At 68.9% G+C, this 113057-nt stretch carries 118 protein-coding genes, 1 pseudogene and 1 riboswitch (1 of these 120 only partly in view); of the genes and pseudogenes, 48 read left to right on the forward strand and 71 right to left on the reverse strand.

Annotated features, from left to right (window positions below):
- Window positions 1-61: 61 nt before the first annotated feature.
- The 3 genes from ACZ7LB_RS14370 to ACZ7LB_RS14380 all read right to left on the reverse strand — a co-directional run bounded on the left by ACZ7LB_RS14370 (window position 62) and on the right by ACZ7LB_RS14380 (window position 4005).
- Window positions 62-841: a M23 family metallopeptidase gene (locus ACZ7LB_RS14370; RefSeq protein WP_471468106.1), complete on the reverse strand. Its 780-nt coding sequence runs from the start codon at window positions 839-841 to the stop codon at window positions 62-64.
- Between the two features lie 13 nt (window positions 842-854).
- Window positions 855-1047, reverse strand: a riboswitch (cyclic di-AMP (ydaO/yuaA leader).
- Window positions 1048-1240: 193 nt separating this feature from the next.
- On the reverse strand, window positions 1241-2629 hold the full coding sequence (locus tag ACZ7LB_RS14375; protein ID WP_471468108.1) for a M16 family metallopeptidase: 1389 nt from the start codon (window positions 2627-2629) through the stop codon (window positions 1241-1243).
- The gene (locus ACZ7LB_RS14380) at window positions 2626-4005 is read right to left on the reverse strand and encodes a M16 family metallopeptidase (protein WP_471468110.1); all 1380 of its coding nucleotides are present in this window, start codon (window positions 4003-4005) and stop codon (window positions 2626-2628) included. The genes ACZ7LB_RS14375 and ACZ7LB_RS14380 overlap by 4 nt, the downstream gene beginning before the upstream one ends.
- A gap of 339 nt (window positions 4006-4344) precedes the next feature.
- Between ACZ7LB_RS14380 and ACZ7LB_RS14385 the strand changes: the two genes are divergently transcribed.
- The gene (locus ACZ7LB_RS14385; RefSeq protein WP_471468112.1) at window positions 4345-6801 is read left to right on the forward strand and encodes a DNA gyrase/topoisomerase IV subunit A; all 2457 of its coding nucleotides are present in this window, start codon (window positions 4345-4347) and stop codon (window positions 6799-6801) included.
- Between the two features lie 813 nt (window positions 6802-7614).
- On the opposite strand, the gene ACZ7LB_RS14390 is transcribed toward ACZ7LB_RS14385, so the two are convergent.
- On the reverse strand, window positions 7615-8415 hold the full coding sequence (locus tag ACZ7LB_RS14390) for a class I SAM-dependent methyltransferase (protein ID WP_471468113.1): 801 nt from the start codon (window positions 8413-8415) through the stop codon (window positions 7615-7617).
- Window positions 8416-9340: 925 nt separating this feature from the next.
- Window positions 9341-10504 (reverse strand): CobW family GTP-binding protein, encoded by a 1164-nt coding sequence (locus ACZ7LB_RS14395; protein ID WP_471468115.1) that lies wholly within the window; start codon window positions 10502-10504, stop codon window positions 9341-9343.
- A gap of 187 nt (window positions 10505-10691) precedes the next feature.
- Here ACZ7LB_RS14395 and ACZ7LB_RS14400 point away from each other — a divergent pair, with 187 nt between their 5' ends.
- On the forward strand, window positions 10692-11636 hold the full coding sequence (locus tag ACZ7LB_RS14400; RefSeq protein ID WP_471468117.1) for a sucrase ferredoxin: 945 nt from the start codon (window positions 10692-10694) through the stop codon (window positions 11634-11636).
- A 604-nt stretch (window positions 11637-12240) separates the two neighbouring features.
- Here the strand turns inward: ACZ7LB_RS14400 and ACZ7LB_RS14405 are convergent.
- Window positions 12241-14364: a DNA gyrase/topoisomerase IV subunit B gene (locus ACZ7LB_RS14405; RefSeq protein WP_471468118.1), complete on the reverse strand. Its 2124-nt coding sequence runs from the start codon at window positions 14362-14364 to the stop codon at window positions 12241-12243.
- Window positions 14365-14806: 442 nt separating this feature from the next.
- Between ACZ7LB_RS14405 and ACZ7LB_RS14410 the strand changes: the two genes are divergently transcribed.
- Window positions 14807-15037, forward strand: coding sequence for a DUF7455 domain-containing protein (locus ACZ7LB_RS14410; RefSeq protein ID WP_471468120.1), 231 nt, complete (start codon window positions 14807-14809; stop codon window positions 15035-15037).
- 141 nt (window positions 15038-15178) lie between these two features.
- Here the strand turns inward: ACZ7LB_RS14410 and ACZ7LB_RS14415 are convergent, their stop codons facing one another.
- From ACZ7LB_RS14415 to ACZ7LB_RS14465, 11 genes are all read right to left on the reverse strand, one after another.
- Window positions 15179-16033: a S1 family peptidase gene (locus tag ACZ7LB_RS14415; RefSeq protein WP_471468122.1), complete on the reverse strand. Its 855-nt coding sequence runs from the start codon at window positions 16031-16033 to the stop codon at window positions 15179-15181.
- Between the two features lie 216 nt (window positions 16034-16249).
- A complete protein-coding gene (locus ACZ7LB_RS14420; protein WP_471468124.1) occupies window positions 16250-17776 on the reverse strand; it encodes an RNA polymerase sigma factor in 1527 nt (508 codons plus the stop codon).
- A gap of 470 nt (window positions 17777-18246) precedes the next feature.
- Window positions 18247-19134, reverse strand: a complete 888-nt coding sequence (locus ACZ7LB_RS14425) for a FadR/GntR family transcriptional regulator (protein ID WP_471468125.1) — start codon at window positions 19132-19134, stop codon at window positions 18247-18249.
- 162 nt (window positions 19135-19296) lie between these two features.
- Window positions 19297-21897 (reverse strand): ABC transporter ATP-binding protein, encoded by a 2601-nt coding sequence (locus tag ACZ7LB_RS14430; protein WP_471468127.1) that lies wholly within the window; start codon window positions 21895-21897, stop codon window positions 19297-19299.
- Window positions 21898-22042: 145 nt separating this feature from the next.
- Window positions 22043-22801 carry an NUDIX hydrolase gene (locus ACZ7LB_RS14435; RefSeq protein ID WP_471468129.1) on the reverse strand — a complete coding sequence of 253 codons (759 nt, stop codon included), beginning with the start codon at window positions 22799-22801 and terminating at the stop codon, window positions 22043-22045.
- A gap of 290 nt (window positions 22802-23091) precedes the next feature.
- Window positions 23092-24624, reverse strand: coding sequence for a DUF4192 domain-containing protein (locus ACZ7LB_RS14440; RefSeq protein ID WP_471468131.1), 1533 nt, complete (start codon window positions 24622-24624; stop codon window positions 23092-23094).
- A 245-nt stretch (window positions 24625-24869) separates the two neighbouring features.
- Complete coding sequence (locus tag ACZ7LB_RS14445; RefSeq protein WP_471468132.1) at window positions 24870-26558, reverse strand: AMP-binding protein; 1689 nt, start codon at window positions 26556-26558, stop codon at window positions 24870-24872.
- A 10-nt stretch (window positions 26559-26568) separates the two neighbouring features.
- Window positions 26569-27594 (reverse strand): alpha/beta fold hydrolase, encoded by a 1026-nt coding sequence (locus ACZ7LB_RS14450; RefSeq protein ID WP_471468134.1) that lies wholly within the window; start codon window positions 27592-27594, stop codon window positions 26569-26571.
- Between the two features lie 60 nt (window positions 27595-27654).
- Window positions 27655-28074: an acyl-CoA thioesterase gene (locus ACZ7LB_RS14455; RefSeq protein ID WP_471468135.1), complete on the reverse strand. Its 420-nt coding sequence runs from the start codon at window positions 28072-28074 to the stop codon at window positions 27655-27657.
- 66 nt (window positions 28075-28140) lie between these two features.
- Window positions 28141-29076, reverse strand: a complete 936-nt coding sequence (locus ACZ7LB_RS14460; RefSeq protein ID WP_471468137.1) for a ferritin-like domain-containing protein — start codon at window positions 29074-29076, stop codon at window positions 28141-28143.
- Window positions 29073-29372 carry a hypothetical protein gene (locus tag ACZ7LB_RS14465; RefSeq protein ID WP_265295381.1) on the reverse strand — a complete coding sequence of 100 codons (300 nt, stop codon included), beginning with the start codon at window positions 29370-29372 and terminating at the stop codon, window positions 29073-29075. Before ACZ7LB_RS14465 ends, ACZ7LB_RS14460 begins: the two co-directional genes overlap by 4 nt.
- Before the next feature lie 1089 nt (window positions 29373-30461).
- On the opposite strand from ACZ7LB_RS14465, the gene ACZ7LB_RS14470 reads away from it, so the two are divergent.
- Together ACZ7LB_RS14470 and ACZ7LB_RS14475 are read left to right on the forward strand one after the other, a co-directional pair.
- Window positions 30462-31160 (forward strand): LysR family transcriptional regulator, encoded by a 699-nt coding sequence (locus tag ACZ7LB_RS14470; RefSeq protein WP_471468139.1) that lies wholly within the window; start codon window positions 30462-30464, stop codon window positions 31158-31160.
- Between the two features lie 435 nt (window positions 31161-31595).
- Window positions 31596-32261: a TetR/AcrR family transcriptional regulator gene (locus tag ACZ7LB_RS14475; RefSeq protein WP_471468140.1), complete on the forward strand. Its 666-nt coding sequence runs from the start codon at window positions 31596-31598 to the stop codon at window positions 32259-32261.
- Window positions 32262-32472: 211 nt separating this feature from the next.
- Here ACZ7LB_RS14475 and ACZ7LB_RS14480 read toward each other — a convergent pair whose 3' ends face one another.
- The gene (locus ACZ7LB_RS14480) at window positions 32473-34632 is read right to left on the reverse strand and encodes a RecQ family ATP-dependent DNA helicase (protein ID WP_471468142.1); all 2160 of its coding nucleotides are present in this window, start codon (window positions 34630-34632) and stop codon (window positions 32473-32475) included.
- A 632-nt stretch (window positions 34633-35264) separates the two neighbouring features.
- Here ACZ7LB_RS14480 and ACZ7LB_RS14485 point away from each other — a divergent pair.
- Window positions 35265-35879 (forward strand): hypothetical protein, encoded by a 615-nt coding sequence (locus ACZ7LB_RS14485; RefSeq protein WP_471468143.1) that lies wholly within the window; start codon window positions 35265-35267, stop codon window positions 35877-35879.
- Window positions 35880-36552: 673 nt separating this feature from the next.
- On the opposite strand, the gene ACZ7LB_RS14490 is transcribed toward ACZ7LB_RS14485, so the two are convergent.
- The 5 genes and pseudogenes from ACZ7LB_RS14490 to ACZ7LB_RS14510 form a co-directional block, all read right to left on the reverse strand.
- Window positions 36553-37200, reverse strand: a complete 648-nt coding sequence (locus tag ACZ7LB_RS14490) for a hypothetical protein (protein WP_471468144.1) — start codon at window positions 37198-37200, stop codon at window positions 36553-36555.
- 68 nt (window positions 37201-37268) lie between these two features.
- A complete protein-coding gene (locus tag ACZ7LB_RS14495) occupies window positions 37269-37970 on the reverse strand; it encodes a ribonuclease HII (protein WP_471468146.1) in 702 nt (233 codons plus the stop codon).
- Window positions 37971-38053: 83 nt separating this feature from the next.
- On the reverse strand, window positions 38054-38674 hold the full coding sequence (locus ACZ7LB_RS14500; RefSeq protein ID WP_471468148.1) for a TetR/AcrR family transcriptional regulator: 621 nt from the start codon (window positions 38672-38674) through the stop codon (window positions 38054-38056).
- Window positions 38675-39122: 448 nt separating this feature from the next.
- Window positions 39123-41021: pseudogene (locus tag ACZ7LB_RS14505) on the reverse strand (recombinase family protein); the annotation flags it as partial.
- A 99-nt stretch (window positions 41022-41120) separates the two neighbouring features.
- Window positions 41121-41285 (reverse strand): hypothetical protein, encoded by a 165-nt coding sequence (locus tag ACZ7LB_RS14510; RefSeq protein WP_471468150.1) that lies wholly within the window; start codon window positions 41283-41285, stop codon window positions 41121-41123.
- Between the two features lie 175 nt (window positions 41286-41460).
- Here ACZ7LB_RS14510 and ACZ7LB_RS14515 point away from each other — a divergent pair, with 175 nt between their 5' ends.
- Window positions 41461-42039: a YkgJ family cysteine cluster protein gene (locus ACZ7LB_RS14515; protein WP_471468151.1), complete on the forward strand. Its 579-nt coding sequence runs from the start codon at window positions 41461-41463 to the stop codon at window positions 42037-42039.
- Window positions 42040-42107: 68 nt separating this feature from the next.
- Here ACZ7LB_RS14515 and ACZ7LB_RS14520 read toward each other — a convergent pair whose 3' ends face one another.
- From ACZ7LB_RS14520 to ACZ7LB_RS14720, 41 genes are all read right to left on the reverse strand, one after another.
- On the reverse strand, window positions 42108-42821 hold the full coding sequence (locus ACZ7LB_RS14520; protein ID WP_471468153.1) for a hypothetical protein: 714 nt from the start codon (window positions 42819-42821) through the stop codon (window positions 42108-42110).
- Window positions 42822-43241, reverse strand: coding sequence for a hypothetical protein (locus tag ACZ7LB_RS14525; RefSeq protein ID WP_471468155.1), 420 nt, complete (start codon window positions 43239-43241; stop codon window positions 42822-42824).
- A gap of 195 nt (window positions 43242-43436) precedes the next feature.
- A complete protein-coding gene (locus ACZ7LB_RS14530) occupies window positions 43437-44291 on the reverse strand; it encodes a histone-like nucleoid-structuring protein Lsr2 (protein WP_471468157.1) in 855 nt (284 codons plus the stop codon).
- Window positions 44292-44410: 119 nt separating this feature from the next.
- Window positions 44411-45367 (reverse strand): Lsr2 dimerization domain-containing protein, encoded by a 957-nt coding sequence (locus ACZ7LB_RS14535; RefSeq protein WP_471468158.1) that lies wholly within the window; start codon window positions 45365-45367, stop codon window positions 44411-44413.
- Between the two features lie 326 nt (window positions 45368-45693).
- Window positions 45694-46044 (reverse strand): hypothetical protein, encoded by a 351-nt coding sequence (locus ACZ7LB_RS14540; protein WP_471468159.1) that lies wholly within the window; start codon window positions 46042-46044, stop codon window positions 45694-45696.
- Between the two features lie 353 nt (window positions 46045-46397).
- Window positions 46398-46664, reverse strand: coding sequence for a hypothetical protein (locus tag ACZ7LB_RS14545; protein WP_471468161.1), 267 nt, complete (start codon window positions 46662-46664; stop codon window positions 46398-46400).
- Window positions 46661-46984, reverse strand: coding sequence for a hypothetical protein (locus ACZ7LB_RS14550; protein WP_471468163.1), 324 nt, complete (start codon window positions 46982-46984; stop codon window positions 46661-46663). Before ACZ7LB_RS14550 ends, ACZ7LB_RS14545 begins: the two co-directional genes overlap by 4 nt.
- A 21-nt stretch (window positions 46985-47005) precedes the next feature.
- Entirely contained in the window at window positions 47006-47755 is a 750-nt protein-coding gene (locus ACZ7LB_RS14555; protein WP_471468164.1) for a hypothetical protein, read from the reverse strand.
- Window positions 47752-48153, reverse strand: a complete 402-nt coding sequence (locus ACZ7LB_RS14560) for a DUF7715 family protein (protein WP_471468165.1) — start codon at window positions 48151-48153, stop codon at window positions 47752-47754. The genes ACZ7LB_RS14555 and ACZ7LB_RS14560 overlap by 4 nt, the downstream gene beginning before the upstream one ends.
- An 87-nt stretch (window positions 48154-48240) precedes the next feature.
- A complete protein-coding gene (locus ACZ7LB_RS14565) occupies window positions 48241-48684 on the reverse strand; it encodes a hypothetical protein (protein ID WP_471468167.1) in 444 nt (147 codons plus the stop codon).
- Between the two features lie 249 nt (window positions 48685-48933).
- Window positions 48934-49485: a hypothetical protein gene (locus tag ACZ7LB_RS14570; RefSeq protein WP_471468169.1), complete on the reverse strand. Its 552-nt coding sequence runs from the start codon at window positions 49483-49485 to the stop codon at window positions 48934-48936.
- An 84-nt stretch (window positions 49486-49569) separates the two neighbouring features.
- Complete coding sequence (locus ACZ7LB_RS14575; RefSeq protein ID WP_471468170.1) at window positions 49570-49911, reverse strand: hypothetical protein; 342 nt, start codon at window positions 49909-49911, stop codon at window positions 49570-49572.
- 11 nt (window positions 49912-49922) lie between these two features.
- Window positions 49923-50348: a hypothetical protein gene (locus ACZ7LB_RS14580; RefSeq protein ID WP_471468172.1), complete on the reverse strand. Its 426-nt coding sequence runs from the start codon at window positions 50346-50348 to the stop codon at window positions 49923-49925.
- Window positions 50345-50647 (reverse strand): hypothetical protein, encoded by a 303-nt coding sequence (locus tag ACZ7LB_RS14585; protein WP_471468174.1) that lies wholly within the window; start codon window positions 50645-50647, stop codon window positions 50345-50347. Before ACZ7LB_RS14585 ends, ACZ7LB_RS14580 begins: the two co-directional genes overlap by 4 nt.
- Entirely contained in the window at window positions 50644-51333 is a 690-nt protein-coding gene (locus ACZ7LB_RS14590; protein WP_471468176.1) for a hypothetical protein, read from the reverse strand. The genes ACZ7LB_RS14585 and ACZ7LB_RS14590 overlap by 4 nt, the downstream gene beginning before the upstream one ends.
- Window positions 51334-51343: 10 nt before the next feature.
- Complete coding sequence (locus tag ACZ7LB_RS14595; protein WP_471468177.1) at window positions 51344-52489, reverse strand: hypothetical protein; 1146 nt, start codon at window positions 52487-52489, stop codon at window positions 51344-51346.
- Window positions 52486-52953 carry a hypothetical protein gene (locus tag ACZ7LB_RS14600; RefSeq protein WP_471468179.1) on the reverse strand — a complete coding sequence of 156 codons (468 nt, stop codon included), beginning with the start codon at window positions 52951-52953 and terminating at the stop codon, window positions 52486-52488. Before ACZ7LB_RS14600 ends, ACZ7LB_RS14595 begins: the two co-directional genes overlap by 4 nt.
- On the reverse strand, window positions 52953-53474 hold the full coding sequence (locus ACZ7LB_RS14605; RefSeq protein ID WP_471468181.1) for a hypothetical protein: 522 nt from the start codon (window positions 53472-53474) through the stop codon (window positions 52953-52955). Before ACZ7LB_RS14605 ends, ACZ7LB_RS14600 begins: the two co-directional genes overlap by 1 nt.
- Window positions 53471-54037 (reverse strand): hypothetical protein, encoded by a 567-nt coding sequence (locus ACZ7LB_RS14610; protein ID WP_471468182.1) that lies wholly within the window; start codon window positions 54035-54037, stop codon window positions 53471-53473. The genes ACZ7LB_RS14605 and ACZ7LB_RS14610 overlap by 4 nt, the downstream gene beginning before the upstream one ends.
- Window positions 54034-54843, reverse strand: a complete 810-nt coding sequence (locus ACZ7LB_RS14615) for a hypothetical protein (RefSeq protein ID WP_471468184.1) — start codon at window positions 54841-54843, stop codon at window positions 54034-54036. The genes ACZ7LB_RS14610 and ACZ7LB_RS14615 overlap by 4 nt, the downstream gene beginning before the upstream one ends.
- Window positions 54844-54959: 116 nt before the next feature.
- The gene (locus ACZ7LB_RS14620) at window positions 54960-55232 is read right to left on the reverse strand and encodes a hypothetical protein (RefSeq protein WP_471468185.1); all 273 of its coding nucleotides are present in this window, start codon (window positions 55230-55232) and stop codon (window positions 54960-54962) included.
- The gene (locus ACZ7LB_RS14625) at window positions 55229-55498 is read right to left on the reverse strand and encodes a hypothetical protein (RefSeq protein ID WP_471468186.1); all 270 of its coding nucleotides are present in this window, start codon (window positions 55496-55498) and stop codon (window positions 55229-55231) included. The genes ACZ7LB_RS14620 and ACZ7LB_RS14625 overlap by 4 nt, the downstream gene beginning before the upstream one ends.
- Entirely contained in the window at window positions 55498-55953 is a 456-nt protein-coding gene (locus tag ACZ7LB_RS14630; protein WP_471468187.1) for a hypothetical protein, read from the reverse strand. Before ACZ7LB_RS14630 ends, ACZ7LB_RS14625 begins: the two co-directional genes overlap by 1 nt.
- The gene (locus ACZ7LB_RS14635) at window positions 55950-56618 is read right to left on the reverse strand and encodes a hypothetical protein (protein ID WP_471468188.1); all 669 of its coding nucleotides are present in this window, start codon (window positions 56616-56618) and stop codon (window positions 55950-55952) included. The genes ACZ7LB_RS14630 and ACZ7LB_RS14635 overlap by 4 nt, the downstream gene beginning before the upstream one ends.
- A gap of 89 nt (window positions 56619-56707) precedes the next feature.
- Window positions 56708-57181: a hypothetical protein gene (locus ACZ7LB_RS14640; RefSeq protein WP_471468189.1), complete on the reverse strand. Its 474-nt coding sequence runs from the start codon at window positions 57179-57181 to the stop codon at window positions 56708-56710.
- 1 nt (window position 57182) lies between these two features.
- On the reverse strand, window positions 57183-57353 hold the full coding sequence (locus ACZ7LB_RS14645; protein ID WP_471468191.1) for a hypothetical protein: 171 nt from the start codon (window positions 57351-57353) through the stop codon (window positions 57183-57185).
- A gap of 153 nt (window positions 57354-57506) precedes the next feature.
- Window positions 57507-57767, reverse strand: a complete 261-nt coding sequence (locus tag ACZ7LB_RS14650; RefSeq protein WP_471468192.1) for a hypothetical protein — start codon at window positions 57765-57767, stop codon at window positions 57507-57509.
- A 22-nt stretch (window positions 57768-57789) separates the two neighbouring features.
- Window positions 57790-58374: a hypothetical protein gene (locus tag ACZ7LB_RS14655; RefSeq protein WP_471468194.1), complete on the reverse strand. Its 585-nt coding sequence runs from the start codon at window positions 58372-58374 to the stop codon at window positions 57790-57792.
- Window positions 58375-58383: 9 nt separating this feature from the next.
- Entirely contained in the window at window positions 58384-59040 is a 657-nt protein-coding gene (locus ACZ7LB_RS14660; RefSeq protein WP_471468195.1) for a hypothetical protein, read from the reverse strand.
- Entirely contained in the window at window positions 59037-59345 is a 309-nt protein-coding gene (locus ACZ7LB_RS14665; protein WP_471468196.1) for a hypothetical protein, read from the reverse strand. Before ACZ7LB_RS14665 ends, ACZ7LB_RS14660 begins: the two co-directional genes overlap by 4 nt.
- Window positions 59345-59638 carry a hypothetical protein gene (locus tag ACZ7LB_RS14670; RefSeq protein ID WP_471468198.1) on the reverse strand — a complete coding sequence of 98 codons (294 nt, stop codon included), beginning with the start codon at window positions 59636-59638 and terminating at the stop codon, window positions 59345-59347. The genes ACZ7LB_RS14665 and ACZ7LB_RS14670 overlap by 1 nt, the downstream gene beginning before the upstream one ends.
- A 127-nt stretch (window positions 59639-59765) precedes the next feature.
- The gene (locus tag ACZ7LB_RS14675) at window positions 59766-60284 is read right to left on the reverse strand and encodes a hypothetical protein (protein ID WP_471468199.1); all 519 of its coding nucleotides are present in this window, start codon (window positions 60282-60284) and stop codon (window positions 59766-59768) included.
- A gap of 279 nt (window positions 60285-60563) precedes the next feature.
- Window positions 60564-61085: a hypothetical protein gene (locus ACZ7LB_RS14680; RefSeq protein WP_471468201.1), complete on the reverse strand. Its 522-nt coding sequence runs from the start codon at window positions 61083-61085 to the stop codon at window positions 60564-60566.
- 140 nt (window positions 61086-61225) lie between these two features.
- Window positions 61226-61630: a hypothetical protein gene (locus ACZ7LB_RS14685; RefSeq protein ID WP_471468202.1), complete on the reverse strand. Its 405-nt coding sequence runs from the start codon at window positions 61628-61630 to the stop codon at window positions 61226-61228.
- Window positions 61627-61797, reverse strand: coding sequence for a hypothetical protein (locus ACZ7LB_RS14690; RefSeq protein WP_471468204.1), 171 nt, complete (start codon window positions 61795-61797; stop codon window positions 61627-61629). The genes ACZ7LB_RS14685 and ACZ7LB_RS14690 overlap by 4 nt, the downstream gene beginning before the upstream one ends.
- A 12-nt stretch (window positions 61798-61809) precedes the next feature.
- Window positions 61810-62106 carry a hypothetical protein gene (locus tag ACZ7LB_RS14695; RefSeq protein ID WP_471468206.1) on the reverse strand — a complete coding sequence of 99 codons (297 nt, stop codon included), beginning with the start codon at window positions 62104-62106 and terminating at the stop codon, window positions 61810-61812.
- 214 nt (window positions 62107-62320) lie between these two features.
- Window positions 62321-62791: a hypothetical protein gene (locus tag ACZ7LB_RS14700; RefSeq protein ID WP_471468207.1), complete on the reverse strand. Its 471-nt coding sequence runs from the start codon at window positions 62789-62791 to the stop codon at window positions 62321-62323.
- Window positions 62792-62935: 144 nt separating this feature from the next.
- A complete protein-coding gene (locus tag ACZ7LB_RS14705; RefSeq protein WP_471468209.1) occupies window positions 62936-63478 on the reverse strand; it encodes a hypothetical protein in 543 nt (180 codons plus the stop codon).
- Window positions 63475-63978 carry a hypothetical protein gene (locus ACZ7LB_RS14710; RefSeq protein WP_471468211.1) on the reverse strand — a complete coding sequence of 168 codons (504 nt, stop codon included), beginning with the start codon at window positions 63976-63978 and terminating at the stop codon, window positions 63475-63477. Before ACZ7LB_RS14710 ends, ACZ7LB_RS14705 begins: the two co-directional genes overlap by 4 nt.
- A gap of 2724 nt (window positions 63979-66702) precedes the next feature.
- The gene (locus tag ACZ7LB_RS14715; RefSeq protein WP_471468213.1) at window positions 66703-67092 is read right to left on the reverse strand and encodes a hypothetical protein; all 390 of its coding nucleotides are present in this window, start codon (window positions 67090-67092) and stop codon (window positions 66703-66705) included.
- Window positions 67093-67131: 39 nt separating this feature from the next.
- On the reverse strand, window positions 67132-67455 hold the full coding sequence (locus ACZ7LB_RS14720; protein WP_471468215.1) for a hypothetical protein: 324 nt from the start codon (window positions 67453-67455) through the stop codon (window positions 67132-67134).
- Between the two features lie 136 nt (window positions 67456-67591).
- On the opposite strand from ACZ7LB_RS14720, the gene ACZ7LB_RS14725 reads away from it, so the two are divergent.
- Window positions 67592-68689 carry an endonuclease/exonuclease/phosphatase family protein gene (locus ACZ7LB_RS14725; RefSeq protein WP_471468217.1) on the forward strand — a complete coding sequence of 366 codons (1098 nt, stop codon included), beginning with the start codon at window positions 67592-67594 and terminating at the stop codon, window positions 68687-68689.
- Window positions 68690-69539: 850 nt separating this feature from the next.
- Here the strand turns inward: ACZ7LB_RS14725 and ACZ7LB_RS14730 are convergent.
- A complete protein-coding gene (locus ACZ7LB_RS14730; RefSeq protein ID WP_471468218.1) occupies window positions 69540-70313 on the reverse strand; it encodes a DUF7873 family protein in 774 nt (257 codons plus the stop codon).
- Window positions 70314-71068: 755 nt separating this feature from the next.
- On the opposite strand from ACZ7LB_RS14730, the gene ACZ7LB_RS14735 reads away from it, so the two are divergent.
- The 5 genes from ACZ7LB_RS14735 (at window position 71069) to ACZ7LB_RS14755 (ending at window position 73317) form a co-directional block, all read left to right on the forward strand.
- A complete protein-coding gene (locus ACZ7LB_RS14735) occupies window positions 71069-71443 on the forward strand; it encodes a hypothetical protein (protein WP_471468220.1) in 375 nt (124 codons plus the stop codon).
- Between the two features lie 70 nt (window positions 71444-71513).
- The gene (locus ACZ7LB_RS14740) at window positions 71514-71738 is read left to right on the forward strand and encodes a hypothetical protein (protein WP_471468222.1); all 225 of its coding nucleotides are present in this window, start codon (window positions 71514-71516) and stop codon (window positions 71736-71738) included.
- Window positions 71739-71747: 9 nt separating this feature from the next.
- On the forward strand, window positions 71748-72080 hold the full coding sequence (locus ACZ7LB_RS14745; protein WP_471468224.1) for a hypothetical protein: 333 nt from the start codon (window positions 71748-71750) through the stop codon (window positions 72078-72080).
- A 196-nt stretch (window positions 72081-72276) separates the two neighbouring features.
- Window positions 72277-72642, forward strand: coding sequence for a hypothetical protein (locus tag ACZ7LB_RS14750; RefSeq protein ID WP_471468226.1), 366 nt, complete (start codon window positions 72277-72279; stop codon window positions 72640-72642).
- Between the two features lie 354 nt (window positions 72643-72996).
- Window positions 72997-73317, forward strand: coding sequence for a hypothetical protein (locus ACZ7LB_RS14755; protein ID WP_471468228.1), 321 nt, complete (start codon window positions 72997-72999; stop codon window positions 73315-73317).
- A 460-nt stretch (window positions 73318-73777) separates the two neighbouring features.
- On the opposite strand, the gene ACZ7LB_RS14760 is transcribed toward ACZ7LB_RS14755, so the two are convergent.
- Together ACZ7LB_RS14760 and ACZ7LB_RS14765 are read right to left on the reverse strand one after the other, a co-directional pair.
- A complete protein-coding gene (locus ACZ7LB_RS14760; protein ID WP_471468230.1) occupies window positions 73778-74002 on the reverse strand; it encodes a DUF397 domain-containing protein in 225 nt (74 codons plus the stop codon).
- Complete coding sequence (locus tag ACZ7LB_RS14765) at window positions 73995-74879, reverse strand: helix-turn-helix domain-containing protein (protein WP_471468232.1); 885 nt, start codon at window positions 74877-74879, stop codon at window positions 73995-73997. Before ACZ7LB_RS14765 ends, ACZ7LB_RS14760 begins: the two co-directional genes overlap by 8 nt.
- Before the next feature lie 206 nt (window positions 74880-75085).
- On the opposite strand from ACZ7LB_RS14765, the gene ACZ7LB_RS14770 reads away from it, so the two are divergent.
- The 5 genes from ACZ7LB_RS14770 (at window position 75086) to fxlM (ending at window position 82007) form a co-directional block, all read left to right on the forward strand.
- Window positions 75086-75520, forward strand: a complete 435-nt coding sequence (locus ACZ7LB_RS14770; RefSeq protein WP_471468234.1) for an ATP-binding protein — start codon at window positions 75086-75088, stop codon at window positions 75518-75520.
- Window positions 75521-76411: 891 nt separating this feature from the next.
- Entirely contained in the window at window positions 76412-76570 is a 159-nt protein-coding gene (locus ACZ7LB_RS14775; protein WP_471468236.1) for an FxLD family lanthipeptide, read from the forward strand.
- 71 nt (window positions 76571-76641) lie between these two features.
- Window positions 76642-79656 (forward strand): lantibiotic dehydratase, encoded by a 3015-nt coding sequence (locus ACZ7LB_RS14780; RefSeq protein WP_471468238.1) that lies wholly within the window; start codon window positions 76642-76644, stop codon window positions 79654-79656.
- Window positions 79649-80800, forward strand: a complete 1152-nt coding sequence (locus tag ACZ7LB_RS14785; protein ID WP_471468240.1) for a lanthionine synthetase C family protein — start codon at window positions 79649-79651, stop codon at window positions 80798-80800. Before ACZ7LB_RS14780 ends, ACZ7LB_RS14785 begins: the two co-directional genes overlap by 8 nt.
- A 10-nt stretch (window positions 80801-80810) precedes the next feature.
- The gene (gene fxlM, locus ACZ7LB_RS14790) at window positions 80811-82007 is read left to right on the forward strand and encodes a methyltransferase, FxLD system (RefSeq protein ID WP_471468242.1); all 1197 of its coding nucleotides are present in this window, start codon (window positions 80811-80813) and stop codon (window positions 82005-82007) included.
- Here fxlM and ACZ7LB_RS14795 read toward each other — a convergent pair.
- The 4 genes from ACZ7LB_RS14795 to ACZ7LB_RS14810 all read right to left on the reverse strand — a co-directional run bounded on the left by ACZ7LB_RS14795 (window position 82004) and on the right by ACZ7LB_RS14810 (window position 83954).
- Entirely contained in the window at window positions 82004-82162 is a 159-nt protein-coding gene (locus ACZ7LB_RS14795) for a hypothetical protein (protein WP_471468244.1), read from the reverse strand. The genes fxlM and ACZ7LB_RS14795 overlap by 4 nt on opposite strands.
- A gap of 71 nt (window positions 82163-82233) precedes the next feature.
- Window positions 82234-82500 (reverse strand): hypothetical protein, encoded by a 267-nt coding sequence (locus tag ACZ7LB_RS14800; RefSeq protein ID WP_471468246.1) that lies wholly within the window; start codon window positions 82498-82500, stop codon window positions 82234-82236.
- Window positions 82497-82790, reverse strand: coding sequence for a KTSC domain-containing protein (locus ACZ7LB_RS14805; protein ID WP_471468248.1), 294 nt, complete (start codon window positions 82788-82790; stop codon window positions 82497-82499). The genes ACZ7LB_RS14800 and ACZ7LB_RS14805 overlap by 4 nt, the downstream gene beginning before the upstream one ends.
- A gap of 153 nt (window positions 82791-82943) precedes the next feature.
- Window positions 82944-83954 carry a tyrosine-type recombinase/integrase gene (locus ACZ7LB_RS14810; RefSeq protein WP_471468249.1) on the reverse strand — a complete coding sequence of 337 codons (1011 nt, stop codon included), beginning with the start codon at window positions 83952-83954 and terminating at the stop codon, window positions 82944-82946.
- Between the two features lie 117 nt (window positions 83955-84071).
- On the opposite strand from ACZ7LB_RS14810, the gene ACZ7LB_RS14815 reads away from it, so the two are divergent.
- The 30 genes from ACZ7LB_RS14815 to ACZ7LB_RS14960 form a co-directional block, all read left to right on the forward strand.
- Window positions 84072-85625, forward strand: a complete 1554-nt coding sequence (locus ACZ7LB_RS14815) for a phage terminase large subunit family protein (RefSeq protein ID WP_471468251.1) — start codon at window positions 84072-84074, stop codon at window positions 85623-85625.
- 226 nt (window positions 85626-85851) lie between these two features.
- Window positions 85852-86085, forward strand: coding sequence for a hypothetical protein (locus ACZ7LB_RS14820; RefSeq protein WP_471468253.1), 234 nt, complete (start codon window positions 85852-85854; stop codon window positions 86083-86085).
- Window positions 86086-86087: 2 nt separating this feature from the next.
- Window positions 86088-86795 carry a hypothetical protein gene (locus tag ACZ7LB_RS14825; protein WP_471468255.1) on the forward strand — a complete coding sequence of 236 codons (708 nt, stop codon included), beginning with the start codon at window positions 86088-86090 and terminating at the stop codon, window positions 86793-86795.
- A 36-nt stretch (window positions 86796-86831) separates the two neighbouring features.
- The gene (locus ACZ7LB_RS14830; protein ID WP_471468257.1) at window positions 86832-86963 is read left to right on the forward strand and encodes a hypothetical protein; all 132 of its coding nucleotides are present in this window, start codon (window positions 86832-86834) and stop codon (window positions 86961-86963) included.
- Window positions 86964-86992: 29 nt separating this feature from the next.
- Entirely contained in the window at window positions 86993-88543 is a 1551-nt protein-coding gene (locus tag ACZ7LB_RS14835; RefSeq protein ID WP_471468481.1) for a phage portal protein, read from the forward strand.
- Between the two features lie 57 nt (window positions 88544-88600).
- Complete coding sequence (locus ACZ7LB_RS14840) at window positions 88601-89434, forward strand: hypothetical protein (RefSeq protein ID WP_471468258.1); 834 nt, start codon at window positions 88601-88603, stop codon at window positions 89432-89434.
- A gap of 70 nt (window positions 89435-89504) precedes the next feature.
- A complete protein-coding gene (locus ACZ7LB_RS14845) occupies window positions 89505-90647 on the forward strand; it encodes a N4-gp56 family major capsid protein (RefSeq protein ID WP_471468260.1) in 1143 nt (380 codons plus the stop codon).
- Window positions 90648-90734: 87 nt separating this feature from the next.
- Window positions 90735-91124, forward strand: coding sequence for a hypothetical protein (locus ACZ7LB_RS14850; protein WP_471468262.1), 390 nt, complete (start codon window positions 90735-90737; stop codon window positions 91122-91124).
- A 15-nt stretch (window positions 91125-91139) separates the two neighbouring features.
- A complete protein-coding gene (locus ACZ7LB_RS14855; protein ID WP_471468264.1) occupies window positions 91140-91514 on the forward strand; it encodes a hypothetical protein in 375 nt (124 codons plus the stop codon).
- The gene (locus ACZ7LB_RS14860) at window positions 91514-92005 is read left to right on the forward strand and encodes a phage tail fiber protein (protein WP_471468266.1); all 492 of its coding nucleotides are present in this window, start codon (window positions 91514-91516) and stop codon (window positions 92003-92005) included. Before ACZ7LB_RS14855 ends, ACZ7LB_RS14860 begins: the two co-directional genes overlap by 1 nt.
- Window position 92006: 1 nt before the next feature.
- A complete protein-coding gene (locus ACZ7LB_RS14865) occupies window positions 92007-92834 on the forward strand; it encodes a hypothetical protein (protein WP_471468268.1) in 828 nt (275 codons plus the stop codon).
- 6 nt (window positions 92835-92840) lie between these two features.
- A complete protein-coding gene (locus ACZ7LB_RS14870; protein ID WP_471468269.1) occupies window positions 92841-93449 on the forward strand; it encodes a hypothetical protein in 609 nt (202 codons plus the stop codon).
- A complete protein-coding gene (locus ACZ7LB_RS14875) occupies window positions 93430-94104 on the forward strand; it encodes a hypothetical protein (protein WP_471468271.1) in 675 nt (224 codons plus the stop codon). Before ACZ7LB_RS14870 ends, ACZ7LB_RS14875 begins: the two co-directional genes overlap by 20 nt.
- Window positions 94105-94114: 10 nt before the next feature.
- Window positions 94115-95227, forward strand: coding sequence for a hypothetical protein (locus tag ACZ7LB_RS14880; protein WP_471468273.1), 1113 nt, complete (start codon window positions 94115-94117; stop codon window positions 95225-95227).
- Complete coding sequence (locus ACZ7LB_RS14885) at window positions 95227-95436, forward strand: hypothetical protein (protein ID WP_471468275.1); 210 nt, start codon at window positions 95227-95229, stop codon at window positions 95434-95436. The genes ACZ7LB_RS14880 and ACZ7LB_RS14885 overlap by 1 nt, the downstream gene beginning before the upstream one ends.
- A 6-nt stretch (window positions 95437-95442) precedes the next feature.
- Window positions 95443-96729: a hypothetical protein gene (locus ACZ7LB_RS14890; protein ID WP_471468277.1), complete on the forward strand. Its 1287-nt coding sequence runs from the start codon at window positions 95443-95445 to the stop codon at window positions 96727-96729.
- A gap of 88 nt (window positions 96730-96817) precedes the next feature.
- Entirely contained in the window at window positions 96818-97141 is a 324-nt protein-coding gene (locus ACZ7LB_RS14895) for a hypothetical protein (RefSeq protein ID WP_471468279.1), read from the forward strand.
- 223 nt (window positions 97142-97364) lie between these two features.
- A complete protein-coding gene (locus ACZ7LB_RS14900) occupies window positions 97365-98042 on the forward strand; it encodes a hypothetical protein (protein ID WP_471468280.1) in 678 nt (225 codons plus the stop codon).
- A 146-nt stretch (window positions 98043-98188) separates the two neighbouring features.
- The gene (locus tag ACZ7LB_RS14905; protein ID WP_471468281.1) at window positions 98189-100039 is read left to right on the forward strand and encodes a phage tail sheath subtilisin-like domain-containing protein; all 1851 of its coding nucleotides are present in this window, start codon (window positions 98189-98191) and stop codon (window positions 100037-100039) included.
- Between the two features lie 74 nt (window positions 100040-100113).
- On the forward strand, window positions 100114-100698 hold the full coding sequence (locus ACZ7LB_RS14910; RefSeq protein ID WP_471468282.1) for a phage tail protein: 585 nt from the start codon (window positions 100114-100116) through the stop codon (window positions 100696-100698).
- Window positions 100699-100725: 27 nt separating this feature from the next.
- Window positions 100726-101589 (forward strand): T4 family baseplate hub assembly chaperone, encoded by an 864-nt coding sequence (locus ACZ7LB_RS14915; RefSeq protein WP_471468283.1) that lies wholly within the window; start codon window positions 100726-100728, stop codon window positions 101587-101589.
- 142 nt (window positions 101590-101731) lie between these two features.
- Window positions 101732-104668, forward strand: coding sequence for a C40 family peptidase (locus ACZ7LB_RS14920; protein WP_471468284.1), 2937 nt, complete (start codon window positions 101732-101734; stop codon window positions 104666-104668).
- Window positions 104668-105390, forward strand: coding sequence for a hypothetical protein (locus tag ACZ7LB_RS14925; RefSeq protein WP_471468285.1), 723 nt, complete (start codon window positions 104668-104670; stop codon window positions 105388-105390). Before ACZ7LB_RS14920 ends, ACZ7LB_RS14925 begins: the two co-directional genes overlap by 1 nt.
- Before the next feature lie 8 nt (window positions 105391-105398).
- A complete protein-coding gene (locus ACZ7LB_RS14930; protein WP_471468286.1) occupies window positions 105399-105683 on the forward strand; it encodes a hypothetical protein in 285 nt (94 codons plus the stop codon).
- On the forward strand, window positions 105670-106869 hold the full coding sequence (locus ACZ7LB_RS14935; protein ID WP_471468288.1) for a hypothetical protein: 1200 nt from the start codon (window positions 105670-105672) through the stop codon (window positions 106867-106869). Before ACZ7LB_RS14930 ends, ACZ7LB_RS14935 begins: the two co-directional genes overlap by 14 nt.
- A complete protein-coding gene (locus ACZ7LB_RS14940) occupies window positions 106866-107828 on the forward strand; it encodes a phage baseplate assembly protein V (RefSeq protein WP_471468290.1) in 963 nt (320 codons plus the stop codon). The genes ACZ7LB_RS14935 and ACZ7LB_RS14940 overlap by 4 nt, the downstream gene beginning before the upstream one ends.
- A gap of 9 nt (window positions 107829-107837) precedes the next feature.
- Window positions 107838-108935, forward strand: coding sequence for a poly-gamma-glutamate hydrolase family protein (locus tag ACZ7LB_RS14945; protein ID WP_471468291.1), 1098 nt, complete (start codon window positions 107838-107840; stop codon window positions 108933-108935).
- Window positions 108936-109036: 101 nt separating this feature from the next.
- Window positions 109037-110560, forward strand: coding sequence for a baseplate J/gp47 family protein (locus ACZ7LB_RS14950; protein WP_471468293.1), 1524 nt, complete (start codon window positions 109037-109039; stop codon window positions 110558-110560).
- A gap of 11 nt (window positions 110561-110571) precedes the next feature.
- The gene (locus tag ACZ7LB_RS14955) at window positions 110572-111354 is read left to right on the forward strand and encodes a hypothetical protein (protein WP_471468295.1); all 783 of its coding nucleotides are present in this window, start codon (window positions 110572-110574) and stop codon (window positions 111352-111354) included.
- Window positions 111355-111361: 7 nt separating this feature from the next.
- On the forward strand, window positions 111362-113057 hold the 5' portion of the coding sequence (locus ACZ7LB_RS14960) for a hypothetical protein (protein WP_471468297.1). Its footprint extends 1226 nt past the window's final position; 1696 of the gene's 2922 nt are visible here — the first part of the coding sequence; its start codon is at window positions 111362-111364; the stop codon falls past the right edge of the window.

The following is a 113057-nucleotide window of genomic DNA, read 5'->3' on the forward strand; positions in this document are numbered from 1 at the left end:
GGGGGTCCGGGGGCGGGCACCGGGGGTGCCGCGGCCGGGCCGGAGGGGTCGGCCGCAGGGGTCAGAGGTTCACTCCGTGGGAGCGGAGGTAGACCAGGGGGTTGATGTCCGAGCCGTAGTCGGTGCCGGTGCGGGCCTCGAAGTGCAGGTGCGGGCCGGTCACGTTGCCGGTGTCGCCGGCCAGGCCGATCTGCTGGCCCGCCTCGACGGACTGGCCGACCGAGACGCCGATGGACAGCAGGTGCCCGTACTGCGTGTAGGTGCCGTCGTGCATCCGGATCACGACCTGGTTGCCGTACGCCCCGCCCCATCCGGCCTGGACGACGGTGCCGACGCCGACCGAGCGGACCGAGGCGCCGTTGCCGGCGTGGAAGTCGATGCCGGTGTGGGTGCCGGAGGACCAGAGGGAACTGGTCGAGCCGTAGGCGGTGGAGACGTAGGAGCCGGCGACCGGCGAGACGAAGGTGTTCAGACGCTGGCGCTCGGCCTCGCGGGCGGCGCGCTCCCTGGCCTCGCGGGCGTCCTTGGCGGCCTCGGCCGCGGCGGCGGCGCGCTCGCGGGCGATCTCCTGCGCGGCGACCCGGGCGGCGGCGTCGTCGGCGGCGCCGCGCTGGGCGTCGGCCTGCGCGTCGATCTCGTCGGCTATGGAACCGCCGATGGTGACGACCGGCGTCAGTCCGCTCTGCTCGGCCTCGGTCTCGGCCGCGGCGGCCGGTCCGGCGAGGGCTCCGGCGACTCCGCCCGCGGTGGCGGTGAGGGCCGCGACGCTCGCGGCACGGGCGGTGGTGCGGTGCATCCGGCCGGGGCGGCGGTGCTTCCCGGAGGCGTGCGTGAACGCCATGTGGCGACGGTTTCCTTTCCTTCCCTCTCGCCTACCGGGTTAGCTGACGGGTTCGGAGCAGGAAGGTCTCCTACGGACTCCCCCGCTGGGCGCGGGCATCCGATTCACCCCTGGGACGTGTGCCCCTCCGGCCGCGGGCGGCGGCCGGAAGACGGGTCCCCGGCTCCCCCGGCTCGCGCCGTACGGGGACTCGGCGATGACTGTCCGGTGCCGCGGATGCGGCGCACTGCGTGACGTACAGCCGGGACGACGCTAAGCGGGGGCGCCTTCACTCCTCAAACACAACCTGGTTTTTGTGCCGTATCCCACAGTGCAGACGGGTGGTCATTCCCTCAATTCGGGCATACGGCGGCCCCGGTGACGCCTCCGCCACCGGGGCCGCCGCGTGCCGGGCGGACCCTACTCGGCCGCCACGACGGTGACCTCGCCGATGCCGAGGGCCTCCACGGGCTCCCTGATCACGGACGCGTCCCCGACGAGGACCGTCACCACGCGGTCCACCGGGAAGGCGTTCACGACCGCCGCCGTGGCCTCCACCGTGCCGGTGGCCGCGAGTTGGCGGTACAGGGCGGCCTGGTAGTCGTCGGGCAGGTGCTGCTCGACCTGGTCGGCCAGGGTGCTCGCGACGGCCGCCGCCGTCTCGTACTTGAGCGGGGCCACGCCCACCAGGTTCTGCACGGCCACATCGCGCTCGGCGTCGGTCAGACCGCCCTCGGCCAGGGTCCGCAGCACCGTCCACAGGTCCGCCAGGGCGGGGCCGGTGTTGGGGGTGTCCACAGAACCACTGATGGCCAGCATGGCGGCGCCGCTGCCGTCGGGGGCGGAGCGCAGCACCTGGGAGAAGGCGCGGACGCCGTAGGTGTAGCCCTTCTCCTCCCGCAGGACCCGGTCCAGCCGGGAGGTGAGGGTGCCGCCCAGGCAGTAGGTGCCGAGCACCTGGGCGGGCCACACCCGGTCGTGCCGGTCGGCGCCGATACGGCCGATCAGGAGCTGCGTCTGGACGGCGCCCTGACGGTGCACGATGACGACGCGGCCCCGGTCGTCGGCGGTCACCGGCGGCACCGGGCGCGGCGCGGCGGCCGAGCCGGTCCACGCGCCGAGGGTGTCGGCGAGCAGCGCGTCGAGGTCGAGACCGGTCAGGTCGCCGACGACCACGGCGGTGGCGGTGGCCGGGCGCACGTGCTTCTCGTAGAAGGCGCGGACGGCCGCCGAGTCGATGGCGGCGACCGTCTCCTCGGTGCCCTGGCGCGGGCGCGACATGCGCGCGTCGGCCGGGAACAGCTCCTTGGACAGCTCCTTGGCGGCGCGCCGGGTCGGGTTGGCCAGCTCGTGCGGGATCTCGTCCAGCCGGTTGCGGACGAGGCGCTCGACCTCGCTGTCCGCGAAGGCGGGCGCCCGCAGCGCGTCCGCGACCAGCCCGAGGGCCTTGGCCAGCCGGGAGGCGGGCACCTCCAGGCTCAGCCGCACGCCCGGGTGGTCGGCGTGCGCGTCGAGGGTGGCGCCGCAGCGCTCCAGCTCGGCGGCGAACTCCTCCGCGGAGTGCTTGTCGGTGCCCTCGGAGAAGGCCCGCGCCATGATCGTGGCTACCCCGTCCAGACCGGCGGGCTCGGCGTCCAGCGGCGCGTCCAGCAGCACCTCGACGGCGACGACCCGCTGGCCGGGCCGGTGGCAGCGCAGCACCGTCAGCCCGTTGCCCAGGCTGCCCCGCTCGGGGGCGGGGAACGCCCACGGACGGGGGGCGCCGCCCTGCGGCCGGGGGTGGAACTCCATGGTGGCCTGCCGGGTCACTTGCCCGCCTCCTCGTTCTCGTCGGTGGCACCGTCGGCGTCGGCGTCCGAGGGCTCCGCCCCGTCGGCCCCGGGGGCCGTGGGCTCGTAGACCAGCACGGCGCGGTTGTCGGGCCGCAGCCTGGCCTTGGCGACCTCCTGGACCTCCTCGGCGGTCACCTCCAGCACCCGCCCCACGGCGGTGAGGGCGAGCTGCGGGTCACCGAAGAGGACCGCGTACCGGCACAGTTCGTCGGCGCGGCCGGCGACCGTGCCGAGCCGGTCCAGCCACTCGCGTTCGAGCTGCGCCTGGGCGCGCTCCATCTCCTCGGCGGTGGGGCCCTCGTCGGCGAGCCGGGCCAGCTCCTCGTCGATGGCGGCCTCGATGACCGGCACCTCCACGTCGCCGGATGCCTTCACGTCCAGCCAGCCCAGGGACGGCGCCCCGGCCAGCCGCAGCAGGCCGAAGCCGGCGGCGACGGCGGTGCGGTCGCGGCGCACCAGCCGGTTGTAGAGGCGGGAGGACTCGCCGCCGCCCAGCACGGTCAGCGCCAGGTCGGCCGCGTCGCAGGCGCGGGTGCCGTCCTCCGGCAGGCGGTAGGCCGCCATCAGGGCGCGCGCGGGCACCTCCTCCTCCACGACCTCGCGGAGCTGGCCGCCCATGGTGTCGGGCAGGGCCCCGTCCCGGGGGGCGGCCTTGCCGTCGTGGGAGGGGATGGAGCCGAAGTACTTCTCGATCCAGGCCAGGGTCTCACCGGGGTCGATGTCGCCGACGACGGAGAGCACCGCGTTGTTCGGCGCGTAGTAGGTGCGGAAGAACGCGCGCGCGTCCTCCAGCGTGGCGGCGTCCAGGTCGGCCATGGAACCGATCGGCGTGTGGTGGTAGGGGTGGCCCTCCGGGTAGGCCAGCGCGGTCAGCTTCTCGAAGGCGGTCCCGTAGGGGACGTTGTCGTAGCGCTGGCGGCGCTCGTTCTTGACGACGTCCCGCTGGTTCTCCATCGACTCGTCGTCCAGCGCGGCGAGCAGGGAGCCCATCCGGTCGGCCTCCAGCCAGAGCGCCAGCTCCAGCTGGTGGGCGGGCATCGTCTCGAAGTAGTTGGTGCGCTCGAAGCTGGTGGTGCCGTTGAGCGAACCGCCGGCCCCCTGCACCAGCTCGAAGTGGCCGTTGCCCTTCACCTGGGCGGAGCCCTGGAACATCAGGTGCTCGAAGAGGTGAGCCAGACCGGTACGCCCCTTGACCTCGTGGCGGGAACCGACGTCGTACCAGAGGCACACCGCGGCGACCGGGGTCAGGTGGTCCTCCGAGAGCACCACGCGCAGGCCGTTCGCCAGGCGGTGCTCGGTCGCGGTCAGGCCCCCGGTGCCTGCCTGGGCTGTGGCCGTGTGACCCATGGGCATGTACGTCCCTTCGATCGCGAAACCATTGGTGGAATCACTGGGCGGAACTGCGAAATTCCGCTGATCCTGCCACTGTATGCAAGCGCGCGGGCCGCCGGTGGGGTTCCCGGCCGCGGTACGCCGAGAGCGAGCACGCGGCGCCCCGTCCCGGCCGCTCCCCGCCCGCTCCCCGGACCGGCCCCCCCGGCGGTCGCCGGAGCGGGGACGACGAGGGCGTACGCTGCGGGGCGGCACCGGACCGGTCGGTCCGGGACGGGTCCTGTCGGGTGCCGTCAGTGCCTCGGTCCACAATGGACCGCGTCAGATCACCGTTCACGCTTCAGCGAGGAGCCGGCAGCGATGGCCCGCCGTAGTACGAAGACCCCGCCGCCCGACGACGCGTACGAGGAGAAGATCCTCGACATCGACGTCGTCGACGAGATGCAGGGCTCCTTCCTTGAGTACGCGTATTCGGTCATCTACTCCCGCGCCCTGCCGGACGCCCGCGACGGGCTGAAGCCGGTGCACCGCCGCATCGTCTACCAGATGAACGAGATGGGGCTGCGCCCCGAGCGCGGCTACGTCAAGTGCGCCCGGGTCGTCGGCGAGGTCATGGGCAAGCTCCACCCGCACGGCGACGCGTCGATCTACGACGCCCTGGTGCGCATGGCGCAGCCGTTCTCCATGCGGGTCCCCCTGGTCGACGGCCACGGCAACTTCGGCTCGCTGGGCAACGACGACCCGCCCGCGGCCATGCGGTACACCGAGGCCCGGATGACCGAGGCCACCAGCCTCATGACGGAGTCCATCGACGAGGACACCGTCGACTTCGCGCCCAACTACGACGGCCAGGAGCAGGAGCCGGTGGCCCTGCCCGCCGCCTTCCCGAACCTGCTGGTCAACGGCGCCTCGGGGATCGCCGTCGGCATGGCCACCAACATGCCGCCGCACAACCTGCGCGAGGTGATCTCGGCGGCCCGGCACCTGATCCGGTATCCGAACGCCGACCTCGACGCCCTGATGAAGCACGTGCCGGGCCCCGACCTGCCCACCGGCGGCCGGATCGTCGGCCTGCCCGGCATCCGCGACGCCTACGAGTCGGGCCGCGGCACCTTCAAGATCCGGGCGACCGTGTCGGTGGAGACGGTGACGGCGCGCCGCAAGGGCATCGTCGTCACCGAGCTGCCGTTCTCGGTCGGCCCGGAGAAGGTCATCTCCAAGATCAAGGACCTGGTCGGCTCCAAGAAGCTCCAGGGCATCGCGGACGTCAAGGACCTCACCGACCGCGAGCACGGGCTGCGCCTGGTCATCGAGATCAAGAACGGCTTCGTGCCGGAGGCCGTCCTGGAGCAGCTCTACAAGCTGACGCCGATGGAGGAGTCCTTCGGCATCAACAACGTGGCCCTGGTCGACGGCCAGCCGCTCACCCTGGGCCTCAAGGAGCTGCTGGAGGTCTACCTCGACCACCGCTTCACCGTCGTCCGGCGGCGCAGCGAGTTCCGGCGCGCCAAGCGCCGCGACCGGCTGCACCTGGTCGAGGGCCTGCTCACCGCGCTGATCGACATCGACGAGGTCATCCGCCTCATCCGCTCCAGCGAGAACTCGGCGCAGGCCAAGGAGCGCCTGATGGAGCGCTTCGCGCTGAGCGAGATCCAGACCCAGTACATCCTGGACACCCCGCTGCGCCGGCTGACCAAGTACGACCGCGTCGAGCTGGACGCGGAGAAGGACCGGCTGAACACCGAGATCGAGGAGCTGACCCGCATCCTGGACTCGGACGCGGAGCTGCGCAAGCTGGTCTCGGCGGAACTGGCGGCGGTGGCCAAGAAGTTCGGCACCGACCGGCGCACGGTGCTGCTGGAGTCCGCGGGCTCCCCCGTGGCCGCGGTGCCGCTCCAGGTGGCCGACGACCCGTGCCGGGTGCTGCTGTCCTCCACGGGCCTGCTGGCCCGCACCGTGGACGGCGCGCCGTTCGGCGCGGGCGCCGGGGCCAGGCGGGTCAAGCACGACCTGATCGTCTCGGGGGTGCCGGCCACCGCCCGGGGCGAGGTGGGCGTGGTGACCTCCGCCGGGCGGCTGCTGCGGGTGAACGTGGTGGACCTGCCGCAACTGCCGGAGACGATGCCGACGCCGAGCCTCGCGGGGGGCGTGCCGCTGTCGGAGTTCGTCTCCCTGGAGGAGGGCGAGACGGTGGTCTGCCTGACCACCCTGGACGAGTCCTCGCCGGGCCTGGCGCTCGGCACCGCACAGGGCGTCGTCAAGCGCGTGGTGGCGGACTACCCCTCCAACAAGGAGGAGTTGGAGGTCATCACCCTCAAGGAGGGCGACCGGATCGTCGGCGCGGTGGAACTGCGCACGGGCGACGAGGACCTGGTGTTCATCACCGACGACGCCCAACTGCTGCGCTACCAGGCCGCGCAGGTCCGGCCCCAGGGCCGCCCGGCGGGCGGGGTGACGGGCATCAAGCTCGCCGACGGGGTCAAGGTCATCTCGTTCACGGCGGTGGACCCGGCCGCCGACGCGGTCGTCGTCACCGTCGCGGGCTCGCGCGGCACCCTGGACGACTCGGTGCAGACGACGGCCAAGCTGACGCCGTTCGACCAGTACCCGCGCAAGGGCCGGGCCACGGGCGGGGTGCGCTGCCAGCGGTTCCTGAAGGGCGAGGACTGTCTGTCGCTGGCCTGGGCGGGCCCCGCCCCGGCCAGGGCCGCCCAGCGCGACGGCACGCCCGTCCCCCTCCCGGACGTCGACCCGCGCCGGGACGGCTCGGGGGTCTCCCTGCCGAAGACGGTGTCGGTGGTGACGGGACCGGCGTGACGGGGATGCTCGGGGGTGCTCGGGGGTGCTCGGGGGTGCTCGGGGGCGCCGGGAGCCTCCGGGTGCCCGGCGGCCGGGTGCCCGGCGCCGGGGTGGCCGAGGCTCGGGGACCCGGGAGTGCCCTGGGCCCGGGGCCCGAGGTACCCGGGGTGACTGCCGGGGGACTCGCCCGGGGTGCCTTGAGCTGGGTCGACGAGGAGGCGCGGGGCCCCGGCCGCGAGGGGTCCCGGACGGGCGTCGTGCCCGGGATCATCCCGCCGGGGACACTCGGCTGGGGTCCGTCTCCGTGCCTGCCCCCGGGACCCGCCGTGTGGCAGCCGGGCGACCTGATCAGGGAGTTCGGCGGTGGGGGTTCCCACTCCCCCTCCGGGGGTGCCCGCTCGGCGGACCGGGGGCGGGGCTCCGGCCTGTCCGTGACCGGTGAACCCGGGCTCGGGCCTTTTCAGCCCTGAGAGAGCCGAGGACGACGCCTGCGGAGGCCGGGGCGCGCCGGGGCCGGGCGCCGGGGGCCGGGGCCCGACACGGCGTTGGCATAGGCGAGGGGCGCCCGCGAGGACCAGGGCGCCGGTTGCCGCACCGACGGGTTCCGCCGACGGCTCCCGGGCGGGTGAGGTGCTTGTTCATGGCGCCGGGTGTCGAGGCGGTCGTGCGTGGTGCGGGTGCCGATGCCGGCGCCTCACGGTCGCCGGCACGATGAGCGACGCGGGGCCGCCGGGGCCGGGGTGTGCACGGTCCGTGTGTCCGCGGGATCGTCGCCCACCGCATCCGGCCGCCCGTCGGCCTCACCGCCGGTCCGGCCCGGCCGGTGGAGGGTCAGTGGCCGGCGCCGGCCTTGACCGCCTTCGTGGCGAAGTAGCCGGAGAGCCAGCCGGCAGTGGCCTCCGAGTGGTGCGGCGCCTCGGTGAAGCCGGTGATGGCGAAGCCCGCCGCGATCTGACCGCCGAGCTGATCGGTGAGCGTGTGGCTGTACTCCACCGGCGCGTGCAGGCCCCACAGCCGTTCCCGCTCGGCGGGCTCCAGGTGGGTGAGGTCGCTGTAGGGCAGGCGGTGGCGCACCACCAGTTCGCCGCGCGTCTCCAGGGACTCGGCGTCGAAGAGGTAGACGTCCGGGTTGAGGAAGCCGGACAGCAGCGTCCCGCCGGGGCGCAGCACACGGTGGCACTCGCGCCAGACCGGTGCCAACTCCGGGATGAACAGGTTGGAGACCGGGTGGACGACGAGGTCGAACGAGGCGTCCGGGAACGGGCTCAGGTCGCGCGCGTCGCCGAGCACGGTGCGCAGGTCGAGCCCGTCCCGCGCCGCGACCATCTCGTCCTGTGCCAGTTGGCGGGGCGAGTTGTCGAAGACGGTCACGCGCGCGCCCGCCGCGGCCAGCACCGGGCCCTGCTGCCCGCCGCCGGAGGCCAGGCAGAGCACGTCGCGACCGGTGAGCTCCGGCGGGAACCAGGCCGGGTCGACCGGCTCGTACCCGATCAGGACGATGGACCACTCGCCGGCCCGCGCCTTCGCGATCACCTCGGGACCGACCGGGCGTGACCACTCGTTGCCCTCCTCCACCTCGCGGTCCCAGGCGAGGCGGTTGTGCGCGACGGGGTCGACGGGAGTCCGGCTCATACACCGCAGCATAGGGTCTTTCGTTTGGATCGGGCCGGATCGGGGAGCCGGGTCCGGCGCCGTGCACCGTGCGCCGTGCGCCGCGAGGCGGAGGAGGGAGTCGGGGCGGGGCCCTGGTGACCGACGACAACGCGGCGAGGTGCGGTGCCAGGGCCCGCGAGCCCGGCCTGATCCAAACGAGAGGCCCTGGTTGCCGCACCGCACACGTTCTGCCGAGGGCCCTCGGGCTGTGGGGCGCTCGTTGACGGCGTCGATGTCGAAGCCGTCGGGATCGAAGGCGCCGCCGGTCCGGCCGAGGAGTTCTTCGTGCCGCTCGTGACGGGGGCGATGATCGCGGCGAGGAAGGCCGCGTGGCTCCAAGGGCCGCCGCAGTCCTCGGGTGGGCAGGCTCGACGACGCCGGTCGGGAAGCATCTGCGGGTGGTGACCGGCGCGGTGGACAGGGCCATTCTCCACCTCGCTCCGGCAACCCCGGTCGTCCCCGAAGTCATGGGACCTTCTCCACCTCGCTCCGGCCGCCCCGGTCGTCGCCGAAGTCATGGGTGCGGCCGACCGTGTCGCCGACGGTGGGAGCGGCCGCGGCCGGCGGGGCCTTCTCCCGCCGCCCCACCCGTCCCGGGCCCGGTGGCCGACCGGGCCGCGCGCGAGCGGGCGGCCCGTGGACCGGCGGCCGGCCCGAGCGGGCCCGTCCTTCCGTCCGGCCGTTCCCTCCCGGGCGAACCGGTCCCGCCACCGCACCGCACCGTCGAGGCGTCTGCCCGGACGGTCTCCGCCATCCGCCGGACCGGACGGCCACCGGCCGCGAGCACGGCTGCGCGAGCCCGCCGGGCATCGCGCTGCGGCGTGGTACCGGCCCGTACCCGTGCCTCCGGCACACGCCGGTCGTCAGCGGCAGGCTCCACGCCCGGTCGACGAACCGACGGCCATCAGCGGAGCTCCCCCGGCGCAGCGCCGGAACTCCCGCTCGGCCACGGGAAGTCCGGCTCGGCCGGTGGGTCGCAGGGGCCGGTGCCGACGGTGGCGTCCGCGTCCCGCTCCCCCGTCCCCCCGCCCTCCGGGTCGGGCACGTACCGCAGGACGCCCCACATGCCGTGCTCGTCGGCCTCCCGGCCGGCGTCGCGGCAGCCGTCCAGTTCCTTGGCGAGGGCGGACGCGTCGATCCCGGCGCCGATCAGCACCAGTTGGGTCAGCCGCTCGCCGTCGGCCGGCCAGGGCTCCGGGTAGAAGCGCAGGAACCGCCCCACGGCGTGGACGGAGTACCGGTTCCGAGGGTCGTACGGACCGAAGTCGACGTACCCCTTGATCCGGTACAGCCCCTCGGGGCGGCTGTCCAGGAACCGCATCACCCGGCGCGGATCGAGCGGCACGTCGGAGACGAACGCCAGGCTGTCGTACGCCGCGTGCAGGTGCCCGGCGTGGGAGCCGCCGTCCCGGGAGTGGTCGTGCAGATCGTCGAACGAGAGCTGCCCGATCCGCTCCCCGTCCGGACGGCAGTCGAACAGGAACTCCGGGTCGACCGCCCCGTACACCGAGGCGACCACGGCGGCGCCGTCCGCGAGGGACCGCACGAGGGCGAGCACCCGCTCCGAATCGTCGGCCCGGTCGGTCTTGTTGACCACGATCAGGTCGGCCAGCGCCAGATGCCGGTCGATCTCCGGGTGCCGTTCCCGCGTGCCGTCGAACTCGGCGGCGTCGACGACCTCGACGAGCCCCCCGTAGACCACGCCCGGCTGCTCGCTGGCGAGGAGCATGCGCACCAGTTCCTGCGGCTCGGCGAGCCCGCTGGCCTCGATGACGATGACGTCGATCCCGGCGTCGGGGCGGGCGAGCCGCTCCAGGTAGACGTCCAGTTCGCTGCCGTCGACGGCGCAGCACAGACAGCCGTTGCCGAGCGAGACCGTGGAGTCCCCCAGGGCCCCGGCGACGGCCATCGCGTCGATCTCGATCGAACCGAAGTCGTTGACGATGGCGCCGATCCGGCTGCCGCCGCTGCGGTGGAGGAGGTGGTTGAGGAGGGTGGTCTTCCCGGAGCCGAGGAATCCGGCCAGCACGACGACCGGGATCTGCCGGGGAATGGGGCTCTGGGCCACCGCACGACCTCTTTCTCGCCTGCCCGCCCGCCGCGACGGCGGGCCTCCGGCAGGGTGACCGGGGAACGGAACGCCTGATCAGGATACGTGTGGTGAGGGCGTGGCAGAGGAGGTTCGGGCCACCACGGGAGTATCGTTCGGGCGCGGCCGGAAGCCAACGAGGGAAAGTCAGGTTAGGCTTACCTCTGTGAGTATCTGCTCAACCGTTTCCCGGGATCTCGACGAGCCCGTCGCGGGGACCGCGCCCGCCGCGCGGACCTGGCTCCTGCTGGAGCAGACCGGGCCCTGGGGTGCCAAGGCGCTCACATCGAGCCATCTGGACCCCGCCCTCGGCCGCGCCCTGGAGGCCGCCGCGAAGGGCACCGGCGTGCGCCTCGCGCTGATCCGCCGCCCCGGCCGCCACGCCGACGGCCACGCCCCGGGAACGCGCCGGGTGTACGCGGGCCACACCGTGCCCGGGAACGTGTGGCTGCACGGCGCCACCGTCACCGATCCCCGGCGGCTGCTCGACCTCGACTTCGCCGCGCTCGGCCGGGGCGACCGGAGCGCCTTCGACACGGTGCTCGGCGGTGCCCCGCACGAGGGCGCCCCGCTCGCCCTCGTCTGCACCAACGGCAAGCGGGACCGCTGCTGCGCGATCCTGGGCAGGCCGCTCGCCGCCGAGCTGGCTGCCTCCGGGGCGGAGGGCACCTGGGAGGTCACCCATCTGGGCGGCCACCGCTTCTCCCCGACGATCCTCGTCCTGCCGCACGGCTACGCCTACGGCCGGGTCGACGCCCGCTCGGTCGGCGAGATCCTGCACCGGGTGCGCGAGGGACGGATGGTCGTCTCCGGCTGCCGGGGCAGCACGGCCTGGGAGCGCCCCGGCCAGGCCGCCGAGCTGGCGGTGCGCGCGGAGACCGGCGAGGACGCCGCGGAGGCGCTGACGGTGGTGCGCACGGAGCGGTCCGCCCCGCACTGGGAGGTCACCGTCGCCCACGCCGACGGCCGCCACTGGCGGGTCACCGTCGCCCAGACCGCCGCGCTGCCGCCCCGCCCGGAGAGCTGCGCCACCTCGGTGCTCGGCTCCCCGGCCCACATGCGGGTCACGGCGCTGCGCCGCATCACCCTGCCCACGTCCCTGGCCGTCTGACCCCGCACCCGCGCGAGCGGGCGGCGGGGGGAAGCGTTGACGTGCGGACACGCACGGACGCGGAAACCGAAGGCCGGGCTCCCCGCACCGTCCGCCCCGGCGCCGCGCGACGGCCCACGGACCCGGCCCGGCACCGCTCACGCCCCGCCCGTCACCGGCCCCTTCCAGCGACCAAACCCCCGGACCACCCGAAACCGCAGGAGCGCACGGAAGCCACGGAAGCCACGGGAGCCACGGGAGCCACGGGAGCCACGGGAGCCACGGGAGCCACGGGAGCCACGGGAGGACCCGAAACCATCGCAGTCCGCTGAGCCACTGGCCCCCGGACCGGCCGGAACGCCGTGCGGCAGGACCACCGGAGCGCCGGAGCAACAGGAGCGGCCGGACCCCTGGGATGGCCGGAACGGCCCGGCAGCCGGGACGGTCGGCCGGACCACCGGATTGCCCAAACGGTCGGACCACCCGAGCGGCAGGGGCGGTCGGACCGCCGGAATGACCGGACCGTCCAAACCGCCGACGCGGGCGACCGGCGCCCAACCTTCAGGTCGGCCCCCGGCCCCCGATCCCGCCCCAGGTGCCCCTGCCCGCGCACCCCCCGGGCGGACTACGCGTCGATGCGCGACCGGTCCAGCGTGGCGGCCGAGCTGGAGATGAACTCCTTGCGGGGTGCCACGTCGTTGCCCATGAGCAGGTCGAAGACGTGCTCGGCGGAGTCGAGATCGGTCAGGTTGATCCGGCGCAGGGTGCGGCGGCGGGGGTCCATGGTCGTCTCGGCCAACTGGTCGGCGTCCATCTCACCGAGGCCCTTGTAGCGCTGGATGGAGTCCTTGTAACGGACGCCCTTGGTCTTGAACTCCATGAGCTTGTCCCGCAGTTCCCGGTCCGAGTACGTGTACACGTACTTGTCCTGGCCCTTCCTGGGCTGGACGATCTCGATGCGGTGCAGCGGCGGCACCGCGGCGAAGACCCGGCCGGCCTCGACCATGGGCCGCATGTAGCGGTGGAAGAGGGTCAGCAGCAGCGTCCGGATGTGGGAGCCGTCCACATCGGCGTCGGTCATCATGATGATCTTGCCGTAGCGGGCCGCGTCGATGTCGAAGGTGCGGCCCGAGCCCGCTCCTATGACCTGAATGATCGCACCGCATTCGGCGTTCTTCAGCATGTCCGTCACGGACGACTTCTGGACGTTGAGGATCTTGCCGCGGATCGGCAGCAGCGCCTGGAACTCCGAGTTCCGCGCGAGCTTCGCGGTGCCGAGCGCCGAGTCGCCCTCGACGATGAACAGCTCGCTGCGCCCCACGTCGTCACTGCGGCAGTCCGCGAGCTTCGCCGGCAGCGAGGAGGACTCCAGCGCCGTCTTGCGACGCTGCGCGTCCTTGTGCTGACGGGCGGCGATACGGGTCCGGGCCGCGGCGACGGCCTTCTCCATGACGACCCGGGCCTGCTGGGCGTCGTCGCGCCTGGTCGAGGTCAGGAACGCCTTCAGCTCCCTGGCGACCACCGTGTTCACGATCCGGCGGGCCGCCGAGGTGCCGAGCACCTCCTTGGTCTGCCCCTCGAACTGCGGCTCGGCCAGCCGGACCGTCACCACCGCCGTGAGGCCCTCCAGGGCGTCGTCCTTGACGATGTCGTCCTCGGCGACGCGCAGCAGCTTCTTGGCCCGCAGCACCTCGTTCATCGTCTTCGCCACCGCCTGCTCGAAGCCCGCGACATGGGTGCCGCCCTTGGGCGTGGCGATGATGTTGACGAAGGAGCGCAGCGTGGTGTCGTAGCCCGTGCCCCAGCGCATGGCGATGTCCACGCCGAGATCCCGGGTGACCTCGGTGGGCGTCATCTGCCCGAACTCGTCCAGGACCGGCACGGTCTCCTTGAACGCGCCCTGGCCGGTGAAGCGGAGCACGTCGCAGACGGGCCGGTCGGAGGCGAGGAACTCGCAGAACTCGCTGATGCCGCCGTCGAAGCGGAACGACTCCTCGCCCTTGCTGCCCCCGTCGCCGAGACCGAACTCGTCCCGGACGACGATGGTGAGGCCGGGCACCAGGAAGGCCGTCTGCCGCGCCCGCTGGTGCAGCGTCTCCAGGGAGAGCCGGGCGTCCTTCAGGAAGATCTGGCGGTCGGCCCAGTACCGCACACGGGTACCGGAACGGGTCTTGGGGATCTTCTTCGCCCTGCGCAGACCGCTGCCCGGCTCGAACTTCGCATCCGGGCCCGCCGCCGCGAAGGCGCCCGGCACACCGCGCCGGAAGCTGATCGCGTGGGTGTGCCCGCCGCGGTCCACCTCGACGTCCAGCCGGGCGGACAGGGCGTTGACGACCGAGGCGCCGACACCGTGGAGGCCGCCGGAGGCGGCGTAGGAGCCGCCGCCGAACTTCCCTCCGGCGTGCAGCTTGGTCAGCACGACCTCGACGCCGGACAGGCCCGTCTTGGGCTCGACGTCGACCGGGATGCCCCGGCCGTTGTCCCGGACCTCCACGGACGCGTCGTCGTGGAGGATCACCTCGATGTGGTCGCAGTAACCGCCCAGGGCCTCGTCGACGGAGTTGTCGATGATCTCCCACAGGCAGTGCATCAGACCGCGGCTGTCGGTCGACCCGATGTACATGCCCGGACGTTTACGGACGGCCTCGAGCCCCTCCAGGACGAGCAGGTGCCGCGCGGTGTAGTTGGAACCGTCCCGGTCTGCTCCTGCCAGCAGCGCTGTGGACGGCACGGACGTCTCGGCGGTCACGCGGTTCGCTCCTCGCTGAATTTCAGATGGGGCCCCGCTGGGTAAGGGCGCGGCTTCGTTCACCGGTCAGAGGGTACCGATGCCTGGTAGAGCCGTTGTCACGCCACCCTCGTCGAGAACTCACCCTAGTCCAGGGTCGCATACCTGTTCGATCCCTCGATGGGGTGAAGTACACATCACGTTCCCTTCGAGGCATGAACCATTTAGGCTCCGGGCACGTCCTCATGAACAAACCGGCAACCCAGCCGGCGGGACCGACACCGATCCGACCGCGCGAACCCGTACGACACAGAGACACGCAATACGGCACATTCGCCGCCAACGGGTGACAGCCGACCCCTCGGAAGAAATCTTCGAGGAAAAAGCCACGAGCGGGAACGTTTTGGGGCTGGTTGGATGTTGACCCTGGTACGACAGCTCGTCGAGCTAGAGAAGAGGCGACGTGACTACTGTTCTGACTTCCGCGAGCCCGCTGACGGCCGCCGACCGTTGCGACCGCTGCGGCGCCCAGGCGTACCTGCGCGTCGTTCTGCTGAGCGGCGGGGAACTGCTCTTCTGCGCCCACCACGGCCGCAAGTTCGAGCCGGAACTCAAGAAGATCGCCGCTGAGATACAGGACGAGACGGAGCGGCTGACGTCCGTTCCCGCGTCCGGTCCCGAAGAAGAGCGCTGACGCTTCGCATCCGACGACGAGCGAGTCCGGCACGGGCCGAGTCCGATCGGTCCGTGTGCGTGCAGGCACAGGCCGGTGAAAGGGCGACCACCTCATCCGAGGCGGTCGCCCTCGCTCGTGCCGCGGGGCTCCAGGGGCCCGTCAGCGCCCTCCCACCGCGGCCCGGGGCACCTGCCCGCCCAGGGCCGTCACAACGGCGGAGACGCGCGTGTAGACCCCCGGATACCCCGGTGTGCCGCAGCCGCTCCCCCAGGAGACGAGCCCGACGAGCCGCCCCCGGGCCACCAGCGGCCCGCCGCTGTCGCCCTGGCAGGCGTCGCGGCCCCCCGCCCCCTCCCCCGCGCACAGCATGCTGTCGGCGCGGTACCGGCGGTCGTCGCCCCCGGGGTACGCCTGCTCGCACCGCGCGTCGGGCAGCACCCGCACCCGCGCCGCCCGCAGCCCGGTGGCGTAGTCGCCGGCGCCCGAGGAGTCACCCCAGCCGTAGACGAGGGCGGCCGTCCCCGCCGTGTAGGCGGGGTCCCCCTCCGCGGCCATGCCCAGGACCGAACCGGCGGGCAGCGCCTCGGAGAGGGTCAGCAGGGCGAAGTCCCCGACGTTGCCGTCCGGGTCGTAGCCCGGGTTCACACCGATCCGGCTGACGGGGATCTCCCGCCCCAGGGCCGAGCGCAGATCGGTGCGGCCGGCGATGACCTTGAGGTCGCCGGTCCGTCCGGGCGGCGATCCCAGCACCGCCCCGCTCACGCAGTGCGCCGCCGTGAGCACGGTGGTGCGGCCCACCGCCACTCCCCCGCAGAACTGCCCGGACCGCGTACCCCCGAACCGGTCACGGCTGGAGAGGGCCACCGTCCACGGGCTGTCGGCCACGTCGACCGGGAAGCCCCCGACGACGATGCCGCCCGCGGTCCCGGGGGCGGCGCCCGCCAGCGGTATGACGGTGGCCGCCGCCGCCAGGACGAGCGGGCGGACCAGCGTCCGGACCATGAGACGACGCATACGCGCTCCTCACTCACAGGTGGTCATTGGGAGACCCAGGGTGATCCACCCGGCCCGCGCCCGCACCCCCGCCCGTGCCCACGCCGGCACCCGCCGCCCCGCTCCCGGCCGCGCCGCCTCCCCCGGCGGTGCCCGCTCCGGCCGCCCATGACCGAGGCCCGGCCCCCCTGCGGGGAACCGGGCCTCGATGCCGGGCCGGGCGTGCCGGCGACCTGCCTAGTCGAGGTAGTCGCGCAGCACCTGGGAACGGGACGGGTGGCGCAGCTTCGACATCGTCTTGGACTCGATCTGGCGGATGCGCTCGCGGGTGACGCCGTAGACCTTGCCGATCTCGTCGAGGGTCTTCGGCTGACCGTCGGTGAGACCGAACCGCATGGAGACGACGCCCGCCTCGCGCTCGGACAGGGTGTCGAGCACGGAGTGGAGCTGCTCCTGGAGCAGGGTGAAGCTGACCGCGTCGGCCGGCACGACGGCCTCGGAGTCCTCGATGAGGTCACCGAACTCGCTGTCGCCGTCCTCGCCGAGCGGGGTGTGCAGGGAGATGGGCTCGCGGCCGTACTTCTGGACCTCGATGACCTTCTCCGGGGTCATGTCGAGTTCCTTGGCCAGCTCCTCCGGGGTGGGCTCGCGGCCCAGGTCCTGGAGCATCTGGCGCTGCACGCGGGCGAGCTTGTTGATGACCTCGACCATGTGCACCGGGATGCGGATGGTGCGGGCCTGGTCGGCCATCGCGCGGGTGATCGCCTGACGGATCCACCAGGTGGCGTACGTGGAGAACTTGTAGCCCTTGGTGTAGTCGAACTTCTCGACCGCGCGGATCAGGCCGAGGTTGCCCTCCTGGATGAGGTCCAGGAAGAGCATGCCGCGGCCGGTGTAGCGCTTGGCCAGGGAGACCACCAGGCGGAGGTTGGCCTCCAGCAGGTGGTTCTTGGCCCGGCGGCCGTCCTCGGCGATGATCTCCAGCTCGCGCTTCAGCTTGGGCGCGAGCTTGTCGGAGTTGGCGAGCTTGTCCTCGGCGAAGAGACCGGCCTCGATGCGCTTGGCCAGCTCGACCTCCTGCTCCGCGTTGAGCAGGGGGACCTTGCCGATCTGCTTGAGGTAGTCCTTGACCGGGTCGGCGGTGGCGCCGGCCGCGGCGACCTGCTGCGCGGGGGCGTCGTCCTCGTCCTCGTCGGACAGCACGAAACCGGCGCTCTCGGTGCCCTCGGGCTCGTCGGCGGCCTTCGGCTCCTCGGCGGGCTCGTCCTCGACCAGCTCGGCGTCGTCCTTCTTGGCGGCGGTCTTCTTGGCCGCCGTCTTCTTCGCCGCGGTCTTCTTCGTGGCCGCCTTCTTGGCGGTGGTCTTCTTCGCCGCCGCCTTCTTGGCCGGCGTCTCTTCCTCGGCGGGGTCACCCGCGGGGGCCGCCGGAGCGGCGGGGGCGGCGGCCTTCCTGCTGGTCACCGTCTTGGACGCGACCGCCTTGGTGGCGGTGCGCTTGGCGGGACTCTTCGCTGCGACGCTCTTTCGGGTGCGCTTGGGCTCCGCGGCACTGACCATCAGCGTCACACCCTCTTCCTCGAGGATCTGGTTGAGGCTGCGCAGTACGTTCTTCCACTGAGTGGCCGGAATCTGGTCAGCCTCGAAGGCTCGACGCACGTCGTCGCCGGCGATCTGCCCCTCGGCCTTTCCCCGCTCAATGAGCGCCATGACAGAGACGGACTCGGCGATCTCCGGCGGGAGCGTACGGGATGTGCTGGCCGACACGAACAACCTCTCGGAACGTTGGAAAACGGCTTCCGGCCGCCGTCCTGGACGGACGGGGCCGACCACCGGCTTGGGGATGGGCCGACGGCGCGGGCGCGGGCCGGGGAGAAGCACAGCGTCGTGTACGACGTCCGTATTCCCTCCGCGGCAGTCACCTATTAGGTCATCGCGTTGTTTGCCCGAGCGTTACGCCCAATCCGCGTGGCCCGAGTCACACCCCGTAAGCGGTCAAAGCCGGTCACACCCGAACGAACGAGGTCGCACACCGTCCTGACCTGGCCCAGCCGGGGAGATCCAGGGTCTCATCACACCGTCGGACCCCGTGGGATCTGAGGGAATCCCGCGGGGTCCGACGGTGGTGACGGGCGGTCCGGAACCGCCGCGGGAGGGGGGAGGCGGCGCATCCGGGGCCCGCCCCCGCCGGGCCGGACGCGGTCAGCGCTCGCGCGGGGGTCGGCGCCCGCCCGGGGTCAGTGCTCGCGCGGGGCGGGGACGACGCGCTCCACCTCGGGGTGGACGACGAGGAGGTGGCGCATGGCCGTCTCGGCGGCGGCGCCGTCGCCCGCGGCGAGCGCGTCGACGATCCGGCCGTGCTGCCCGAGGGACGCCTCGTTCGGCCGGTCACAGCCCGTGACCGGGCCGCCGGACACATGGAGGGCGGCGGAGACGATCCCGGACAGGTGCTCCAGCATGCGGTTGCCCGCGACCTGGATGAGCAGGGCGTGGAACTCGGTGTCGGCCCGGGAAAAGGTGAGCGCGTCACCCTGTGCCATGGCATGGCCCATGATGCCGACCATGTCGACCAGCCGCTGCTGCACATCCTCGCGGCCGTGGCCGGCGGCCAGCCGGGCGGCGAGGGGCTCGATCGTCCAGCGCAGCTCACTCAGCTCCCGGCGCTGGTCGTCGCGCTGCGGCCCGAAGGCGCGCCACTCGATGATGTCGGGGTCGAGCAGGTTCCAGTCGCTCACGGGGCGCACCCGGGTGCCGACGTTGGGCCGGGCGCTGACCAGGCCCTTGGCCTCCAGGACACGCAGGGACTCCCGGACGACGGTGCGGGAGACCTCGAAGCGCTGGCCGATCTCCTCGGGCACCAGGGGGCGGTCCGCCCCCAGATCGCCGGAGACGATCATCTGGCCGAGCTGCTGGACGAGTTGCCCGTGCAGTCCGCGGCCGCGGCTGCCCGCGGGGCGCCGGCTCACACGGCCGAGATCGGGCTCCATCCCCTCCCACGCGGGCGCCCCGCCGCGGTCGACGCCGGGCGTCTCCGCGTAGGGGTAGCGGTCGAGTTCGCCCGGGTTCGACAGACCGGAGTCGGCGGAACGGGCGGAGGTCATCATGGTGTGCGCAAGGGTACTCACGCATCCTTTGTCGGCCTCGTCCTCAACTCCCTTGAGGGCTTTGGTGAAAAGCACACGAAAGGGTGATCGCTCACCCCGCCCCAATTGACGCCTTATCGGAAAGAAATGGGCTTCCCACGGGGGAGTTGTGCGCACGGCCGGAACGGAAGTCATCCGGGGCGGTCACCGGGCCCTGCCCCGCAGGGTGGTGAGCAGATAAGCGCAGAGCAGGGCGGCCACCGACAACGTCATTGCCCCGCCCACGGGTTGTGCCAGCAGCCGCAGCACCCCCGTCGCGTAGCGCTCCCCGCCGAACGGCCACGGCGCCAGGAGCGCCTCGCGCAGCCGCGTCGGCAGACCGGCGGCGGACCGCACGGACGGACCGCCCCAGAGCCTCTGTACGAGCGGTACGACCAGGACGGGCACCGCGAGCACCGCGGCCAGCCCGGCGGTGGTGGAGCGGAAGACCCCGGCGGCCAGCAGCCCGGCCCAGGCGCAGCCGACCACGAGCCCGGCCCAACCGGCGCTCAGCGCGGGCCAGTCGGTGGGGACGGCGGTGAGTTCGGGGCCGTAGAACAGGTACAGCAGCTCGGCGTCGCAGCCCAGGGTGAGCACGGCCAGCAGCAGCGCGGTGAGGGCCGAGACGACGAGTTTGGCGCCGAGCAGCCCCAGCCGCCGGGGCACGGTCCCCCGGTCCGCCGCGAGGGCGGGGTGGCGGAACTCGTCCCCGAAGGCGAGCGCCCCCAGCAGCCCCGCGCCCAGCGCGGCGGGCGGCAGCGGCAGCTCCGCCGGCCACGCGACGAGCAGCCGCGGCTGCGGGGTGTGCCCGATCCGGGCGAGCACCACGGCGGTCACCGCGGACACCACCAGCACGACCGCGCCGGTCAGGAACCCGGTGCCGATCCCCAGGGCCCGGTGCAGCTCGTATCGCAGCGGCCGCAGCGGGCCGGGCGCGGAGCGGACCCGGATCGGCGGCCCGAGCCCGGAGCCCCCGCCCCGGTCCTCCGCGACGGCCCGGACACCCCCGACCAGCGAAGCCACCCGGCGGAACGGGGACACGGGGGCGGCACGCACGGGGGCGGCACGCACGGGGGCGGCACGCACGGGATCGGCGCTCATGGAGCGGGCGGGCGCGGCGGCGGTGGGCACGGGGGCCGCGGTCGCGGGGTCGGCGCGCACGGGGCCGGGCGGAGGGGCGCCGCGTACGGGATCGGGCTCGGGGTCGCCAGCCGCGGGGGCGGTGGGTACGGGGACCGGCGTGGAGGCGGTGCGTACCGGGGCCGCGTGCTCGGGGTCGGGGTCGGGGTGCGCGTGGCCGGTACGCGCGGCGGCGGTGGGCACGGGGGTGTCCGGGGCCGGGGTGAGGGCAGGGGCGGGGTCCTGCGCTCCGGCAGGAGCGCGCCCTGCCGAGGCGGACCGGCCGACGGGGTGGGCGGCGGGTGCGGAGCCGGTACGGGACCGCCCCACGACGGACGGGGGCTCGGCCACCGACGCGGACGCGGTCGCGGCGGCCGCCGCCTCTCCCGGCCCCGGCGCGCGCCCCGGCCCGGGCACGACCCCGGGGCCCCGGTCGGGCGCGGCGGTGGTCCCGGCTCCCGGGCCGCGCGCGGAAGGGGGCTCGGGTGCCGGAATCCGCGTGGTGCCCGATGCCGGCCCGGGCCCGGACTCCGACGCGAGCCCCGGGACAGGCGCGGTACCGGAGGTCGGTACGGGCCCGGATACCGACGCGGCCCCCGGGAACGGCCCGGGCGCGGCGCCGGGCTCCGGCATGAGCCTCGCGAAGAGCGCGGGCCCGGAATCCGGCGCGGGCCCGGAATCCGGCCCGGACCGCGGGACCGGCCCGGACCCAGAGGCCGGTCCGGGCACCGCCCCGGGCTCCGCTTCCTCCGACGGGTACGCCTCCGCTCCCGGCCCCATGTCCCCCACCTCGTCGGCGAGTCGGTGGACGAGGATGCCGTTGCGGAAGGCGGTGTCACCGATGTCGGCGCAGGTACTGCCGTACACCGCGAGGCGGTTGCCGCCCTCCCGGACGACCTCCACCGAACGGCGTTCGGTGCGGGCCTCCTTGGCCAGCAGGGCGGCGAGCCGGGGGGCGTGCGGGCTGCGGACGGCGACCCTGGGGCGCAGCCGGGTGCGCCGGAACCGCGCGGCCTCCTGGTCCGCGACCACCCTGCCGCCCTCCAGCGTGACCACGTGGTCGGCGGTGCGGGCGGCCTCCTTGGGATCGGCGGTGCCGAACAGGACGGTGCCGCCCCGGTCGGCGTGCGCGCGCAGCGCCCCGTGCAGCCGGCGAGCCTCGGCCGCGGACAGCCCGGCGGCGGGGTCGTCGAGGACCAGGGCGTGCGGGTCGGCCAGCAGGGCGCAGGCCAGTCCCAGGCGCCGGTCCTGTCCGCGCGAGAGGGTGCCGAGGCGCTCCTCCCGCAGGCTCACGAGGCCGGCGGACTCCAGGACCTCGTCACCGCGCCCCATGGGGACCCCGGCCGCCGCGCAGAGCATGCGCAGGTGTCCCCGGACCGTGCGGCCCGGATGGCCGGGCACGTCCCCCAGCAGCACCCCGACCTCCCGGGCCGGGTGGGCGATGCGGTGCAGGGGGCGGCCTCTGAAGTGGGTGATGCCCCGGCCGGGTTGGAGTTCGAGCATCAGTCCGAGCGCTGTCGTCTTTCCCGCGCCGGACGCTCCGAGCAGTGCGGTGACGCGGCCCGCGCGCGCCTCGAAGGAGACATCGTCGACGGCGGGGGGAAGCTCCTTGCGGGGGGTGCTGGTCAGTCCGAAGGCCTGGATCACCCGAAGCAAGATAGCGCGCTATATCGGATTTTCCGGGCATAGCACGGCCCGTCGTGGGCCGCGGTACGACCGGGCGCGCGGCCCCGTTCCGCCAGGTGCGCGAGCGGGTGTCCGCCGTTCGCGCCGGGACCGGCCGCGCCCGCGCTCACACCTCCGGGCGCAGCATCGGGGGGTTGAGGAGGGTGGCGCCGCCCGCGCGGAACAGCTGGGCGGGGCGCCCGCCCTGACGGGTCGTCGTCCCTCCGGTGGGGACGAGGAAGCCCGGGGTCCCGGTGACCTTGCGGTGGAAGTTGCGCGGGTCCAGGGACACGCTCCACACCGCCTCGTACACCCGGCGCAGCTCGCCGACGGTGAACTCGGGCGGGCAGAAGGCGGTGGCCAGCGACGAGTACTCGATCTTGGAGCGGGCCCGCTCCACGCCGTCGGAGAGGATGCGGGCGTGGTCGAAGGCGAGCAGCGCCACCGGCTCTCCGTCCCGGCCGCGCCCCTGCTGGTCCAGCAGCTCCTCCACCGGCGCCCAGCGGGCGTTGCTGGCGTCGCCGCCCGCCCGGGGCGCGGGCAGGTCGGGTGCGAGCGCCAGATGGGCGACGCTGACCACGCGCATCCGGGGGTCTCGGTCGGGGTCCCCGTAGGTCGCGAGCTGCTCCAGATGCGCCCCGTTGTCCTGGGCCGGGGCGGCGGGGTCGTGGACGGTCAGCCCCGTCTCCTCGGCCAGCTCCCGGGCCGCCGCCCGCGCCAGGTCCTCGTCGGCCCGCACGAACCCGCCGGGCAGGGCCCAGCGCCCCTGGAACGGGGACTCGCCCCTGCGCACCGCCAGCGCGCACAGGGAATGGCGGCGCACGGTCAGCACGACCAGGTCCACGGTGACGGCGAAGGGCGGAAACGCTGACGGGTCGTAGGGCATGCCGTGATCATAGTCGTCTTCCTGACGATAAACACTCCCTTCCGCTTGCGCACCGCTCTCGCCGCCGCCTGCCGTTCACGCCGGTCCGGACCTGGGCCGGAGCACCGTCGCACCACGGCCTCCCGGGGCTCCCGGCGGGTCCCCGCGCCTGCCCTCCTCTCCGTTCCGGAACGCCTTCCGCCCGCTCATGGCACCGGCCCGGGGGGACGGCTCGGGCTCCCCGACCGACGGCCTCCGCCCCGGCGGCGTGGTCGGCGCCGGGCGGTGTCAGGGGCCGGGACGAACGCCGCTCACCCCTCCTCCTGGGCGCCGCCGACGGGCTCCCGCCGGGTGCTCTCCTCCCCCCTGGCTCCGCCGCCCGCGGTGCCCGCCTTCCCGCGCGCCTCGGGGGACCCGCCGGGACGCGCCCCGCCCGCGGGGGTGCGGGGACGCACGCCCTCCGGCCGGACCGCGGCCTCGGACCGGACCGCCCGCCGCAGGGCCCGGTGCCGCGTCCGCAGCCGGGCGGGGTGCCCGTCGGCCGTGGCGGCGGGGCGCGCCCGGGGCCGGGGCACCGCCCGGGCACCGGCCCCGGAGGCCGCCCCGGTGTCATCCGCCCCGGTCCCGGCCGCGCACTCCGTCCCGCCCGGAGCGCCGCCCCCGGCCACCGCACCGCCCTCGGCCACCGAACCGCCCTCGGTCACCGCGCCGCCCGCCCGGTCGGTGCGCAGACAGCGGCGGATCGACTCGGGATCGAGCCCCTCGTTGCACGCCTGGTGCAGCAGGCGCGCGAAGAGGTAGTCCTGATCGGCGCCCAGGGCCATGGCGAGGGCCTCCCGCGCCTCCAGCTCGTCGCCCGTGGACCAGGCGACCCAGCCCGCGAGGCTGAGCGGCGCCGCCGCGTGCTCGCCGTAGGGGCCGACGCACCGGCGGGCCAGGGCGCGCCAGAGCCGCAGCGCGGGGCCCGCCTCGGCGCCCTCCATCCATCCGGCGGCCCGGTCCCGGGTGGTGCGGTCCTGGAGGCCGAGAACCAGGGCGGCGGCCTCGTCATGGGTGATCAGCCGGTCGTCGCGCCCGTCCTCCGCGGCGGCGCCGGACGCCGCCGAGGCCCCGGCCAGTCGGTCCATGAGGCGGGCGGCCAGGTCGAGCGTGTCCTCGGCGACGTCCCCGCGCCGGGTGGTGTCGAAGATCCGGGAGATCAGCGCCGAGCCCGCCGCGTCGAGGGCGCTCTCCTGCTCGGCCGCGGCGGCGCCCTCCCAGGGCAGCAGCCGCCTCCGCAGCTCCCGCAGCGAGCCCCGCACCTGGATGCCGGCGTAGGCGGCGGCAGCCGCTAGCACCGAGGTGCCCGGCAGCCCCATGGGGACGCCCTCGGGCGGGCAGTTGACCTCGTCGTCGTGGCAGTAGGACCAGAAGCGCCCGTCGGAGATGCACAGCGCCTCGACCACCGGGATGTCGAGGGCACCGCTCTCCAGGCGCAGGCTCTGCGCCAGGGGCCTCAGCCGCTCCATCACCTGGCGGCCGGACTCGCCCGGGGCCGGCTCCTGGCAGAGGTAGGCGACCATCCGCACCGGGCGGGTGCCGCGGCGCTCCCCGCCCGTCACCAGGCCGCGCACCAACTCCCGGGCCGCTCCCGGCCAGTCCTCCGGCCCGGCGGGGATGCCGAGCCTGGCCCGGCCGCCGAACCGGCCCTGCCCGTCCCGGTCGTACAGGGCGGCCAGGACGATGCTGTCCTCCGGCCGGTACCCGAGCAGATAGGGCAGGGCGTCCGCCAGCTCGGCCGGGGTGCGGAGGGTGACCTGCGGATCGTCGTCGGCGGCTTCGCGCGCTTCGCTGCGGTTCGTCATGGATCGACGATCTCGCGGATCCCGGAATCCCGCTGGGCCCTGTGGACAACTCTCGCCCCGGGCATGACACCCGTCGTCCGGCGGCCCGCACGCGGCGTTCCCCGTCCCCGGGCACCGCGCCGGGTCGTGGCTCCCGGTCGTGGTCACCGGTCCCGCGCACCGCGCCCCGGCACGTCCCGCGGGAAGGCGCGCTCCGGAGCGCGCCTCCGGAACGGCCGACCCCTCCGGGCCACCGCCCGAGAGGTCTAGGGCCTCTCGTTTGGATCACGCCGGGCTCGCGGGGTCTGGCCTGAGCCAGACGAAGGGCCCTGGGCCCCGGCTCCCGCCCCGGCCTCCGGTGCGGGCTCGGGCAGCGTCGGGCCCCGCAGCCGTCCCGCCTCGTACGCCTCCAGCACCGCCCGGCGGCGGAGCTTGCCGCTGCTGGTGCGGGGGAGCTGGCCGGGGCGCAGGAAGTGGACGTCCTGGGGGCGGACGGTGACGCCGAGGGTGCGCACGAGCTGGTCGACGACGCGGGCCCGGCAGCCCTCCGTGTCCTGGCGGGTCTCCCGGCAGGAGTCGGTGAGGACCAGGATGCTCCCGCCGCTCTCCACGACCGCGGTCCGGCCCTGGCGCACGAACGGGAGCCGCTCCACCGCCTGTTCGAAGTCCGCGGCGAACAGGCTCTGCCCGTTGACCTTGATCCGGTCGCCGTCCCGCCCCGTGACGAACAGCTCGCCGCCGTCGAGGAAGCCGATGTCCCCGGTGGTGTAGAAGCCGTCGTCGCCCGCCAGCGTGCCGCTGCGGCCCAGGTAGGCGGTGGCGAGGCTGCCGCCGGACAGTTCGATCAGGCCCAGTTCGTTCTCGCCGCAGACCCGGCCGTCCCCGTCCCGCACGCGGACGGTGAACTCCGGCATGGGCCGCCCCACGCAGACGGCCGGGACGCCGGAGGGCGCGGGCACGGTCCGGACGCCCTGGCCGGGCTCCCTGCTAGAGACCAGCAGGACGGCCTCGGCCATGCCGTAGCAGGGCATGAAGGCGGTCGACCGCAGCCCCGAGGGCTCCATCAGGGCGGTGAACGCCTCCAGGTTGGGGATGTTGATCGGCTCGCTGCCGAGGTAGACGGCCCGGATCCGGGAGAGGTCCAGCTCCGCGAGTTCGGCCGGGTCCGCGTCGGCCATCATCCGCAGCGAGTAGTCGATGGCGAAGTTGGGGATGACCGTGCCCATCACCCGCTCCGCGGACAGGTGTTCCCACCAGCCGCGGGCGTCGAAGAGGAACGAGGTCGGGTCGGCCAGGAGCAGGTCGCAGCCCACCCGGAAGCACGAGAGCATCCCGCCGACCAGGCCCATGTCGTGGTAGAGCGGCAGCCAACTGCTGACCCGGTCGCCGGGGCCCCGGCCGTCGGTGCGGGTGATCATCCCCAGGTTGGCGCGCAGCCTGCCGTGCAGGATCGGGATGCCCTTGGGGAAGGAGGTGGAGCCCGAGGAGAACTGGACGAAGGCCGTCTCCTCGTCGCCGGGGACGCGCAGCACCCCGGACGCCCCGGACGCGCGCAGCCCGGCCGGCGGCAGGGGCAGGGCGGGCGCGGGCAGGGTGACGGGGGCGAGGCTCGGGACGGCGAGGACGTGGTCGGCCCCGTGGTCGCGGGCGATCCGGTCGAGGAACTCCTCGTAGGTCCGCAGCGGGGTGCTGAGCGCGAAGGGCTTCACGCAGAGCGGGAGCGCGCCGATCTCCATGAGCGCGAAGAAGGAGAGGATCACCTCGGCGGAGGTCTCGAAGGGGAACAGGACCCGGCTGCCGGGACGCACCCCGTGGTCGCGGAGGAACTCGGCACCGGCGGCGACCCGTCCGGGGAACCCCGCGTAGGGAACGGACTCGGGGGCTTCGTCGAACTTCCCGTACAGGTACAGGCCCTGGTCGGAGAAGCCGTCACGGGCGCCCAGGAATTCCAGCATGGCGGTCCTTCTACTCCGTTTCCGTGTCGGCGCCGGTACCGCCGCCGTTCGTGGTGCCGGTGCCGGGCGCGGTGTCCGCGTCCCCGCCACCGGTCGTGGTGCCGGTGTCCCCGGCGCCGGCCGGGCCGTCGGCGGGGAGGGTCCGCCGCATCCACTCCAGCAGTCGGGGCAGCACCTCCTCGGCCGCCCGGCGTCCGCGCAGCACGTCGACGTGGCCCGGATCCCAGGAGAGCCCCGACTCGCGGCCGAAGACCGTGCACCGGGCGTCGGAGCCGAGGTGCTGGGCCAGTTTGCGGGCGCGGGCGGGCGAGGCGTGGAAGGTGTCGGCGGCGCCGACCCCGACCAGGGCGGGCAGCGTCACCTCGGCGAGGGCCGCCCAGTAGTCGGTGGCCCCGTCGGCGCTGTGGAAGCCGCCCTTGGGCGCCCAGTCGGCGAACTGCCGCATCAGGCCCGCGGGTTCGTCGAAGCGCCCCTGCTTCAGGGCCCGCGCGGGGAACCGGCCGACCAGACGGGACAGGGTGGCCGCGAAGAGGATCTGGGCGCGCTTGGGCAGCCCGCCGTCGCTGTAGTCGTTGACGGCGGAGGAGAGGGTGAGGACCCCGGTGAGCCGTCGTTGCAGTTCGGGCGCGACGCCGAGCGCCGCCAGCGCCGCGTAGCCCGCCATGCTGTGCGCCAGCAGGAACAGCGGCCCGGGGTGGCGCTCGGAGACGGCGCGCACCAGGTCGGGGATGTCGTGGCGGACGTAGGTGTCGAAGTTCCAGTCGCCCGCGCGCCGTTCGTCCGTACGGCGGCTGGGTCCGTGCCCGCGCAGCGAGGCGGCGTGGACGGCGTACCCCTCGGCGAGGAAGACGTCGGCCGGACTGCGGCCCGCGGCGCCCAGGAAGAAGGAGCCGTCCGCGAAGAGGCCGGGCAGGAAGAGCACGCCCGGAGTCCCGTCCCCGGCCCGGCCGTCGCCCGCCCGGCGCACATGGAGCTCGTGACCGTCACTCGTGGGGACCCAGTACGTGCTCTCCTGCGGCGCTGCTGCCGTGCTCATCGTGGTCTGCTCTCCCTCGTTGGACTCAACGGGTGCCCTCGGGGGGGCACTTGGGGGCGCTCAGCCGGCGACTACGGCCGAGAGATAGTCCTGGAGCGTGATCGGGCAGCGTCGGCGCGCGTCCAGGAAGGCGACGGTGACCAGGGCCTCGGCCGCCGGTTCCGCCGCGCCGGGCAGATGGACGCGCTGGCGCAGCAGGGCGCGGAAGGTCAGGCACTCGTCGGCGACCTCCTCGGCCGTCGGCGACTCCAGCTCCGTGACCACCTCGAGCTGTCCGTAGGGCAGTTCGGCGCGGTAGTCGACCTCGATCCGGGCGACCACGGCGACGGCGTCCCCGCCCGGTTCGCCGCCGATCCGGCGCAGCCAGTCCCGCCGTCCGGCCTCCAGGTACTCCAGGACGACGGCGTTGTTGACGTGTCCCAGGGCGTCGAGGTCGTTGGGGCGTACGGGGAGGGAGAGGCGGGTCACGTCGTGGAGCACGGGAGGTCGTCCGTCCGGGTGCCGGGAGCGGAACGCCGCCGACGGTGGACCCGTCGGCGGCGCCGGTCAGTTGTCGAGCAGTTCCATCCACTGGTCCTCGACCTCGTCGGCCGAGTGGGTGGTGATTCCGGTGATCTTCTTCAGGGCCCCGCAGATGAGCTGTTCCTTCTTCTCCATCGCCTCGGGCCGGAAGTCGCTGCCGGTGGTGTCGAGGTGGTCCCACCAGTTGACGTGGGTGCCGCGCTGCTCGCGTCCGCTGCCCTGGAGTTCGCCGTCCTCGCGCAGGAACAGATGGGCCACCGAGAAGGCGTCCTTGGGGTGGTACTCGCCGCTGTCCACCAGCGCCTTGGCGAAGGCCACGAAGTAGTTGCGGTGCTGGATCTCGTCGGCCGCGACCTGCTTGAAGATGCGGCGCAGACCCGGGTCCTCGATGACGTGCTGGCACTGACCGTAGTTGACCGCCGCCGTGATCTCGGAGATGGCCAGCAGGACGAGGGTGCGCAGCATGTTGTCGTCGGGGAAGACCTGACGGAACTCGATGAAGGTCTCGTTGGAGATCGGCTCCATGCCGGTGACCGCGGCCAGCCGGTTGAAGACCGTCTCGTGGTGGGCCTCTTCCTCGTTCCAGTAGCGGCTCCAGGTGCCGCATGCCTCCATGACGGCCGCGACCGCCGGGGCCTTCTCACCCCAGTGGCGGCACTCCGCCTCGGCCTGCCGCTCCAGCCGGTCGGCGCCGGGCTTGGTGGTCAGCTCGGCCCGCCCGGCGTTCCAGACGAGGATGCGGTCGCGCTGGGTGAGGCGGTCGACGTCGACGTCCGCGAGCATCTCCACGACGCTCCAGCGGCGGGACTCGTGCAGGCGGTGCTGCTCCCAGGTGACGTCGACCAGCGACATGCCGCGCGTGGTGAGGGCGTCGTAGAGGTCGGTGATGATCGCGGGCGGGGCGTCCGCCCGTTCGGCGGAGCCGGGGCGGGCGGCGGTCTCCGGCGGGCGGATACTCACGCGCTCTCCTCCTTCTGCGCCTGGCGTTCGCACTCCTCCAGAAAGAGCTTCACGACCGACGTCATCGGGGTGTCCAGGGGAAGTGCCGGAAGCCGTACCCGGATCCCGTGGTCCTTGCGCAGCGCGTTGGCCGTGCGGGCGAAGGACTCCATGAGGTCGATGCTGTTCGTCATGCGCGAGCTGCGGCTGATCACATCGGCCAACGTGGTGTCACCGCTGAACAGTTCGGCCTCCGAAAGGCCGGAGTGCTCGGCGAATGTGCGCCGTATGTACGAGTCCAGTTCGGCTGTTCTCATGGGGCCTGACCCTACCTTCGCGCCGCCCGGCAATCGGGTGTTCGGACATAAGTTTTGGTTATCGCACGCCCGAGTCCGGGCGTTGTCCCCCCGGTGCGCGCCGCGTCGGCGCAGCCCGGGGGCGCGGAGGACGGGGACGGGCCCGTCCGCCGGGGCGGCGGAATCCGGCCAGAGGGCGGCTCGACCCCACCAACTCGGCGACGGACACGTCCTGTTCGGGGACGGGAACGTGGGCGACCACACCCGGCCGCGGGGAACGGCGGGAACGCGCGCGAAGCCGGGGGCGGCGGCCGGCCCGCCGACGGGCGACAGCGCCCCTCCCCCACCCCGCCGCCCCTCCGTTCCTGCGGCACCCGCGCTCTCCATGCTCCCCATCCCCCTTGAAAGCGCGACGAGTTGCCGCCGTCGCGCACTCATGTCCCGGCTCCGGCACGGGCCGGACCAGGTGCGCCCGACACCCCGCCGGGGGCGGAACCCGCGCCCGGCGGCACGTCCCGGCTCCCGGCAGCCCTCTCGGACGGGAGCCCGCGCGCACCGGTCCTTTCCGTGGTCGTCACCGAATAACCCTCCGCTTTACGCCCGCATTACCCACCCGGCGGGGCCGCCAATCCGCATTCGCTACCATCGGGTTCTACTTCCCGGTACGCGAAGGTCTGGACCTGGAGCCCCCCGCCGGACCACCGGTATCTAGGATCGTCATGGCGCCACGCACCCCGCACACCCCGCCCGTCCACCCGGCCTGTTCACCCAACTGCAGGGCGGAACACGTCCCTTGACGCAAAATGTCGCCCGAAGATACTGTCAGGACGAACGTTCGTACACTGTAGGGGTGGTGTCCGTGTTCCGACCCGCGGAGGAGTCGTCCCCCGGGCCGGGGACCAGGCGGCATCCGCGTCCCGGTGGTGGTGTCGGGCGAATCCATCCGCCGCGCCCCGCGCGGCGCGGGACGGCGGTCGGCGCTTTCCGGAACATTCGGGTCCGGTGAATCGGCCGGAAACTCCTCGGCACGAAAGGGAATTCCGGGAATTCCCGGTCCACCGGCGCGGTCGGGGACCGTTCCGTACACATCACAAAAAATGGGGGGCTCATATGAAGGCCGAGGAGGCGCCGGAACGTACCGATGTCACGGCGGTGCCGTACGTCCGGGCGGATCTCGGGCTGAGCCGCCTGCGGTCGTTCGTCTGCCTGGCGGAGGAACTGCACTTCGGCCGGGCGGCGCAGCGCCTGCACATCAGCCAGCCGGCGCTCAGCCAGCAGATCGTGCGCCTGGAACGCGAGGTCGCGGCCCCCCTGCTCTGGCGGACCAACCGCGCCGTGGGACTGACCCCGGCCGGGCGGGAGTTCCTGCGGGGCGTACGGGCCGCGCTGCGCGTCCTGGAGGAGACCACGCACGCCACCCGTGCGGCCGCCCTCGGCCGCGGACCGCTCGTCCTCAGCTACGTGCCCCATGTCTCCGGCGACCCCGAGTCCTTCGTCGAGGCCCTCTGCCGGGCCCTCCAGGAGCAGTTGTTCCGCGCCCATGTCGTCCGCGTCGCCCGGCACAGCCTGGAGGAGCACCGCAGCGCCCTGCGCGACGGCCGCGCCGTGCTGGGCGTCCGCCCGACGGACGGGTTTCCGGACCCGCACGGGCTGGGGTCGGCCGACATCGTGGTGCCGGCGGGCCCGGCGGGGTGCGGGGACGGCGGCTCCCACCGGCTGCGGCTGAGCTGGCCCGACTGGGCGAGCCCGGCGGAGGTGGACCAGTTGCTCGCGGTGGCGCAGAGCCTCACGCCCGTCCCCCAGGGCTGACGCGCCCGCCGCCGTACGCCCGGCCACCGCCGTACCCGCCGCGCCGCGCCCCAGCCTCCGCCTCCGGCACCCCGGCGGTGCGGCCGCACGCCGTACGGGGCGTACGACCGGGACCGGCGCAGCCCAGGGCCGTGCCCGCGCCGCACCGGGCTCCCTCCCGGCGCCGTCCCCGCCGAGGCAGCCCGGCCCCGCGGGGAGCCCTCGCGACTCCGCCCCCGCCCCGCGCACCTCGCCACGCGCACGGCACGGCACGGCACGGCACGGCACGGCACGGCACGGCACGGCACCAGGACAGCTCAAGTCCGCTCAGCGGTCAACAAAACTTCCCGCACGGTCGTGTGCTCAGTACGATGCAACTCCCCCCACCACACCCGCCAAGCGGCACCTCTGTGCCGGGCATCGGACGGGTGGCCGCCTGCGACGAGGAGAACCGCCATGACCGAGAGGCGCGTTGACGGCCGGATCGAGCGAGGCAACCAGACCCGGCGGCTCGTTCTCCGGCACACCGTCGGCGTGGCGTCGCGGGAGGGGCTGGAGGCCCTGTCGCTCGGGCGGCTGGCGGCGGAGCTGAAGCTGAGCAAGAGCGGGGTGTTCGCGCTCTTCGGCTCCAAGGAGGAACTCCAACTCGCCACGGTCAGGGCGGCGTCGAGGATCCACGTCACCAGTGTCGTGCAGCCCGCGCTCGCCCAGCCGCCGGGACTGCGCAGGGTCCGGGAGCTGAGCGAGGCGTGGCTGCGCTACTCCCGCGAACGGGTCTTCCCCGGCGGCTGCTTCTTCCAGAAGGTCGTCCCCGAGTACAGCTCCCGCCCCGGACCGGTGCGGGACGCCATCCGCTCGGCCGACGGCTCCTGGCGGGCCTTCGTGCGCCAGACCGTCTCCGAGGCGCAGGAACTGGGCGAGCTGGGGACCCGGACACCGGCCGACCAGATGGCGTTCGAGCTGACCGCCCTCTGGGAGGCGGCCAACGCCCGGTCCCTGCTGACCGAGTCCGACCTGCCCTACGCGCACGCCCGCACCGCCGTGCGCTCCCTGCTGGCGGACGCCGCGGCGGTGGACGCCGACCTCCTGGGCGACCTGGCCGAGCAGCCGGTCGGCACCTGACCCGCGCCCGTCGCCCCCGGGGCCACGCCTCCGGGGGCACGGACCCGTCACGCCTACCGACCGGCGGGACGACCCGTCCGGGGACGCCTCTCCGTCCAGCGACCGGAGGGACCGCGCCGAGATCCGCCGCGGACCGGCGGAAGCGGCCCTCCGCGGTACCCGCCGCGGACCGGCGGAAGCGGTTCTCCGCGGGCCCCGGCGAGGGCCCTCCTCAGCCCCCCACCGCCAGCACGAGCGGCAGCACCTCTCCCGCCCCCGCCCGCCGCAGCAGCCGCGCCCCCACCGCCAGGGTCCACCCCGAGTCGATGACGTCGTCCACGAGCAGGACCGGGCCGGGACGCGCCGCCAGCGCCGCGGCGAGGTCGTCCGGGACGGCGAACGAGTCGGCCAGCGCGCGCAGCCGCTGTGCGGAGTTGCTGCGGTGCGGGGGGAACTCCCCGGCCTCCGGGGTGAGGACCGGACCGCCCAGGAACGGGAGCCTGCCGACCCGGGCCAGCCCCTCGGCCAGGGTGGTGACCAGCCGGGGACGGGTGCGGGAGGGCATGGCGACGACGCCCACGGGCCGCTCCGCCGCGCCGGGCCCGGATTCGGCCCAGCCGCCCGGGGACCGCGCCCAGTCGGCCAGCACCTTGACGACGGCGGCGAGCACGTCCTCCGGGACGGGCCCGTCGGCCGCGCCCGGCGCGAGCAGGGGGCGCAGGCGGTTGCCCCAGCCGATGTCCGACAGCCGCCCGAGGGCCCGCCCGGCCGCGGCCTGCTCGTTCACGGGAATGCGGCCCCGCAGGTCCAGGCCCACGGCCGCGAGACCCGTCGGCCACATCCTGCGGGGCTCCACCTCCACGCCCGGCCGGTCCAGCTCACCCGACGCCGACTCCAGCGCCCCGGTGGACACACCGTGCTCGAACCAGGGGCCGGCACAGGTGTCGCAGCGCCCGCACGGCGCGGCCTTCTCGTCGTCGAGCTGCCGCCGCAGGAACTCCATCCGGCACCCGGTGGTCGCCACGTAGTCCCGCATGGCCTGCTGCTCGGCCTTCCGCTGGCGGGCCACCCACGCGTAGCGCTCGGCGTCGTACCGCCAGGGCCGCCCGGTCGCGATCCAGCCGCCCTTGACCCGCTGGACGGCGCCGTCCACGTCCAGGACCTTCAGCATCATCTCCAGCCGCGAGCGCCTCAGGTCCACCAGGGGTTCCAGGGCGGGCAGCGACAGGGGGCCGGCCGCCGCCCCCAGGACGTCCAGCGTGCGCCGCACCTGCTCCTCCGGCGGGAAGCCGACCGAGGCGAAGTACGCCCAGATCGCCTGGTCCTCGCGGCCCGGCAGCAGCAGCACGTCGGCGTGCTCCACCCCGCGCCCGGCGCGGCCGACCTGCTGGTAGTAGGCGATGGGCGAGGCGGGCGAGCCGAGGTGCACCACGAAGCCCAGGTCCGGCTTGTCGAAGCCCATGCCCAGGGCGGAGGTCGCCACCAGCGCCTTGACGCGGTTGGCCAGCAGGTCCTCCTCCGCCTGCACCCGGTCGGCGTTCTCCGTCCGGCCCGTGTAGGAGGCGACCTCGTATCCGCTCCGCCGCAGGTACGCCGCGACCTCCTCGGCCACCGCCACGGTCAGGGTGTAGATGATCCCGGAGCCCGGCAGGGTGCGCAGCCGGTCCCCCAGCCACGCCAGCCGGTGCGCCGCGTCCGGCAGCTCCAGCACGCCGAGGCGCAGGCTCTGCCGGTCCAGGGGACCCCGCAGAACCAGGGCGTCGGCGCCGCCGGTGCCGAGCTGGTCGGCCACGTCGGCGGTGACCCGCGCGTTGGCGGTCGCGGTGGTGGCGAGCACCGGGACGCCCTCGGGCAGCTCCGCCAGCATGGTGCGCAGCCGCCGGTAGTCGGGGCGGAAGTCGTGTCCCCAGTCGGAGATGCAGTGCGCCTCGTCCACCACGAGCAGGCCCGTGGCCGCCGCGAGGGTGGGGAGCACGTTCTCGCGGAAGTCCACGGAGTTGAGGCGCTCGGGGCTGACCAGGAGCACGTCGACCTCGCCCCGGCCCACCTCGGCGCGGATCGTCTCCCACTCCTCGGGGTTGGACGAGTTGATGGTGCGCGCCCGGATCCCGGCCCGCTCGGCCGCCGCGACCTGGTTGCGCATCAGCGCCAGCAGCGGGGAGATGATCACCGTGGGGCCCGCGTCGCGCCGCCGCAGCAGGGCCGTGGCGACGAAGTACACCGCCGACTTCCCCCAGCCGGTGCGCTGCACCACCAGCGCCCGGCGCCGCTCGCCCACCAGGGCCGCCACCGCCTGCCACTGGTCCTCCCGCAGCCGTGCCGTCCCCTCTGGCGCCCCCACGAGCCGGGCGAGGACGATGTCGGCTTCGGTGCGCAGTTCCTGGAGGTCCATGGCGCCCATGCAACCCGATGGCACCGGAGAACCGCGAATCCACCCGGTGCCGTCCGGCCACGCGCGGAGCACGCGGTCGCGGCGGCTCCCCCCGCTCGGCCGGACGCCGCCCCCGGCCGGGGCGCTTCGGCCGTCCCGCCCTCCCTGGACGGATACGGCGGGCCGTTGCGGTGAGTGGCCGATTGGCCACCTTCGGTCGCCAGGGTGTCCTGACGGTGACCGGGAGGAGTCCTCCGCCGGTCCCAGCCGCGCCCGGGGCCCCGCCGGGGGATCTGCCGCGCCGGGGCACCCCACCGCCCTGCCCCCGCCACCCGGCCCCCGGTGCGCCGGGACATGGCTCCGGGCCCGGGAGGCCGGGGCCGATGGCCCGGGAGCCGGGAGCCCGGGGCTGGGAGGCCAGGGAGCCAGGGGAGCCCGGTCGCCGCCGGGGTACCCCTCGGTAGGGATATAGCGAACAGTTCACCCGATACCGGTCGGCGGTTCTTTTTGCTCGTTGCCGCATTCCTGTTCGACGGCGAGAATCGGAGTCCGCTCCCCGCACGGCCCGGCGCCTTCCGGCAGGGCCCCGCTGCGGTGCGCGCTCCCCCGATCCATCCCGCCCGCTGTGCGGGCGCGTAGCCGAAGGGAGGAACGTGACCTTCGGATTCGCTCCGTCCTCGTCGGCCCCCGTGCCGCCGTCCGCCACCTCCGCCGCACGTCTGCTCGAACCGGCCGAGTGGGCCGCCGCCGGGATACCCCTGCTGCGCAACCCCCGGGAAGTCGTCAGCGGGCTGCACTCCCGGCACCGGCCGGGACCGGCGACCGCGGTCGTGGCCGTGTTCGATCCCGACGAACGGCTGCGCGCGAGCGCGTCCTTCACCAGCCGGCGCGTCCAGCCCGACGGCTGGATGTTCCGCAACGCGCTGCTCGCCCAGCTCCGCCGGGTCATCCCGCACGACCTGCGGCGCCGCACCCCGGTGCGCACCGCCGTGCTGCTCTACTGCCGCGAGGGCGACGGGCGGTGGACGGAGGTGGACGGCGCGTGGATGTGGGGCCTGCGGGACGCCTGCACCCTGCACGGGCTGCGCTGCGGGGCGTACATCACGCTGACCCGGGACGGCTGGCAGGTCCACGGGGAGGGCCGGGGCGGCCGTCGGCCCAACTCCCTGTCCCCGCCGGAGCCGTTCGCCACGGCGGAGGCGCCGCCGCCCGTGCCGCGCACCGGCGGAGTCGCCTCGGACGTGCTGCGCCGCGCGGCGGCCCGCTGAGCCGGGCGGGCCGGAGCACCGACGGGCCGCGACGGAGGCCCGGAACGGGCCCGCCGGACACGGCCCCGCTCATCGCCCGGACCGCGCCCCGCCCGTGAAGCGCCGCACGCCCCCGCCCGTGACCCGTCGCGCGCCCCCGCCGGGAGCCGCGCCCGGTGCCGCGCCCCGAGGGCCCGGCTCCCGCACGTCCGCGCCCCGGAGTGCCCCGACGGCACGCGCCGTGGCGCCGCCGCGGAACGCCCGGCGGAGCCCGGACGGCACCCGAGGGCCCGGCGGGTGACACCACGGCCGCGGCGCACCGCACGGCACGCCGTGCGCGCCCGGAGACCGCGCCACCGGTGTGGGCCGCCCGTCCCGTCCGTACCCGGGCACGGCGGAGGGGGCCGCGGCGAAGGGGCCTCGGCCCGATGGGCCACGGCGCCCCGCCCGGCCCCGGCCGCCGCACCCCGCCCGCCGGACCGGCCGGTGGCCGGAGCGGCGGGGCGGACGGACGGCGGCGTTCGGTCCGGTGGGCGCGGCTGGCCTCTCGTTCGGATCATGCCGGGCTCGCGGGCCCTGGCACCGCACCTCGCCACGTTGTCGTCGGTCGCCGGGGCTCCGCCCCGGCTCCCTCCTCCGCCTCGCGACGCACGGCGCCGGACCCCGCTCGCTGATCCGGCCCAGACGAAAGGCCCTAGACGCCCGCGCCCAGCGCCGATTCGACGTTCTGCGGGTCGCCGCAGACGATCATCAGGGCGCCGGCCCGGGCACGGGCCGCGGACAGGGCGGTGCCCGCCGCGTCCTCGGAACCGCCGTTGAGCGCGACCACGACGACGGGCCGCGACGCGGCACGGCCCGCGACGGCGGCGTCCGCGTAGAACACGTCGTCGCCGGCGTCGTGCTGCGCCCAGTAGGCGGCGTCGCCGAAGGAGAGTTCATGGGCGGCCCACGGATGCGGTCGGCCGGTGGTGATCACCAGCACCTCACCGGGAGAGCGGCCCGAGTCGAGCAGCAGGTCGACCGCTTCCTCGGCGGCGTCCAGGGCGCCGTCGGGGGCGGCCGGGATCACCTGGAGCTGTGGAGTGACAGTGGCAGTGGCCGTGGCCGCCGGGGCGGTGACGGCCGGGCCCGGCGGAGCGGGCTCGGTCTCGGCCACCTCGCGCGGGGCGCGTTGCGCCGGTGCCGTCGGCCGCGGGGGGCCGGGACGACCGGGGCGCGGCGAAGCCGCGGGGCGGGGGCCGGGGACGGGGCGGGGGGTCGGCGCGGTGCGGCCGGTAGCCGGAGTGGCGCGGGGACCCTGGGCCTTCTCGTGAATCTGAGGCTCCTCGGGAATGAGAGGCATGGGCTGATGTTAATCAAACATTGGTGCGGTACGCGCGGGCAGGTGACACATCCGCGCGACCGGATTCGTCAGAAATCGAAGCCGAGCTGACCCACGATCTCCGGAACGCTTCCGTCCGCCCCGCTGCGGGCCTTCTTCAGGTGCCGCCACTGGGGCAGCGCATCAAGATACGCCCACGACAACCGGTGGTAGGGGGTGGGGCCCCGCGTCTCCAGCGCGGCCCGGTGCACGGGCGACGGATACCCGGCGTTGTGCGCGAACCCGAAGTCCGCGTGGTCGGTCCCCAGTTCGGCCATCACACCGTCGCGCTGGACCTTGGCGATCACCGAGGCCGCCGCGACGGCGACGCAGGACTGGTCGCCCTTGATGACCGTACGGACCTTCCAGGGCGCGCCGAGGTAGTCGTGCTTGCCGTCGAGGATGACGGCGTCGGGACGGACCGGAAGATCCTCCAGGGCGCGCACCGCCGCGAGCCGCAGCGCCGCCGTCATGCCCAGGGCGTCGATCTCCTCCGGGGAGGAGTGCCCGAGGGCGTACGACGTGACCCAGGCGCGCAGTTCCGCCGCGAGCGCCGTGCGGCGCCTGACGGTGAGCAGCTTGGAGTCGGTGAGCCCCTCCGGGGGTCGGCGGAGCCCGGTGACGGCCGCGCAGACGGTGACCGGACCGGCCCACGCACCCCGCCCGACCTCGTCGACACCGGCGATGATCTTCGCTCCGGTCGTTGCGCGGAGGGAGCGCTCGACGGTGTGGGTGGGTGGTTCGTACGGCATGGCGCCCCTAGCGTACGCCGCACCGGGTGCGCCGCGACACCCCCGGTCCCCACAAGCCCTCCACATCGGCCGAGGACGGGCCGTCAGGTTCCCGCCGGGCGCAGCAGCGGAACCATCACCCGGTCGATCAGCTCCTCGATCTCACCGTCCGCCCATTCGCTTCCGTACATCTTGGTGCGGTACATCATCATCGCCGGGATCACGTCGACGAGACAGCCGTCGGCCGCGTCCGGGCGCACCTCTCCACGCTCCGCACCACGGATGATCACCTGGCGGAGCATGGTGATGGTCGGCTCGACCAGCCCTCCGACGATCACGGTCCGGAAGCTCTCCGCGTCCGCCGGATCGCATTCGTGAATCACCGAACGGAGGGCGCAGCCGGGCCGGGAGAACATCGCGTCACGGACCCGGAGACAGAGCCAGAGCAGGTCGTCGCGGACGCCGCCGAGGTCGGGGACGGCCTCCAGCCCGGGCAGGGCCGAGCGCAGGGCGTCGGCGACCAGCTCCTGCTTCGAGGGCCAGCGGCGGTAGACGGCGGCCTTGCCGGTGCGGGCGGCGGTCGCCACCCCCTCCATGGTGAGGCCGTTCCAGCCGACGGTGCCGAGCTGCTCCAGCGCGGCGTCGAGGATGGCGCGTTCCAGGACGGCGCCGCGCCGGCGGGAGGGCGTCGGGGCGGACTCGGCCGTCCGGGGCGAAGCAACCATGGGGGATCTCCAGGGGGCGGTACGGGGAAGCGGAGCGGGTGCGGTCGGGACCGGCGACGGGCGCGCCCGGAGCGGGGGACGGAGCGCGGCATCGACAGTGAACGCTTGCGTTCACTGTTCGGGAGTCGCTACGGTCGGCATGACAGTGAACGCAAGCGTTCACTAATTCATTCCTGGGGGATACCCACGTGACCACCTCTCCTCCGGTAGAAGACCGGAAACCGGGCGCCGCCCGCCGGGACGGGCGGCCCGGCATCGCGCTCGCCGTCATCGCGGCGTGCCAGCTCATGGTCGTACTCGACGCGACTCCATGATCAGCAATGTCGCTCTCCCTGAGAAGGAGGCGGGGGTCGATCTCGCCCGTGACCAGTAGGTCTGGCAGAACCCGGGAGGGCGGGGGCGGCAGCTCCACACTCTCTACGCCTTCGAGGATGTCCATGACCTGGGCCCACACGCCGTCGGCGACCCAGGCGTTAAAACGGGGGCTCAAGGACTTCCCGGACCGCCCCAAGGACGCGGCGGCCTCCTCCCACGTCGCATGGTTCCGCGCCTTCCAGAGGACAGCCTCCAGCACTTGCCGTGGGTCGTAGGCGTTCTTCTTGCCGTGCCCTCTGCCCGTCTTCACGACAAGCGGCCGGATCTCCTCCCACGCGGCCTCGGGCACTTCTAGAGGCACTCGCCGGCCGGTCTCGATATACCACTCCCGCACCGGGCAGGGGTTACCGTGCTTCACCTTCGGAACGGCGCTGAGGATCTCCACCTTGACGCGCAGCAGAGCGAGAACTTCGAGTTGGTCTTCGATGTCCATCGTGGGCAGGGCGGTGCGCGCCATCACGGCCAGACGTGCGAGGTCTTTGCCCCGCTGTGCGGCTGCCCTGCTTTCCTCCATCCATGCCGTGGCCTCGGCCAGCATTTTGCGTAGGTGCTTGATTTCTCGGATGATCGGAGCGGTGGCCTCTGATGCATGCGTCTGAGCTTCGCCGGGTTCCATGCCAAGGTCTTCCGCCTCTACGGCAGCCAAGCCGCGCACGGTGTTGAGGGCGGAGTTCTGGATCTTGATCTTCCGAGTGAGATCAGCGATCCGGCTTTCGTGTGCGTCTTGGGAACTGCCCGCGAAGCCGAGCATGTCTTCGGCGACGCGTTCAAGCCTCTCGGGCTCGCTTAGGAGCAGTGTGACTTCCCCCCAGACGTGCTGTTCGAGGAGGTCGGCGTTGATCTCCGAGCAGTCGCAGCGGGGGCCGGCGTTTGTCGCGACGGATGTTTTTCTGGAGCACCGGTACACGCGGGCATCGTGGGTGCCGTTGATACCGCCGACGCGGTGTCGGCCGCACAAGGAGATGAGGCGCCTGGATAGGGGGTAGCTGTTCCAGTCCTCTCGGTCCTTGACGTTCTCTCTGCGAATGAGGACGGCCTCGAAGGCGGCCAGTTCGCTGTCGGTGAACACGCGGGGGATCTCGATAGTGACGCTGGGGCGGACCTTCGGGGTGGCGCCGTCGGCCTTGAGTTTCGTTCCACCCTTCTTGCCTGCACCCTTGCCGTTGGGGTTGCGGAAGGTATGGGTGCCCTCAAGGACTGCTTCGGTGAGGAACTTCTCGCGGAGGTTGGGTCCGTTCCAGGGCAACCCCGTAGGACTGCTCCAGCCTTCGAGGTTAAGCCGTGCCGCGGTCTTTTCCCAGTTTCCACGGTTGGCGATGAAGATTTCACGGCCTCGTCGCAGCATCCAGGCGTAGCCCTCTTGGGTCACGTCGTCGAGAGCGAGGTGGCTGCCGGTGCGTCGGCCCTTGTTCTTGATGTACCAGCCGAGGGGTGGGCGTCCGCCGGTCCAGCCGCCGTGCATGGCTTTGGTCTGGAGGCCGTCCTGGGTGCGCTGGAGGATGCGTTCGTACTCACGGAAGGCGTAATCCGCCTCGGCACGCATCGCTTCGCGCCCATACTGGGTGGTGTTGTCGATGTCCCGTAGGGAGATGGCGACGGCGACGCCAAGGTCTTCAAGGGCCCAGACCCATCGATAGAAGGCGCGGTCAGTCCGGCCGATGCGGTCGGTGGCGGTGACGACCACGACGTCCATGGGGCGCGGCTCTTGGACCGCGAGCGCCATGAGGCGGTCGAAGTCCGGGCGTGCGCCCATTTCCAGGCTGCCGGAGACGCCTTCGTCGGAGAAGGCGGCGACGTGCTTCCAGCTCTTGCGGTTGATGTAGTCGGCGTTGGCGGTGTCTTGGTTCTCGATGCCGTAGCCGCGCGTCTGCTCCTCGGTAGATACGCGGGCGTAGGTGACGGCACGAAGCTGGGCTCCGTACTCGATCTCGTCGAGGAGATTCCGAGCGAGGGCAGCGCTAGAATGCGCCATGTCAGTCCTCCAGAGACTGGCAGGACCCCTGGGAGCGTTCTTCAGGCCCTCCCGGGGGTCCACTTATGTCGTGGAGGGGAAGCGTACGCCCAGTGCGGCCTACCTGTCTTCTTCTCTCAAGCCGGGCTCGTCAGTTGAAGCGGCCGACTTGAAGAGCAGGTGCAGCAGACGCTGCCACTGCTCGTCGGGGAGTCGGAGACCCGCCGTCCAGCGGGTCTCCATGCGGGCGGTGTAGCGCTCCGGGCTTGCCTGGCGAGCATCCATGAGGCGAATCTAGGACATTGGGCGCTTTTAGTATTTTTCCTGGCAAAATATATAGCCCGATTGACATACGCACCACACTCTCCCGACCACCCCCGAGACCGTCGCACGAAATGCACGTCACCCGTACGGGTTAGAAGCGCAGATATCTGGAGAAAGTGTACTTAGCCTGCTGGGTATGAAACTAGACGACGCAGAAGCTCTCGTGCAGCGCGTGGCCACCGGACTTGCCCGGCAACCCAACCTGACGGCACTCGACGCGCTCTACGAGTCACTGCCTCTCATGAACTGCCTGGGTAAGTGCGCCTCGGCGTGCGGGCCCCTCCCGCTCAGCCCTGCGGAGCGCCGACGCATCACCGAGCACGGCGTCGAGTGGGTCGATGGTCAGGTGGTCAGGCTGTCGTTGGGCCAGAAGGCTGGGACCGTGTGCTCCGCGCTTGACCAGAGCAGCGCGCGGTGCCGCGCCTATGCTGTTCGCCCGATGGTCTGCCGATTGTGGGGCCTGGTCGAGGAGATGGCGTGCCCCTGGGGCTGCATGCCGGAGGGTGGCCATCTGAGCGCAGTTGATGGGTTGCGGCTGATGAACCTGTCACTCTGGTTCGGCGGAGCGCCGGAAGGCATCGAGCCGACGAGGTGGGAACAGCTCGCGGCTGATCCGCAACGTCGGCGCACTGCCACGGAGTTCCTCGCCCGGTCGCGGCCCGTCATGGAGACGCCGAGGTTCATCCAGACGATCGGCGTTCGGCGCACGAGCTGAGAGTTCGCACAACGAAGGCCCCTATCCCGGTAACCAGGACAGGGGCCTCTCTCGTCATCTGCTGTTGCCTAGTCCGTTGTGGTTGAGTCCTTGCCGGATGCTTTCTCCCAGCCTTCCGCGTCGGCCTTGGTGATGTGCATGTCCAGTCCTGCGGCGGTCTTGAATCCCCAGCCGCCGGCTTCCACGCACAACTTGTGCTTGAAGCACTTCACGTCCAGGGTGAAGGTGGCGTCGGCGGGCAGCCTGTAGCCGATCTGCGGGCCGAGAAGCCCCTTGTGGCTGGACTTCGCGTGGCCTCCGCGGTTTCGTACCGCGACCCAGTACTGCTCAGGGCTGTTCGCTCCCGTGTGCTTCAGGGGGCACAGCACCTGGTCAACATCCGGTTTCCAGCGTCCGCGGTTGGCGATTGCGTTCCTGTGTGCGGTGGAGACCGGCGCGGGGGCCGGGGCGGACGCGGTGGGCTTCTTCTCCCCTTTCGAGGCTGACACGGCTTCCAGGGCCGGTGCGGCTCCGGAGAGAGGGAGCTGAGCCGGGCTGCGCTTCCTGTCGGTCGGCTCACGTCGGCCGCTGCGCAGAAGGCGTTCGACGACGTCCGGATGGAAGAAGGCCATCACGACTTCGAAGCGGGGCATGGCCAGGTCGAAGAGGAACGCGCACTCACCGCAGAGGTCGATCTCCCTACCGGTCGGCGACACTCGCAAGGTGGTGGCGTGCACCTTGTTCTGCGCGTCTTCCGCCTTGTGCCAGTCGCAGAAGTCCACGGAGATGATCTCTTTTGCCATTTACGCGGCTCCCTTGGCAACCCGGAGCTTGCGGCGCAGTTCCTCGTCACGGACGACGTCGGGCATCTCGGCGCGTGCGTTGATGCCCGTCTGGGAGATGCCGCGGGGGCTCCTTAGGCTCGGGTGCATGTTGTCGTAGCTGTACTCGGTGGTGCGGACCAGGCGCTGACGGCGGGGGTCCCACTCCATCTGGAAGTGGCGCTGACGTCCGCAGCCACGTGCCTTGTCGTCGTCGAGGATGCATGTCTCGGTGGCGGAGACCCAGGCGGCCTTGCTGAGGTCAGCGCCGCGGAACCTGGCGCCGCTGACGGAGTGCGCCAGGTGGTTGGTCAGCCGCCAGTTGTGGTCCCCTCCCTTGCACTTGCGGTACCTGGTGGGGATGCTGCGGAGGTGGTCGTAGACCTCATCTTCGCTGGGCACTTCGTGAGCTTCTGATGCCACGGTGACTCCCTCGCTTACTTATTGCGATGGGTCACAAAATAGCCGGGGGGTGACCTTGGCAGGAACTCGGCCCGGTGTTTTTCTGAACCGACACTCGAATGGGTGAATCCCTGACCTGCCGCGCATGGAGTCCACTGCGCTGAATTTTCGCAGGCTCTACGCAAGTGGCGGGGTTTACTCTACGCCGTGGTGCCACCCGTGGGCGTAGCGGCCGAAGTCGGTGATCTCCCAGCCGTGTGCGGTGCCGGGGGCGTACCGGATCATCTCCAGGTTCTGGAGACGCAGGGCGCTGCCGGAAAGATGGGAGACCCTCCCGGCCTTGAGGGGGATGATGCCGGCGAGCATGCCAAGGATGGTCAAGTTGCGGTCGCTGCCGCCTGCGGCGATGGCCTCGATGCGCTCGACGAGCGTCATCTGCCCGACCTTTTCGGTGCGCTTGCAGCCATGGGCCGTGCGTCGGGCCCATTTCCCGTCGTCCTCCATCTCGGGGCTTCGCCGGGTGAGGGGCTTGTAGTGGTCGCGGGCCTTCGCTTCGCGCGGGTCCTCGCCGGGCTCCTCCGCGGCAGGGCTGTGCGGCTCCGCCGGCTCCGTGCGGGGCTCCTGGTCGCTCCGGGCCTTCACTGCGGCCTTGAGCTTGTTCAGGGGGCCTTCGTTGTGGAATTCCGCGGCGGTATACGCCTCTCGGTACTGCTTTCCGAGCCGGCCTCGCTGTCCGGGGGGGATCAAGCCGTGCTTGACAGCCCAGGCGCGGATGACGGCGGGGTCCTTGCCGCCCTGGTGCCGGTTTGTTGCCGACCCGTCGCCGGCCGATTCAGTCAGAGGCCGGCTGCTGCGCTTGGCGCCGCGCTTGACCACCCGGCCAGCCTGAGTGAACTCCGCTAGCCGGGCGCGGAGTTTGGCGGCGTTCTCGCTGGTGAGGTCGATCTCGTAGTCCACCCCGTCGAGGCTGAACTGGACCGTCTCATCGGCTTCGGTGGTGCCATCGTTGTCGAGGTCGTCGATAAGGATGATACGGATCTTCTGGGCCACGGCTTTCCTTTCTGGGTGAATGCAAAAAGGCCCCGAGAATACGGGGCCTTCGGGCTTTGCAGGTATTTTCGCGTTCGCTGCGCACCCCACGGCGGGCGGCCGTGTGGGGTAGGTGCACGCTAGCTGCCTACTGGGTCAATTCCACGGACGACGAACCACATTCGCCCTACGGTGGTGATCTCGTAGGTTCGGGTGCGCTCGACTTCGTCCGTCTCAACCAGGACGCAGCAGCCTCGGTGCGCCAGGGCCTCGAAGCTGGTGGCGTCGCCGTTCAGGCGGTCGGAGACAGCACGGCCGTCCTCCGCGGCGTGCATGCGTCGCAGCCGGGTGAGCTGGGCCGAGGACAGTTTGCCGACCCGTTCCGCCTGCTGCCTGTCGCGTTCCTCCTGAGTAGGTTCCGCCTGGGTGGTCGAGTCGACGGCGGTGAGCGCCCGCGCTTTGGCCTCGGCCTGCGCGGGGTCGATGCCGTGCTCGCGCAGCAGCTCCTTCAACGGCTCCAAGTTGCCGTCGTGAAAGTGGTCGTGCACCGCCCGGATTCTCGCCGGCACGCGGCCTCGGGCGGGCAGGCCGGGCACTGACCAGCGCTTGGCCCAGGTGCGGACTTCGGTGTCTGAGGTGGTAACGGGTCGCGTCACTCCCCCGGCCTGTCGGCCAGCCGACCGACCGGCCGGGCTTTCCGCCGGAGGTGCAGAAGCTTCAGTGGGCTTGCGGGCGTCTGCCGTGACGTTGTCGTCGGCGGCCAGTTGAAGAGAAGGCCGGCTGAAGTGGTCACCCCCAGCAAAAACAACCCCGCTGCCGCCAATTGCGGTGGCGACAGCGGGGTGTGTCTGTGTGCTGGTCTCTTCGCCGAGGACCAGTTGTCCGGTGGGGTTGAGCCGCGCTGGGAAGCAGAGAAGGACACCCCCTCCGGGGTCCTGCGCTGGACGTGCGACCCCCAGGTAGGGCCCGAACATGGCCCTGAATGACCTGGCGTTAGCGCTGGTGAGGTCGATCTCATACGCGCGTCCGTCCAGTGCGAAGTGCACCGTCTCGGCTCCCTCGGAGCCGTCCAGGTCGTCGATTCGGTTAACCGCCATGGCTGTTCCTCCACGGGTCTTTTAGCGTTGCCGTACCTGGGGCTGCACTGTAGCCGCAAGCCGGTGATAGACCTGGAAGAAAGGGTAGGCGAGGCCCATTGTACTGACTTTGACTCGCAGAGGTTTTGCCAGAAACTGCCCGGTACTTTCACTGCTGCGGGGGGCGCATGCATACGCCGGGCGCACGACGGCGTGCGCTGGCGCACCCTTCCCCACAACACGACAATTTTGACCGGTACATGCTAAACACATATGACTTGCGACTGCCTCGCCAACGCCGGCGCGACCTTGGCGAGGCAGTCGGAATATGCGGAGACAGGCTCCCTTTAGGCACCGCCCCCACTCTGCCGACGCTTGGGTCCACGCCGGGCACCGCCTCCCTCCACAAGCCGTTCCCACTCGGCGAGCACCCGTTGCGCCTTGCCGGTGATCGCGTCGATGCGCCAGGCCCCGGCCCGGTCGACGTCCCCCTCTTCGAGCCAGACCACCGCCCACAGGCCCAGATCCTCAAAGTTCCGGACATCCTTGGCGTTCCAGACGGACTGACCGGGAGGCATTTGGAAGCGACCGGTACCAGCCCTCTTGGCCACATAGCGCAGGCGCTCGATCCCACTCTTGAGGATCTTCCTCCGCGTGCCGTCGTCGTCGGTCCAGTTCATCGCGGTACGCTCGGCCACATCTTCGCCTTTCAACTTTCAGCCAGTAAGAAGTAAGTAGTTAAAACAAAGGTTAGTGCTGGCAGCCACTCCATCCCCTGCTCGGCGGGCAGGGGATGGAGTGGCGAATTCGTCAGCCGACGGCGTGTTGAATAACCCCCACGTCGCCCCATTCACTCTAAGCGGTACAGCCGACCTGTTTTCGATACTAGTTCGATTAGTGGGGCGGGGCTGACGCCCATGAGCCTCACGCGGTCCCCGTTGCTGCTGTGCCCTTCTCCAGAACCTACGCTCTGCCGAACAGCGCGGGAAACACCCTGCGGGCCATCTCGCGGTGCTCCGTGCAGAACACGCACTGCACGGGGTGGTCGAAGTTATGCCTGGTGCTCGTCCATCCGCACGCCACGCGCGGTGGCGGGCCTTGGATCTGCCGTGTCCTCGGCCGGCGCCGCTTCGACCAGCCGGTGACCGGGGCTGATCCGCGGGTCGGTTGTGGTGACGATCGTGCCCTTGCACGAGTCGAACCCGGCGTGCCAGAGGACACCGTTGTCGCCCGGCAGGTCCAGGACGCCATAGCCGCTGGGCGCAAACCTCTCGCCCGCCATCAGCTCGGCGTAGACTTCGATCATTCGCCTGGTCATGCCGACTCCTTCCGGAAAGCGAGGGTGCGCCGGAGCGCTCTGGTGTGCCGCTGCATGTCCCACTCTTCGAGGTACAGGCCGGCCAGCGAGAGGGAGGGCACTCCCTCGACAAGCACGTCCGCGCCGGCCGCGCCCAGGACGTGCGCCAGCACGGTGAGGGCGCCGGAGTACTCGGCGTCGGCCTTGGTGACAAGCTTGGACTGCTGCGGGTTCCTGCCCTGCGCCTCTATGCGCATGCGCAACTTCAGCGCCTCGTCCGCGAACCGCTGCGTACGCAGCAGCGCCTCGTCGACTAAAGGGCTGCTTTCGATGAGTTTCACTTTCAGAGCCTTTCTTCCAGGTCAGCCTGCGGATACCGCGTGGTGCTGACGCCGGAGTTCGGAGAGGGGAAGGGGGTAGGCGACGCCGCCCCGGCGCTGGCGAAGAATCGTTACGTCGCCCAGCAGCTCGCGCAGGCTGGCCTCCTGGCGCTCGGCCTCGGCGAAGCGCTCGGGAAGGACGTCCAGCGTGCGCTTCCACTGCTTCTGGCCGGCGCGCACGCACGTGCCGCCGCAGTTGTTGTGCTCGAAGCCGAGCGCGTACAGCCGCGGCGGCTCGATGCCGTACCAGCGGGCCAGGTCCATGAGCTGGGACCGGGACTCCTCCTTGCCCAGCTCCGGCATCCACCGGCTGCACAGCGGGAAGCGCACCTTCCAGGGCTTCCAGTTCCGGGCGATGGCCGGGGCCCGGCGCCGGTCGCGGGGGGTCTTCTCGATGCCGATGTAGACGAGCGAGTCGTCGACCGGGGCGTGCTCCTTCATCCACTTCCGGCACGGGATCTGCTTGAGGTACTTCGTGCACGGGGTGATGCGGTCGTTGCCGAGGAATCGCTTGTCCCGGAACAGCTCCCACGGGGTGCGACCGTCGGCAATCTTCGTCAGCGGCACGCCCAGCAGGCGGCTAGCGTCGTCGGCGAAGCGCCACAAGTCCTCGTCTTCAATCCCGGTGTCCGCAATCAGGAGGGTCAGATCGCGAGTGCCGTGCTTCTCGGCGACGGCGAGGGCGGCCCCGAAACTGCCGAGGCCGCCGCTGAACTGAACGACGTGCTTCACGCCACTGACTCCTCGGCCTCGCCGGTGACGACGCTCGGCCCCTGGTGGTCGTAGCGCAAGACGGTGCCGGCCTCATGAGGGCGTGCGGCGTTGACGATCTCCAGGTAGCTCCTTCTGACGAAGGACACGCTGATGGTGCGGCCCTGGTCGACGTAGCCCATCCGGATCGCGGCTTCGAGAATCCGCTCCTTAAGCGTGCGAGCGGTGATGTCGATCTCGGCGACCTTGGCCAGGGTGCTGCCCTTGAGAGTCGTGAGTCCGACCCATGCCCGGGAGCAGCCGCAGGCGTCACCGTTGTCGCAGACCCCGACCGCGCCGAGGAGCAGTTCGTTGTCGTCGCACCAGTTGAAGTCGCCGTCGGACGTGCGGACTTCACCGGTGGCTATCAGGAGTTTCATAAGCGTGTTCCCCTCGTCGATTGGGATGTTGTGGTTGCAGCCAGGCCACCGCCACGCACCCAGAGGGGGCGGACGGAAGCCGTCGGCTCAGCGCAGGACGGTGAAGAGGTCGTCGTTGCCGACCACGGCCGGGGCGCCTCGGAGAACGGCGCCGAGTCTCAGGAACGGGTCGGAGTCGTTGAGACCGAACCAGAAGTCGCGCTCGATGTGCGTCTCGAACAGAGCCTCGACGCTGGGGCCGAAGTACTCCTGGAGCTTGTCGGATGCCGCCTCGACGGCCTCATCCTGCGTGGTCGCCGTGACGGTGATGATCAGCGGGAGCATGTCCGGGGCGATGGTGGAGCCCTCATCGTCCGAGACGGTCTCCCAGTGGGCCACCAGCGTGATCAGACCGTCGTCGCCGCACGTGCAGTCCTGGCTCTGGCAGTCGGCACAGCGCTTGTTCGCGTAGCCGTTTTCGTCCTCGGTCACGTCCTCGTCGGGCTCGATGCGGCGGTCATTGCAGCCCGCACACTTCAGCAGTCCGTACACCTTGTGCTCCTTATTTCTTTCGTGAGAGGCCCACCCGGTCCGCACTCCCGTGCGGTGACCAACGAGCAGGCCCGGATCGGATGACCGCCCATATGGGTGACGTGATGACAGTTCTTGTTGCAGCCCAGGTATCGACTTCCGTGCGTCGATACAAAGAAAGCCAGATCCCGCAGAGTTCACGGGAGCTGGCTTTCATTGAACCCACACGCGGGGGTATCCCGATGCCGGCCATACGAGGGCCGCGGGCGGCTACAGGGTGCGGGTCTTCTCCAGCAACTCGGCGATCTCGCAGCCCACGCCCGGGTCGTCCCAGCCGCCTTCCTCGCCGGTGTCCTCCTGGAGACGCACCATCATCAGCAGCTCGTGCAGGCGGGTGTACGGGTGCTGGCCGACGGTCTCGTCGGCGCCCTTGAACAGCGCCACCGCGTAGCCGCGCAGCCTGTCGTCCTCGATGTCCCCACCGTCCGGAGCGTAGATCCCAGCCAGGTGCTCCGGGGCGCGGCAACGGGTGGTCTTGATGTCCATCCATCCGCCCGGCACGCACATCTGGTGCGTGAGCAGGTAGATCGACTCACCGGCGCTGGGACAGGTGTCGGGGACCATCTCGACGACGGTGCGCCGCTCTCCGAGCGACATCGGACGGGGCGGGCGCGGCTTGGTGGTGGTCGCCCAGCGGGAGAACTCACCGTTGCCGTCACGGAAGATGAGCCGCGTCCCTTCACGCCGGACAAAGACGAGCGCGTACCCGGGCGGCGGCTTGAATTCCCCGTACTGCGGCACCTGCTTCTGATTGGACTCCATGTGAAATCCTTCCTTCCCTTCGATTTCGGGCATGAAAAAGCGGCTGCCGACTGGCAACCGCGGGGAATTCTGCTGTGTCCCGGATCAGCCTTCGTCCAGAATGTGGGCCTCACTGACCTTGGGGAGACCGCAGTACAAACAGCGGTCCCAGGAGTCGTGCCCGAGGTAGGAGTCGAAGCCGTGGGGGATCTGCTGCCACAACTCCAGTGGCTTCCCCGGCCTCGGCCCGTAGTCCTCGTTGGGCATGCCCAGGAAGACGGTGGGCAGCACATCGACATCCGCGGCCACTACCCACTGGGTCCCGCCGCCCTCGAAGAGGAGCAGGCGCCGGTTCGGGTCGTAGGGGTATGACGAGTGGTCGCGGTCGACGATGCCTCGCCGGCCGCCGTACTGGACGATGTCCTCGTAGTGGATGTGGTCAGCCATGTGGCGGTCTCCTACTGGTGGCCGTACTTCTTCCGGACCAGCGTCAGGAATTCGACGCTGAGCGTGCTACTCACGGTGCCGAGCACGTCCTTGCGGTCCCGGTCGACGATCACCTCGTACCCGGCACGGGCGGAGGCCGCCAGATGGAACCGCTCGCCCTTGTGCTCGGCCCAGGCGCAGTCCCGGCCCGGATACGGCTCGCAGTTGCAGACCGGGTTCACGTCCAGGAGCACGATGTAGCCGGGCGCGGCCTGGTCGATCGGCAGGTGACGGATGGCGAGCATCTTGCGCAGCAGTGCGTGGAGCTGCTTGGTGTCGCCGGGTCGGGTCATGTCGTCGGAGTCGACGATGCAGACGTCGGTGTGGGACGTGTCGGACTCCTTCTCCGCCCAGGTCACGCGGTAGCTGGTGAGCAGAGGTGTGGTGGTCGCGCTCATGCTGTTCCCTTCTCGATCAACTTCAGGTTCGCGGGGTTCTCGTGGGATTCGTTGGGGCCGTCGGTGTCGGACCAGTGGCTGTCCCAGCGCACGTGCAGGGGCCAGGGGCACGCCGATGCAGCGCGCGGGTAGCCGCACTGTGCATGGCCGCACTCGCGGCCGGGGCCGCCGTCGTCGACCTGCTGCTGCCAGACGTGCCGCTTGCACAGACACACGACCACGGTGCCGGTCCACGTGCTGAACTCCGGGTCGTCGAGCGTGACCCGGGTGCCGGGTACGAGCAGGCCGGCGGTCTTCACTGCCGGGCCTTGAGTGTGACGTCGTAGGTGGTGGAGTCGGCGTTGAACTCCTCGTGGCCGTCCACGAGGGCTTCCACGGCCTGGTCGACGGCGTCCCGTACTGCCTCGACGGTCTCACCCCGGAAGATGATGGTGCCGTTCACCCACACGTCCTGGTCCGGGTGGGGCACGAACCCCTTGATGATCTTGCCGTAGGTCTTGGTGCCGGTGTGGAACTTGAGGCACGCCCACATCCCGGTCTCCGGCGAGTCCGCCGTGCCGACCGAGTTGTTCCCCACCCGTACGTCGTAGCGTCCGTCGTCGCGCTGCTGGAGGTAGCCGATCCCGGCGCCGACCCCTCGCGTGTTGAGGTCCACGAGGAAGTCTCCGTCGTTGATCGGTACGAGGGAGATCAGCACCCCGTGCTTCGGCAGCAGCTCGGGGTTGAGCGGGCGTGGCTGGTCCTTGGGGTTGGTGCGCTCGGACTGCTCGGGCGCCCTGAACCAGTACATGAACTCGGCGGCCAGGTGCTCGGTCTTGAAGCCGTGGATCGCGCCCTGCTTGCCGGTGAGGCCGGCGTGCTCGGCGACCCAGCCGGCGCCCTTGGTCGGGTAGGTGATGCCGAGGGCCTCGCCGGTGTCCTTCAGGCTCACGCGCAGGCGGTTGTTGTCGGGTTCGACCTGCTCGAAGGTGAATTGCGGTGTCAACGTGGGGCTCCTACTCGTAGATGCGGGTCTGAAGCTTGACGGTGAGGATGGGGCCGAAGGCGTCGCAGATCGCGCCGGTGGTCTCGGCCCACCCCCGAAGGCCCGGGACTCGTAGGACTTCGCGGATCGCGCTCTCGGGGGTGTAGAGGATGATCAGCTCGCGGTCGGTGGGGTGCAGGTGGCCGGGCGTCCAGGTGGCGAAGTCCATCGACCCGGATTCCGTCACTCGGCCGTGGAAGTAGAAAACGGCCTGCTTGTAGTCGAGGTCGGAGTGGATGATCTCCGGCTCAGGACGGCCGCGGTTGGGCAGCTTCTCCGCTCCGAACCGGCCGTCGGGCAGGTCGTGCCGCACGCCGTACTCCCGGTCGCGGAAGGTGAAGTAGGCGGCGTAGGACGGGTCATCGGTGACCACCCGCCAGTCCCCGACGAAGGTGTGCAGGTAGTCGACGGCGTAGTCCCACCACAGCCGGGCGGTCTCCCTGGCACGCTCGTTCGGCTCCGCGTCGAGCATGTCTCGCGAGTGGCGCAGAACCTCGATGGACTCCGGGCGTCCCGGGCAGCCGTTCGTCTGGAACTTGAACCAGTTGACGGTTCCGGTCGTGCCGCAGTCGAAGCACCGGGCCTCGTGCTTCTCGTCCTTGACCAGCCGGTGTCCCTCGACGGTCTCGATGAACATGTTGTCCGCCATGTGCACGTGGAACGGTACGAGCCGGGCCTTGAGCGCGGGGCGCCGTACGTAGGACTCGCCGCAGGGCTTGCACACGGGGTCGCGCAACGGCTCCCGGGACTCCACGTCGGTACGGATCGAGTTCGAGTAGATCAGCAGATGCGTCGCCGTGCCCTGGCACGGCTCATCGCCAGGGCCGACGGTGGACTGAACGGTGGAACAGCGCATGGCGCTCCTCGGGTGAAAGGCCGTGAGTTCGGCGAGAGTTGCTGCTGCATCCTCGGCGGCCACCTCGCTGTCGTGCGCCTCCGCGCACAGCTCGCAGATGTATCCGCCGGGTACCCGGTACTTCCGGGTGTTGGGAACGGGCCGGAGCCCGTTGCCGAATGCGCTCGGGCATTCGGCATTGGCGCAGTAGAAGTGGCTCTCGGCTTCGGGCTCGGGTCCGCCGTCCGGCCACTCCGGGCCGACGTAGACGCTGCGGGTCATGCGTCGGCCTCGCAGCGACGTCCGCCGATCAGGTCACCGTCGTGCCCGGTGAAGCCGCAGCGGACGCACTTCCACACGAACGCCTTCTGGTCCTCGTCGTCGAACCACGGAGCGACTTCGCGGGTGTTGGCCAGGTGATGGTCGCGGAAGAGTCGAAGACCGTCCTCGTCGCGCTTCTCGTAGGCGTCCACGCTCGGCATGCGCACGTTCAGGTCGCCCGCACGCCAGAACTCGAAGTCGGCCACCCACGCCGCGTACGTGCCGGGGTCGTGCTCGCGCAGCTCGGCGGACAGCCGCTCGAAGTCGGGGTGGCGGGCCTCGGCCTCGACCTCGGTGGTCGGCCGCAGGTACTCCCCCATCGGGCCCTTGCCCTGCGGGCCGTAGTCCTTGATCGGAGCGCCCGGCGTCGACTGGTACGCCGCGTGCTGGAGGTTGAGCATCACGACCTGCAAGCTGGCGCGCATCAGCCCACCACCTCCTGGCTCTCGAAGACCGGGGTGGACAGGACGCCGATCCGCTGGAGGAGCTTGGCCAGGGCGATGGCGTGGTCCGCCACCTGCCCACCGATCGCCTCCGCATCGCCGTCGGCGGGGAGGTCGTACCACAGGTCGACGCCTCGCTTGATCTCCTTGACCAGGTCGGTGGCGAACTTGCGGCTGGCCGGCACGACGGCCTTCGAGCCTTCCTTGTCGACGAGCAGGCCGTACGACGCCGCGATCCGCCAGGCGTAGTACCTGCGGGCGTCGTTCGGGTTGGACCAGTACGTGGCGTAGTCGGAGTTGTAGATACCGACCGCGTACGGAAGAGCGGCGTACTCGTTGTAGGCGATGAGGAGGATTTCCCCCTTCGGCGTCACGAACGTCTCCTGAACGTCGTAGAGCCCGTACTTCTTGACGACCTCGTACCGCTCGGTCTTCGTGTTCCAGTACTCGTTCGCCTCGACCAGGTCCCCGCGATGCGTGGGGTCCATCAGCGCGTAGCTCATGCCTTCCTCTCCTTACTGACCGACTGACCGGTCTGTCCTGTTGCTGCTGAGTCCGTGACTACCTTGAGCACTTCGTCGACGCGGAGCCGCTTCGGATTGCACGTACCTCCCGGCGGGTTGTCGGTTCGCCGGCAGAACGCGTAGCCGGTGTAGTAGCCGACCTCGGAGTGTTCGCGGTCTACGTCCTCCAGCTCTTCGACGCGGTACTCCCGGCCCCGCCAGCGCACGAGATCGCCCGCGTGCACGAATTCCACGGCCCACATGTCGGTCGCATCTCGCCGGATCTGCGGGTCGACGATCTGCTCGGGGTGGGTGTAGGTACCCAGGACCGAGAGCGGGCCGACACGGTTGAACAGCGTGTCGATCTTCGGGATCGCGTTCGCGGTGTCCTTACGCAGGAGCTGGACTTCGACCGTGACGGCCTTGCCTGCCGCGATGTCAACCACGTCCCTCTCCAAGAGGTCCGTCACGTCGTACCGGTCGTCGTAAGGGCCCTGCGGCTTTCCCTGTCGGATGATGCGCAGGCTCAACTCGGGCCACCTCGGGCGCTGCTGCCTGCTCACACAGCCACCGCCTTCTGGTTCGTCTTCCACTGCGCGTACAGCTCGGCGGCCGGGCCCGGCACGAGCCAGGGGAAGCAGTCGGCCCACTCGCGGTAGATCTCGCCGTCCGACTTCTCGTAGTGCGAGACGCTGGCCGGGCCGATGATCAGCTCCGGGTGTTCGATCAGCTCGGCGATGGTCTGCTGACTGGTTCGCCCGTAGAACATGACGTCGTGACCGAGGCGAGCCAGCTCGTCGTCGTTGAAGCACTCCTCGCACAGGCGAACGCGCTGCCCGCTGACCTTGTGCACGACCATGACCTTGGCGCCCTTGTACGAGTGCCAGGCACAGCGCAGGCACTTGTAGTAGAGATCCGGGGGCGGGGCATCGCAGTGGATCTGCGACATGCTGCGGATAATCTCGAAGTCGTCGAGTGCCGGCATGACCTCGGTGAGCGGGCCCAGCCAGCCGCTGGTGTGGTGGTCCAACTCGACGTACGCGGAGTGCGGCTTGACCGGTCGGCCTCGGTAGTTGCCGCCGTTGGCTTTCCGGAACTGGTAGATCTTGCCGTAGTGGTGCTCGGTGGTTCCGCTCTTCGTGGTGATCACCACGCGCACCATGTCGCCGATCCCGAACGGGCGGCGGTGCTTGGCGACGGCGTCCCGCCACACCTCGGCGTCCAGCGCGCTGTACCCTCCCTCCGAGCGCGGGGTGAAGGCGTCGCGGGCGATGCCAGCGATGTTGTACGCGTCCGGGGTGCGGCCCTCGGCCTTGAGGGTGTCGATGATGACGCTGCGCACCGTTCGGATGCTTCCGTATCCGCTCACGTTTCTCCCTCCGAATTTGAAATGGGCAGGTTTGAGGGCCCGGTGCGGGAATCGAACCCGCCGGATACCGAACAGGGGAGCAAGGTATCCGTTGCTCTTCAACCGGGCAGGCTTTGCTAGTCGTCGACCTGAATGCCGTAGACGTTGTCGATCAGCGTGGGTCCGTTGTCTCCGACCTTGCGCACGTAGGTCTCGTATGCCTCCTGGCACGCCCGGGAATGGGTATCCACGAGGAAGGACGCGGCCCAGCCGTTCTGCTTGTGCTTCTCGGGAAGATCCCGGTACACCTGGGCATCGAGTTCGGTCTCCGAAGTATCGTCGGAAAATTCTCGGGACGACTCGATGACAAGATTCGCGTCTTCGTCCCAGTAACCGGTCAGAAGGATCACTCGTCGTCCTCGTCCCCGGGCTGCGTGTACACCAGGCGGCGCTTGTCGCCCCGGTAGTCCCAGACGCTGTCGGCGTCCAGTTCCTCTGCCAGAGCCTTGAACGCCTCGGACTCGGACTCGGACTCGACCGTGTGCGTGAAAGCGCTGTTGTGCCGGTTGCCGGCGACCACGCCCTCGATCACGCCCTCGGACAGATCCACGCCCACGTATTCGACTTCGAGGCCGCCGTCGTCGGCCCACACGCCGTCCATCGTGAATTCCGCCATCAGATTTCCCATCCCTCGAAGAGCCCGTCGACCACACCGAGGATCTGTACGTGCTTGAGGGCGTTGTTCGCTTCGTCGACCGCGCGTTCCAACTCCTCTCGGATTCCACGCGGGTTGTCGCCCTCGCGCTTGAGTTGCTTGTACGCCTCGACGGCGTCCCGGACGGCCGAGCACTTTCCCTTGAGGATGTTGCGGTTCTCCTCGGAGATCACTCGGTCACCGGCTACCGCGAGCACCGTCATGTGCGGGTGGTCGCTCTGCATGCCGGGCTTGGAGTGCCAGGCATCCGGCAGTCGGCCGCCCTGCCGTGCCGCCTGGTCGATCGCACCGAAGTGCTCGAAGAACAGCTCCTGGTGCGGTGAGAGCGGCAGACCGCTCCTCTCCATGTCCCGGATCGCCTCCCACATCCCTCGCAGGTGGGCATGGGACACATTCGCGTCGTATTCGGCGCTCATGAGGCAGCCCCCCCGAACACGGTCACGCCGTCGATTTCCGCGGGCGGCTTGCCCTCACGCATCAGGCAGCCGGGGCAGGTCAGGTACCGGTCCCTGTTCGCGGGGAACAACGGGCCGTACGGGTGCCCGAGCTTGTAGGGGGAGAGGCCGCCGGTGGTCTCGATGAGCACGCCGCACCGCGTGGACTGCCAGGTGCGCTGCTCCTCGTAGAACTTCCCGTTCTCGAAGCCGGTCGCGGACATGGAGTGCCTGGCGTCCTCGGGCATGTCCCATACCGCGAGCTGCTTGGTTCCCTTCGCCAGCTCGCACGCGCACAGGTTGGAGATGTAGCCCGTGTTCTCCCACACCTGCATGTAGATCCGGAAGTGGTCCTGCTTCTGGCAGACCGGCGTGTACGGGAGGGTCGGCTGCTCGCCGACCAGGACGAATTTGGCGGACCACTGGCCCGGGTTGTTCACTGCGCGTGGGTCGAGCAGTGAGACACGCTGGCTGCGCTGGATTCCCTGGAGGAACTCGGTCGCGTACTCAATGCGTCGGGCCTCGTCGACCTTGCCCTTGGCGGCGTTCAGGTCTGCGGCCAGTCCGAGCCACCGCTCAGCGGTGGGGGCTCCAACGAAGCAGGAGTAGTTGCGGGTCATCTCGTTGTAGAGCACCCGCCCGATCACCGTGCGGCCCTCCTTCAGCAGCGCTCCAGGCGTGTGTGGGTTGGTGTCCTTCTGCCACCGCGGACGCGGCGCGTTCTTGGCCGGCATGATCAGCCCTTCCGAATGTCGGTAGCGAAGGCGCTCCAGCGGCCCTGGAAGCTGCCGTGGCCGTCGGGCTGGACACGGATCGTTCCCTCGACACCAGCGACGAGCCAGCCCACGTGCCGGGTGCCGTGTTCCTCGGTCGTCTCGATCAGCCGGTGATAGCCGATCAGCTTGCCGATCCGGAAGAACTCGGCCTCTTTGGACAGGACCGATTCGTCGGCGGCCGGGAAGACGTCCCGCTCCAGGTGCTGCATGATCTCCGTCGTCAGCGGCCCCATCGAGTCGTACGAGGGCTTCGACGGCTCGAACCCGCAGGCGCACATGCCTGCCCAACCCTCGTACGACGGCAGCCGCTCGAACCGGTGGTAGTCCGCCCCGCCGCTCCGCCCCGCCGTGACGATCATTTGCTTCCGCGCCTCACGGGCCCACTGGGCACCCGGCAGATCGTCGTCCAAGCCCAGTTCGGTGATTTTGGCCATTTCAGGCACCACCCCTTTCGGTGTTGTAGGTGTACGGCCTTCCCGTGGTCTGGTCGGTGTAGATACCGGCCTCGCCCCACGTGATCGGTATGGAGTAGGGCTCGCCGTCCTTGAGGAGCTGCGCGCCGTGCTCGCGGACCTCGACCTCCATGACCCGGTCGGCGACCTGCATGTGCGCGCAAACCTCGGAGTACGGCAGGGTCACGAAAACGCGATCCCCGATTTCCAGGTCAGTTCGCTGCTGCTCCACATTTCCTCCCTGTAGCTGCTGACAGTCGACAGCCCGGGACGCAGCGTTTCTGCTGCGTCCTGGACTGCCGTTAGCTCAGTCGCCGATCGGTGTACGGGTGCCGTCCACGTGCACCACGAATGCCTGACTGAATGCATGGCCGTGGAATTCACGTACCAGCACGCGGTACTGGGGCCGACCCTTTTTCATGCGTGCTTTCATGTGGCGCACGCAGTACTCCGCGACCGGATCGGATTCCCTCCCATCGCGGCGCGGCTTAAGTTCTACGTACCGGTCCGCTGTGTTGGACCAGGAGGCTGGCCGGCCGACGGCCGGCGGCACGTAGAGCTGGAGCATGAAGAACCACAACAGCCCGGACTCAGTTGTCGGGCACAACCCGACCGTCCGGGTACACCCAGTGCGGCCGTCCCCGCCGGTTGAGGACGTACTGATCGATGCGGGCCCGCCACTCGTGGCGGGGCTGCTCCTCCGGGTACCAGCGCAGTTCAGCCAGGGTGTTGGCCCTGAACGGGGTCGGGTCTCCGGTGAATCCCACGGCCCTCACGCTGTGCGGCGACCTGTAGTTCTCCCATTCGGCATCGCTGCCGTTCGGCCGCCGCTGAAGCTGGAGCATGTACAGCACGTCACCGTCGCGGACGTCGGCCTCACCGGCAGGCCAGCACACCATCCGTTCGAACCCCTCCCCGAACACCTGCCTTGGGTTCACGTAGGCGCACCCCGTCTCCCAGCGGTTGCCGTGGTCGTCGACCAGGCTCGACACGCTGCGCGGCATGGTCGGGCGCGTGCCGAGTACCAGGAAGTGCGTCGTGCGTGCGGGCGTGGACCCGGTTGCTGTCCGGTGGTAGACCAGCTCGGCACCCACGACCTTGATCGTGATGCCCATGTCAGCGCGGCTGATCTTCGTCTTGCCATCCCATTCGTACGGAAGTCGCGGACTGGTCATGGATGTCTCCTAGGGCTTGGGCAGGTCTCGGAATGCCTTCGGCCCCTTGCTGTTGTCGGGCTTCGGCTTGTTCACGCGCCGGATGGTGATCAGGTCCCCCGCGTTACCGCCCCGGCCCCGCCACGTCGCACCGTCGGGCGTGCGGACCGTCACGTGCCGCATCCGGTACAGGCCGCCGCTGGGCGTGCACCGCTCCTGGGCCTCGACCGTGCACGTGGTGACCTCGCCCAGCAGGCCGCCAGACCAGGTGGTGAAGCGCCGCTGGTCGCTGACGATGTAGCCGGTGAACACGTCGGCCGACTTCATCTCCTCGCGCTGCTGGGCGTCCGCGCACGGGTAGCAGAGTCGGTAGCCGGTTTTCGGGACACGGGCGTACCCGCTGCCCGGTTCGGCCGGCACGGGCGGGTGGCCGCACTCCAGTAGGCCGGGCATCTTGTACGGGGCCCGAGTGGTCAGGCGGGTGCCGTTCATCCGCGAGGTCGACCCGTCGTCGCAGACGATCTCGTAGAAGCCGTCGAAGTACTGGCCGCCCGGGTCGAGGTCGCCGCGCCGGATGAACTGGTTCGGGTCGACGATCCCCCACTTACGGTCGTAGTCGAGCACCCGCATACCGGGGACGATCTCGGCTCCGTCGACCGTGTGCGTCTTGTCGCTCTTGTCGCTCACACGTCCCCCTCGTCGCAGTCCGTGTCGAACCGGTGGTCGCACTCGTGGTGCATCTCGCCGGGCTCGTCCCCCACGCCGTGGGCCTTGATCAGCTTCTGGAGGTGCTCCTCGCAGGTGCCGAACGCACGCCAGAGGGCAGCCGCGGCTTCGACCTCCTCGCACGTCATCAGGCGGGTGTAGTCACCGGGCAGAAAGAAGAGCAGATCGGTCCACCTGCTCTTGAACTCCTTGGCCGCCTCCCACTGCCGCTGCTTACGCTCGGCCGCCTGCCGGCGCCGCAGCGCCTTGACCTGTCGCGCCCGCATTACGCGGCTTCCTTGACGATCGCCGGGTGCTTCTCTGCGCCGTTGCAGTTGGGTCCGCGCTCGTGCTCCTCCTGGAGCTGGTCGGCCGTGTTCCAGAAGTGGAAGAGGCGGAACAGGTTGGCGAGCCGGTTCGTCTCGACGCAGCCCAGTTCGGCCCCGTACTCGTAGCTGCTCGGGTCGACGACGTCGGCCCACGTCCAGACGAAGTCCTCTGCCGCTTGGAGCTGCTGCCGCTGGTCCTGACGGCGGCTTCGGCACACAGCGAGCTTGTCGAAAAGCAAGCGAAGAATCACGGGCGTCCTCCTAGCCCATTTGGTTGATGGGCCTAGATACTCAGAGTGGACACCGGAAAGGGAGCCGAACCGTAGGACACACGGAATCAGCTCCCTTTCCGTCAAACGGTTCAGTTTTCGTACTGGTCTACTTCGCGGAAATCCAGTCGGAGTGCCAGCGGCCCTTGCGCGTGTGACCGTCGGGGAACTTGACCTCGACTTCCCACACCCACGTCCAGAGCGGCGGCAACTGGTAGTGGCTCTGCATCGGGTGCACCACCCACTCGACCGAGATCACTTCGGCCGTCCAGAGGCTGTGTCCGTCCGGCATGGCGGACACCGTGTCGCCGACCTTGACCGGCTGCCGCGTTGCTCTGGGCGGCGTGTACTCGCCGCGCTCCAGCCAGTCGAACTCGCGCACCTGGGCGCCGGTCGCCTGCTGTACGAAGACCTCTCGAACCACGCGCGGGCCGTCAAGCCCCATGTTCTCCGTACGCTGGGTCCGTACCGCGATCCGGAGCGGGTTGCCCTCCAGATCGGGCACCTCGTAGATCCAGACCTCGTCGGCCATGCTGTTCACGACCGCGCCGCGCAGACGGATGTTCGCCTCAGCTCCGGTCATGTTCTCGGTCGAGAAGGCGTCCTCGACCGGTACCTCGTAACGCATCACCTTGTGTTCCAGGTCCACGTCATTCCCTCCACCATGAGAATCGGCCCGCACGGGTTGCCGTACGGGCCGTTCGGTAAGTCCAGGTTCACCGGGGTACTTCGGGCCGGTCCGGTGTCCTTCACAGTAGGCAGTGGAAAGCCAGCGCTTAATGGCCCAGCGCTCCCAGTCCTCCCACCACGCCGCGGGCTTTCCGCACCCCAGTTGCCAGCAGAGAATTTCTCCGCTCGGCCCCCGATTGGCATGGACGACACGACTCTTCGTGGGACGTGCCACGGGTCAGGACGCCTTGGCCCGACACTTATGCAGGGCGTCTAGCGAGTCGATGTGGTACGGCGCGGCGTCGTACCCGGGCAGCCTGCGAATGGCTGCACCCTGGAGCGCCTGACAGAAGCGGTACGCCTCGGACTTCTCCCACTCCGGGTGCTCGCAGGACTGGTATTCGTAGCAGCCCAGCGCCGAGAGCACTGCCAGCGGATCGAACGAAATGCTGTGTCGTTGGAAGACGTAGGGCTGCTCCCACTCCGCTTCCGCGTAGCGGTGATTGACCGACCGCCGGTTCTCCGCCCAGAGCATCGCACCAACGTAGCCCGCCGACTGGTGGCTCAACTCTCGGCTGAGATTTCCGTAGACGTTGATCGCACCGGCACCCCACGGGAGCCCTTCCTGGAACACCCCCTGCTTTTCCCCTTCCGTCAGCTCACGGACCAGCCAGCGCAGCCGACTTCCGGGGGAAACGAACTGAAGACCGGCGTTGATCAGCAAATCGATGTGAAGCCTATCGACCTCGAATGCGGACATGTACCCCTCCTCTATTGCGTAATAGGTTGCAGTTGCGTCCACACTGGTAGGACAGGTGCCGGCGTGGACGGGCGTGCATCGGGACGCGCACAGCCACGGGTGGCCTCGATGCCGCCTGACACCGAGGCCACCCGAAGCACCTACGCGCCGCGGTCGATTCGCACGTCGGGGGTCAGGCCGGTGAATTGTTGGGCGCAGGCGTCTCCGATCTCGTTCAGGAAGATGCCGGGCCGGGTGAATCCGGGTCCGGCGTGCGCGTTCCTGCCGTCGCCCCACCATGTGCGGCTGAGCAGGTTGCGGTGCTGTGTGGAGTGCGTCAGCCGCCCGTCCGGGTCGTGGTGCTCCACTCGCGTGAAGGTGGGCGGCGGCTGCGTGCAGCGGTCGTGCCTGCCCGGCTTCGGCGTCCGGCCGGTGTAGGCGGCGCGCAAGGCGGCGAATTCCACGTTGAACTCCAGGAACACCGCCCAGAATTCCTCTACGAGTTCATCCCGGGCACCCGGCTGCGTAGTAACGTGGGGCGTGTACACGAATTCAGCACTGTTCATAAGGTTTCCTGCCTTTCGATCGACCGGATGGCGAGCTTGGCCATGCGTGTGAAATCTGCGCGCCGTCGACCGCGGGCGGTGCGGCCGTAGAGGGGGCAGAGAAGGTTCAGCCGGTCTTCCTGGCCCGGAATGTGGACCGCCAGCGGAACGGAGATGCACGAGGGCATGCCTTTCTCCTTTCAGTTGTCGTAGTAGCGACCGCAGTGCACCGGCTCCCATAGGTAATAGCCGGAGTACCGGTTGCTCGGGTCGAATGCGTGGTGCCGGTGCTTGATACGCCCGGTCCGGCTCTTGCGGTGCGTACGAGCGCGGTGGGTTTCTGCGGCGTCCAGGGCCCGCCCATAGGCGTGCACGGAAATGCGCCGCTTGACGCCGGACAGGTTCGGGCAGTAGAGCCGGGACGCAATGCGCACCGCGCGCATGCTGAGCGGCTTCCGCGGCTTGCCCGGCATCACGCGGGCCATCTCGTCGCCCACGTCCTTCCGAAGAAGTCGCCGATTGGCCACCGCGACCGACCACCGGTGCTGGAGTGCGTACGCCGGGATTTCCTGGCGGATTGCACGCAGGTGCGCGAGTCGATTCCTGGTCTCGCCGGCCTGGTGCGTCGCCTGGGGCCGGTCGTAGCGGATGGTGCGGCGGGCTGCGGCCCGCCGCAATTTCGTGTGCGCTGCCGACCGCCCGGCCCCCACGTCAGACACCGACCGGGCAGCCGTAGGTGCGGCTGTGCTTGAGCCATACGCTCACGCCGTTCTCGTGGCGGCGCGCGTAGATCTTGCAGCCGGTGTCGCACCATTCGCGCGGCGCGGCCTGGACCTCCATCCATGGGGTGTGGAGCATGGTCGTGAGGCTGTCCGCAAGCCGGTCGACATCCGGCGACAGGCCCCGGACGTTCATGCACCCGTAGAGCGCTTCGGTTCGGAAGCCGAGCCGGATTACTTCACGGGCGTGCGGGCCGCACAGCTTGACGTTCACGTACTCGTCCCCGGACCGTTCGTCGCTCATACGGACCGCGATACCGGGCGCCGCGCACTGCGGGTGGCCGTAGCACTGGTTCACCACGCCGACCGCGCGCCAGTCGAAGCTGGACCCGGCGCCGCTCAGGATGTGGCGGGCCGCCGCGCGCATGTCCTCCGGCACGTCCGCCTTGATCGGGGTGCGCATACTGCTACCTCCGTTGTTTGAGGCGTAGAAAAGCGGCCCACGGGATCGCGGACCGCTGGTTGCTGCGGTGTCCCTTCCTGGGACGGGAAAGGGCGTCACCCTGGCGCGATCTCTCGGCCGGAGTGACGCCCTGATGTGTGCGGGTTACGCGGGGACCGCGTAGCGGACCGAGTTGCCGCGCAGCCGCGCGTAGACGTGGTCGGTCTTGCCGTTCCGCTCGACCCCGCCGAGCGATACCCACTCACCCGACAGCACGCCCTTGGCCTTAGCGATCTTGGCCAGCTCGCGCACCTGCGCGGGCAGCGTGTCAGCCTTGACCGGTGTCGGCTCCGTCGCCGGGCGCGCGTCCGGCGGGATGGACACCGGGGCCGCCGTCGGGGCCTTGACCGGCTCCGGCGTAGGGCCGCAGTTCCGGGCGATCTCCCACACCGTGCGCGGTGTGGGGATCACGGCCGAGTCGCGGGCCGGGGTGTGGGCCAGTTCCGCTGGGGACTGTCGGGCCGCAAACGTGGCGGATACTTTGTTGCGCGTCTGCTTCAAGTTGGTGGTGGCGAGCGATCCGAGTGCGGCATGCCCACCCGTGGCGGAGAATTCCGCCCCGCGCATGTAGTCGAGAAACCCGAGGTCCTTACGGCGCGCGGCTGCCTTACGAACACGGTTACGGGCGCGGGTGCTGGAACGACTCATGATCCCTTGTTCTCCTTTTCGAGTGCGCGGACGATCCGGCGGAGTTCCCGAACCTTGTTGGCGTAGGTGTCTCGCGCGATGCCCTTAACGGAGCGCTGCTTTTTTAGCGCGTAGTCGCGAGCGGCGCGCATGTCGGTCATGGAACGTCGGTCGTAGGTAGGCGAGTCGGCGTCAATGCGTACGAGGAATTTGTATCCGCTGTCTTCGCTGTGTCCCATGCCCCTAGCGAACGAGCCGGGGGTATAGGTGGGGGAGTTTCCCAGTTCCTTTGGAGCGCCCGACAGGACGTGCCCCTTGGGCTTGCGAGGGTTCTTCCCCGTGTGCCGCTTGTGCGGGGCGTTTACCTTCGCTCCCGTACGCTCACCACGAAGATTGATCTTTCCCCGGTAGTCGACACGGTGCGATTTCGCTTTGTGACTACGCGTGTCCGGCGCGCCATCCGTCCGGGGGGCGGGGGGGCCGAAAGAAATCGTTGATGCGCTGTAGAAGCTGCCGCTCATACCGTCCCCTTCTTTGTGCGTGAGCGTGATTCGTTGGCTAGTTCAGCACGCGCGCTAGGTCTCGCACCTAGTCAGATCACCCGAGAATTCCGAGTTTCAGAGCTAATATTCGCGCGCCCCATTTCCTTTTAGGGTTCGTGTTAGCCATGGCATCCACCCAATATCCCGCATCCACGGTTGATATTTCGGGGGAAGGGAATCCGAGCACGTGTGACACTCCCCCAGCCACGGGGGGCGCCTACGCGGTAGCGGTCCAATTCGGAGAGTTTCCGGCACTGGTCACCCTTTGACAGGCCACCATTCACCCATGCCGCTAGTTTCGGCGCCATGGTTCAACGGGCATTGATCAACGGCAATCACTCCACAACAAGTGTGGCGATATTCGCCGAGACCGTAACCAGCCGCCTACTAACGCACGCGCTAGCGGTTCGGTTCTGTCGTCCCGTGTTACCGGTCTCTCTGCTGTTGCACGTATCCGCGCACAGCTCAAGATTCCGTTGCAATGCCACGTAATCCCGAAAGTTCATGAGCACGGCGAACCGCGCGGGTGGGATTTCCGGTGAGGCATCACGTCCCTACACAACTACCCCTCGTGTCAGGAAAGCGCCGCTCAACTTCCAACCCTTGCCAGGGCTTAACCGAATGGTGACCCCATGCCCACGCTTCACAGCGTTGACAGAAGGCTGACCAAACGATCATCCGGAGGAATCGCCCCCGCATGGGGAATGTGTGCACTGGCGTGCGCAGGGACGAAACGATGGGACGGAAATCGGCAACCGAGACCGTAAAGGCTTAGATGACGCCCCAAGGGGCGGATTTAGCCACGGTCACGCATAGCGAGGAAATAAACGCTATGGGTGCCAGGAACCGGGTTAGAACCGGCGTCACACCCGCTAGACACACGGGCGCCATAGAGCACGTGCGGGGAATTCCCCCGCTCGGATCACCTCCCTTCCGCGCCCCCGCCGCACCCCCCCTTGGGGGCGTCTCCGTTGCGGTGACAAGGAAGAGATTACGGGTACAGCGAGGCTCTGTGTACCCCTTTTGGGGGCGAGGTCTTGGGGTCGGCACATTTCCGCAGGTCAGAGGCTCATGGGGAGGGAATTTATTTGCCTTACCTTTACCTAAATGTAAGATCATTAAGCCCATAGACTCCTTACATTTCATGATCACGACGCCAACGCGGCCTTATTGCGAATCAGTCGCAACAGCGGCGAAAAGGGGCTCTGACCTGCGTAAACGTCATTTTCTGATGCAGCGTCAGAAATCATCCGTCGGCGTCGACCACGCGCCCGGCGGGCCGGGATTCTCTACGGAGAGTGAGGGAATGCGGCGAAATTCACGGAAAGTAGTCGCGGCCGTGTGCGCTCCCCTGGAGCCGCTCCCCCGCCGGGGGGGGCTGTCCGTCCGGCGCCACCCCCCGGGCCCGCATACGGCCGGTGGCGTGCTCTCATGGCGCCAATCCGGCCCGGCCCCTGGGCCGTACGGGGGCCGTCCGCGCCCGTGTACGCCCGGCTCGCGGCCTGCCTCGGCGCCAGGGTCGCTCGGTACCCTCGCGGGGTCCGGCACGGCAGACGGGCGCTCAGCGCCTCGCCCCCACATATCAAGGCATGACGGACACACTCCAGAAAATGCCAGGACGCGAAAATTCGGGGGTTCTGGAGTATCTACCCCTGTTACTACGTATGGGAGTAAGGAGAGGATGCACACGCTTGCCTCGCTATGCGGCTTGTGCCGTGTTCATGCTCATATGAGGCGTATGCGCGACATCCTCGACTTGTCTGCTAGCTCACGCTCGCGGCATACGCACGATGTGCCGCATTACGAGGATGTAACTCCCCCTTGCCCCAGAAATAGCTTATGCCAGGGCCGCACCTTATACGCCAAAGTGTCCCGCTAGGGCAGTGCCTCACGGTTACCCACCTATGCGGCTAAGCTGCCCCGGTGCGACATACATGCAACATGTCGGTATTTGCTGAAATTCGCCCCGCAAAGCGGAGGGATGGGGGCCGCTAGCATCACGCCGTGCGCGCAACTGGTCACCGTGCGCCTATGCTTACTTGGCGTAAGGGATCTTACGCCAAGTAAGCTCGGGCATATGAGGGCGTAGGCCCTACAATCAGCATGGTGTGCCTTTTGGCGCTAAAGGTGCGCAAGCCGTGCAATGGGCTCTAATCCGGCATACCTGGGATACGGGACTAAGAGGGCGCGGGGGTCGAATCCCCGCAAAGAGGACCCCCCCACCATTAACGGGCGAAACGGGCACCCCGGGGGCCTGGTGCTTGATACGCATACCAGCCCTCCCTCCAGAGGCAGTGTCCGTGCCGTCAGCCGCAGCAGCGGTGCCCGTATGCCGGCTCCGCGCTCAAGGAGTGGGTCCCGCTGCGGCACTCGGCGTTCTCCGTAGGACACCATTTCCGCAACATGCGCGGGACCGACAGCAGCAGGCTAACGCACTGGGGCTGACGGCCGCGGGCCTCACAGGCGCCTGGCGGTGGCAACGGGGGCCGGAAATGGGGAACTTCTGCATGGCAACCGAACGCGGTGCCCGAAACGCTCCAAGAGCCGGCGGTCCTCGACGGGGTGCGAGAGCCGCCGGCTCTTGAGGGTGAGGCTGGCCCGTCTCGCTCCACACGTGGAGCCAGCCTCAACCTGACCGTAGCAAAATACGCGGTCAGAAAACGGTGGGGCGCTGAACTGTGTCGTCGAGATCGTCTTTCGACTTCACGACGACACGGCGCCCGCCTTCGGCGCCCGGGGCAGCCGTCCCCTGCGGATACGCCGGCAGTGTCGGCGCCTCTCGCGATCGTCGACCCTCTTGCTGTGGAAGACCCGGTGGTAGTGCCACGGGGCGCGGACGTGCACGCACTCCGCGGCCGGGTAGTACAGGGGCTCGTCTTCTCGGACACGGGGCCGCCGAGTCAGGCACAGGGAGCACGCGACGGCGTTGGCCGCGTCGAGTTCGGCCTTCCAGTCTGCTGCGAGCAGCTCGTAGCGCACTTGATCCTGCCGCTGCCGCTCTTCCGGGCTCTCCTGCGGGAGGGAGGCCCGGAAGAGCTTGCCCAGCTCCTTCAGCCGCTCGTCGAGGCTGCGGTATGTGTGAGGGTGAGTCATGACGGCAGGCTACTGCGTACGCAACTGCGTACGCAGTAGCTACTGCTTGTTGGCTTGTTCCCGAATTCTGGCGACGGTGATCTCGTGGGCGGCTTGGGCCTCAACGGACGTGCAGGGATACATCCCCTCCCAGACGGTCTGCCACCGCATGCCTCGCCGAACCCCGGTGCAGAACATGCAGCCGACGCCGGCGGCACCGTTGACGAGGCCCTCCCACATCGTGCGCACGAGCACGCCCTGGTGCTGGGTCTCGGCGACGAGACGGTAGGCGCTGTCTTCGTAGAGGCTGGCCCATTTCTCCAGATCAAGTGACCGACCGTCACGGTCGCGGTAGTGGGCGCTGTCTGGATCTTTGTCGCTCATGTCTCTTCCTGATCGGCATTTTTCGCGTCGCGTCGCCTGCTGGAAGCAGGCTCCGCCAGAACGCCGTTCCGTGCGGAGCCCATCTTGACGGCCTCGCGACTCATACGGTCTTCTACGTACGCCACTGCGTACGCAGATGCGTACGCATCAGATGATCTATGGGGGTGGTGCGGTGACTCACGACCGCGAGTTACTGCGGCTGGGATTCCTGAACTTGGAGCACGATGGGGGTCCCGAGGAGGAGCCGGGCGTGCTGCCGGAGCGGTGGCGGGCAGCTCACGAGGAGATTCTGGCGCCACGCCGCTTCGACTGGCTCGGGCGCGCAGAAATGACGTACTCGCAGGTGCGGCCGGTGGACGACGGTGCGGGCCCGGACGAATTCGACGCTTGGGTCGCGGCAAGGAACGCCGCAAGCCGGCGGCTTCACGCTGCCGAAGCGGCCCTGGGGATGCGCGGATTCCGCGCACCGTTGGGGCAGGGTAGGAATCCCACCGGCTGCTTCGTTCGGGAGTCCGCCTTCGAGGTTGTCTCCCGGCAAGAGCATCCCAGGGTGTGGCGCACTCCGCCGACCATCCTGACGCTGCGGCTGAGGGCGCCTGACGCACCGCCGACGCCGATCATCACGGTGTCCTGGCACAACAGCTTCTGTGCTCCAACCGGCCGGGCACACGAGGTAGAAGAGCTGTCCGCGCTCGTGGACAAGGTGCAGGCCAAGCACGGTGGCGACGTGCGCCGGAAGTGGGCGGCTTTCTGGGGCTTCGGCGACTGCAACGAGTATCCGCTTCCGGTCGGCGAGACGGTGCGTGTGATCGACTGGTCTTCCCCGGAGATCACTGATCTGGTGCACCGCCGGCACCGGGCTCGGAAGCAGCCCGACGGATCGTGGACGAGCTGCACGGCGGTCGACGAGCTGCTGCTGGACTGCGGGCTTTGGGACCCGGCGAGGTATGCCGCGCACCAACTCGGTCAGGTCGATGCCCTCGGGCCGACGGCTGGCCATGCAGCGCACGGTCAGGGGGGAGGGCAGCGGATTGACCGGGGGTACGTGGACCCGTGGACGGTTCAGGCCGTGGTGGAAGTGAATCGCATCGACATGACCGGTGTCAGCGATCACCATGGGCTGGAGGTTCTCCTGTCACGACGGAAGCTGACCGAGGCCCTGCGTCGTGAGGCTGATCCGCTACCAGCGTGGCCGGGTATTGCCGGCTCTCTGTGCGGGCTGCCCGCGGGCTGACGAGTTCGGAGACCGGGATACCGAACGGCCCAACTCAACGCCGGGCCGTTCGGTGCACCTAGGCAAGCTCGCTCACACGGGGGCGTGCACCGAGAGCAGCTCGGCGACGGCGGCTGTGATGTCGTTGGGGTGAGGGGTCTGGTTCGGGGCTCGGCCTGGGCTACGCGTGCCCAGATGGTGCGGCCGGTGAGGGCATGGGCGGTGAGGCAAGGGGCCGGCTGGCGGCAGGTGGGGCATCGGCCAGCGTCGTCGGCCCGGTGGCGTAGGAGGGCCTCTTCGGTTCGGATGCGTTTGTCGAGGGCCTCCGCACGCCAGGCTCCGCGGTCGGCAAGCACTTCGACGTGGCGGACCAAGGTGACGGCGTGGGGCCAGCATTCGGCCCAGCGGTCTGCGTATCGCGTCGTCATTTGGCCTCCTGGAAAGGCTGGCGGGGGCCGGGACGTAGCCTGTCCCGGCCCCCTGGGAGGGTTCTCGATTTGAAGTCGAGTCCTGTGTAGGAATCCACCCATCAGCGGACGCCGGCACTTTTAAGACTCCGAGTCGTATTTAGGTCTCCGCGTCCTGCCATTGGACCACCGCGCATCGAAGCTGCACGGGCCGGACTTGAACCGGCACTTCGGGGATTGGGCTCGGGCCATTCGATCCGGCGCTTGGTGGCGTGCCATCAGCTTAGGAGCGAGAGTTTCAGGTTGTCGGCGGACCCTGCCTCTACATTGGGCTACCGGGGCTTGTGGTGCCCCGGGGAGGATTCGAACCGCCACCGGAGTCCGCTTCGTACTGAATTTCAGTCCTGAGCTTTAGATTGCGCTCCTTGAGCACCCGCCGCACGCCAGCGGCGGGGGTTTGGGGGTCACGCTGCCGCGTGTCGTTCGTTGGCCGGCGGGGTGACGTTGGCGAAGAGGTAGTCGAGGAGGGGGGCAGCGACGTGGATCTGGGGGATCTCAGTCGAATTGGCTTCTTCCCGGGCGGACTTGACCGCGTCACGGAGGACCCGGAGGCGCTCCATCATGGCCTTGACGTGGCCGGCCGGCAAGGCGCCGGAGTACTTCACGGTGGTCCAGGTGCCTACGGGGATGTCCTCGTAGATAATTTCGACCTGGGCCTTGTGCTGTGGGGTAGCTTCGGCCAGGACGTGGTTGCGTGGCGCCTTTTTGGAGCGCTGAGTTTCATAGGGGGGTGTCCTGTAGATCCCTTTGTCCTGGTCCCAGACCCATTCCTCGGCCGGGTCGAGGACAGGGAGTTTTTCGATGAAGGTTTGCAGGGCCTGGAGCTGCTTTTCGAGGAAGAGCAGGTAGGGAATGGGAACTTCGGGAATGAGCATCTGGCCGGCGACTTTGACGTCTGCCCGCGCGGTGGTGTTGGCCCAGTCGCGTGTGGCGCTGACGTTGTAGAAGCGGGTCAGGTGCTGCATGACCTCGCGGATGGCATCGATGGCTCGGAGCTGGACTCGGGTGGCTTCTGCGGGGAGCGTCTCCCCCTCGTCGTCGCGCGGCCGGTAGGTGCGGGTGATGCCAGCGAGCAGCGGGGGCTTCTGGACCTGATGGTGTGCAGCGCTGAGGGCACCGTACGCCTCGGTCTTGATGGGCTTTTCCACTGCGACGACCTGGCTGAGTCGCGTCGTCATGTGGAGGAAGCTACGGAGCTAGTTTCGGTTTATGCAAACAGAGTTAACCCATTTGGGGGTCTGGTCTTTATAGTGGCTCGCCACGGCGTGCAGGAAGCGCTGTGCGGGCATATGCCATCTGGGCATAGTGCGTACGCACTTGCGTACACAGGTCCGCTCTCCGCAGAACAGCGGTAGCGGAGTAGCCGGGCGCGGCGACCAGGGAGGCTGTGCGGACGGTCGGCGAGGTGGGCGCATACGCGGCCGTCTGCTGGTGGGAGTTCGCAGGAAGCGACTCGGGGTGCGCAGTGGGCCTGGAGCTGCCCGAGTTGCCGGGCACCGGCTCCTCTGCCGATGAAGTGAAGGGGGGGTGGAAGTGCGGTGATACTCCCGCGCAGAGATAACCGAGCGTTATCGTTTCCCCTGAAAATCCCAACATTCGGACGCTCATATCGGTCATCTTGGACTTCGCCACCCTCCGGCACACGCACGGACGGTAGCGCGTCACCCATTCGAGTGGTGGGCCAAGAAATAACCCGGAAACTGCGTGACTACCGCACGGAGTATGGGTTGATGTCTGTGCGTGCCCACGGGGCGGGGTCCTGACTGATCCCCCATTCGCCAGGCCCCCGCCTGGCACGCGCCCCGGAATGGTCCGGCGCAACCAGACACGGCGCCTTCCCCCAGCGCCTCTACCCCCTGGTTGCGCCGGACCGTCGTCTTCCAGGAAAGGACGCAATGTGCTGAGCCAGGCCCTACTCGAAACGGAGCCAGACATGCACGTCCCTCTCGGACCGGGCGGCGCCCCCGTCGCCTTCGGCCTGTCGGGCGAGCCAATCACCATTCGCCAGGCCGTCGAGCTGATGGAGGACTTGGACCGCTCCACGCTGCTCTGGACGCCGATCAGACTGCCGTCAGGGCAGAGGGCCGTCGTGCGGACCCTCTTCCGGGTCTTCGATGACGTCGCCTCCCGCTGGCCCGTACCGGATGGGCACCTGCCGCAGCTCTACCCCTCGGCGCTCTACACCGAAGCGCCCGAGCGCCGCTTCGTGCGGCGGCTATGGACGTGCTCCTCCGAAGCGGAGGCGCGGGCCGCCCATCCCAGGGCATGCGCCGTGTTCCAGTCGGGTCAGGTCCATGTCGACGTGTGACCTGCACGAGCGGTCCCCGCTCCCCCGCCGCCTGGTCGTGCCAGCCGTCCACCCCGGGGACATGGGCCTAGTGCTCACAGTGCATGCCCTGGAATGGGACGGCGGCTTCGGGCACTGGACGCTGACCCTCGCCAACAGGTGCCGCTACGTCCTGCCCCAGGGCCTGCACACCTGGGCCCGCACCGTGGACGCGGATATTCGCCGCGGGCTGCTGCCTCTGCCGCTGACCGCCGCCTTCTCCCGGCAGGCAGACGGCTTGGCGGTCCGGGTACTGGCCTGCGCGCAGACCGGGTAGGGAGAAGTCGTGGCACAGCTACAACTGACCGGGACGCTGAGGACGCAGTACCTCAACAAGGTTCGCGGGATGCAGGTCTTCGCGGTTGTGCGCCCCGTGACGCTGTGGGTCGAACACATCTACACAGAGCCCCCGGAGCGGCTCGCGTGGATGGAATGTTCCCAGGGCACCTGGCGCCTGCCGATGGAAATGCGGGACTGGGCGGAAGAAGTCGAGGACCGTGCCCTCGCCCTCGTGGGCACGGTCCCGTTCCCGTGCAGCATCGTGTTCGCGCCCACCGTAGACGGTCACTACGAGGTGGAACTGCGCCCCGAGGGATACCGCCCCTTTCTCCACACATAGCCAGCCAGCCCTGCTGCGGCTCAGACACGTGAATCCTGCCGGAAGGCCAATCGCTGACATGCCGCAAACTGCGGACCCGGAAGCCCTGGACGACCCACGCCTATGGGCAATTGCCTATATAACGTTCTATGTTCAGGATGCCGACCTCAAGAGCAGAAGGAGCCGGCGTCTGCTGGAGCGGAGCGACGCGCAGTACATGGCCAGAGCAGTGGGAAATTTCGCGTTCTTCCTCATGGATGCCGTCTGGCTTCCGCTGGTCTACGGCGTGCACTGGACGGACTCGTGGGTGGACGTCGACCTGCTCCGCCGCGTCAACCCCTCCCTGTGCGCGGAGTTCGCCCGCAGGGACCGTTACAGGCGGCTGGGCAGGGGCCTGACGGTGCTTCCGCGGCTTCGGCTGCGCAGGGCGGCCAGAGATGTGGTCGGCATGCTCTGGCTGGCCTACCAAGCGGAGTGTGCTCCCGAGGCCCCACTGCTGTACGGGACGACTCCCGTACTGGAGATGCTGGACAGATACCGACTCCGCTTCGGCCATTCGAGTGGCCCCTGCGAGAAGGCGTAACACCGCGCCGCGCGTGGGGTTTCACCGGGCGACGGACGACGGGAAGTCCCCGCCATGACGGCCTGACTCGCTACGGGTAGGACGGTGCGGGATGGACCTGAGACCGCAGTGACTGACCCCCTGCTGATGCCTGTTCCTCATCAGCAGGGGGTCTTGCCTTTCCGCCGACGCCCGCGGTCGCCGCGGCCTTGGTCTCCCCCGGCCGGCAGCATGTGTCGGCCGTTTGAGTGAGCAGCCGAGAAATCATCCGGTCTCTTTCCATTTCACTCGAAAGCCGGTCCGTGTCGTGCCGGACCACAAGCTCATACGAAACAAGATGACGTCTGATCTGACCCGTTCCGAAAGGACATTCAGATGGCAGACGGCTCCGGAAATGCGGAGATCGACATCTACACGGAGCACGCCCACCTCCTGGCCGTGGTGGTCGCGCTCTTCGGCGGCGCACTCAGCTACGCCGACCCACCGGGCTGGCCGGTGCTGTACGTCGAGTGCCCCACGGGCCAACTGAGCTGGCCCGTCCATCCCGACGAAAAATGGCTCTTCTCTACCGTCCCGGTCGTCGAGGACTACCCCTGGGACCAGCACACGGCCCGGGTGAAGCGAAAGCGCATCCAGTCGCTCGTCCAGCAGCTCCCGAAGCTCACCTACGCCAGGCCCGAATTCGGCAAGCCCTGACATTACCTGCCCCGAATTCGGGGCAGGCACAGTCGTGTGGTCCCGTCCGATGTCGAGGTGATCGCCGTGCCCCTCGTGCAACGTCCGAACCCGTCGTGGCCGACGGTCCCCGGCACTCCCACCGGAGGGCCCAGGAGCAGCCTCGCGGCCGGCTGGCCCTCGGAACTGCCGGACCATGGCGGCACACCGTCCCTCACCGCGGCCCTTCCCCGGTTGAGCGCCCAGCCGGGCACGAGCCCGGTCCGCGGACGCCCCACCCGCCCCCAGCTCGGCCTCGGCGCTGCGCCCACCGGAGCGCCGGCCATGGGTCACGGCCGGTCGTCGATCTTCATGGCACCCACGTACTGAGCCCTGAGCGAAGGAGTGGGCAGACGGCCGCAGGGAAGGCGAAGTCCCGGTAGCGGTCATGACGAAGGCCCCCGCCCCGTGCCAGGGTCGGGGGCCTTCGCCAGGAGCTGCGTCAGCTCTTCAGATACGCCACGAAGGCGTCCATGGAACTGGTGGTGACGCGGAGCACGCCGCCGTCACGGTTCTTCGAGTCACGGAGCGCAGCGCCGCCCGCCAGGGGGGCAACCTCAACGCAGTCACTTCCGCTGCCGCCGCCGGAGTAGGACGCCTTGAACCAGACATCCTCGGGGATGATCTGGGCGTTGAGCTTGTTCGGTACACGCTTCGATTCACGCACGGGAGAGTTCCTTAAATGCCGACTTGATCATTTCCACGGATTTTTGCGGGGATGCGGCCTGCTTCCGCATGGCCTCGATGTAGTACCTGGTCTCGCGGACCTCCTTCGGGCGCGTCTGGAACAGCATCCCCGTCTGGGAATCGATCACGGAGATCGACTGCTCTTCCTCTCCGGGGAAATCCAAGAGGTGTCCCATGTACATCGCCGTTGCGGGCTTGTTGAAGCCGATCACTCGGATTGTCACGGGCCGGGATACGACGTCGTCGAGCAGGGATTCAAGCTGGGCGGCCGTCACCTCTCGGCCGCCGATCTGCTGGCGCAGCGCGGCCTCGCTGAAGATGAACTCGACGGGGGTCGGATCGGGTCTGTCCAGGATGCGTCGGCGTCCTCGCCGCAGCGCAACCGAACGCTCAACGGTATCGGGTGGCAGGACCGAACCAGCTACGCCGGTAGTGATCGACCGTGCGTAGTTCTCCGTCTGGAGCAGGGCCGGCAGAACGTTGACAGCGCACGTGGTGATGCGTTCCGCGGCGTCCTCGTACGCGACGAACTCGATGAGGCTTTCCGGGAAGTCCTCCTCGTACTCTGTCCACCACGCGCTGGTGATCGACATGCCTTCTGAGCGCATCGTCGAGAGCGTCGCCCGTGTGACCGCGTCCATGCCCAGGAACTTGCAGATGATCCGCCACTCGTCGTCCTTGGGCCACGAAGTTCCCCGCTCTATCTGCGAGTAGCGGTGGTAGGTGGTTCGGCCCATCGCCTTGGCCACGTCGACCTGCTTGACTCGCCGGCCGTCGCGCAGGGTGTTCTCGCGGACGCTCTTCAGTTCATGCCCGAAGCGCTGACGTGCCGCAATAGCAGCCGTGCTGACCGCCATGCGCGCTCCCTCCGTTGGCTGTCTTCCCTGCGCAGCGTAGCGCGTAGCCACCCGATCGTGGCATGTCCGAGGTGTATTCCGGCTTCGGGGTTGCGTACGCAGTTACGTACGCACCACACTCTGGGAAGCGCACCGAGTGAGGGCCGTGGCGGTGCGTATCCGTCTGGCGTGGCTGCCTGTCGGCCGCGTGTCCGAGTGGAGGTCCGATGCGCTCAGAGCCGTTCATGCTCCGAGAGGGCTATCCCGTGAGGTCAGCGTTCCCAGCCGAGGTGCGGTGGGTTCCGCTTGCCCGCGAGTTTGCGGTCACTGAGTTCACCCGGCTTGGCGGCTCCGACGAGCAGGCCGAGATCGTCGCCCTGGTGGTCGGCGAACTGGCGGCCAACGCGGTTATCCATGCCGGCGGAGACACGTTCGAGGTCGCGGTGTGGCCCGAGGGCGTGATTGAGGTCGAGGACGCCTCGACCGCGCTCCCGGAGGCAAGGGTCGCGGGTGAGGACGACGAGTCCGGCCGCGGCCTCGCTCTCGTGGCCGAACTGACGGAGGGCATCTACTGGTCCCGCGTCCCCGGGGGGAAAATCGCAAAGGTCCACATCGCCCCATTCACACCCACTTTCGGACGCGAGTCCAGTGCCTGCGCCTGAGTTCGCGTTATCCCTCCTGTCCGATCGCGAGTTGTCAGGCGACCCGTACCCCGACTGCCCGCTGCGTCTGGTCGTACGGGGGTGGCACGACGCCGGCACCGAGACATCCGTTGAGGTACGGACGACGCCGGCTCTCTTCCAGGAAGCGATCACTCAGTTCGAGACCCTGGTCTCGAACCTCGCGGAGCAGAGGCGGGCCGAGGACGCTGCGGAAGCGGAGAAGGCCCGGCTGCTCCGGGAGGCCAACTCGACTCTGATAAATCCCTCTCGGCTCGAATTGCTTCAGCTACGCCGGGCCCTGGAGGCACTGTGACCGGGGCCTGGCCGACGGGGAACCCTCCCTGCCAGGGCGGGCGTGACCGGCGGCCGGGCCCCCACCAAGGAGGTTTGACGTGAGAGCCGGCTGCGTGGGGGTATGCGCCGTCATCGCGGTGGTTACGGCGATCTGGGTCGGCACGGCGGCCGTGATGATGTGCGCCGGACGTCGGGCGCGGTGCTCTTCGTGGTGCCCCTGCCGTGCAGAGGGCCAGGACCACGCCCCGGACTCCGCCATCGACGGGAATTTCATGTCTCCCCCCTCGTCGTGGCGGCTGACAATACCCATCCAGAGAGGGGGTGACGCGGAGAGCGAACTTTAAAGCACAGGCGCCTGAACTGGTGCGGCCATCTCCAGGTCTTCACCAGCTCAGGCGCCCACTGCTGCACCAGGTAATTCCGGAAGATATTTAAGCTCTTCCGGAATTTTGGCATGCCCGCAAATTCTCGCCGAATTCCGCATATGCCACTTTCCGGCTCGGCCCATTTCCCCCTTCCTCTCGCGGGACCGGAAGCTCTATTTTCTCTGCGGGGAATAACTCCTTTCCCGCAGAGACGACCCTACGGAGGTACGCCTTGACCCCGCAGATGACCACCGCCCCGGCCGATGCCGGCCTGACCACCGACGACTGGCAGCTCGACGTCACCGTCACCGACGCGCCCACGCCCGTGCCCGCCGACTGCGGGAGCGGCGACGGGTGCGGCAGCACCTGCGCCTCGGCATGCGCGAGCTGACGCCGGAACAGCGCTGAGGTCCGTGCGGGGCGGTTCTCCCGCCCCGCACGGGCGTAGCAGAAGGGGAATGAATGATGCCAGCCAAACTCTTGCGGCGCGGGAGCGTGCTCCTGGTGCGGGCCGCCGTACTGCCGCTGCATGCACAGACCGTCCGTTGGCCCGTGGTGGACGACCCAGCAGACTGCATCCGCTGGCTGGAGGAGGTGTGGTCCCTCGCCGACTTCTCGGACGCGACTCGGGGTGCCACCCCCCGGCTCGCTCAGGCTGTCGACCGGTGTCTGCTGGGCGAGGACGTGAGCCCCAAGCAGCTCGCCAAAATGGTGGGCGCAACCGCCCGGTATTTCCTGCGGGCAGCCGGCCGGCCGACGCCTTTCGGTCTTTTCGCCGGCGTCGCCGTGGCTGACCACGGCCCGTGTACCGGCACCATCGGGTCAGCCCATTCGCCACTGGCCCGGCCCGACACTTTATGGCTGGACCACGTGCGCCGTGATCTCACCGCCCGGCCCGACGTACTGCCTCACCTGTCCGTCCGCGTGGACGACCTGGCCGTGCGGCACGGCGACGTCGTCGACCGCCCTCTGTCCGGGGGACGTATCGCCAGCATCCGCGTCCGGCGCCCCATGGCCGCTCTGCTGGACCTCGCCGCCGACCAGATCACCGGCCGCGAGCTGCTCGATCACCTCACCGCACTGGGCGGTCAGGAAGGCCAGGCCATCCGCCTGGTCGTCGATGCACTGGAAGCCGGCGTGCTGACGAGCAGCCTGGCCGCGCCCATGACGGACCCCGATCCGCTCGGCCACATGCTGCGCACGCTAACGCCCGTGTCGGCGCTTCTTGCTCCACCCACCGCGGATCTAGTCCGCGAACTCACCGGTGTCCACGGTGCGCTGGAGATGCACAACCAGATCAGTTCGTCTGCTGCGAGAAAGCGGGAGCTGCGGCAGACGGCCGCGGAACAGATGACCCGCATCTGCGATCAGGGCCGGACGCGACTCAGTGTCGATCTCCGGCTGGACGCCGAGGTACGCCTGCCGGACCACGTGCTGGAGGAGGCTGAGCGCGCTGGCGAGGCCCTGCTCCGTCTGTCCCGGACCTTGCAGGGACAGCCAGCGTGGTCGACCTATCACGAGGTCTTCTGGGAGCGTTACGGGGCTGGCAGTCTCGTGCCGGTCCGCGAGGCCGCTGACCTGGCGGCCGGAGCCGGCCTGCCTCCTGGCTTCCCTATGTCCGGATGCGCCGAACCTCGCCTGCGGATACTCCCTCGCGACGAACTGCTGATGCGCATGGCATGGCGGGCGGCGCGCCGCGGGGCGCGGGAAATCCATTTGAAGGACTCCGACATCGACAGGCTGTGCACCGCCGATATCGACGAGGTGCCCGTTGTGCCGCACATGGAGATGGCCGTGCGGGTGCATGCGCCAACGGCCGCGGCCGTCGACGCCGGTGACTTCAGTCTGTCCGTCCGCCCCGCCTGGAGCACAGGCACGTTCTCCGGCCGTTTCGCGGCTGCACTCGACGACGACCGTATTGGTGCGGTCTACCGCGAGCTGCCGACCCTGGTCGACGGGGCGCTTGCAGCGCAGCTTTCCTTCACCCCGCCTCACCCGCACGCGGAGGCAATCGCACGCATCCCGGATTTCCTCCCGTACGTGATCCCCGTCGGCGAGCACCGCGAGCACACCGCATCGGTGATTGCGCTCGATGACCTGGCTGTGGTCTCCACCGGCAGGGCCATGCACCTGGTGAGCCTCTCGCGTCGCCAGGTGGTTGAGCCTGTCGTGCTTCACCCCTTGGCACTGGAGAAGCAGGCCCCACCCATTGCCCGCTTCGTCGCGCTGCTCGCTCGGGGCTTCGCTGGAGCGTGGACCCAGTTCGACTGGGGTCCGCTGGCGGCTGAGATGCCGTGTTTGCCGAGGGTCCGGTACCGCAAATCAGTTCTCTCACCCGCGCGGTGGAGGCTGACTTCCGAGGATCTGCCCGCCGGAGGCTTCCAGGCCGGCTGGCATGAGGCACTCTCCGCTTGGGCTGCGGAGTGGGGGTGTGCTCAGGCTCAGCGCCTGGAGCTGTTCTCGGGCGACCGCTATTTGCGTCTGGACCTCGCCCTCCCGATCCACGCGCGGCTGCTGCATGCTCACCTTCGTCGTCACGGAGTCGCCGAGTTGGTGGAGAGTCCTGACGACCAGGATCTCGGCTGGATCGGGCATGCCCACGAGATCACTGTGCCGATGACGTCAGCCCGTCCGCCGCTCCCACACCCTGACCTTGCTGCCGCTCCCGTGGTTCTGAACCGGCTGCTGGCGCCCCCGGGCGCCCGCTTCCAGCGGTGGGTGCAGGGCAAGCTCTTCAGCCATCCCACGGTGATGGACCAGATCCTTTCTCGTCGCCTCCCCGAGCTGCTTGACGCACTTGACGGGAAGGAGTGCTGGTTCGTGCGCTACCGCACCTCCCAGGAGGACGACCATCTCAGGCTCCGGATCGCCGCCACCGACGCCGCCGCTTGCACCGCCGTGACACAGGCCCTGGCCGACTGGACCGAGCAGCTCCAGGACCAGGCGCTTGTCTCCCGGCTGGTGGTTGACGCCTACCGGCCCGAGTTCGGCCGCTACGGCATCGGGCAGACCCTTGTCTGCGCCGAGTCCGTGTTCGTCGCAGACAGCGATATGGTCCGCGAGTTGCTGGTCGCTTTCCCCCAGCCGGACCGCCACGTGCTGTGCGCGCTTGGCATGATCGGCATCGCCTGCGGCCTACTGGGAACCGAGGGAGGGATGCGATGGCTGGCCACCACTTCCGCCGGTGTGGTCAGCCTGCCGGCGGTCACACGGGCGGTCCTGGACGAGGTACGCGCCGGGCTGCCCGGTCCCCAGTGGCCGGACGGGGTCCGTGCCGCCCATGAGCGACGGCACAATGCGCTGGCCGAGTACCGTGACCGGCTCGGTACCCGCCCGCCCGGCCCGGTGCTGGAGTCGCTGCTGCACATGCATCACGTCCGGATGGCGGGTCCGGACCGGGAGTCCGAGGCCGTGTCCCGGCATGCGGCCCGTCAGGCGTGCCGGTCGTTGCTGGCGCGGAGGGCGGCCGATGGCTGACAACCTGCACGACCTGGGGCGTGGTCTGCCGGGGTCCGTCCTGTACCAGGGTGTACTCGCTCAGGACAGCGGCCGATGGGATGCCGCGCATCGTGCGGCACGCGCAATGACCGCCCAGGCGCCTACGGGGCACCGTGACAGCGCCGGCCTGTACTTCGGTGCTCCGGCAGTCGCCTTCGCTCTACGCACCGCCGGGCACCCGGCGTACCGGTCCGCGCTCGTTCACCTTGACGCGGCTCTGGACAAGCTGGTGCGACAGCGGCTGGCGACAGCCAGCAGGCGTATGGACAGCGGCCTGCCGGCCCGCACGCGCGAGTTCGACTTGATCAGCGGCCTGACCGGACTGGGTGCCTCCCTCCTGCACTCCGGTACAGCCCCAGAGTCCCTGTACGGCGTCCTGCGTTACCTGGTCCGTCTTCTCCAGGAGCCGGTGACCGTCAAGGGCAGACGGCTGCCGGGGTGGTGGACGTCGGACGGACCGTCCGGCCAGCCGGACCCCAAATGGCCCCAGGGGCACGCGAATTGGGGGATTGCTCACGGAGTCGCCGGACCCGTCGCTCTCCTCGCGCTCGCCCGCCGGGCCGGTCACACCGTCCGTGGTCAGGTCGAGGCCCTGGAAGGGGCGTGCCACCTGCTGACGCAGTGGGCCCAGCCCAGGCCGGGCGGGGGTTCCCCGTGGCCGGAGACAATGGCCCCGGACGAGTGGCGCCGCGGCCCGTCGAAGCGATTCCGCCCAGGCAGGCCCTCATGGTGCTACGGCACACCCGGCATCGCCCGCGCCCTGCAACTGGCCGCGCTCGCGTGCGGCCGTGAGCCCAGCCGCATCCGGGCCGAAGAACTCCTGACCGCCTGCCTGCGCGATCCCGGGCAACTCGCGCGCATCAGCGACACAAGCGTGTGCCACGGCTGGGCCGGGGTCTGGCTCACGGCGGACCGGGCTGCCGCCGACACCGATGCCGACAGTTCTCTGCGCCGACTTTTGCCGAGCCTTCGGGCCAAGGTTGGTAGCCACGTGGCGATAACCGGACTGCCCCAGGGTGCCGGGCTGCTCACGGGCTCCGACGGAGTACGTCTGGCCATCCACACCCTCAACCCCTCCCGCCCCGTTGCATCAGGGTGGGAGACATGCCTCCTCTTGAAATGAAAGGGACTCTGTGACCGACACACCCACACTCGACGAGCGGCGCAACCATCTCGTGGACCAGATCACGGCGGGCCGGGCTCTGCCGCCCTCTGTCGAGCGGGCCATGCGTACCGTCGCGCGAGATCAGCATCTCCCGGGCCTCGACCCGACGAAGGCGTACACCGACGAAGCGGTGAGCATCAAGGACAACCCGGCCGGCCCGCTGCCGCTCTCGCTCGCCTCCGTGCCTTCCATCGTGGCCATGATGCTCGCCCAGCTCGACGCACAACCCGGTGACCGAGTCCTGGAGATCGGCGCCGGAACCGGCTACAACGCGGCGCTCCTCGCCGAGGTGGTCGGCCCGGACGGTCAGGTCACCACGGTGGACATCGACCCCGATGTCGCCCTCCACGCCCGCAAGGCCCTCAACGCTACCGGCTACGACCACGTGACCGTGATCGAACGCGACGGCCTGAAGGGTGCCCCCGAGCACGCTCCGTACGACCGGGTGATCGCCACCGTGGGGCTCTGGGACATCCCCCACGCCTGGTGGGCGCAGCTCGCCGACGGCGGCCGGCTGGTGCTGCCGCTGCGCTGGCGCGGCCAGACCCGGTCCGTGGCGCTCACTCGCCGCGGGGACACTCTCGTATCCGACGGTATGGAGCTGTGCGGCTTCGTGCCCGTCATCGGCCAGGACGGCGAGCGCACGACGGAACTCGCCGATGGCACGATCCGTCTCCACTTCGACCAGGACCAGGCCGTGGCCGGCCGCCTGCTGACCGACGCGTTCTCCGGGCCGTACGTCGAGGTGTGGTCGCAGGCCCGGGTGGGCGGCCAAGTCCCCTTCGACGGGATCTGGCTGCGCGCCACGGTGGGCGACGACCGGGTGTGCCGTCTGGAGGTCACCAGCCAGGCCCTGGACGCAGGAGTGCGGCGGCCGGCGATCCCCGTGCGCAGCCCTGCCCTGGTGGCCGGCGGGTCACTCGCCTATCTGATCCTCCACCGGGAGGACGCCGATCCGGATCAGCCCTGGCGGCTGGGTGCGGCAGGCTACGGCCCGGACGGTGAAGCCCTGGCGGGTGACCTGGCCAGCCACATCGACGCCTGGAATGCCGACCGTACCGCGGTGCCCGCAATGACGGTCTACCCGGCCAGTGCGGCGAGCACGAGCCTCCCGGTGGGGCACCTCGTGACGAAGGGCGCCACCATCGTGGTGCTGTCGCTCTAGACAGCAGCCATCCGCTCGCGTATGGCCTGGAGGGTGGCGAGGGCCATGTCCCACTCTCCGAGGTCGTCGTCGAGGTGCTCGGCGGGATTCTCGGCGACGCGCATGCCGTAGGCCCAGACGCTGACGCTGTATTCGCGGGCAGCGTCTGGGCTCATCTGCGAGATCCGCCGGCGGGCGTCTGCCAGGTACCGCGGGGCGGAGTTCTGTCGAGCGAACATCTTCTACTTCACTTCTCCCGGCGGTAGGCGGGCAGCAGGTGGCCCTCGCTGCTGAGCACGGCTGCTGTACGGCCGCCCAAGGCGTCTGTGAGTGCCTGGTCCTCGTCATCGGCCTTGGAGGTCCAATGGCCGATGACTATGCCGCGGGTGCCGATGCGGTAAACGGTGGCCGGGTCCGCTCTGCGGTAGGGCGGCTCGGTCTCCTGGTGGTAGGTGCGGTAGCGGCGGGGCCAGTCGCGCTGGCAGCGGGTGGTGGTGATGAGCACGGGCGTCACCAGGCCGAGGGGCTGTAGGGCTTGTTGTTGAAATGGCTGTTGATCATGCGGCCGGGACTGGGGGCCCGCCGGAAGCGGTCCCACTCCCGACGGCTCACGTTGTAGTACTCGTAGCCAACGCCGTCCGTGTAGAGCCCCTCGGCGACGCGCTTCCCGCGGAAGCGCACGAACATCGTCTTGCTTTTGTAGTCGTAGCCGGCGGCTATGGTCCGCGGCCGGGGCGGGTTGCTGGTGTTCGTGGGCCGCTGGGTGAGCAGGGCCTGGTCGTCGCCCAGGTGGAAGGCGCGCACGAGCGCGGCAAACTTGCGGGGGCCGAGGTGCTCGCGGCTGGTGAGGATGTATTCGCGGATTTCATCATCGCTGAATCCGTGCAGAGGCATTCGGACCCCTCCTGTCAGGCCGTGATCCGACCGTAGGCACGGAGGGTTTTTTGCGGGTATTCGTCAGGCGCCCAGGCGCCAGAACCCGCGCTCCTGCGCCGGGTTGCGGATTTCCCGGACGAAGGTGTCATGAGCGAAGGCGTCGTATCGATGGTGGTCCCGAAGATTCTGGTGCCCGTAGAAAGTCATGGTCTTTTCCAGAGGCAATCCGTTGATGGTGCGCGCGAAGGTGATCGAGGTCTTGCGCATCAGGTGGTGGTAGAGGTCGTCGGGCCGGACGCCGGTGCACTCGCGGATTTCCTTGATGATGTGGTCCATGCCCTGGGGTGTGAGCCCCTTGCCCAGCTTTGCGGAGGGGCGGTGGCCGGTGAGCAGAATTGGGCCCTCAGTTCGCCCGGCGAGCAGGGTCGTGATCGCCTCGTGTACGGGGAGCGGAAGGTTGATCGTCTGCCAGTAACGGCCCTTGACCCGCCAGAAACGCAGAGTGGGGCCGAAGCTGTTCTCCCCCAGGTTCTCGGCCCTGCTGAGGATGCTTTCCGACTTGCGCTGCCCGCAGCCAAGCCCCAGGCCGACCACCACGGCGTGGCGCAGTGACTTGGCCCGTGCCTCGGTCCAGAGATCGAGGGCCTCCCACTCGGTCAGGTGATCAATCTCGTCGCGCTTGGGGACGTGAATGATCAGGCCGGTGCACGGGTTGGCCGGCAGGCGGCAGCCGTTCGCGATGGCGTAGTCATAGAAGTCGCGGAGCACGTCGACGCGATGCTGACGGGAGGCCGGCGTGTAGGGGAGGTACTTGCACTCGTGCCAGCATGCGCCGGGGTGCTCGGGGTGCTGTTCGCTGGCCAGGTAGGCGAGGTACCGGCTGACGTGGGGCTGCGTCGGGTGCGCAGGGTCGGCGCCGAACCGGCGCATGAAAGCCAGGAAGAACTCGATCTCTCTGCGGTAGCGGTCCGCGGTCTCCTGGCTCTTGAGCGCCTTCAACTCGCGGTAGGCGTCGGCTATCTGGTCGATGGTGCGCTCGGCGAGCCGGTCCGCGTTGAGGGAGCCCAGGTCGAAGAAGTCCGTGGTGGTCATGTCCGCACCGTACGAAGTTACTTGGCGTTAGGCCGCAAGTACAGGAGCCAAGTAATGGAGATCACACACCGTTAGCACATTATCTGTCCATATTTGCGGCGATTTAGCTTCGCCGGCATGGGGACCACACCGCTCGACGCCACCGACCACGAGCTGACCCTGGGCGTGCCCGAGGAGTCTGAGCCGGCCGCGAAGAGCGCGAGCGACCAGGCACTCGTCGAGTACATCATCGACAAGGTCATCCTCGTCATCGACGAGCTGTCCGGGCACCCGCTGCGCCCCTACCAGCTCCCCCTCGCGCGTCGCATCCTGGAGAGCCTCATCACGGAGGACTCCGCCAAGATCACAGCCCTGTGGTCGCGTCAGTCCGGCAAGAGCGAGACGGTCGCAGACACCATCTGCGGCGCGGCAATCATGCTCCCCCACCTGAGCAAGCTCTTCCCCACCCTGCTGGGAAAGTTCCGCGAGGGCTTGTGGATCGGAGTTTTTGCGCCCACGGACGAAATGTCCGAGACTCTTTTCTCCCGCATCGTCGGCAGGCTCACTTCCGAGCATGCTCAGGATCTTCTCGCCGACCCTGAGATCGACGAGAAGATCATCACCCGGGGAAAGCTGCTGCGGTTCAAGCGGTGCGGTTCCCTGATCCGGAAGCAGACGGCGCACCCGAAAGCTCAGATCGAGGGCCAGACGTATCACATCGTCATTGTGGACGAGGCCCAGGCCGCCGACGACAAGGTGCTGAACAAGAGCATCGGCCCCATGCTCGCGTCGACCGCCGGCACCATGTGCCTGACCGGGACTCCCTCATACACCAAGAGCGGATTCTACGAGCAGATCCAGATGAACCGGCGAGAATCCAACCGAAAGGGCCGGAAGAACAACCACTTCCAGGTTGACTGGAAAGAAGTCGCCAAGCACGTACCTCGCTACAAGAAATTCGTCCAGTCCGAGATGGACCGTCTTGGCGAGGAGTCTGATGAATTCAAGTTGAGCTACCGCCTCATTTGGCTGCTCGACAAGGGCATGCTGGTCACATCTGACCGATTCGACGCACTCGGCGACGTCTCCATGCGTGTGGTCCAGGAATGGCACCGATCCCCCGTCGTCGTCGGAATCGACCCCGCGAGGAAGAATGACTCCACCGTCGTCACCGTTTGCTGGGTGAACTGGGACTACCCAGACGAATACGGATACTACGAACATCGGGTCCTGAGTTGGTTGGACCTGACCGGCCTCGACTGGGAAACCCAGTATTACCGAATCCTTGACTTCCTCAGCCACTACAATGTTTTCGCCATTGGCATCGACGCCGGCGGCCTCGGCGACGTCGTCGCCAGCAGGCTCCGCGTCCTCATGCCCTACGCACAGATCGTCGACCTCAAGAGCGACCGGACCTCCCAGACCAAGCGGTGGGCACACATGATGGACCTCATGTCCAAGGGGTTGGTCATCTGGCCGGCACACGCCAAAACGCGGCAGACGAAGAACTGGCGCAAATTCAGGCAACAGATGGAGGACGCGGAGCTGACGTACCAGGGCCCGCACATCATCGTCGCCGCCCCCGAGGTCGACGCCGCCCACGACGACTACGTCGATTCCCTCGCCAACGCGCTTTACTTGACGGCTGATATTGCCTTGCCCGAAGCCGAGATGCACAACATCCCCTGGTAATTAACGGCCCGAAAAAGAGCGTGCCTAACGTCCTTGGTGAGACGTCTCAAATAGGAGGCCCGCCATGGCGCAGAGCCCTCTCGCCCCGGACCCGCACTTCCAGGAAAGCGCCGACCGTCACTACGAACGGAAGACGGCGGCCAACCCGGCACGTCGCGGCCCTTTGCGTTTCCAGGAAGGCATCGCGTCGGATACCGACATCCCCAGCGAGTTCTCCACTGGAGTCATGCAGGGCTACCAGACCCCGCCCGGCCGCAGTAACCACAACGCCAACGTCTTCACCAAGTCCGCCGAGGAGACGATGCGTGAGCGCGCCCACGTCGGTTCCGCCAGTTGGCCGGAGGCCCCGACGTTCATCAGCTCGATGGCGGAGGGCGCCTCGGAGCCGGAGCTGCGCTACTCCACCGTGGACCGAGGCGAGGGCCGCCATCAGCGCCGGAACTACGCACGGGTGGACTGACCGTGACCGCACCGGGCCAGTCCACCCCGTGGGCGAAAATCCCGATCCCCAGCGAGGGCAAGGTGCCGGACGTCCCGGTGGACCTCGCCATCGTGGCCGACGCCGTCGACACGATCCTCAAGAATGTGGTCGGCGGCAGTTCGGCCCCCACGGGACCCCTTCAGCCCAGCGTGATCGACGCTTCGGCCTCGATCGGCTCCCTGAACGCAACCCAGTCGGCACAGCAGGCCCAGATCACAACCCTCCAGGGTCAGGTGACCGCGCTCAACGCCGCCCCCTGGGCAGTGGCCACCGCCCGCACCACGGCCTTCAGCATGCCGGGCAACACCAAGACGGGGCAGCTCCTGCACTCCTACCAGGTGCCCCCCTTCACCCAGCGGCGGCTGCTGCTGGTGTACGGCAACTGCTGCATGGACTGGTCGACGACCTCGGTCACCGCATCAGTGCGCGCACGCCTCCAGCTCCGCGGTGACGGCGCCACCTCATACACAGACCGCAACATCAGCGTCCAGACCGGCAACGAGCAGTCCCACGGGCTTTTCTTCGCGGAGACCGTGGACGCCGGCAAGAGCGTGCGGGTCGGTCTCGCCGTGGACGTCTATGGCACCGCCGCTTCCACCGTCTCAGCGCGTACCCAGGCGCTGGACCCTCGCCTCTACATCGTCGCCCTGCCGTGGACCGGGCCGACGGTCCCCTATCTCACCGTCTGACCGACCCCCGGTACACCCTCGAAGGAGGTGATGCCCATGTCGATTGCCTTTGTTTCCCCCAGCATGCGCGCGAGCGCAAGTGATCTGACCGTCTCGGTCAGCCCGCTCGGCCTGGTGGAACTGGCCGACGAATTACCGAAGAATTCGAAGTCCACGGACCTCGTCTGACACGGTACGCCAATCACTGGGCGTGGTACCTGGGACACCACTGGTCGTACAAGCGTGAAGCCGGCGAACCCAACATCACCATCAACTACGTGGGCGCCCTTTCTCGCTACATCACCAACTTCACTTTCGGCAGGGGGGTCCACTTCCAGGCTGACAAGCGGTACGAGCACATTGTGCCGGCCCTTTTGGATCGGGCCTGGAGCGTGGACAACGACAAGAAATCACTGTTGTGGCAGATGGGCGAGAACGGAAGTGTTTCGGGCGACTGTTTCGTGAAGGTTGCTTATGAGCCGGCCTGGACCGATCCTGCGGGAAATGTGCATCCCGGTCGGGTCAGAATCCTGCCGCTCAACAGCGCACAGGTCTTCCCCGAGTACCACCCGCACGACCGCGATCGTCTACTCAGGATGAAGATCAAATACAAGTTTTGGGGTACCTCGCTGGAGGGGACCCGCGCCGTGTACACCTACACGGAGATCATCACCGACCAGCTCATCGAGGAATACGTCAATGACGAACTCCTTGATGCCCGAGAGAACCCTCTCGGGCAGATCCCGATCGTCCACATCCGGAACATCAGCGTTTCCGGCTCCCCCTGGGGCCTGGCGGACATCGTGGACGTCATCCCGCTGAACCGAGAGTTCAACGAGAAGGCCACCGAAATCTCGGACATCGTCAACTATCACGCCGCCCCGGTGACCATCATCACCGGAGCAAAAGCCAGCAACCTTGAAAAGGGACCCCGTAAGATCTGGGGGGGTCTTCCGAAGGATGCCCAGGTCTTCAACCTGGAGAACGGCGTCGACCTGTCCGGGCCCTTGGCCTATCTAGACATGGTCAAAAGGAGCATGCACGAGTTGACGGGCGTGCCGGAATCGGCCCTCGGCCAGGCGCAGGCGATCTCGAATACGAGCGGTGTCGCGCTTTCCATCCAGTTCTTCCCGCTCATGCAGCGCTACTCGCTCAAGCAGACCAACTACTCGCACGGCCTGCGCCAGGTCAATGGGCTGATCCTGCGCACACTCTTCCTGTACGAGCCGGAAACCCTGCTGTACGACCCGGCCACCCAGGGAATCCGGACCTCGGAGGAGCAACCGCTCGTCATCGACCCACGAGATCCGGTCGTCTACGACACCAAATGCGACTGGCCGCCCCCGCTGCCGGTCGATGTCTTGGTCAAGCTGAACGAAATCCAGGCGAAACTCGCGCTCGGGTTGGAGTCCAAGCGCGGAGCACTGCGAGACCTGGGCGAAACGTTTCTTGACGAGAAGATGCAGGAAATTTTCGACGAGCGTCTCGCCGAGGCCAAGGAAGACGGCGCTCTCGAATTTATCAAGACGCAAATTGCCTCGGCTATCTTGCGCTCAACGGGGTTGCCGCCGCCAGGAGTGGAAAGCCCGCCGTCAGCACCGACAAGCGGGGCCTCCACGGACTCGAAATCGGGAGCCACCAGCGCCGGACCTCTGCCGGGACTTCCCGGTACTGGCCGCGGCCAGGACGTCGAATCGGTCCTGAGTGAACTCGTGACGCTCTCCAAGGGCACCAAGTTGGCCCAGCGGAGAAACCCTGAAAACGACTGAACCGACCGCCTCTCATTCCTGATCATTCCGGCGGCTGCACCCGACCCGGAGAACACCGTGCCAGAGAACCAGAACTCCTCTCCGCCGACTCCCCCGGCCTCGTCCGCCCACCCGGGCACGGGCGCGCAGGCGAACCCCGACGGCTCCGTCACCGTCCGCGCCAACGCTCTTCCCGCGCCTACGCAGCAGCCCGGACAGGCCGAACGCGCCTTCACCTCTGCGGACATCGAGAAGGCCCGCCAGGAGGAGAAGGACAAGCTGTACTCCCGCCTGACGAAGGGGGACGAGCGGCTTCAGTCGCTTGAAGCCGAGCTGAAGACGCTGCGCGAGGAGCGTGAGGCGCGGGAGAAGGCCGAGGCTGACCGCCTGGCCCTGGAGGAGCAGGCCGCGAAGGAGAAGGCCGAGGCGGAGATGTCCGCCCGGAAGCTCGTCGAGGAGCGCTCCACCGAGTGGGAGCGCAAGTTCTCCGACCTCCAGGCGGAGCGCGAGCAGGAGCGGGCGGCCCTCGCCAAGGAGGCCGAATTCAACGCTCTGCGCGCCTACATTCAGGAACGGCTTGGTGCGGAGCGGAACAGTATCGCTCCCGAGCTGGTCGACCTCGTGGGCGGGAACACCGTCGAGGAGGTCGACCAGTCGATCGAAAAGCTCAAGGCGAAGACGGACGCGATCTTCCAGTCAGTGCGGTCGGCGCAGCAGCAGGCCCGCTCGCAGATGCGGGGTGTTTCGCCGACCGGCTTCACCGGAAACGGCCCGATGGATGGCGAAGCAGGTGCGCGCCAACTCAGTGTGGACGACATCAAGAACATGTCGATGGCGGAGTTTGCGAAGTATCGCGGTCAGCTCCTCGGATCGGCAGCCAGCAACTCCAACAATCGCGGGCTGTTCGACTGACCAGCCCCCTACCAGGACCGCCTCTCATTCCTATTCATTCCGGCGGCCAATCACGGAATGAGAGGTTCCTGTGGCAAGCGGAATCACTGGGACTCCGGTCCTGTCTCCCACGCCGACCGCCTACACGACGGCGAACTCCACGATGCTCACGCCGGCGATCCAGACCATCTGGTCGAAGGAAATTCTTTTCCAGGCGATGCCGGTGCTGCGTTTCGAGCAGTTCCTTGTGAAGAAGACCGAACTCGGGACTGCTCCGGGCCTCACGGTGAACTTCATGAGGTACCGGTCGCTCGACGGCGCTCAGCAGCTCGTGGAAGGCGTGCGAATGGAGACGCACGCACTTTCCGCAGAGCAGATCACGATCAGTGTCGCTGAGCACGGATTCGCAATCGCCGTCACGGAGCTTTTGCTCAACGCGAGCTTCGACGACGTCATGGCGAGCGGCGCTCGACTTCTCGGCCGGAACATGGCCACGTACATCGATGCGCTGGCCCGAGACACCTTCATGGGCGCCCCGTCGGTCCTTTACGGATACGACAAGCTTGCGTCCTGGTCGGCTGGCGCCGCGCGCACTCCGCTTTCTCCCTACGACAGGGGGATGTTCGCCGACTCCGAAACGACGATGACCGCGAACGGCGGCTTCTACTTCACATCTGCGCTGGTCAAGGATGCTGTCGAGACCTTGGCCACGAAGAACGTGCCGCGTCTGGGCGAGACGTACGTGGCGTTCGTCCACCCCCACCAGAGCCGCCGTCTCCGCGATGACCCGGAATTCATCGAGGTGACACGATACGCGAGCCCCGGGAACTTTATGCTCGGTGAAATCGGCCGCCTCAACGATGTCGTATTCATCGAGACGACTCAGGTATTCCAGGGGAGCACCACGCCGCCAGCCACCCAGCAGCTCGGGACGAACATCCCGACCAACACGGCACAGAAGTGGGGCGGGCAGCCCGCCCGGAGCGCTTCCGGGGCGACCCCCGCAATCGGCGCTGTGACGTCTACCCCGTCCAACCCCAATGCGCCGGTGAACCCGCTCTACCGGGCTCTGGTAATCGGTGACAATGCCGCGGGTCACGCCATCTCTCTGCCCGTCGAACTCCGCGACGGTGGCGTGCTCGACTTCGGACGAGAGCACGCCCTGGCTTGGTACTCGATTTTCGGTCTCGGGCTCATCACGGATTACGCCGTGGTGCAGTGCGTGACCAACTGACCGAGCCCGCCGATCGAATCCTCCGGGGCGGTGGTGTTCGACTCTCGCCGCCCCGGCCTCTTCATCCGAATCGATAGGAGTACATCCGTGCCCGCGAACCCGCGCACCAAGCGGAATCCCAAGGATCACACCGGGAACCTGAAGCAGGTTCTCGCCGACCAGCACGCCGAGGAACTGGCGAAGCGCAAGGGTGAGATCGCCATGCATCGCGCGGAGGTCGCCGCCAATCTCGACCAGCCCATTTCGCTTGACGAAAAGGGTCGGACGCTTGAGTCCGTGGCCGAGGAGGCGACTCCGGAAGGCCCGGTGGAACTCCCCCCGGAGAAGGTCACGATCCGTATCGCCTGCGACCTGGAGAAGGTCACCATTGGCCAGGGCACGGCTTTTGACTTTAAGGAGGGGCAGGTCTACGAGGTCCCCCTGCATGTCGCGCTGCATCTCGACCGGCTTGGCTACGTCTGGCAGTGGCTGTCCTAAGAAAGGGGCGCCCTCGTGGCGGCAATTAAAAGCCTCACTGAGACCGGGGACACCCCTGCAAAGGGTCAGTGGTACCGGCTCCTCTCCGACTTCGGTGAGGGCGTCGGCATGCTCAGCCGTACGCGTCGCTACCGCTCTCCGGGCAGTAACGAGGTCCAGGAGGACGACCGCATGCTGCTGGTCCTGGACCTCGTCGAGCCCGCCACCGCCGGCGTCGGCTATAGCGCTGACGACACGGTCGTGGCCATGTGGCTGGAGCAGACGGCCCCCGGCCGACTCTCCCAGCACCACATCTCCTTCCCCCAGCCCCAGTTCTGCGACCTGGTCGGCCCCGGCAGGGAGCCGCCCGAGTACCACGACTGGCGAGCGCAGATGGCGGGCGACGGCTGATGGCCACCAACGGCTTCATCGCGCTCCAGGGCTCCGTGTCCGCGCTCGACTTCCTCACCGGCCGCACGACGGCCCTGGAAGCCGAGTGGCAGGCGAAGACCGCGGGGGGCAACCCCCAGCCGCGGACGACCTACCTCATGCTGCTCACGCAGGTCGTCACCGACGGCCAGACGGACATGACGACCCTGGTCGGCATCGAGGCCGCCGGCACCGGTTACGCACGCCAGCCGATTCCCTGGGGAGCGGCCTCGACGAGCACTCGGACGGTCAGCAACACGGACCTGGTCCAGTTCGGGCCCTTCAACGACGCCGCCGGCCTGGCCGCGCCGATCACAGGCGCGGCCCTGGTGACGCGTATGACGTCGTCGGCCGGCCAGCCGAGCGGGCTGTGCCTCATGGCGTGGAACCTCGGCAGTGCCATCACCACGGCGCAGAACCAGGCTCTCCAGCTCGCGGCCGGCTCTTTGACCATGACCCTGGCGGTGAGCTGACATGGCGACGCTCGCGGGGATCATCCGGCGCGTGCGGGCCGAGATCGGGGACCTCTCGGCACCGTTTGTGGACACGTTCGTCGGTGGCGACGAATTGTCGAGCTACGACCTCTCCGAGGTCAACGTGTCCTCGGTCAACGCGAAGTCCACGGCGGGCTCCGCGGGCGTCGTCGAGCTGGTGGAGGACACCGACTACGTCCTCAACCCGGCCGAGGGCAGCATCCTGCTGATCAACCCCGCCTACTCGCCGCTGAAGCACGGCCAGACGCTCATCGTGCGCGGACTCAGCGAGGGCATGTTCAGCAACGCGGACCTGGAGACCTATGTCCAGGACGCGATGAATCAGCACATCTACGGCCGCACCCTGCGCACCCGCTACCGCGACGGACACGGCCACATCCGGTACGACAACGAGCCGATCGACCTGGAGAACCTGCCGCCGGTGGAGGAACCGCTGGTGGCCTACCTCGCGGTAATCAACGTTCTGTGGACCCTGGCCACCGACGCCAGCACCGACATCGACGTCAACACGAGTGAGGGCACGTTCGTCCCGCGGTCTCAGCGCTACCGCCAACTGATGGATCACCTGGGCGAAATCCAGGCCCGGTACAACGCGCTCGCGCAACAGCTCAACGTGGGGCTCGCCCGCATCGAGATGTTCCAGCTCCGGCGTATCTCCCGGACCACGAACCGGCTCGTGCCGGTCTTCCAGTCCCGCGAATACGACGACACCTCGCGGCCCGAGCGGCTGCTGCCGCCGATCGACGGCGATGAGTACGACGACGAGTCCGGAATCCCGTCGCCGCTCTACCCGGGCACCTGGGGGTGAGCGGCGATGCAGGGACGTTCGGACTGGAAGCGAGGGCGTTTCGGGATCAACACCGAAACAACCCTCATTCACCGCGCGCTGCGCGGCTGGCAGAGCCGGACCGGCGACAGGGTCACCTACTTCCGGTTCCAGTACGCCGAGAGCGACGTACATGACGTCTACGACGAAGCCACCGGCGCCGGCCGTGTCTTCTACGGGCGCTGGCAGGTCCCGGCGCTGCACGTCACGCATGCGGAGTCCGGCAACACCGACCCCCGCGACAGCGGCCTCTACGTCACCGACGCGCTGCGCGTCGTCCTGGAATACGACCAGCTCGTGAAATTCGGGCTGACCGAGATGGATATCCGGCACGGCAGCTTCCAGCGGGACCGCATCGCCTACGACAACGCGCTCTACGCCGTGCAGCGCGTCACCATCCTCGGCCAGATCCGCCGACGGGACGTCGTGGTCGTCATCGAGGCGCAGCAGCTCCAGAACGACGAGCTGGTCAACGACCCCCAGTTCAGCCAGTACCTCACCGACCCGACCGAGCTGCCGGCCATCACGCCGGAACTGATGGCACAGACGGTGATCATGCCGGAGGAAGGCGAGAGCGATGCCCTCTACTCCTCCTGAACTGACCGCCAGCGCGCTCCCGGGAGGGGTACCATCCGTACGCCTCACCGGCCGGTACATCGCCCCTGACGGCACGCCCCTGTCCGGCACCGTGTCGTTCGCCCCGCCGTCCGTGCTGACCCTGCCGGCCTCCGACGTCATCGCCGCCACGGCCGCGAAGGTCACGCTCGACACCACCGGCGGGTTCGAGGTCGACCTGATCCCCACTGATGTTCCCGGCATGTCGCCGCAGCGCTGGTCGTACCAGGTGACGGAGAAGCTGAAGGGCATCCCCCCGAGGGTCTTCCACATCATGCTGCCAGGCGGCACTGGGCCGGTCGACCTCGCGGATATCGCCCCCGTGTCCCCGTACGCCGGGAACTACCTGCCCGTCGCGGGCCCGCAGGGCGTCAAGGGTGACAAGGGGGAGCCCGGCGAAGTCACGCTCGCGCAACTCGACGCGCTCGAAGCGCGGGTCGCACCGCGACCCCAGGAGTTCACACAGACCTCGGCGAGCACCGAGTGGACGGTCCCCCACACCATGCCGTACCGGCCGGCCGTGGCCGTCTACGACGTCTCCGGTCGAGAAATCGGCGGCTCCGTCGAATACCCCAACCCCACCACTGTGCTGGTCAAGTTCGCTTTCGCGGAGACCGGCTCGGCAGTACTGCACTAGGAGCGCCCCGATGGCAGTTACCGATTTTCGGTTCCCGGTCAATTTCAACAAGCTCCCGCTTCGCGGCCTGGTGCCGGAGTCGGGAAGTTCCGCCCCCACGGCGCCGGTTGAAGGACAGCTCTGGACCGACACCGTCAACCACACGGTGAAGTTCTGGAACGCCGCGGTGTGGAAGGACCCGCTCGCTCGCGCGGACCACACCGGAACCCAGCCGGCGAGCACCATCAGCGACCTCGCCACCGTGGTACAGGCGTACCGACTCAACGAGTTCGCTGCCCCGAACGCCGCGGTGTCGCTGAGTGGGCAGCGAGCCACCAACGGTGCGGACCCGACCGCGGCAACCGACCTCGCCACCAAGCAGTACGTCGACAACGCCAGGGCCGGGATCGCCGGTGTCAAGGACCCGGTTCGCGTAGTCGCCACATCGAACATCGACCTGACCACCCTGCCGTCGGCCATCGACGGCGTCACCATGGGTGCCGGGGAGACCTTCTTGGCAGCGGCCCAGACCGCCGGCACCCAGAACGGGCTCTACACCTACCCCGGCTCCGGACAGCCGGCCACGCGTCGGACGGACGCCGACGCCACGGGGGAAATCCTCGACGGCACGCTCGTGGCAGTGGCTGAGGGAACCAGGGCCGGCACGCAGTACATCCAGACCGCCACCCCCTCGGGAGCACCCGGTGCCTGGACCCAGACCTGGGTGCAGTACACCGCTGGCGGTCAGACGTACACCGCGGACGGGCAGGGCCTGGAGCTGAGCGGCACGACCTTCAGCCTGGAGCTGGCCGACGCGACGCTGACGAAGTCGGCCGCGGGCCTCACCGTCGGGCTGGTCACCATCGCCAAGGGCGGCACCGGCGCAACCACTGCGGCCGGCGCCCGCACGGCGCTCGGCGCGGTCGGGAGGTACACCGCCAACGTGGGTGCCATCACCGGCGGCACGCCCCTCAACATCGCCCACGGGCTCAACACGGTCGACGTGCTGGAGCCGTCCCTGAAGGAGATCAGCACCGGCGAGCTGGTGGGAGCGAAGTTCACGGTCGTGGACGCCAACACGATCAGCGTCACCACGGCGGCCTCCTACGCGGCCGACACGTTCCGTGTCACGGTGGTGGGTTGATGGTCGCGCGGCAGCTCGCTTCCCAGACAGTGCCCACGGCGGGCGGCAACGTGGTCTCCAGTGACAAAGTCGGCGCGGCCAACGGTGTGGCCGGCCTCGGAGCCGACTCCAAGGTGCCGGCGGCGCAGATCAACGTACCCAAGATCACCGTAGGCATCACTGCCCCCACCAGCCCCGCCATCGGGGACGTGTGGATCGACACGAACTGAGGCAGCATGTCCACCCGCTTCTGGCTCACCGCCTCTACGGCCCCCTACACACCGGCGACCAAGCGCGGCGCCTGGACCGACGCCACCTCGACCACCACCGGCCTGCTCGCGCGCCAACCGGCCGGTGCCTCGACGACGTCGGCGAAGGCCGAGGTGTCCGCCACCGCGACCAGTGTCCTGCTCGGTCGGTGGATCAGCCCCCCAGCGCGTAAGGCCGGCACACTCGCCGGCACGGTCGATTTCTGCGTCGGGAGACTCGCTTCAGCCACGGCAGCCGCCTTGGTCTCGCGGGTGCACATGTATGTCACGGCCGGAGACGGTGACACCGTCCGCGGCACTCTGCTGGACAACTGGCAGGGCACGGGCAACTGGCCAACGACTGCCACCGGCGGAGCAGTGACGGGTCAGGCCATCGGCTCCGTCACCGTCCAAGCCGGCGACCGGATCGTGGTCGAGTTCGGCTATCAGGCCACCAATACCTCCACGACGTCGTACACCGGCACCATCTACTATGGCGCCACTGGCACCGCCGACCTGGCGAACGCGGCCACTGCGGTGACGACCAACCCGGGCTGGGTGGACTTCTCCGGCGGCGACGGCCTCTTCACCGCGCCGACGGCCGAGATCGTCGACAAGTTCACCACCGGCATCGGCTCTCGGTTTGTCTTCTGGGGCGGCACCTTCTGGAACACCGCCTGGAAAAGGGTCGGCATCCCGGCCAACAGCGAATACCCCGGCCTCATGGCCACTGACGTGGGCTACGAGATCACGGGCTCCACTCACTACGCCGAAATCGTGCATATGCCGACCGGCGGAACCAACACGAGCTTCTCTGCAATCGTCCTCGGCCCCATCGATAACGGAACCTACGTACGCACCAGGTACAGCATCGCGACTGGCATGCTTTCCTTCGAGAACGCTGTCGGGTACTTCGACGCCTCACCGACAAAACTCGCCTACGATCCGGTAGCGCACCGATGGTTCCGTTTCCGTGAAGCAGGCGGCACCTTCTATTGGGAAACCAGCCCGGACGCCACGTCCTGGACCGTTCGCCGCAGCATGACGACACCCCAGTGGCTGAAGTTCGGCACACTGCGGACGAATTTCGAGGGCTATGCAGACTCCGGCAGTGTCACTGCTCCGGCCGAAGTCGACAACGTCAATACAGTGCCCACGGCGATCGTGAAGGTCTGGAACGGGGGCGCCTGGGCGCAGAAGACTCTCAAGGTCTGGAACGGCACTGCGTGGGTCACGAAGCCGGTAAAGGTGTGGTCAGAGACGGCCTGGCTCTAGTGATTAACTCCGGAATATGGCTGCATGCGAGGCTCAAGGCCCGATCGCTTTTCGTGATTGACTCATGCCATTTCTCTGAGGAGGTCTCATGGCCCGCTACGTCCTCGTGGACGCCGACGGCATCGACATGACGATCAAGTACGGCCCGATCGAGCTGGAGGACCCGTCCGAGTACTCCGTGCCGGAGGGCAACAAGCTCATGCTGGAGGCGATCGCCCTGGGCGAGGGCTACCGCTACTCGGAGGGCGGTGCCGCGCTCGCGCCGGACAGCCCGGATGACTCCTCGGACGACAGGCACGACAACGGCCGACGCCGGCATGGTGGGGATGGTGGGCGCGGCCCCCAGGGTCGCGAGGGCGGCCAGGGCGCGCAGACCCAGCCTGGTTGCCCTGAGAACCAGAACCAGCAGTAGGACCGCCGGGGCTTGCCGTGCTCGGGGCGGCAGGCCCGGTCCGTCCCGAAGGGAGACAGCCGTGACCGTGTCGCAGATCGTGGGCCTGGTGCTCGTCACGCTTCTCGTGCTGGTCATCCTGAAGATCATCGGCATCCTCTGATCCTGCGGCCATTAACTGGTCGCAAATAGGCGCACGCATTCTGGTTGGGCGATCCACAACCGCCCATACCGGAGTGCCACCGTGCCCTTCCTTCTCAACGAAGATAAGGCCCTGAAGCAGAAGTTCCAGGGCCTGATGGTGCATGACGCGACCTCTGGTGACGGCCGTAGGGTCACCGTGCGGTACCGCAATCCCGAGTACGAACTTGCGGACGCTGTCTATCCCATGATCCTGATCTCCCACTCCCGCATCTCGCGAGACGAGGAGAGGGAGCACCGCGGCTACATCCGTCTGCACTACGCCCCCGAGAACTATGAGCCGTGGGCTGACATGACGGACCCCTCACAGTCGCCCTACATGGCGCAGATGCCCATTCCGCTGAACGTCGACTACCAGATCGACGCCTACGCACGGAAAGAAACGCATCTCATCGAGATGACGGGCGCCTTGTCGGGTTTCCGGTACCTTCCGCACCGCTTCGGGCATCTACCCATCGGCGAGGACGGCACGATTCGGCGGCTTGATCTGCTCGGCGGACCGGAATACAGCGAGTCGAAGGACGAGCAGGGCAAGCGGATTTTCATCGCCTCCTGGGTGATCCGCGTTTCCAGCGAACTCTTCCTCTCCGACATTCAGACCCTCACACCCGCGCAACGAGTCCTCATCAGTTGGCTCGACAAACGCTATTTCGATGAGGGGCACACCGTCGAGCTGGACCCCACGCAGGTGGTCACCCCCTCGGAGGCTGATACCCCATGACCACGCCCACGACATTTCCCTACCGGCGGCCCGGGGTCTACATTTCGGAGACTCTGAAGCCGCTCCCGCAGCAGGTCAGCCCGCCTGGCCTGGCAGTGGCCACATTCGTGGGCACTCACGACGCCGGCCCTTCTACGCCGACGAAGGTGACGAGCTGGGAACAGTTCATGTCCCTCTACGGCGGCTTCGGCACCGGGCTGAACTACATGCCCTTCCAGGTGTACAGCTACTTCGCCAACGGAGGGCAAGCGGCCTGGATTCTGCGTGCTACGCCCACCGACTCGACGTCGGCCCGCCTGGTCGTGCAGAACCAGCCGGTCCCGCCGGCCGAGACGATCGTCGCCACCCCGGACGGCACGGCTCCGACCGGCAGCGGCACCGCTCCGACCGCGAAGGTCACCGGCGTACAGCTCGTCCCGCCCTCGGGCTCCGTGACGGCCAACCCCGAGCAGACCGCGTTCCTGATCGAATGGAACGCGATCGCTCCGCTCTCCGGTGTGGACGCGTACGAAGTCGTCGTCACCAACCCGGACGAGGGGTCCTTCAACAAGCAGATTTGGGTCGCCCAGCCCGAGTCCGGCAAGCCCCAGGCGGCCTTCACCGACCTCGCCCCCGACACCACGTACGACGTCCGGATCACGCCGTACAAGGGCGGCACGGCCGGCTTGCCGATGGACGCGCCCGCGGAGTTCACCACGGCCGCCGGCTACACGAACGTGGACGCGCTCCAGCTCGCCGCCAAGGGCCGAGGGGCCTACGGGAACAACCTCTACGTCACTGTCACCCCGAGCTGGAGCGCCAGTCGCTTCCACCTCTTCATCAAGTACGGTGGTACGGGCTCTGGCCAGCTCGTCGAGACCTGGCAGGACCTCTCCCTCAACCCCGCGGACCCGCGCTACGTGGTGGGCCTGGTCAACTCCGGTACGGCGGGCTCGAACTACGTCACACTCACGAACCTGCTGCCGCCCACCTCGGCGACGCCCGGCACCGGGATGACCCCCGATGCCTCCTGGCTGCCGGAGTACGTCACGGACGCGCCGCTGGCCACGGGCACAGACGGTGTCCAGGCGGTCAATCTGGCCCAGCAGCTCAGCGACCAGTTCGCATCCGTCTCCGACGTGCTCCTGGTCAACCTCTGCGGACACACCGCCATGACGGACCACATCCCGCCGGCCACGCAGATCAACGCAGCGATCGCATGGGCTGAGAGCCGACGCGCTGCTTTTCTGGTACTGGACACCCCCCGGCAGCCGGCCCCCATCGACGCTGCCACCGCGGCGACGAAGTACACCGAGACGGTCACCGGCTACGCACCGGCGTCGTCCTACGCCGCAGCGTACGGGCCCTGGCTCCAGGTCGCCGACCCGGCCGGCTCCTCGGTCTCCTCGACCAGGGCGCTGCCCCCCGCCGGGGCCGTGATGGGGCAGTACGCGCAGGCCGACGCCGCAGTGGGCCCCAACCGCAGCCCGGCCGGCGTCGCCTACAACCTGGTCGGCGCAGTCGGTGTCGAGCACCTCTTCACAACCGACCAGCTCGACACGCTCAACGACGCCGGCGTGAACATCATCCGGCCGGTGCCGCAGTCCGGGTACTGCGTCATGGGGGCCCGCACGCTGAAGAAGGGCATGCCCGACCGGTACATCTCCGTGCGCCGCATGCTGATCTACCTGGAGAGCCTCCTCGAAGACGTCACCCGGTTCGCGATCTTCGAGCCCAACGGTCCCGACCTGTGGCAGACGCTCGCCGCCCTGGTCGACCAGCAGCTCCTCACGCTGACCCAGGCCGGCCAGCTCCAGTCGACGGTCCCGAACCAGGCGTACTTCGTCGTCTGTGACGAGACAAACAACACCGCTGCCACCGTGGCTCTGGGCGAAATCCACGTCACCGTCGGTGTAGCGCTCGCTTCCCCGGCTGAATTCATCGTCATCGAGATCAGCCAGTACCAAGGCGGCGTATCCGCATCGACCGACTCCGCGGACCAGACCACAACGGCCTGACGCACCCAACTACCCCGCCCCTCGTTGCGGTTCATTACGGCGGCCCTTTCGACCAGGGAAATGAGAGGTGAAACGTGGCAACGACAACGACGACCCAGAAGCCGAGCCTGGCGCAGCTCTCCACGGACCCGCTGCGCAATTTCAAGTTCCAGGTTCAGATCCACCTCGCGGGGTCGACGCTCGACAGCTCGAAGCGGTCCAACCAGCTCGGCTTCATGTCCCTGAGTGGCCTGTCCATCACCACTGACGTGGTGGTCTACAGGCAGGGTGGCATGAACACCACCACACAGAAGATGCCTGGGCAGAGCGACTTCGCACCCATCACCCTCTCGCGAGGGCTGATCTGCGGAGACTCCGACATCTATGCCTGGTTGAAGCAACTGTTCATGGTCATGCAGGGAACCGGCGGAAACAACGGAAGCTACAACTTCCGCGCCACGATGGACATCTTTCTGCTCGACCACCCGGTCACCACGCAGAAGGTGACGTACAAGGCCGGATGGCGCGTCTACAACTGCTGGCCCACGAGCATTGCTTTCGGCGACCTCGACGCCGGCGCGAACGGAATCGAACTCCAGCAGATCACCCTCGCCCACGAAGGCTGGGATTTCAAGATCGCCAGCAAGTACGGGCCCGGCGCCGGCATCTCGCTGCCGTAAATCGGAACCACACTCACAGGACAACACATGACTGAACAGCCCATCGTGCTCCCCGACTTCGAGCAGTTCGGCGACAAGGCGGTCAGCGGTCTGCAACGTCCCGAAGAGGCCAGCGCCGCGACTCAGGCCCTCCTCAAGGAGGACCGCGAGTCCGGTCGGCCGCGCATCGACGCTCCCGGAGACAACCAGGTCGCCCTCGAACGCGGGGTCTTCCGGGACGGAGCCTGGTACCGCGACGCGCAGGTGCGTGAACTCAACGGGTACGACGAGGAAGCAATCGCCGCTGCCGGCGCCGGCAGCTCCCCCCAGAAGGTCATCGAAACCCTGCTGGTGCGAGGCGTCGTCAGCATCGGCGGCGAGCCCATGAGCCGCAGACTCGCGGGTGAACTCCTCATCGGTGACAGAGAACTGCTCATCATGGGCATCCGTCGCGCGACCTTCGGGGAAACCCTCGAATTTGAGCAGCTCCCCTGCTCGCGGTGTGGCGAGCTAGTCGACCTCACGGTGCCTCTCGACGTGATCCCCTTCGTCCATCTCGACGATCCGGAGCAGATCGAGTTCGAGGTACCGCTACGGCGGGGCAGTACGGCCCTGGTCCGCATGCCCAACGGTGAGGATCAGGAGCAGGTGTTCGCCGTCCGCAACAACAAGGCCAAACAGGACTCCGTCATCCTCTCGCGGTGCGTTCTGCGCCTGGTCCAGGAGGACGGGACCGAAGTACGCCGGCCGCCCGCGCAGAGCCTGAACATGGCCGACCGGCAGACCATTCTCCAGTTCCTCGTGGACTGCCAGCCCGGACCGCGGCTGGCCGACTTCAGCTTCACGCACGACACGTGCGGAGAGGAGGTCGAGCTGCCGATCAATCTGGCAGTCCTGTTTCGCGGACTGTGACTACGCGCGAGCCTTCAGTCAATTCGAGATTCTCGCCCGCTTTTACACCGGGTGGTCCCTGGGCGAGATCAAGTCCCTTTCCATTCGTGAGCGCCATCACTGGGTCATGTGCGCCGCCTGGGAATTCGAGAGGAGGCAGTAAGTGGCAACTCCCCCGCCGCCAGGCCCGCCCACACCGAATCCCGGAGCGGGCCGGCTCTTCGGCGCCAACAATCTCGGACAGCAAATCGACGCGCTCACGCGCGCATTCACCACTTTCACGAACCGATTTGCGTCAACCTCCGGCCTTTCCACGATGGGCTGGCAGGCTTCGAACGGCGGTCAGGCACAGCGGACGGGGGACCAGCTCGGCCGCCTTCAGCAGCGCTACCAGCAGCAGTACGACGCTCACATCCTCGCCCGCCAGCGTATGCAAGACGAACTGGAGCGCCAGCAGCTCCAGTGGGACCGGCAGCGGCGCGTCGGTACCCGCAACGCCGGCAACATGAAGCTCCCAGCCTGGCGCCGTCAGGAAGCACAAGACCTGATGGACGAGCAGGCGATTCTCTTCGCCAGCAACCAGGCCCGCACCCGCCGCGAGTGGCAGCAGAGCGACAACGCACACAGCACGGCAATGTCGCAGATGTACAGCGACATGAACCGCATGGCAGCCCAGCGGCGCACCCAGACGACCATGAGCCGCATCGCGATGGCCGGCCAGACGGCGGGCGCGGTCGTGGGCGCGGCACGCTCGTACTACTCGGGTGGATTCGAAGAAGCGCTGGGGCAGTTCGAGCGGCGCGTGTCGCTCATGCGGCCGGACTATGAGGGCACCGCCGGTGGTCGGGCGCGCGGTTACGGCCGGGAAATGAAGCGTTACGGAACCATCATGTGGGGCACCTCCAATGAGGACGTCTTCGGCGGGGCAAACGCGATTCTCCAGCAATCCCCGCTCAACCAGTACGACACCCAGATGCGGCGCGCGGCGTCAGCCGCCTATATCACCCCGGGTCTCGGCATTCAGGGCGCCGCCCAAATGCAGCAGGAACTCGGTACTGCCCAGGCTTTTTACGCCTCGCAGATGTTCGGTTTGGCCCCCACGCGCTTTGCCGAAGGCGCGCAGAACTCCTCGTCTGCCATGGCGCTTTCTCTCGCCCAGCGGGTGAACGCAGGCGCGTTCGGCAAGCTCACCGGCAGCCAGCTCCAGGCGCAGCTCGCCCAAGGCGGCTCGCTGTCCATGTCCATGGCCAACTACGCCCGTGCCGCGGGGCTCAGCGGCCAGTCGATGGAAGCGATGCGCAACCAGACGGAACTGTTGCGCGACCTGATGAACCCGGCCAAGGACAGCGGCCTGAAGGGGCTGTCGTCCGAAGAGGCGCTGAAGGTCATCGAGGAGGCCGGCCGCCGCGACGACACCGGCGACAGGGCCCGCGACCGGGTCAAGAAGTACGCGCCGAGCGTCGGCGACAGCTATCAGGACTCGCAGCGCTACCTCCAGGGCCTGGACCGTGAAGGCCACCTTCCTGCGAGCGCCTCGTATCTGGACGCGGCCAAGGCATCCGCGAACACCCTCGCCGATATCCACTCGCTGCTCCAGAAAACCCTCGAACCCCTGGCTGATGCCATTGGCACTGTCGCAGGCTCCGCAAAGGGCGGTGGCTTCTGGGGCTCCGCCGGCACGGGACTGAAGAGCGGGTGGAACTCGGGGCCCAACGTCTTCTTCGGCGACTGGGGAGAGGGCACCGACCAGTCGTCCTGGGCCAAATCCGCTTGGAAGGGCATCAGCGGCCTCTTCGGCGGCGACTCCGGCACACCGCAGTCCAAGCAGGGCGGCAGCAACCAGAAGAGCGACAAGGCAGGCGTCTCAGGAGGCGGGACCTCGAAGGCGATCTCTTACGCCCGCGCGCAGGTCGGCGACCGGTACATCCTGGGTGCCGAAGGCCCCGACGCCTGGGACTGCTCCAGCCTCGTCCAGGCCGCGTTCAGCAAGGCCGGCGTCAAGCTGCCCCGCGTCACCTACGACCAGATCCACTCCGGCGTCGAAGTCCCGATCGACGAGGTCCGCACGGGCGACCTGGTCTTCTACAAGGACTTGAGCCACGTCGGCATCTACTCGGGCAGCGGCAAGGTCATCGAGGCCGCCAACCCCGGCAAGGGCGTCGTCGAGGGCCCGATGTACAGCAAGTTCACCAGGGCCCGCCGCGTCATGTCCGGCGGCGTGGCGGCCACCGAAACCCTCTCCGGAGAGAGTAAGGACCCGACCACCGATAGCGGCTCCGCGGGCGGCGGCGGCTTCACCGTATCCGGCGCCTATGGCTCCACCGAAGAGGTCGACGCCCTGGCCGCCGCGCTCTCCGGCGGCGGAGGCAGTGTCCAGTCCGTCAGCCGGACCCCCCAGGCCACCCAGAACGAGGAGGCCGACGCTGGCAACACCGACGCCGGAAACAGCAACGCGGGCAAGGACGCCCCGAAGAACGTGCGCAAGAGCGTCGAGCTGGGTAAGAAGATGGCCGCCGAGTACGGCTGGGCAGGCTCCCAGTGGACCTCGCTGTACAAGCTTTGGGTCGGCGAATCGGGCTGGCAATGGTGGGCCGATAACCCCAGTTCAGACGCCTATGGAATTCCCCAGTCGCTCCCCGGTTCGAAAATGGCTTCGGAGGGATCGGACTGGAAGACCAACCCCGCAACGCAGATCGCCTGGGGCCTGAAGTACATCAAGGAACGGTACGGCAATCCGCAGAAGGCGTACAGCGTCTGGAACTCCCGCAACCCGCACTGGTACGCGGACGGCGCCTGGGAGGTGCCCGGCCAGCCGGGCGAAGGGATTGACGTCAAGCTGCACGGCGGCGAAATGGTACTCGAACGCAATCAGGCCCACACCGTGCGCCAGGCCCTGCTCAATCAGGGCCTCACCCATTCCCCGGGACAGGGCTCAAATTCGGCCGGGAGCAGCGGCTCCGTCACTCTCCAGTTCAGCCCTGGCTCGGTCGTCGTGCAGATGCCCACGGCGACCGCGGAAGGCGCCAAGAGCGCAGCGCATGCGTTCGTTTCCCAAATCGCCGCCGACGACCGCATCAAATCCCTGATGGGAGGTTGGTGATGGCCGACAAGAAGAAGACCGATGCGGTCACCCTGCCGGGCACCGGCATCTACGACAACTCTTTTGACAACCGAATCCAGAACATCCCGTCGTACCTCCCGGGGGAAGCAGGGGGTACCAACTACGGATTGATCCGTGGGTACATGGTCACTGCCTTCCCGAAGGGGCAGACCGGCCGCTTCTACATGCTGAATTTCCTGTATAACCCGAGCACCGTGCAGGTCAGTCACTCGCTCGACGCGGCCAACCAGGTCATGCCCGCGTACACGCGGAGCGATCAGGACAAGGGCACCCCCCTCACCGCGGCCGGCGGCAGCCTGTCCTTCTCCCTGCTGTTCGACCGCAGCTACGAGATGTCCGACCCCACCCAGTTCAACACCGTCGAGGGCACGTACGGCGTCATGGCGGATATCCACGTCCTGTACAACCTCGTCGGCATCAACATGAAGCAGCAAGTCTGGTCGTCCGCCACTTCCTCGGATGCAGCCAGCACAGAGACAGGCGACGTCGTCGGGATCATGCAGATGCACCCGGTCTGGGTCCACTTCAATCAGGCCCGCCATCGGTTCGCCGACAAGCTGCCGAACATGTCACGGATGTCGTACTTCGGCTATCTGAGCAGCGTGGATATCTCCTACACCCACTTCACCCAGCGCATGACGCCCGTACGTTGTGCCGTCGCCATCAGCATGCAGCTCATGTCCACCGTCGGATGGGTCTAGGAGGCGAAATGACCATCGACATCACCTCGCGGTACCAGCGCAACGAAACAGCCCTGGTGCCCGACCGCAACGGCAATCTTCAGCTCGCCGTCCTGCACCGCCGGCCCACCGCGCAGACCCTGCGCGTCACGGACTACCGCTGGCGCACCGACGAACGGGTGGACGCTGTCGCCTCGCGCTACTACGGCTCGGAGTCGAGTTGGTGGATGTTCGCCGAAGCCAACCCCAATGTTCTCGACTGGACTCAGGTCCAGGCGGGCCGGCAAGTCTTGGTGCCCCGTGGCGTGGCGTAAGGTCTACCGGCCCCACCTCTACTGCCGGACCCCCGCACTGGAGAAGGGGGCCTGGCTGTCCAGCGTGGACGTCTACCAGGCCGAGGGCGCACACCAGGTCGTCGAGCTGACCGTGATGCACACCTACAACCCGAGCTTTCCTGCCCAGCAGTGGCGGACACCGGCCGGCTCTGTGTGGCCCGAGAACACCCCCGTACGCCTCCAGTTCGGCTGGTACGCCGACGACAGTGCCGATTGGTACGGCTACGTCGCATCATCCCGGGTGGTCGCCAGCGAGACCGACCCCAAGTTCGGGCACGCCGTGCAGGTCCCCGTGGTGTACACGCTGACCGGGGCGAGCATGCCGATGCAGACCCGCCGCAACAAGACCTGGCGAGGCACAACGGCTTCGGCCGCAGCGCGCCAGTTCGCCCAGGACTACAACCTCCAGGCCCGTGTGGACCCCACCACGCACGTCTGGGGGCAGAGCACGCAGGCGAGCAGCGACTGGCAGTACCTCAACGACCTCGCCGACCTCAGCGGGTATCGTCTGTATTGCGACAACACCACCATGTGGTTCGTTGACCGGCGCACCGTGATGCAGACCCCGGACCGGACATGGCCGACGTTCTGGCAGCGCAAGGCACCCGGCTTCACCGACTCCCTACGCGAGTTCTCCGCCGTGGTGGGTGACACCGATCCCGCTGGCGGCCTGCGAGCCCGCTACGAGACGACGGCATTCAACCGCACGTCGAACATCCTCACAGAGAGCGCCTACACCCAGGACCGCACGACCGTGCAGGGCCAGAGCGTCGACCCGCTTCTGACCACCCAGTACAGCACCCGGCCCGCCGACTCCTACGCGCAGTCCCAGCGGCTGCTCAACGCGGAGGCCGACTGGCTCTGGGTCGAGGCCCGCGCCGTCGTCAACGGCGACCCCCGACTCAAGCCCGGTGCCCTCGTCGAGTTCCGCGGAACTGGCATCGGCGATGCCAACGAGGGTCTGTGGATGGTCAGATCAGCCGTCCACAAGCTGTGCATAAACCAGGTGTACGCGCAGAAGAGCACGTACGTCACCACGCTGGTCGTCGGACGCGACGACGCCCGCAGCCTCACGCTGGGGGTCCAGGGCCGGCCCCTGGCGCCGGCCCCCACGGTCCTGGTCTCCGGCCGCTGGAGGGCCGCCTACACGGGAGGGGCAGCATGAGCGTGCCCGGGGTGTACGCAGGCATTGTCGTTGCCACCAACGACCCGCAGCACCGGCGCCGGGTACGGCTGCGCATCCCCCAGGTGACCGGCACCGCCGTATCGGGCTGGGCGGAACCCGTCTCCTTCGGCACCGTGGCGCCCGGCGACCAGGTGACCGTCGCCTTCGAAGGCAGCGATCTGAACTACCCCCTCTACTGGCCGCAGCAGACCGTCTCCGGCTGGGTACCCCTCACCCTGGAATCCGGTTGGATCGCCTCCTCAGCCGGCACGCCGATGTACCGCACCACTGCGGACGGCATGGTGGAACTGACGGGGTCGGTCGAGGCCACCGGGACTATCGCCACGGGCACCGCGGTCAAGTTCTCCAGCCTGCCCGAGGGCGCCTGGCCCATCGAGCGGCACCGAGCGACCACGGCCACCGTCTACCGAACGGCCTACAACGCCGTCACGACCTATGCGGAGCACCGGACCACGACGTCGACCACGAGCACCACCTACGTCACCGACGCCAACGGACCCAGCACAAGCCTCATCTCCCCGGCCTCCGGACGCGTCGTCGTGATCTTCGGCGCCTTCATGCAGAACACGGCCGACACCGGCCGCTGCCTCATGGGTGTCCGGGTCCTCGCAGGGTCCAGCATCATCGCGGACGGCGACGATAACCGCTCCGCGGAGGTGCAGGGCACCTACAACACGAGCGCCTCGAACTCGCGGTGGATCACCGGAATGAATCCGGGGACGACGTACACCGTCACGGCCGTCTACCGCACAGAGGGAACCGGCTCTACCGCTGCGTTCGACAACAAGTGGATCACCACAATCCCGATCGGCCAGCACGACACCCCGACAGCGCGCGTCAGCATGGAAACCAACGGAGACCTCACGGCCCTTTTCCCGGGCGGCGCCGCGCCCACCTTCGACATGTCGCTGACCGGCATCCGCGCCCGCGTCATCTGAGGAGCAACTGTGACGACTCCCTACCCGTATTTCCGCAGCCTCGCCGCCGTGAAGACGCTGGGAATCGACTACGACATCAAGAATCGGTACGGCGTCGGTGACTACCTCGTCTACACCGCCGTCCACGGCGGTGCGATGGAGCCGCCCACCTCACAGCTCGCTGTGTACTGTGCCGACGCGACCGGGGCCTACTACAGCTTCGAGGCCCTGAGTAGCCTGACGGCCTCAACCCTCGCCCTGCCAGCGACGGCGTTCGACGAGCCGTTCTGCCAGGTCAACGTCGGTAACAGCACCCGCGCCATCAGCTTCCGCGGAGTCGAGGACCAGCGGGAAAGCGAAGAGGTCGCCTACCTCTCCGGGCTCGACGACGTGCTGGTGGCCCTGGTCGGCCAGGAACTGACCGCGGCCGGCTTCGTGGTCGACGCTCCTCCCCTCCGGTTCGAGGGCAGCGACCCGCAGAACATCGTCAACAAGACCCGCCTGCACGCCGGCGTCCAGATCGACCTCACCCGCTCCCTGCGCAAGAGCTTCTACGCCGACGGCAATCTCGCGCTCCAGTCCGTGAACAATCCCGCCAACCGCCTGCCCGCCTTCTTCTCCTTCGGCGATGCGATCAAGAGGGCTGCGGCCCAGGTCCCCCTCTCGGTCGAGCAGGAGGAGACACCGCCGGTCATTCAGGCGACCGGCCCCGTGGACACGGCGGTCAGCCGGGCGATGAGCACCCCGTTCGCCATCGACCACACCGGGGCAGTGGCCTCGACCACCGATCAGCGAGAACAGCTCCTGGACCGCGTGCACGCCCTGGTTGGCACCCTGCCCGGCGAGCGAGTTATGCGCGCAACGTACGGCGTCCCGACGTCTGCCGCGTTGTTCGCCATCAACGTCGGCGCGGCCCATGCGCAACTTGAGCGTGCGGTCATCGACGCCGTGGCGGCCTGGGAGCCGAGCGCCGTGGTTTCAGCCGTTGTCGCCGATGTCAACAACGAGGTCGGGTCGGTCAACGTGAACGTTCAGGTCGCCCGCAGCGACGTTCCCAACGCCGAGCAGGACACCACACGCACGGTGGGCGTGCTGGTGGGCGGCACAGTCGTATCCGCCAGCGGATAGGGTATTAACGCACCGCCACGGAAAACCGTAGAATCCGAATATCAGCCGGCACACATTTCTGACTCGATCCCGCTGGCAGGGACCGAGAGGAAGTGTGCGTGGTGGCAGTCGACAGCGGGTCGGTAGCAAATATCGACTACACGTCGCGGGACTTCACCGGTTACCGCGATGCACTCCTGGCCTATGCGGAGCAGGTTCTCCCGGAATGGACGTCAAGGTCCCCCGCAGACTTCGGCGTCGTCATGGTGGAGCTGTTCGCCTACCTCGGCGACATCATGTCCTTCTACCAGGACCGCATCGTGGACGAGGGATTCCTTGCTACGGCAACGCAGCGCTCCTCCGTCGTCGCCATCGCGCAGCAGCTCGGGTACCAGCCGCACACCGCGATCCCGGCAACCGGTCAGGTCGCCTTCAGCTCTGAGCCCGGTCTGACCTCCCCCCTCACGCTGCCAGCCGGTACCCAGGTCATCACCTCGTATATCCCCTCGCTCGACCGGCCGATCACGTACGAGACCACCGCAAACGTCATCGTGCCGGCGTACACCACCCCCGTCCCCCAGGTCGTCGCGCTCGTCGCCGAAGGAGCCACGCAAGGCGGCCGAATCCTGGCCCTCTACGCCTCCGCCTCCGGGCAGCCCGCGACCACCATCCGGGGGGAGGACATCGGCAGCAGTGACGGCACCAAATCCCAGGTCTTCACCCTCGCCCACACCCCCGTCCTGCTCGACACCGTGCGCGTCTTCGTGGACGACGGTGTGGGCGGCACCGAGTGGACCCGCGTGGACGACTTCCTACTCACCCGCGAGTCCGACCTGGTATTCACCGCGGCCACCGACGACCAGGGCATCACCCGCATCACGTTCGGTGACGGCGTCAACGGGGATGTCCCGGCAACGGGCCTCACCATCGCCGCGGCCTACCGCACCGGCGGCGGTTCCTACGGCAACGTCCCCCAGGGCTCGATCCTCGACCTCGCGGAATCCGTCCCCGGCGTTGTCGTCGCGGGGTCCTCGCCGATGACCGGTGGTGCCGACGAGGAGACCATCGATCAGATCCGGATCAACGCCCCACGAGTCTTCCGGGCGCAGGGCCGGGCGGTCAGCGCCACGGACTACGCCGACCTCGCACTGACGGTCGCCGGTGTCGCCGACGCTCGCGCCGTGGTCCGCTCCGCCAGCGCAGTGACCATCTTCATCATCGGGCCGAACAACATCCTGCCCTCGGAGGGGCAGCGCGACGCGGTCGCCCAGTACGTCCAGGCCCGCTCCCTGTCCGGCGTGGTCGTCAACGTCGTCAACGGGACCCTGGTCCCGGTGAACATCGGCTCCAGCACACTGCCAGTACTCATCTCCGTGCAGCCGCGGTATCGCCGCGACACGGTCAAGCTCGCCGTGCAGCAGGCAATCCAACGTGTCTTCACGCCGCCGGAGACCACGTTCGGCTCCCGCATTTCCATCTCGCACCTGTACCGGGCAATCCAGGAAGTACCGGGGGTCGACTGGGCGGTCATTCAGATGATGGCTCGGTCCGACCTCACGCAGAGCGGCACGGCCGACGTCATATGCCGCGACAACGAGATCCCCATCGTCGGCAACATCGTGATCACCGCCAGCGGCGGAGTATAGGAGCCCGCGCCATGCCCGCTGTCTACCCCGTGTCGGTGAGGTCGTTCACCCCGAGAACCGACAACGTCGATGTCATCTGGGCCGCCCATGTCAACGACCTCCAGAACGAGTTGTCGGCGGTCGAGCGCACCGTGGGTGTCACCCCGCATGTCTGGCCCGGGTGGGTCCCGAGCGGAAGCACGGCCTGGCCCCCGAAGACCGGCACCGTGACCGTCAAGACGCCAGCGCCGGTCAGCAACTTCGGGGCGGCCAAAACCTATTCCTCCGTCACCGACCGCCTCAAGGCGATGCAGCAGCAGATGACATGGCTGACGCTGATGACACAGCTCCTGGTCGGGCAGTCCGGGCAGAGCAAGCCGTTCAAGCCGGCGGCTGCGGTCATCCGCGCGCCGGGCATGAAGGTGCCCGCCGGCGAGGGCAGGTGGGTCCCATTCAAGTGGGGTGCAGCGGATTACGACCCCAACAAGATGTACCAGGGCGGCTCGAACATCTACGCACCGCTGACGGGATTCTGGGACATCTCTGTCAATGTGTGGGCCGACTCCACGGTCCGAAAGGCAAATGATCTCCACTTCGTCCACGTCCGGCTGATGCGGGGCACGGAAGAAATCGCCGGACAGGACAGCCTCATCGAGACCCGGACGTGGATTCGCCACCGTATCAACCTGTCGTGGCAGGGACGTTGGAACAAGGGCGCCCCAATTCAGGTCCAAGTAAGCCAACACGGAGCGAGCGACAACACGGTGGACGCCAATTGCAACATCTCTGTTTCGTTCGTGCGCGACCTGACGTGAGGTAACGATGGGCGTCTACGAACTCGACATCTACGCGAAGACTCTCTACGGCGCACCGCTATTCGTTTCGTTCGAATCAGCGATGGTCGCGGAACAGCGCGGCTACGGCGCGCTGGAGGTGTCCTGGGAAACCCCGATTCAGGCGAACTCCAGTCAGATCCTTGCCAGCGTGAAGTCGTGGAGCCGGCTCCGCCTGGTCCGCAATTCCTACGGCATCCCGGAAGCGGAGGACGACGGCTGGGTCATTCTCGAAAGCGCGGCCGGAGTGGGCGGCGGCAGCGGCGAGCCCACCAACCGCTACCTCGACGACCCGGTTGTGCCCGGCAAGGTCTACTACTATGCCGTCTTCGTCAGCACCGCCCCCGACGCCTACGATGCCACGGCCGTCTACTACCCCGGTGACCTCGTCACCTACAGCGGCAAGGTCTATGCCGCCTCAGCAACCGCCACGGGTCTTCAGCCCGACACCAACCCCGGGAGCTGGAGCCTGACCGGCATGACCGAGGCGTGGTACCGGTGCGGCGGCTGCGTCGGCCTAGCCGTGAAGGACTTCAAGCACAGCGAGCTGCTCTACGAGCACATCCCCCGGCCGTACAAGGTCGAGGTCGTCGAAAGTACCGCGTCGAGTGTCCCACCCAACGAGCAACTCGGACGCTTTTGCCGAATTTTCGGATACTTTTTTGACGCGATCAAATGCGAGCACGACCAACTGCTACGCCTCAACGACATCATGCGATGCACCGACCGCCAACTGTCTTTGCGCGCGCAGGAGATGGGCATCAGTTCTCGGCTCCCTGCGCTGCCGGAACTCCGCCGTTCCTACGTCGCCAACGCGGCCCTCATTCAGCGCGACCGCGGCAGCACGGAGTCCACCAAGAAGCTCGTCAAAGCGCTTACCGGCTGGGACTCCGACGTCATCGTTGGCTACAACGAAATGCACGACCTCGACGAGTCCGCTTTCGCTAGCCCCACATTCCCCGACTGGCAGCGCGACAAGGTCTACTACACCACCGTCGGGTCCCAACTCCACTCGGACATCGTCACCTACAACGGCACCCTCTACGCCGCCATCGGCACACCGCGCCGCGAATCGGTCTACCTTTCCTATACATCATCCAACCCGGCCCGAACGGGTACCGGCACGATCGTCAAAGATCCTGACCGGGTCGCCGATCCGTACCCCGGATACGTCCGCCTCAGCAACGCCGCCGCCAGCGACACCCTCACCTACGCTTTCAGCGCGCCCACGGCTGGAACCTACACCGTCCTCGCCGTCCTGATCGCCGACCCCGTCGGCGGCATCGTCAACGCCAAGGTCAACGGTGTCGACGGAGGCATGACCCCGATCGACCTGTACAACTCCTCGCGGCAGCAGGTCCCCGTCGCAGTAGTTGGCACCTTCACCCTCACGGCGACGGGCAACACGCTCGTGCTGACCAGCACCGGGAAGAACGCCCTGAGCAAGGGCTACGACATCACCCTCTCCTACCTGATCCTCCAGGGCGCCGGAGTCAACCTCCACGTCCCTCCCACCGGTCACGCGCAGTCCGCCAGCTATTGGCAGGCCATCACCGCGAACACGCTCAAGGACACCCAGACCGAGTGGAACCCTCTCACCGCCGGGTACGGTTCCTGGAACATCACCCTGCCGGGCAGCGTGGTCAACCCGGACGTCACCGGGACCGCCACCCCCGACTGGTGGA

This window comes from Streptomyces sp. NPDC107521, assembly GCF_055598485.1.

Bases quoted from the DNA above. Each gene is read 5' to 3' on its own strand.
- ACZ7LB_RS14370 (WP_471468106.1), bottom strand. From the start codon at position 841: ATGGCGTTCACGCACGCCTCCGGGAAGCACCGCCGCCCCGGCCGGATG.
- ACZ7LB_RS14380 (WP_471468110.1), bottom strand. From the start codon at position 4,005: ATGCCCATGGGTCACACGGCCACAGCCCAGGCAGGCACCGGGGGCCTG.
- ACZ7LB_RS14385 (WP_471468112.1), top strand. From the start codon at position 4,345: ATGGCCCGCCGTAGTACGAAGACCCCGCCGCCCGACGACGCGTACGAG.
- ACZ7LB_RS14390 (WP_471468113.1), bottom strand. From the start codon at position 8,415: ATGAGCCGGACTCCCGTCGACCCCGTCGCGCACAACCGCCTCGCCTGG.
- ACZ7LB_RS14415 (WP_471468122.1), bottom strand. From the start codon at position 16,033: ATGCGTCGTCTCATGGTCCGGACGCTGGTCCGCCCGCTCGTCCTGGCG.
- ACZ7LB_RS14435 (WP_471468129.1), bottom strand. From the start codon at position 22,801: ATGCCCTACGACCCGTCAGCGTTTCCGCCCTTCGCCGTCACCGTGGAC.
- ACZ7LB_RS14440 (WP_471468131.1), bottom strand. From the start codon at position 24,624: ATGACGAACCGCAGCGAAGCGCGCGAAGCCGCCGACGACGATCCGCAG.
- ACZ7LB_RS14445 (WP_471468132.1), bottom strand. From the start codon at position 26,558: ATGCTGGAATTCCTGGGCGCCCGTGACGGCTTCTCCGACCAGGGCCTG.
- ACZ7LB_RS14450 (WP_471468134.1), bottom strand. From the start codon at position 27,594: ATGAGCACGGCAGCAGCGCCGCAGGAGAGCACGTACTGGGTCCCCACG.
- ACZ7LB_RS14465 (WP_265295381.1), bottom strand. From the start codon at position 29,372: ATGAGAACAGCCGAACTGGACTCGTACATACGGCGCACATTCGCCGAG.
- ACZ7LB_RS14470 (WP_471468139.1), top strand. From the start codon at position 30,462: ATGAAGGCCGAGGAGGCGCCGGAACGTACCGATGTCACGGCGGTGCCG.
- ACZ7LB_RS14475 (WP_471468140.1), top strand. From the start codon at position 31,596: ATGACCGAGAGGCGCGTTGACGGCCGGATCGAGCGAGGCAACCAGACC.
- ACZ7LB_RS14480 (WP_471468142.1), bottom strand. From the start codon at position 34,632: ATGGACCTCCAGGAACTGCGCACCGAAGCCGACATCGTCCTCGCCCGG.
- ACZ7LB_RS14490 (WP_471468144.1), bottom strand. From the start codon at position 37,200: ATGCCTCTCATTCCCGAGGAGCCTCAGATTCACGAGAAGGCCCAGGGT.
- ACZ7LB_RS14495 (WP_471468146.1), bottom strand. From the start codon at position 37,970: ATGCCGTACGAACCACCCACCCACACCGTCGAGCGCTCCCTCCGCGCA.
- ACZ7LB_RS14500 (WP_471468148.1), bottom strand. From the start codon at position 38,674: ATGGTTGCTTCGCCCCGGACGGCCGAGTCCGCCCCGACGCCCTCCCGC.
- ACZ7LB_RS14510 (WP_471468150.1), bottom strand. From the start codon at position 41,285: ATGGATGCTCGCCAGGCAAGCCCGGAGCGCTACACCGCCCGCATGGAG.
- ACZ7LB_RS14515 (WP_471468151.1), top strand. From the start codon at position 41,461: ATGAAACTAGACGACGCAGAAGCTCTCGTGCAGCGCGTGGCCACCGGA.
- ACZ7LB_RS14520 (WP_471468153.1), bottom strand. From the start codon at position 42,821: ATGGCAAAAGAGATCATCTCCGTGGACTTCTGCGACTGGCACAAGGCG.
- ACZ7LB_RS14535 (WP_471468158.1), bottom strand. From the start codon at position 45,367: ATGGCGGTTAACCGAATCGACGACCTGGACGGCTCCGAGGGAGCCGAG.
- ACZ7LB_RS14545 (WP_471468161.1), bottom strand. From the start codon at position 46,664: ATGACCAGGCGAATGATCGAAGTCTACGCCGAGCTGATGGCGGGCGAG.
- ACZ7LB_RS14560 (WP_471468165.1), bottom strand. From the start codon at position 48,153: ATGAAACTCCTGATAGCCACCGGTGAAGTCCGCACGTCCGACGGCGAC.
- ACZ7LB_RS14570 (WP_471468169.1), bottom strand. From the start codon at position 49,485: ATGGAGTCCAATCAGAAGCAGGTGCCGCAGTACGGGGAATTCAAGCCG.
- ACZ7LB_RS14575 (WP_471468170.1), bottom strand. From the start codon at position 49,911: ATGGCTGACCACATCCACTACGAGGACATCGTCCAGTACGGCGGCCGG.
- ACZ7LB_RS14580 (WP_471468172.1), bottom strand. From the start codon at position 50,348: ATGAGCGCGACCACCACACCTCTGCTCACCAGCTACCGCGTGACCTGG.
- ACZ7LB_RS14595 (WP_471468177.1), bottom strand. From the start codon at position 52,489: ATGACCCGCAGCGTCTACGTCGGCCCGGAGTGGCCGGACGGCGGACCC.
- ACZ7LB_RS14600 (WP_471468179.1), bottom strand. From the start codon at position 52,953: ATGCGCGCCAGCTTGCAGGTCGTGATGCTCAACCTCCAGCACGCGGCG.
- ACZ7LB_RS14605 (WP_471468181.1), bottom strand. From the start codon at position 53,474: ATGAGCTACGCGCTGATGGACCCCACGCATCGCGGGGACCTGGTCGAG.
- ACZ7LB_RS14625 (WP_471468186.1), bottom strand. From the start codon at position 55,498: ATGGCGGAATTCACGATGGACGGCGTGTGGGCCGACGACGGCGGCCTC.
- ACZ7LB_RS14630 (WP_471468187.1), bottom strand. From the start codon at position 55,953: ATGAGCGCCGAATACGACGCGAATGTGTCCCATGCCCACCTGCGAGGG.
- ACZ7LB_RS14640 (WP_471468189.1), bottom strand. From the start codon at position 57,181: ATGGCCAAAATCACCGAACTGGGCTTGGACGACGATCTGCCGGGTGCC.
- ACZ7LB_RS14645 (WP_471468191.1), bottom strand. From the start codon at position 57,353: ATGCAGGTCGCCGACCGGGTCATGGAGGTCGAGGTCCGCGAGCACGGC.
- ACZ7LB_RS14650 (WP_471468192.1), bottom strand. From the start codon at position 57,767: ATGCTCCAGCTCTACGTGCCGCCGGCCGTCGGCCGGCCAGCCTCCTGG.
- ACZ7LB_RS14655 (WP_471468194.1), bottom strand. From the start codon at position 58,374: ATGACCAGTCCGCGACTTCCGTACGAATGGGATGGCAAGACGAAGATC.
- ACZ7LB_RS14665 (WP_471468196.1), bottom strand. From the start codon at position 59,345: ATGCGGGCGCGACAGGTCAAGGCGCTGCGGCGCCGGCAGGCGGCCGAG.
- ACZ7LB_RS14675 (WP_471468199.1), bottom strand. From the start codon at position 60,284: ATGCGTTACGAGGTACCGGTCGAGGACGCCTTCTCGACCGAGAACATG.
- ACZ7LB_RS14680 (WP_471468201.1), bottom strand. From the start codon at position 61,085: ATGTCCGCATTCGAGGTCGATAGGCTTCACATCGATTTGCTGATCAAC.
- ACZ7LB_RS14685 (WP_471468202.1), bottom strand. From the start codon at position 61,630: ATGAACAGTGCTGAATTCGTGTACACGCCCCACGTTACTACGCAGCCG.
- ACZ7LB_RS14690 (WP_471468204.1), bottom strand. From the start codon at position 61,797: ATGCCCTCGTGCATCTCCGTTCCGCTGGCGGTCCACATTCCGGGCCAG.
- ACZ7LB_RS14700 (WP_471468207.1), bottom strand. From the start codon at position 62,791: ATGCGCACCCCGATCAAGGCGGACGTGCCGGAGGACATGCGCGCGGCG.
- ACZ7LB_RS14705 (WP_471468209.1), bottom strand. From the start codon at position 63,478: ATGAGTCGTTCCAGCACCCGCGCCCGTAACCGTGTTCGTAAGGCAGCC.
- ACZ7LB_RS14710 (WP_471468211.1), bottom strand. From the start codon at position 63,978: ATGAGCGGCAGCTTCTACAGCGCATCAACGATTTCTTTCGGCCCCCCC.
- ACZ7LB_RS14715 (WP_471468213.1), bottom strand. From the start codon at position 67,092: ATGACTCACCCTCACACATACCGCAGCCTCGACGAGCGGCTGAAGGAG.
- ACZ7LB_RS14720 (WP_471468215.1), bottom strand. From the start codon at position 67,455: ATGAGCGACAAAGATCCAGACAGCGCCCACTACCGCGACCGTGACGGT.
- ACZ7LB_RS14725 (WP_471468217.1), top strand. From the start codon at position 67,592: ATGCGTACGCATCAGATGATCTATGGGGGTGGTGCGGTGACTCACGAC.
- ACZ7LB_RS14730 (WP_471468218.1), bottom strand. From the start codon at position 70,313: ATGACGACGCGACTCAGCCAGGTCGTCGCAGTGGAAAAGCCCATCAAG.
- ACZ7LB_RS14735 (WP_471468220.1), top strand. From the start codon at position 71,069: ATGCACGTCCCTCTCGGACCGGGCGGCGCCCCCGTCGCCTTCGGCCTG.
- ACZ7LB_RS14750 (WP_471468226.1), top strand. From the start codon at position 72,277: ATGGCCAGAGCAGTGGGAAATTTCGCGTTCTTCCTCATGGATGCCGTC.
- ACZ7LB_RS14755 (WP_471468228.1), top strand. From the start codon at position 72,997: ATGGCAGACGGCTCCGGAAATGCGGAGATCGACATCTACACGGAGCAC.
- ACZ7LB_RS14765 (WP_471468232.1), bottom strand. From the start codon at position 74,879: ATGGCGGTCAGCACGGCTGCTATTGCGGCACGTCAGCGCTTCGGGCAT.
- ACZ7LB_RS14770 (WP_471468234.1), top strand. From the start codon at position 75,086: ATGCGCTCAGAGCCGTTCATGCTCCGAGAGGGCTATCCCGTGAGGTCA.
- ACZ7LB_RS14780 (WP_471468238.1), top strand. From the start codon at position 76,642: ATGATGCCAGCCAAACTCTTGCGGCGCGGGAGCGTGCTCCTGGTGCGG.
- ACZ7LB_RS14785 (WP_471468240.1), top strand. From the start codon at position 79,649: ATGGCTGACAACCTGCACGACCTGGGGCGTGGTCTGCCGGGGTCCGTC.
- ACZ7LB_RS14795 (WP_471468244.1), bottom strand. From the start codon at position 82,162: ATGAGCCCAGACGCTGCCCGCGAATACAGCGTCAGCGTCTGGGCCTAC.
- ACZ7LB_RS14810 (WP_471468249.1), bottom strand. From the start codon at position 83,954: ATGACCACCACGGACTTCTTCGACCTGGGCTCCCTCAACGCGGACCGG.
- ACZ7LB_RS14815 (WP_471468251.1), top strand. From the start codon at position 84,072: ATGGGGACCACACCGCTCGACGCCACCGACCACGAGCTGACCCTGGGC.
- ACZ7LB_RS14820 (WP_471468253.1), top strand. From the start codon at position 85,852: ATGCAGGGCTACCAGACCCCGCCCGGCCGCAGTAACCACAACGCCAAC.
- ACZ7LB_RS14830 (WP_471468257.1), top strand. From the start codon at position 86,832: ATGTCGATTGCCTTTGTTTCCCCCAGCATGCGCGCGAGCGCAAGTGAT.
- ACZ7LB_RS14860 (WP_471468266.1), top strand. From the start codon at position 91,514: ATGGCCACCAACGGCTTCATCGCGCTCCAGGGCTCCGTGTCCGCGCTC.
- ACZ7LB_RS14865 (WP_471468268.1), top strand. From the start codon at position 92,007: ATGGCGACGCTCGCGGGGATCATCCGGCGCGTGCGGGCCGAGATCGGG.
- ACZ7LB_RS14870 (WP_471468269.1), top strand. From the start codon at position 92,841: ATGCAGGGACGTTCGGACTGGAAGCGAGGGCGTTTCGGGATCAACACC.
- ACZ7LB_RS14875 (WP_471468271.1), top strand. From the start codon at position 93,430: ATGCCCTCTACTCCTCCTGAACTGACCGCCAGCGCGCTCCCGGGAGGG.
- ACZ7LB_RS14880 (WP_471468273.1), top strand. From the start codon at position 94,115: ATGGCAGTTACCGATTTTCGGTTCCCGGTCAATTTCAACAAGCTCCCG.
- ACZ7LB_RS14885 (WP_471468275.1), top strand. From the start codon at position 95,227: ATGGTCGCGCGGCAGCTCGCTTCCCAGACAGTGCCCACGGCGGGCGGC.
- ACZ7LB_RS14890 (WP_471468277.1), top strand. From the start codon at position 95,443: ATGTCCACCCGCTTCTGGCTCACCGCCTCTACGGCCCCCTACACACCG.
- ACZ7LB_RS14895 (WP_471468279.1), top strand. From the start codon at position 96,818: ATGGCCCGCTACGTCCTCGTGGACGCCGACGGCATCGACATGACGATC.
- ACZ7LB_RS14915 (WP_471468283.1), top strand. From the start codon at position 100,726: ATGACTGAACAGCCCATCGTGCTCCCCGACTTCGAGCAGTTCGGCGAC.
- ACZ7LB_RS14925 (WP_471468285.1), top strand. From the start codon at position 104,668: ATGGCCGACAAGAAGAAGACCGATGCGGTCACCCTGCCGGGCACCGGC.
- ACZ7LB_RS14930 (WP_471468286.1), top strand. From the start codon at position 105,399: ATGACCATCGACATCACCTCGCGGTACCAGCGCAACGAAACAGCCCTG.
- ACZ7LB_RS14940 (WP_471468290.1), top strand. From the start codon at position 106,866: ATGAGCGTGCCCGGGGTGTACGCAGGCATTGTCGTTGCCACCAACGAC.
- ACZ7LB_RS14955 (WP_471468295.1), top strand. From the start codon at position 110,572: ATGCCCGCTGTCTACCCCGTGTCGGTGAGGTCGTTCACCCCGAGAACC.